The organism is Nonomuraea sp. KM90 (assembly GCF_052246675.1).
In the GTDB taxonomy this organism is placed as follows: Bacteria; Actinomycetota; Actinomycetes; order Streptosporangiales; family Streptosporangiaceae; genus Nonomuraea.
In genome coordinates this window covers 1-91,692 of record NZ_JBQQCB010000035.1, presented here as the reverse complement: position 1 = coordinate 91,692, position 91,692 = coordinate 1, and the positions used below count along the sequence as shown (strand labels likewise).

Here is a 91,692-nt window from a genome sequence, read left to right as displayed (position 1 = left end):
GATTGGGGGGCGGGGTGGGGCGGTCTGTTGGTGAGGAGGACAGGGCGGGGAGCGGGTGGTTCATGGCCGTAAGGATGGTCCGGCGAGGCCGGGCGAAGGGCGGCCGAACGTGGTTCTGTGGAGGACGGGGCGATATCCACAGGCCAACGCCCCCGACGCCTAACGTGCGACCGCAACCTCAAGGATGCAGGCGCAGGCCCTTCAGGACCTTGTCCACCCCGTTCTTCGCCCCATGTACGGCCACCCCCACCAACTCCAGCTCCCCCGCCACAACCCCCCGCACAGCCGCCCGGTTGTCCGTGTCGTTGCCGGTCTTGAACATCTCCTCGATGTACACGGCCACGTCCATCCCCCGCCCCACGGCCCTCTCCCGGACGCTCCGGAGTGAGGCCAGGTCCGCCTCGTACACGAGCACGGGCTGCCGGAACGTCGGCAGGTACGAGTTCCCCGACGCGTCCGAGTAGGGCTCCCCCACCATCCCGGGCACCCCGCCGGCCACGGCGCCGGCGAGGAAGGCGGTGACGTTGAGGCGCTGCCAGGTGGCCAGGTCCGACCGGACGACAATGCCGATCTTGGTGTCGAAACGCATGGCCGCCAGTCTTGCCGCCCCGCCCACTCCCGGTCTTGAACGCTCGTGCGCCCACGCCATCGTGACCGCGCGGGCGCCTCATCCAGCCGGGACGCCCTCCGGCCCAGCAAGGCCCTCCGGCCGACAGCCCACCGGCGCGACAGCCCACCGGCCCGACGATCCACCCAGCCCGGCAGCCCGCCCACCCAGGCGCCCACCCCGTTCGTACGCCTACGCCATGATGACCGGCTGCCAGTCGGGCACCTCCAGGTAACGCCGCAGCTCGGCGAAGCCCGACAGGAACCCGCCCCAGGCCGCGAACGGCGGCCGCGCCTCGTCGAACCCGCTCTGCACCAGCGTCAGCCGCGTCTTCCCGCCGGACCCAGCCAGCTCCCACGTCCCGACCCCCGCAGCGCCCCAGTCGACGGCGAACTTCCGGTCGGGCTCGAGCTCCAGCACCTTCGCCGGGTCGGGGTTGTTGTCGAAGCCGCCCATCGCGAGCCGCCCGCCCACGCGCGGCTCGATCTCGATGAGATAGCCGAACCACTTCGTCACCGCCTCGGACGAGGTGATCGACTCGAACACCTCCGACGGCGACGCCCCGACCTCCATCTCGACCCGCATCTCCGTCGAGGTGTAGTCCTGCATCGGCGTCAGGGGCCGCCCCTCGAAGTGCTCGGCGAGGTTGGTCAGCACCTGGCACCAGTACGTCTGCAGCACCCCCCGGATGCTCTTGCCCGTGACGACGTCCTCGAAGTCCCAGTGCGTCTGCGACAGGGTCAGGATCGTCCGATCGGCCCCGTCCGCCTCCACCGTCAGCTCGGTGGTCGTCTCCTCGCCGTCGAGCAGCCACGCGAACCGCACCGTACGCTCGTCAGCGTGCAGCAGCCGCTGGTGCGGCGCGTCCCCCTCCGGGGTCGTACGCCCCCAGAACCCGAACCGTTCCGGCACCTCCACCTCGACGTGCTCGGCCAGCCAGATCCGCATGGCGGCCGGGTCGGTCAGCGCGCGGCGCACGTGATCGGCCGGTGCCGGGATGCGGGCGCGGATGATCATGGGCTCAGTCATCGTCTCTTTCTCCTCTGGGCTCTGTCTTGGGATAGCAGGCCAGGGCCAGCTTGAAGGCGTCGCCCTCCGACCCGCCGTACCGGGTGAACAGGTCCTGCAGCAGGCCCTGCAGCTCGTTCAGGAACTCCTGCCGGTTCTCCGGCCGCACGTGGATCTCCCCGGACAATCCGATCGACGGCAGCTCGGGTGCGGCCCTGTCGAGCGCCGCGATGTCGGCCTGAACCTCTTCCATCAGGTCGAGCAGGTAGCCGAGGCTCAGCTCGTCGCGGGCCTTGCGCAGCCCGATCCGGCCGACCAGGCGCGGCGACAGCCAGTAGGACCGCGCGCCGGCCTGGTAGATGCCCTCGTGGACCCCGCGCACCTTGCGCTCGGACACCAGCTCGGCCAGCCCCGCCTCGACCAGCCGCTTGACGTGGTAGTAGACCCGCTGCGGCGTCTGCCCGAGCCGTTCGGCGACCTCCGAGCAGGTGCGGGGCTCGGCCAGCTGCCGCAGCACCTCCACGCGCTGCGGCTTGAGCAGTGCCTCGGCCTGCTCGATCTCTTCCAGATACAGGACGTCTCTCATCGCAAAAACAATCTTTTACGTAAAAATCCTCTTTGTCAATGCGGCGGCACAATGGAGGGGTGGCGCATGACTGGTCCCGATACTGGCGGTCACCCGACCGGCCGCTGGAGGCCATGCACGCCCACTTCGAGCGGCACGTCTACCATCGGCACAGCCACGAGACCTACTCCTTCGGGGTCACGGAGGCGGGCGCGCAGTCGTTCTCCTGCCGGGGCTCGGCGCACACGAGCGCGGCGGGCATGGTCATGGCCTTCAACCCGGAGGACCCGCACGACGGCCACGCCACGGACGCGCTCGGCTTCACCTACCGCATCGTCCACATCGGTCCGGAGTTGGTGGCCGGTGCCCTGGCGGACGTGTCGGGCCGCCGTACGGGCCTGCCCCTCTTCGCCGCCCCGGTGGTGGACGACCCCGCGCTCGCGGGCGCGCTGCGCGCCCTGCACGCGGCCCTCCTCGACGACGGCACGCCCGCGCTGCGCCGCGACGAGCTGCTCACGGCCACGATCGCGGCCATCGTACGGAGAGCCGCCGCCTCCCCCGTCCGGGAAAGGCGAGAGAGATCAGCTTCGGCACGGGCGGCCAGGCAGCTCCTGCACGACCGCATGACGGACGACCTCACCATCGACGACCTGGCCAGGGAGACCGGCACCAGCCGGTACGCCGTCTATCGCGCCTTCCACGCCGAATACGGCCTCCCGCCCAGCGACTACCAGCGCCAGCTCCGCCTCAGAAGGGCCCGCGCGCTGATCGCCGCCGGCACCCCCATCAGCGAGGCCGCCGCGGCGACGGGCTTCGCCGACCAGAGCCACCTGACCCGCTGGTTCACCCGCTACTTCGGCCTCACCCCCGGCGCCTACCGCCGGGCCGTCAGCTGACGGAACAGGCCCGGACCAGGCACATCACGGCCAGGCGCATCACGGTCAGGCGCATCACGGCCAGGAGCTGTCCTCATGGGGGTCGCCACCGTCGGTGAGCAGCCGCAGATCCGACTCGACCATCATCGCCACCAGCTCGTCGAACGCCACCCGCGGCTCCCACCCGAGCTGCGTCCGCGCCTTCTTCGGCTCCGCGCACAGCAGGTCCACCTCGGCCGGCCGGTGCAACGTCTGGTCGGTCACCACGTACTGCTCCCAGTCCAGCCCCACCGCGTTGAAGGCCGCCTCCACCAGCTCCCTGACGGACTTCATCCGCCCGGTGCCGATCACGTAGTCCTCGGGGTTGCCGGCCTGCAACATCAGGTGCATGGCCTTGACGTAGTCGCCGGCGAAGCCCCAGTCGCGCCGCGCCTCCAGGTTCCCCAGCCGCAGCTCGGTGGCCAGTCCCAGCTTGATCCGGGCCGCCCCGAGCGACACCTTCCTGGTGACGAACTCGGCCCCGCGGCGCGGCGACTCGTGGTTGAACAGGATCCCGGACACGGCGAACATCCCGTACGACTCGCGGTAGTTCTGCGTGAGGAAATGCCCGTACGCCTTGGCCACCCCGTACGGGGAGCGCGGGTGGAAGGCGGTGCGCTCGTTCTGGGGCGTCTCGCTGACCTGACCGAACATCTCCGACGACGAAGCCTGATAGAAGCGGATCTGCCCCGCCGCGCCCGTACCGCCCCGCGACACGCCCGAACACACGCGAATCGCCTCAAGCATCCGCAGGACGCCCATCCCGGTCACCTCGGCAGTGAGCTCCGCCTGCTCCCACGACATGGGCACGAACGAGATCGCCCCCAGGTTGTACACCTCGTCCGGCTGAACGCGTTCCACCGCCGAGATCAGCGACCCCTGGTCCAGCAGGTCACCACGCACGACCTGGACGTCCGCCAGCAGCCTGCGCATCCGCGACACGCGCGGGTTCGCCTGGCCCCTGGCCAGGCCCCACACCTCGTATCCCTGCTCCAGCAGGTGCTCCGCCAAGTAGGAACCGTCCTGGCCGGTGATGCCGGTGATCAGAGCGCGCCTGGCCAAGGGGTCCTCCAACTATCACTGCTGGACACGGCCACCGACGCCGTGCCCTTTGGGACGGGAATGTACAGCCAAGCACCCCAATAGGGCATCAAGCCACCTAGAACACGTTCCACCGAACCACGCTCGGTTACGGTAACGTCGCAGTTCGCACGACCTGCGACGGCCATTGTGAACAATTCCAGCTGACCTACCGAATGGTAGCCTTCTCGGACTAAGGTCATCTTTCACGGTACACGCCCGACTTCGGGCCCTACCGGCGGAGAAAGGGGTGTCCGTGCGGGAACGAACCCTGCGGATCGCGCTTCTGTCCTACCGCAGCAAACCCACCTGCGGCGGCCAGGGCGTCTATCTCCGTCACCTGAGCAGGGAGCTGGTCGCGCTCGGGCACCACGTCGAGGTGTTCTCCGGTCAGCCCTACCCCGAGCTCGACGAGGGCGTCATCCTGCGGAAGGTGCCCAGCCTCGACCTCTACCGCGACGAGGACCCGTTCAGAACGCCCAAGCTGCACGAATACCGCGACTGGATCGACTGGCTCGAGGTCGGCACCATGTGGACCGCCGGCTTCCCCGAGCCGCTGACGTTCACGCTGCGGGCCTACCGTGAGCTGAAGAAGCGGGTCGGCGACTTCGACGTCGTGCAGGACAACCAGACCCTCGGCTACGGCCTGCTCGGGATCCAGAAGCTGTTCCCCGTGGTCGGGACCATCCACCACCCGATCAGCGTGGACCGGCGCATCGAGCTCGAGGCCGCCACGGGCGCGAAGAAGCTGACCATGCGCCGCTGGTACGGCTTCGTGAAGATGCAGTCCCGCGTCGCGCCCCGGCTGAGCCCGATCCTGACCGTCAGCGAGTCCTCGCTGGCCGACATCCACCGCGACTTCAACGTCCCCCAGGCCAACATGCGCCTGATCCCGCTGGGCGTCGACACCCGCTACTTCCACCCGCGCCCGGACAAGCCCCGGCGCAAGGGCTCGATCGTGGCCGTGGCCAGCGCCGACTCCCCCATGAAGGGCGTCTCGACGCTGCTGCGGGCCGTGGCGAAGCTGGCCACCGAGCGCGACGTGAACCTCACCGTCGTGAGCAAGCCCACCCCGGGCGGCCCGACCGAGCAGCTCGTCCAGGAGCTCTCGCTCCAGGACCGGGTGCGCTTCGTGCACGGCATCTCGGACGACGAGCTGGGCGAGCTGATCGCCACCTCGGAGATCTCGGTCGTGCCCTCGCTGTACGAGGGCTTCTCGCTGCCCGCCGTTGAGCACATGGCCTGCGCCACGCCCCTGGTCGCCAGCCGTACGGGCGCGCTGCCCGAGGTCGTCGGCGACGCGGCCGTACAGGTGCCGCCGGGCGACGCCGAGGAGCTGGCCTCGGTGCTGCGCCGCCTGCACGACTCGCCGGAGGAGCGCGAGCGGGTGGGCAAGGCCGGATACGACCGCGTCATGGAGCGTTACACCTGGCGCGTCGTGGCCAAGAGGACCGTCGAGGCCTACCACGAGGCCATCTCGGCCCACCGGAAATGATCACAAGGAGAAGCGACAAGTGCTGACCGTGGACTTCGCCCGGCTTCCCGTGGGCCCCGGCGTGCGCGTGCTCGACCTGGGCTGCGGCGGCGGCAGGCACGCCTTCGAGGTGCTGCGCAGGGGCGCGGACGTGATCGCGTTCGACATGGACCAGTCGGAGCTGGACGGCGTGGCGGCCATGTTCGTGGCGATGGACAAGGCGGGCGAGGTGCCCGACGGCGCCACCGGCGAGATCGTCCAGGGCACGGCGCTGGACATGCCGTTCGAGGACGGCAGCTTCGACCGGGTCATCGCGGCCGAGGTGCTGGAGCACATCCCCGACGACATGGCGGCCATGAGCGAGATCTTCCGCGTGCTCAAGCCGGGCGGCACGGCCGCCATCACCGTGCCCAGCTTCCTGCCCGAGCGCATCTGCTGGGCGCTGGACGAGGACTACCACACCGCTCCCGGCGGGCACGTACGCATCTACACGCTCGCCGAGCTGTCGGCCAAGCTCAAGTCCACCGGGTTCGAGATCGGCCCGCACCACCACGCCCACGGCCTGCACGCCCCCTACTGGTGGATCAAGTGCGCGGTGGGCGTCAACAACGACGAGCACCCGCTCGCGAAGGCGTACCACGAGCTGCTGGTCTGGGACATCATGAAGCGCCCGGCCGCGACCAGGATCGCCGAGACCCTGCTCAACCCGATCATCGGCAAGAGCGTGGTCCTCTACGTCAGGAAGCCATGATCTCCCGCGGTGAGGTCGTCAGGACGGCCGAGAGCATCGCGGCGATCCAGCAGGACGACGGGGGCGTGCCGTGGCCGGAGGGCCACGTCGACGCCTGGAACCACGTCGAGTGCCTGATGGCGATGTCCGTGGCGGGGCTGTCCGAGCCGGTACGCCGGGGTTACGCCTGGCTGGCCCGCCACCAGCGCCCCGACGGCTCCTGGCCGATGAAGCTGGTCGACGGCGTGCCCACCGAGCTGGGCGGCGAGACCAACCACGCCGCCTACATCGCCGTCGGCGTCTGGCACCACCACCTCGTCACCGGCGACCGGCGCTTCACCGAGCAGAGCTGGCCGATGGTCAAGGCGGCGCTCGACTACGTGGCGGGGCTCCAGACCGAGCGGGGCGAGATCGTCTGGGAGCGCGACGCGCGGGGCAGAGCCTCGACGTACGCGCTGCTCACCGGCTGCTCCTCCATCCACCAGGGGCTGCGCTGCGGCGTGCTGCTCGCGGACGACCTGGGGGACCCGCAGCCGCACTGGGAACTGGCCGCCGACCGGCTGGCGCACGTGCTGTCGGCCCACCCCGAGGCGTTCGCGGACAAGAGCCGCTTCTCCATGGACTGGTACTACCCGGTGCTGGGCGGCGCCGTGCGCGGGCGGGAGGCGTTCGAGCTGCTGGAGCGGGAGTGGGCCACGTTCGTGGTGCCGGGGCTCGGCATCCGCTGCGTCTCCGACCAGCCGTGGGTCACGGGGGCCGAGACGTGCGAGCTGGTGCTGGCGCTCGACGCGCTGGGCGACAGGGAGCGGGCGCTCGCGCTGTTCGCCGACATGCAGCACCTGCGGCACGAGGACGGCTCCTACTGGACCGGGTGGCAGTTCGCCAACCGCAAGCACTTCCCGCACGAGCGCTCCGGCTACACCGCCGCCGCGACCGTCCTGGCGGCCGACGCGCTGTTCGGTTTCTCGCCGGGGGCCGGGCTGTTCCGCGACATCGACGGGACGGCCGTGTCCGACCCCGAGGTGTGCGGGTGCGCCGCCGTACGGGTGCCTCCGCAGGGGGCCGACGAGGGGCGCTGACCCCGGGGCACAAGGGCTTTTGCGGGTTCTTTGCCGGGGAAATCCGGTGTGCCGCCGATGAAAGGCGCAATGCGCTTACTAGCTTCGTGTCTGGCCGTACGAGGCGTCTTCGGGGGAAGCGTGGGTGACACGGGCACAACATCGTTCTTGGACCAGGTCAGGACCGAGCCGACAACCGGGCCGACAACCGGGCCGACAACCGGGCCGACAACCGGGCCGACAACTGCGTCGTCAACTGGGCCGACGCTGTCACGGGCCAGGGGGTTGCGGAGATTCCTGGCGAAGGATCCGCTGGAGTCCGATCTGAGCCGGCGCAGGTTCCGGCTCAGGGGCGGAGCACCGCGGACGGTCTTCACGAAGGCCGAGAAGTCCTACGTCTTCGGTTACAACGCGGTGATGTCGCGAGAAGTGGAGAAGGTCGAGGAAATTCCGGATGAGCAGCGGCCCTTCGGCTACGAGGGGGCGGCCGCTGCCTGCACCGTACTCGACCTGCTCACCCTGACTCGGGGCCGGCGCCTTCACGAGCTACTGGCCGGCCCCGCCCAACATCACCGCCACGCCGCCTACCTCGGGGCCGGGCGCGGGTACGCGCTGCTGCGGCTGCGCCCGGTCTGGGGTGCGCGGCGGGCCCATCCGCTGCTGCGGTGGCTGGCGGTGGACGGGTTCGGCTTCCAGTGGGGCCTGTCCAGGACCGATCGCATGGTGGGCGAGCGCACGATGCCCGACCTGCTCACCAGGGCGCACTGCGCGGTGTTCGACCAGGGGCTGGGGCGGCTGCTCTGGTACCACGACTGCGCCTCGCCCGATGACGTCGGCGCCCGGATCAGCGGGTACCCGGCGGCGCGGCGGGCCGACCTGTGGAGCGGGGTCGGGTTCGCGGCCACGTACACGGGCGGGGCCGAGGCCGACGAGCTGTGGTGGCTGACCGAGCACGCGGGGGCCGACGGGTTCCGCGCGTACCTGGCCCAGGGGTGCGCCTTCGCCGTGACCGCGCGGCTGCGGTCCGGGGAGCTGCCCGACCACGTGGCGCAGGCCGTACCGATCCTGGCGGACGCCGAGCCCGAGGAGGCGGCCTCGTGGACCGACCGCGCGCTCATCGCGCTCGGGCACGAGGCGCACACGCACGAGGACTTCCAGAGCTGGCAGTCGCAGACCCGCCGCTCCTGGACCCGCCGCCATCGCTACTGAGGGCCGCGCTGACGCCCTGCCGCTAGATCCCCGGACCGACGCGTTCGAGGACGCGCAGCGAGCCCGTCACGGCCACCTCGTCGAACGCGCCCGACGCCAGCGCCCGCTGGTAGACCCGGTACGGGGCCTGCCCCCCGTCTGCCGGGTTCGGATAGACGTCGTGGAAGACCAGCGCCCCGCCCGCCAGGACGTGCGGCGCCCAGCCCTCGTAGTCGCGGGTCACCGGTTCCTCGGAGTGACCCCCGTCGATGAACAGCATGCCCAGCGGCGTGTTCCAGAGGCCCGCGACCCGCTCCGACTTCCCGACGATGGCGATCACCTCCTCCTCCAGCCCGGCCGCCGCGATCGTGGACCTGAACGTCGGCAGCGAGTCCATCTTCCCGAACCTGGGGTCCACCAGGGTCGGATCGTGGTGCGCCCAGCCCGGCTGGATCTCCTCGGAGCCGCGGTGGTGGTCGACGGTGACGACCACCGACCCGGCCTGCCGGGCGGCCGCACCGAGGTAGATGGCCGACTTGCCGCAGTAGGTGCCGATCTCGCAGATGGGACCGACCTTCCCGTAGCGGCAGGCGGTCTCGAACAGGGCCAGACCCTCGTCGGGCGGCATGAATCCCTTGGCATGTTTCGCCGCGTACAGCAGCTCCGACGGCATCGTCATGAAGATGCACCCTAGCCGAACCGAATAACATTCCAGCGGACTCTTGCAGGGCCGTTCTGCAACCTGTTCTACTTGGCAGCGTGAATCAGCGCGCTCGCATCGCCATGTCGGACGACGACGTCACCTCGTTCCTGAAGAACTCGCGCAAGCTGCAGCTGGCCACCATCAACCCGGACGGCACCCCGCATCTGGTGACCATGTTCTACGGCCTCGACGAGGGCCGGATCGCCTTCTGGACCTACGGCAAGGCGCAGAAGGCCCGGAACCTGGCCCGCGACCCCCGGGTGAGCTGCCTCATCGAGACCGGCGACGACTACGACGAGCTCCGCGGCGTCCTGCTGTACGGCGAGGCCCGGCAGGTGGACGACCGCGACCGCGTCATGGCCATCGGCCTGTTGATCGCCCGCAGGATGACCCCTGGTGTGCCGGACGAACTGCTCCGTCCGTACGTGGAGAAAACCGGCCTCAAGCGGGTCGCGTACGTCGTCGAGCGCACCAGAGTGGTCTCATGGGACCACAGGAGGCTGCGATGAAGGTCAAGGTGGACGAGCTGGTCTGCGAGGCCAACGCCGTGTGCATGGGGCTCGCGCCCGAGGTGTTCGACGTGGACGACGACGACCAGTTGCACATCCTTCTTCCCGAACCACCCCCCGAGTTGCAGGACCGCGTCCGCCACGCGGTCAGGTCCTGCCCGAAAGCCGCTCTGTCCTTCGAGGAATAGCCCCAGGCACGAGGAGGAACCCCCATGCGCGCCGCGATCCTGCACGCCGTAGGCAACGACAAGCTCGACATCCGAGACGACGTCACCCTGGCCCCGGTCGGGCCGACGGACGTACGCGTTCGGATCAGAGCGACGGGCGTCTGCCACTCGGACCTGTCGGCCATGTCCGGCGTGCTGCCGCAACCCGTGCCGCTCGTCCCCGGCCACGAGGGCGCGGGCGAGGTGGTCGAGGTGGGCGAGCACGTCTCCTCGGTCAAGCCGGGCGACCACGTGGTCATCAGCTGGCGCCCGGCCTGCCAGGAGTGCGACCTGTGCGTGGGCGGCCAGCCGTACCTGTGCATGAAGTACGTCATCGAGTCCTTCAGCAAGGGCAACTTCCGGCTCGGCGGCGACGACGCGACGGTGTTCGGGATGGCCGGGTGCGGCACCTGGGCGGAGGAGATCATCGTGCCCTGGCAGGGCGCGATCAAGATCGACGATGACGTGCCGTGGGAGGCGGCGGCCCTGATCGGCTGCGGCATCACGACCGGCGTGGGCGCCGCGATCAACACGGCGAAGGTACGCCCGGGCTCCACGGTCGCGGTGATCGGCTGCGGCGGCGTCGGCCTGTCCGTCATCCAGGGCGCCCGCGTCTCCGGCGCCAGGACGATCCTGGCGGTGGACCCGCTGGAGTCCAAGCACGAGCTGGCCAGGAAGGTCGGGGCCACGCACGCGGTGACGCCCGAGCAGGTCCCCGAGGCGCTGAACGAGCTCACCGGCGGCGGCGGCTTCGACTACGGCTTCGAGGTCGTCGGCAAGTCGGCCACGATCCAGAGCGCCTGGCAGATCACCCGGGCCGGCGGCGACGTCATCGTGGTCGGGGCGGGCGCGATGGACGACATGGTGTCGATCTCGGCGTTCAGCCTGCTGTTCGAGGGCAAGAACCTGCTCTCCAGCCTGTACGGCGAGGCGGACGTCCGGCACGACTTCCCCTACTTCGCCAAGCTGCACAAGACCGGCCTGCTGGACCTCGAGTCGATGATCAGCTCCCGCATCCGCCTCGGCGACCTGAACGACGCGGTGGCGGCCCTGCGAGGCGGCGAGGTCCTGCGCCAGATCGTCCTGATGGACTGACCCTACGGCCGATCCTCTCCTCGGGGAGGATCGGCCCTCGCATCACGCACTGCCACGGCCCCTCCCCGAAGACACTCACCTTTGTGGCCGGGCGGGAACAATTCGCCCGGGCGGCGATTCGCGGGTATCCCAGCGGGTACTCGCCAAGCGACGCTCGGTCAATGTGAGCAGCTCGAAGATCTCGCGAGCCAGATATCCCCTTGTATTTCTCTCGACCTGCTTCGGATGCAAAATGCCCGCTCCCGCGAGCTCCTCCAGCGCCTGCCGGGCAGCCGGGTGCGTGACGGAAAGCAGGCACTGCACGGTCCGAGCGGTCACGAGCGGCGCCGCAGGCAGGAGATTCAGCAGACGCGCGACCGCTGAGTCGGCTCGTGGCACCGACCGCAATCCCTGTGACTGGCGAAATCGCCGATGCCGTTCCAACCACTCAACGTGCAGTTCGTCAAGTTCGTCGGCGAACCTCTTGGCCTGCTCAACGGCCGTGGTCGTAGCCGCGAGGAACACTCTTAGCCACGCATCCGTCCCCTGCCGCGCCTCAGCCGAGTGACGGTCTCGGCCATGCCTGTAGGCCGTCAGCCCGTCAACGTAGGCATCCGATCGAGTGAGCAGTACAAGGCTTATCGGAAGGACCGCATGAGGTGTCAGCCCTCGTCGTGTGAGAATCGTGTGCACCAGAGCCCGGCCGACTCTGCCGTTACCATCCGTGAACGGGTGGATCGTTTCGAACTGCGCATGGGCCAGAGCTGCCTGAATGAGCGGCGCGTGCTCCGCCGTGTTGATGTACGACACGAGATCATCCATCAACGGGCGTACCAGCTCAGGCGGCGGAGGAACGAACTCGGCGTCCAGGGGATGCCAATCGCCTCCCCCGACCCAGTTCTGTACCTCACGTAGACCGTGGTGCTTCTCCTCGGGAAGTAGCGCGGTATGCAGGGCGACGATGTCCGCCGTGGCCACCGCCTCGACGCCCACGAGCTCGGTGACCGCCCGCCGAAGTGCCGTCACGTTGTTGGCGACCAGAGCCGCCGTCGCCGTGAATCCCCGCGACACGCCAGCTTCGTGAGCAGCCAGTTCGGCGAGGGCAACCTGCTGGGGGGATGTCTGGAGTCCTTCTATACGCGACGAGGCGATGGCCTCCGAACGGAGAAGGAAGCGGGCGAGGCCATCCACCCCGTGGCTGGCGGAGTGGGCGGTGAGCCGTTGCACGAGCGTTTCCGCCTTGGCGGCTACCTGCGCGATGTCCGGCGATACGAGGACGCTTCCGCCCGTCAGCCTGTCGGGCACATAGGGGCGATAGACGCCCCCACGCCTGTTTCGCTTGCTCGGGGCATCCCACGCCGCAGACCACGACGCCTCGAGGTATTCCGCCACCCCGTTATCCTTTCACCTCTCCCTGCGGCGTGAAAGGATAATCCGTATTCTTTCACGGTCGCGGCGTGGATGAAAGAAAACCAGGCTCGACATGGCCCGCTGCGATCCCTACAGGGCTGTCCTACCTGCGGGGGCGGAAGGCCAATGGGCTGCCCCCGCCCCCGCAGGAGCCTAGGTGGTGGAGAAGGCCGCGTCGAAGGCCGTCGTCGGCGGGGTGATGGAGTTGAGCTTGCGGATGTAGCCCAGCGCCTCCTTGGCCCCGTCGAGCCGGTCCATCCCGGCGTCCTCCCACTCGATCGAGATCGGGCCTTCGTACCCGATGGAGTTGAGCGCCCGGAAGCAGTCCTCCCAGGGCACGTCGCCGCGGCCGGTGGAGACGAAGTCCCAGCCCCGGCGCATGTCCGCCCACGGCAGGTGGGACGAGAGGCGGCCCTTGCGACCGTCGCCGACCCGCACCCGCGTGTCCTTGCAGTCCACGTGGTAGATGCGGTCCTTGAAGTCCAGGATGAATGCCACCGGGTCCAGGTCCTGCCAGACCATGTGGGACGGGTCCCAGTTCAGCCCGAACGCCGGCCGGTGGCCGATGGCCTCCAGGGTCCGCACGGTGGTGTGGTAGTCGTAGGCGATCTCGCTCGGGTGGATCTCGTGGGCGAAGCGCACCCCCACCTCGTCGAAGACGTCCAGGATCGGGTTCCAGCGGTCGGCGAAGTCCTGGTAGCCGGCCTCCACCATGGAAGCGGGCACCGGCGGGAACATGGCCACCGTGTGCCAGATCGACGACCCCGTGAAGCCCACCACGGTGTCCACGCCCAGCAGGGCGGCGGCACGCGCGGTGTTCTTCAGGTCCTCGGCCGCGGCCTGGCGTACGGACTCAGGGTCGCCGGTGCCCCAGATGCGGGCCGGGAGGATGGCCTTGTGGCGCTCGTCGATGGGGTGGTCGCAGACCGCCTGCCCGACGAGGTGGTTGGAGATCGTCCACACCTTGAGGCCGTGCTTGTCGAGCTGGGCGCGCTTCTGCTCCACGTACGACGGGTCCGCCACGGCCTGGGCCACGTCGAAGTGGTCGCCCGAGCAGGCGATCTCCAGCCCGTCGTAGCCCCAATCCGCCGCCAGCCGGCAGACCTCCTCGAAAGGCAGGTCCGCCCACTGTCCCGTGAACAGCGTGACCGGTCTCATCAGTCCTCCACGTCCGTGTAGCGGCTACCCTCGGCCGCGCTGCGCTCGACCGCCTCCAGCACCCGCTGCACCCGCAGGCCGTCCGCGAACGACGGTGTCGGGTCGGCTCCGGTGGCGACCGCTTCCAGGAAGTCCTTGATCTCGTGGGTGAAGGTGTGCTCGTAGCCGAGGCCATGGCCGGGCGGCCACCAGGCGCCGACGTACGGGTGGTCGGGCTCGGTGACCAGGATCCGCTCGAAGGGTCCGCTGCCCTCGCTGAACCACAGCTCGTTCATGGCCTCGAAGTCGAAGGCCACGCTGCCGTGCGAGCCGTTGATCTCGATGCGCATCGCGTTCTTGCGACCGCCGGCGAAGCGGGTCGCCTCGAACGAGGCCAGCCCGCCGCCCGACAGCCGCCCGATGAACAGCGCCGCGTCGTCCACGGTCACCGGTCCCCTGGCGGCGGAGCCGGTGGCGCCCAGCCCCGCCGACTCCGTCGCCAGCGGGCGTTCCTTGATGAACGTCTCGGTCAGCGCCGACACGCCCACCACGCGCTCGCCGGTGATGAACTGCGCGGCGTCGATGATGTGCGAGCCGATGTCGCCGAGCGCGCCCGCCCCGGCCTTGTCCTTCTGCAGCCGCCAGACCAGCGGGAACTCGGGATCGATGATCCAGTCCTGCAGGTACGCGGCGCGTACGTGCCTGACCTCGCCGATCCGGCCCTCCTCCACGAACCGGCGGGCGAGCGCCACCGCGGGCACCCTCCGGTAGTTGAAGGCCACCATGCTCTTGCCCGTCGCCGAAGCGGCGGCCGCCACCATGGCCTCGGCCTCGGCGACGGTGTTGGCCAGCGGCTTCTCGCAGAGCACGTGCTTGCCGGCCTCCAGCGCGGCGATCGCGATCTCCGCGTGGGAGTCGCCGGGCGTGCAGATGTCCACGATCTGCACGTCGTCGCGCTTGACCAGCTCTCTCCAGTCCGTCTCGATGTCGGCCCAGCCGAGCTGCGCTGCGGCCGCCTCGGTGCGTTCCTTCGACCGGCCGGAGAGCACCGCCATGCGCGGTGCCAGCGGCAGGTCGAAGAACGCGCCGACGCTTCGCCAGGCTTGGGAGTGGACGCGGCCCATGAAGGCGTAGCCGACCATGCCCACGCCGATGGTGGTTCTGTCTGACATGCAACCCCCGATCAGGATCAGGATTCGAAGCCGAGCGCCAGGTACTTCTCGACGTTCTCCTTGGTGATGGTCTCGGACGCGAGTGTGATCGACTGTGGCACCTGGTTCTCCACCAGATCACTCATGCCCTTCCCCTGTGCTATCAGACGCGCGAGCTTGATCGCCGAGGAGGCCATGGTCGGACTGTAGGTGACCGTGGCCTGCAGCACGGAGTTGCCCGACTGGATCTCCTTCATCGCGTTGAGCGAGCCGGCGCCGCCGACCATGATGAACTCCTTGCGGCTCGCCTCGTTGATCGCGGCGAGCACGCCGACGCCCTGGTCGTCGTCGTGGTTCCAGAGCGCGTCGATCTTCTTGTGCGCCTGGAGCAGCGACGTGGCCACCTGGTTGCCGGTCTCGACCGTGAACTTGGCGTCCTGCTTGGCCGTGACGCTGAACCCGTACGTCTTCAGCGCGTCGGCGAACCCCTTGCTGCGGTCCTGGGTCAGCGGCAGCGTGGCGATGCCCTGGATCTCGACGATCACGGGGTTCGACACGCCCTTGTCCTTCAGCTGCTTGCCGATGAAGTGCCCGGCGGCCACGCCCATGCCGTAGTTGTCGCCGCCGATCCACGTCCGGTAGGCCAGCTTGTCGGGGAAGATGCGGTCGAGGTTGATGACCGGGATGCCGGCCTCGGTGGCCTGCAGCGCGACCTGGTTCAGCTGCTGGCCGTCGTTGGGCAGGATGACCAGCGCGTTCACCTTGGCCGCGATGAGCGACTCGACCGCGGAGATCTGCTGGTTGATGTCGTTCGTCGGCTCGACGGGCTTGAACTCGATGTCGGAATACTGCTTGGCGGCGCTCTCGGCGTTCTTGGCGATGGCCGCGATCCAGCCGTGGTCCGCGGCGGGGGCCGAGAAGCCGATCACCACCTTCGTCCCGGGCTGATCGTTGCCGCTGGCTGCCGGAGCGGGAGCCGGGGCCGCGCTCGTCGGCGAGGCCGCGGGCTCGTTGCTGGTGCAACCTGCTGCTAAAAGAACGGCTCCGCCGACGAGGAATCCCCGGCGCGCGACGTTGTCACTCATGGTGCTCTCTCCTTCAGGTTCCGCCGCTGGAGAAGGACGGCGACGACAATGATCAGGCCCTTGGCGATCAGCTGGTCGCTGGTGTTGAGCCCGTTGAGAATGAAGAGGTTCGTGATGAGGGTGAAGATCAGCAGGCCCAGGATGGAGCCCATGATCGTCCCTCGCCCTCCGGTGAGCAGGGTGCCGCCGATGATCACTGCGGCGATGGCGTCGAGCTCGTACAGGTCGCCGTGGGTGGACGAGCCCGTCGTGGTGCGCGCCATGATGAGGATGGCGGCGATGCCGCAGCACAGCCCGGACAGCGCGTAGAGCAGCATCGTGTGCTTGCGTACGTCGATCCCGGCCAGGCGGGCCGCCTCGGGGTTGCCGCCGACCGCGTACGTGCGCCGCCCGAAGGTCGTGCGGTTGAGCACGACCCACCCGAGCACCACCACCAGGGCGAAGATGTAGACCAGCAGGGGGATGCCGGCCAGGCGCGTGGTCGACAGGTCCACGAGGGCCGTGTTGTCCGACTGGATGAGCTGGGTCTTGCGGTCGGACATGCGCTGTGCCAGCCCGCGGGCGGCCACCAGCATGGCCAGCGTGGCGATGAACGGCACCAGCCGCCCGTACGCGATCAGCAGTCCGTTGACCAGCCCCGCCCCCGTGCCGACGAGGATGGCGCAGATCGCCATCACCACCGGCCCGTACGACTGCGTGGCCAGCGTCGTCGCCCACACGCTGGCCAGGGCCATCACGGCCCCCACCGACAGGTCGATGCCGCCGCCGATGATCACGAACGTGGCCCCGACCGTGATCACGCCGATCGTGGCGGCCAGGGACAGGATGCTGACCAGGTTCGAGGCGGTGGCGAAATTGTCGGGCCGGGTGACCAGGCCGACCACGACCAGCAGGGCGATCGCTCCGAAGAGGCCCAGATGCCGCATCTCGCCCAGGCCCCACGTCGATCTCAGTACCGGCGCGACCGCCTTCCCGGCGGGCCGATCCGTCGTGGGCTCGCTCATCACGCCGCCCTCCCATTCATGATCATGTCAAGTACGCGGTGCTCGTCCAGCTCAGCCGCCTCTCCTTCATGGATGACCGACCCCTCGCGCAGCACCAGCACCCGGTCGGCCAGGCCCAGCACCTCCGGCACCTCGCTGGAGACCAGCAGCACGCCGATGCCCTTCGCGGCCAGGTCGTGGATCACCGCGTACAGCTCGGCCCTGGCCCCCACGTCCACGCCGCGGGTCGGCTCGTCGAGCAGGAGCAGCTTGCGACCGCCGAGCAGCCAGCGGGCGAGCACGGCCTTCTGTTGGTTACCGCCCGACAGGTTCCTGATCGGTCGTTCGGGGTCGGGTGGTCGGATGTCCAGCATTTCCGACAGGCGCTTGGCCTCGCTCCGCTCCCGCTTGCGGTCGATCCAGCCGAACCTGGAGAAGGCCGGCAGGGTGCCCAGCGTGATGTTCGAGGTGACGCTCTGGTCGAGGATCAGGGCCTGGGCCTTGCGTTCCTCGGGGGCCAGGCCCATGCCGTTCCTGACCATGCTGACGACGCCGCGGCGTACCGGGCGGCCCTGGAGCAGGACGCGGCCCGAGGCGGGGCGGGCGCCGTACACGGCCTCCAGGATCTCCGAGCGGCCCGAGCCGACGAGCCCGGCCAGGCCCACGATCTCGCCCGCCCGCACGGAGAACGAGACGTCGGCGAACACTCCGGGCGAGGCCAGGCCCTCGACGCGGAGCACCTCCTCGCCCGGCTCGCGCCCGCCCCTGGGCGGGAAGACGTACTCGACGTTCCTTCCCGTCATGAGGGAGACGATCTGCGTGGTCGGGGTGTCGCGGGCGGGCAGGCCGACGGCGACCGTACGGCCGTCCTTCAGCACCGTGACCCGGTCGCCGATCTCGCGGATCTCCTCCAGGCGGTGGGAGATGTAGACCACGGCCACACCCTGGGCGGTGAGCTCGCGGATGATGCGGAAGAGGTTGGCCACCTCGTCGTGCGCGAGGGCGGCCGACGGCTCGTCCATGATGATCAGGCGGGCGTCGTGGGAGAGCGCGCGGGCCATCGAGACGACCTGCTTGGCCGCCGGCGACAGCCGCCCGACCTCGGCCGACGGCCGGATCTCGGGGTGGCCCAGCCGTTCCAGCACCTCGCGGGCGGCACGGCGGCCGGCGGCCCGGTTCACGAAGCCCAGGCGGGCGTGCTCGTGGCCGAGGAAGATGTTCTCGGCCACGCTGAGGCCGTCGACCAGGTCCAGTTCCTGGTAGATGGTGGCGAAGCCGAGCTTGATGGCGTCGATGGGGCTGCCGGGGCGCACTTCCGCGCCGTTGAACAGGATCGTGCCCTCGTCCGGCTGATGGACTCCGGCCAGCACCTTGATCAATGTGGATTTGCCGGCGCCGTTCTGGCCGAGCAGGCAGTGCACCTCGCCTGCCCGTACGTCCAGGTCGACCCCGTCCAGCGCGCGCACGCCGGGGAACTGCTTGACGATGCCCTGCATGACCAGCATCGGGAAGTCCCTTCAGGCGTTGTATCAGGCGTTGACGATGCGGTTGATGTTGTCCGGTGACAGGTAGTGCTCGATGGCGAGGATCCCGGCGCCGAGTGTGGCGGCGTTGATCCCCGTACGGCTCGGAGTGATCGACAGGTGGTGCGTGGCCAGCGGGAGCGACCTGCGGTAGACCGTCTCCCTGATCCCGGCCAGAAGATGCTCGTGCACCCGCGACAGCGCGCCGCCGATGACGATGACCTCGGGGTTGAAGAAGTTGACCAGGCTGGCCAGCACCTCACCGATGAGCCGGCCCGCCTCCCTGACCAGGCGCAGCGCCTGGGTGTTGCCCGACTGCACGAGCGCCACGACGTCGGCGCCCGACTCCGCCGGCAGCCCCAGCTCGGTCAGCCGCCGCGCGATCGCGGCGCCGCCGGCCACGGCCTCCAGGCAGGCGCTGTTGCCGCACCGGCAGCCGGCGTCCTCGTGGCCGCTGACCCGGATGTGCCCGATGTCGCCGGCCGAACCCTGGGCGCCCCTGTGCAGCTTGCCCTCCGCCATGATCCCGCAGCCGATGCCGGTGCCGACCTTGACGAACAGCAGGTGACTGGTGCCGGCGAAGGCGTTGCGGTGCTCGCCCAGCGCCATCACGTTGACGTCGTTGTCCACCAGGACCTCGACGCCCGCGAAGTACTCGGGGACGGGATAGTCGTTCCAGCCCGGCATGATCGGCGGGTTGTTCGGCCGTCCCGTCGCGAACTCCACCGGCCCCGGTACCCCGATCCCGACCGCCCGCAGCGCCGCGCGGGGGCGTCCCACCCGGCCGAGCAGGTGGTCGAGCCGCTGGTCGACGTGGGCGAGCACCTTCTCGGGGCCCTCGCCGATCAGCAGCCCGTCCTCGCACTCGGCCAGCACGTTGCCGGAGATGTCCATCAGCGCGACCCGGCAGTGCGTGGCGCCCAGGTCCACGCCCGCGAAGGCGTGGTCCTCGGTGTGCAGGCGCAGCTGGCGCGGCGGGCGGCCGCCGGTGGACTCGCCGCTCTCGGTCTCCTCGACCAGGCCACGCTCGATGAGCGCGTCCACACGCTGGGAGATCGTGGATCTGGCCAGGCCGGTAAGCCTCGCCAGATCGGAACGGGTCGTTGCGGAGCCCGCGCTGATCAGCGTCAGCACGTCGCCGGCGGAGCCCGGCTGGGGGGTCATGTCGCGACAATAAGATCACCGATGCGGCAAATCAAGAGTGATAATCGACCAAACTCCCCCAACTTCCGCCGAAGATCGAACAAAGCCCGCTTTCAGCGACATTTCGGCACTTGTCGCGGCATGCGAAAGCGCCGGCCCCCTCGTACGAGGAGACCGGCGCCGCGTCCCGTCCAGAACCCCCGTTCTAGAGCATCGCCTTCATGGAGTCGGCCGCCGTCAGCACGTACGGCTGCTCGGCCATGACCGACTCCCAGTTGTCCGCGATCGCCTCGGGCGTGAGGTCGTCGGTCTTCCAGCCCGGCCCCTCCGCCACGAACACCCGCGCCACCCGGCCGCCGCCGACGCTGAACACCTCGCCGCTGGCCTCGCACGACTCGTGCACGAGGTACGCCACCAGCGCGCTCACCCGCTCCGGCGTGAACTTGGCCTCGAACTCGGCAGGCAGCAGCGCCTCCGTCATCCGGGTCCAGGCGATGGGCGCGATCGCGTTGGCCCTGATGCCGCTGCGCGCGCCCTCGATCCCGAGCGTCTTGGTCAGGCCCACCAGGCCCATCTTGGCGGTGGAGTAGTTGGCCTGGCCGAAGTTGCCGAACAACCCGGCGGGGCTTGAGGTGTTGACGATCCGCCCGTAGCCGGCCTCCTTCATCAGCGGGTAGGCGGCCTGGCTGACCAGGTAGGAGCCGCGTACGTGCACGGCCAGCACCCCGTCGAAGTCCTCGACCGTCATCTTCCCGAACGACTTGTCCCGGAGGATGCCCGCGTTGTTGACGACGATGTCGACCCTGCCGTACGCGTCCACGGCCGCCTGCACGACGGCCCTGGCGCCCTCGGGCGTGGCGATGTTGTCGGCGTTCGCCACGGCCTGGCCGCCGTTCTTCGTGATGAGATCGACGACTTCGGCGGCGGGCCCCGCCGAGGCGCCCGTGCCGTCGAGCGCGCCTCCGAGGTCGTTGACCACGACCTTGGCGCCCCTCTCGGCCAGCATGAGCGCGTGCGACTTCCCGAGGCCGTGCCCGGCCCCCGTGATGATCGCGACCCTGTCATCGAACCGAAGCATCGAACCTCCTACGCAGGAGAACAACATTCTAGTAGGAGTACGATAACCGCCTCAGGCCGGTCGCCACAGGTCCGGCTCACCAGGTTCCCTGATCACCCGGCCCTTCGCCTCCAGCCAGGCCAGGTGCGCCAGCGTCTCGTTGTTGGCCGAGCGACGCATGAACGGCGGGATCGTCTCCCACGGCCGCGACCAGGTCAACCGCGTGGCCACCTCCCAGCAGGCGACCCCGTCGAGCGCGCCCACGACGCCCTCGATCTCGGCCAGCCGCGCGTCGTGGTGGGCCATCACGGTGTCCACCCGCTCGGCCAGCTCCAGGAACCGGAATTCATGCGCCGGCAGCACCTCCTCCACCTCCAGCTTGCGCACGGCGGCCAGCGAGTCGAGGTAGTCGGCCAGCGGGTTCGGCCCCGACTGGGGATGCACGGCCACGATGGGCGTGATCTTCGCCAGCACGTGGTCGCCGGAGAACAGCACCTTGCGTTCCGGCGAGACGAAGCACAGGTGCCCCGGCGAGTGGCCGGGCGTCCAGACGGCCCGCAGGTCCCAGCCCGGCAGGCCGAGGTCGTCGCCGTCCTCGACCAGGCGGTCGGGCTTGGCCATCGAGACCATGTGCCGGATCATCATGGAGGCCCCGGCCAGCTCGTCCAGCGTCAGCTCGGGGACGCCGCAGCGCCGCAGCAGCGCCCGTTCCCGCTGGACCAGGGAGTCGATGGCCTCGTCGTCGTACCGCTCGCGGACCAGGCGGGCGTCGGCCGGGTGCAGCGCGATCCAGGCGCCCGACATCTCGCGCACGCGCCCCGCGAGCCCGTAGTGGTCGGGGTGGATGTGGGTGACGAGCACACCCTTGACGTCGGTGATCTCGTAACCGGCCACGCCCAGGCCGGCCACGAGCGCGTCGTACGCCTCGTCCGTGTTCCAGCCGGCGTCGATGATCGCCACGCCGTCGGCCAGCTCGAGGACGTAGACCAGCACGTACCGGAGGGGGTTGATGGGGATCGGCACCGGGACCGACCACAGCCCCGGGCGTACCCGCTCGACTTCGGGGATGGCCCCGCCGACCCACGCCTCTCGCTGTGCCGCGTTCGAGGGTGTCACTACGAAATTCGCCACATGCCCGAATATAGTTCTGTATCCGAATCGTGTTCTACTAGGGGTCATGAAGCTGAGCCGCGAGCTTTCCGAAGATGGCCGCTTCGTCCGGCAGCCGAACCGGTTCACGGATCGGCTCGGACCACCCGAGCCCGGCCGCTATCGGGTCTACGCCTCCTACGCCTGCCCCTGGGCACAGCGCGTGCTGATCGTCCGGGCACTCCTCGGCCTGGAGGACCTGCTGGACGTCACGATCGTCGACCCCATCCGCGACGAGAAGGGCTGGCGGGTGCCGGGCGGCGACCCGGAATACCTGTCGGAGCTCTACCACGCCACCGACCCGGGCTATGTGGGCCGCTACACCGTCCCGTGCGTCTGGGACACCAGGGACGAGCGGATCGTCACCAACGACTTCCCCCAGATCACCCTCGATCTGGAGACGTCATGGGGCACCTCGCCCAACCTCTATCCGGAGCGTCTGCGCCCCGACATCGACATCATGAACGACCGCCTCTACCACGGCCTCAACAACGCGGTCTACGAGGCCGGCTTCTCCCGTGACCAGCAGGTGTACGAGGAGGCGGTGGCACGGGTGTTCACCACCCTCGACTTCCTGGAGGTGCGCCTGGCCGAGTCGGAGTTCCTCTTCGACACGCTCACCGACAGTGACGTGCGCCTCTACACGACCCTGGCCCGGTTCGACGCCGTCTATTACGCGCACTTCAAGTGCTCGGTCAGGCGGCTGGTGGACTATCCCGCGCTGTGGGCGTACGCCCGTAGGTTGTACGCCATCCCAGCTTTCCGGGAAACCACCGACTTCGACCAGATCAAGCGTCATTACTACATCACCCAGACCAACATCAACCCGAGCCGGATCGTGCCGGTAGGGCCTGAGCTGGACTGGAGCTCGTAGCCGCCGGCATCCGCACGAACAGCAGGACCGACGACAGCATCACCACGGCCGCGACGCCCCAGGCGGCGGCCAGGCCCGCCTGCGCGGCCAGGGCGCCGAGCGACAGGTTGGCCAGGATCCCGCCGCCCTGCAGGGAGAGCGAGCTCGTCGAGGTGACGGTGGTGCGCTCGGCGGCGGTGACCGAATTGTGGGTCATCTCCAGGCACAGCAGGCCCGTCACCGAGCCGCCCACGAAGAGCAGGACGTAGGCCAGCCCGGCGCTCAGCAGCCCGGGCAGGCCGCCCAGCCCCGCCGTCGCGGCCAGCGCCCCCACGGAGAGCGCGGTCAGCACCGTCCCGCCGACCGCGCCGCCGACCGAGCCGCCGGCCAGGCGGGCCACGCGCGGGACGAGCGCGCTGCCCAGGGCGCTGCCCGCGAACCCGAGCGCCGCGACCACCGCGTAGGCCAGGCTGCCGAGCTCGGCCGTGCCCGCCAGCTCGGCCAGCCGGCCCGGCGTGAGCAGCTCGATGGTCGTCAGCACTACGCCGGACGCCGCGGCGGCGGCCATGAGCCTGCGCAGCGTCACGCCTCCCATGGCCAGCCGGAGCCCGCCGGCCACCGTGGCGGGCACCTCGCGCAGCACGCTCTTGAGGGAGCGGCGCCCGTGGGCCGGCTCGGGCAGCGCGAACACCACCACGACCAGCAGGACCACCGCCGCCACCGCACCCAGCAGGGGCGGCGCCGCCAGCGGGAAGATCAGCGAGGGCGGCACCAACAGCGGCAAGGCGCCGCCCGCCAGCACGCCGACGCACAGGGCCACCGACTCCATCGCGCCGCCCTTGGCCAGGCCGGGCTTGAGGTCGGCGTCGGGGCCCTCGATGCCGTGCAGCGTGTCGACGTACCAGGAGGTGGCCGGGCCGCTGGACAGCGCCCGGGCGACGCCCTTGAACACCCCGCTCACCAGGAACATCCAGAACGCGGTGGACACGCTGATCAGCGCGAGCCCCGCCACCGTGAACGCGGCCGAGGCGGCCAGCACCACGCGCCGACCCACCACGTCGGCCAGCCCGCCCGTGGGCAGCTCGAGGCTCACGGTCACGATCGAGAACACCGTCACCACCACCCCGACCTGGACCAGGCTGAGCCCCCGCTCGGTCATGAGCAGGACCATGCTGGCCACCATCAGCCCCACGGGCAGCCAGGTGAGGAAACTGACGAGCATGTAACGCCGTAAGGCCGAACGCGCGGTCACGGCCCCTCCTTTCGCATGCGGGGGAAGCCCCCGACCCAGACGTGCACGTCCCGCGCGTCAGGAGCACCCGCGTCGCGTGCGGAGAGCTCGTTGAGCATCTCCTCGGTACGCGCCATGAACTCGGCCATCGCGGCCGGTGTGAGCGCCAGGAAGTGGTCGCTGAGGCCCGCCACCTCCACCCACTCCGGGGACCAGGCGGACTCGTCGAACTCCCGGATGCCCTCCGCGAGGACCTGGGCCTGCCGCAGCCGGATGACCTCGACCGCCTCGCGCCCTCCCGGGGAGCCCACCAGCTCGCGGCTGTTCCACGAGGTGTAGCGGTGGCGGGCCCGCCAGCGGCGCTCGCGACCGTCGCTCCGGTCGGGGTCCTCCTCGATGAAGCCGTGCTTGAACAGCTCACGGAGGTGGTAGCTGGTCGAGCCGGAGCTCTCGCCCGTCTTGCGCCCCAGCTCGCTGGCGGTGGCCGGGCCGTCGGTGCGCAGCAGGCCGAGCAGCCGGCTGCGCAGCGGGTGGGCGACCACCTTCAGCACCTGGGGGTCCGTGATCTTGTAGCGCTCCTCCATGTCCTCACCCTAGACCGCAAAATAAATTTTGCAAAATGAATTTTGCGGTTGTCCGCGCTTCTAAACTGTGGGGATGCTCGACGACATCTGGGTGGACGACTCCGTCTTCGCACTGCGACCCGACTTCGCGGTGCTCATCATGACCGCACACGGCCTGGGCAACGGGCCGACCGACGACCGGACCCGCGCCTGGCTGGCGGAGGCGTCGGCGGTGGAGGTGCAGGCGGACAAGATCGACGCCTGGAAGGACGCCTACCGGGCGTTCGGGGCCAAGCCGCAGCGGACCCGGCCGTCGGTCGACGCGCTCACCCGGCGGATGCCGCTGCCGGAGATCAACCGGGCCGTGGACGCGTACAACTCGATCAGCGTCAAGCACGCGCTGCCCATCGGCGGCGAGGACCTCGACCACTACGTCGGCACGGCGCGGCTGGTGCGGGCGACCGGCGACGAGGCGTCGGAGGAGGCGCTCGGGCAGCCGGAGCCCGGCGAGGTGATCTGGCGCGACGACCTCGGCGTCACCTGCCGGCGGTGGAACTGGCGTCAGGTCGTGCGCACCCGTCTCACGGAGGAGACCACCAACGCGATCTTCCTTCTCGAGCGCCTTGAGCCGATGTCGCTGGAGGAGCTCAAGCAGGCGGGCGAGGAGCTGGCAGACCTTCTGTCCGTCTTGTCGCCAGAGGTGCAGATCACAAGCAGACTCGTGTCCAATGGGAAATAAACCTCCTGGAGCGACGTTGATACCAAAGAGTAATAAAGGCTGCACCACCCGGATTGACTAGGCGGGCGTGACCTCTTTGCGCGGTCCTGAGAGGATCGTTCGAGGCGGCACGGGCTCTTAGGCGCGCGCTGCCGGTCCGGGCGAGTAGCCTTGGACAGGTTCTCTAACATCAACGCCGATCTGCGGAAGAGGGCGATTTCCGCCGTGTCGTCTGAGTCGTCGCGGACAAACCCGCTGGCAAGCTTTGGTCAGAACGAGTGGCTTGTCGACGAGCTGTACCAGAAGTACCTCCAAGATCCCGAGTCTGTCGACAAGGCCTGGTGGAACTTCTTCGCTGACTACAACCCTGATTACGGGCCGGGTCGAACCCCGGTCAGGGAGGCGGCGAACGGCACTGTGACCGCCCCCGCTCCTCCCCAGGCTCCCAAGGCACCTCCCAAGGCGCCACCGGCGGCCGAGAAGCCGAAGCAGCCGGCCACTCCGGTGCCCAAGGGCGCCGAAGAGGTCAAGCTGCGCGGCGCGGCGGCACGCACTGCCGCCAACATGGACCTGTCGCTGTCGGTGCCGACCGCGACCAGCGTCCGGGCCATCCCGGCCAAGCTGCTCATCGACAACCGCATCGTGATCAACAATCACCTCAAGCGGGGTCGCGGCGGCAAGGTCTCCTTCACGCACCTGATCGGCTTCGCGATCGTCAAGGCGCTGCGGGCCATGCCGGAGATGAACTACTCCTACGCGGAGATCGACGGCAAGCCGACGCTCGTCAAGCCCGAGCACGTCGGCCTCGGCCTGGCGATCGACGTACAGAAGAGCAACGGCGAGCGCCAGCTCCTCGTGCCCTCGATCAAGGGCGCCGAGGAGATGGACTTCCGGCAGTTCTGGATGGCCTACGAGGACGTCGTCCGCAAGGCCCGGGCCGGCAAGCTCGGTGTCGACGACTTCGCCGGCACCTCGATCTCGCTGACCAACCCCGGCACGATCGGCACCGTCCACTCCGTTCCGCGCCTGATGCCCGGCCAGGGCACGATCATCGGCGTCGGTGCGATGGAATACCCGGCCGAATACCAGGGGGCCTCCCCCGACACGCTCTCGCGCCTGGCCGTCTCCAAGGTCATGACGCTGACCAGCACCTACGACCACCGGATCATCCAGGGCGCCCAGTCGGGCGACTTCCTGCGGCAGATCCACCGGCTGCTGCTCGGCGAGGACGGCTTCTACGACGAGATCTTCGAGGCGCTGCGGATCCCGTACGAGCCGGTCCGCTGGGTCCAGGACATCTCGGCCTCCCACGACGACGACGTGGCCAAGTCCGCTCGCGTGATCGAGCTGATCCACGCCTACCGCGTACGCGGCCACCTGATGGCCGAGACCGACCCGCTCGAATACAAGCAGCGCAAGCACCCCGACCTCGACATCCAGTCGCACGGCCTGACGCTGTGGGACCTGGAGCGCGAGTTCGCGACCGGCGGGTTCGGCGGTCGCCCGCTGATGAAGCTGCGCGAGATCCTGGGCGTGCTGCGCGACTCCTACTGCCGCACCGTCGGCATCGAGTACATGCACATCCAGAACCCCGAGGAGCGGGCCTGGATCCAGGCACGGGTCGAGAAGCCGCACAAGTCGCCCGAGCGCGACGAGCAGCTCAACATCCTGTCGCGGCTCAACACCGCCGAGGCGTTCGAGACGTTCCTGCAGACGAAGTTCGTCGGCCAGAAGCGCTTCTCGCTGGAGGGCGGCGAGTCCCTGATCCCGCTGCTCGACTCGGTGATCAGCGACGCCGCCGACGAGGACCTCGACGAGGTCGTCATCGGCATGGCCCACCGCGGCCGCCTCAACGTGCTGGCCAACATCGTGGGCAAGTCCTACGCGCAGATCTTCGGCGAGTTCGAGGGCAACATCGACCCGCGCACGGCGCACGGCTCGGGCGACGTGAAATACCACCTCGGCGCGACCGGCACGTTCACCGCGCCGAGCGGCAAGACGATCACCGCCTCCGTGGTCGCCAACCCCTCACACCTGGAGGCGGTCAACCCGGTCCTGGAGGGTGTCGTCCGCGCCAAGCAGGACCTCCTGGAGCGCGGCGAGGAGGGCTTCACCGTCCTGCCGGTCCTCATCCACGGTGACGCGGCCTTCGCCGGCCAGGGCGTCGTGGCCGAGACGCTCAACCTGTCGCAGCTGCGCGGCTACCGCACCGGCGGCACCGTGCACGTGGTGGTCAACAACCAGGTCGGCTTCACGACCTCGCCCGCCTCGTCCCGCTCCTCGGTCTACGCGACCGACGTGGCGCGGATGATCCAGGCGCCGATCTTCCACGTCAACGGCGACGACCCCGAGGCCGTGGTGCGCGTGGGCGAGCTGGCCTACGAATACCGCCAGGCGTTCCGCAAGGACGTCGTCATCGACCTCATCTGCTACCGCCGCCGCGGTCACAACGAGGGCGACAACCCGGCCTTCACCCAGCCGCTGATGTACGACCTGATCGACGCCAAGCGCTCGACCCGCAAGCTCTACACCGAGGCGCTGATCGGCCGGGGCGACATCACGGTCGAGGAGGCGGAGCAGGCGCTGCGCGACTACCAGGTGAAGCTGGAGCAGGCGTTCACCGAGACCCGCGAGGCGGCGAAGAAGCCGCTGGAGGCGGGCGCCATGCGGGTGCCGCCGGCCGAGGTCGTCAAGTGGTCCCACGACGACACCCCGACGGCGATCACCCACGAGACGCTCAAGCGCATCGTCGACACCCAGCTCAACCTGCCCGACGGCTTCACGCCGCACCCGCGCCTGGCGCCGGTGCTGCAGCGCCGCGGTCAGATGGTCGAGCAGGACGCGATCGACTGGGCGATGGGCGAGACGCTCGCGTTCGGCTCGCTGCTGATGGACGGCCACCCGGTGCGCCTGGTCGGCCAGGACTCGCGCCGCGGCACGTTCACCCAGCGCCACGCCGTCCTGGTGGACCGGATGACCGGCGCCGACCACACGCCGCTCAAGACCTTCAACGAGGGCACCACGAAGTTTTACGTCTACGACTCGCTGCTCAGCGAGTTCGCGGCGCTCGGCTTCGAATACGGCTACAGCGTGGTCCGGCCCGACGCCCTGGTCCTCTGGGAGGCGCAGTTCGGCGACTTCGTCAACGGCGCCCAGACGATCATCGACGAGTTCATCTCGTCGGGCGAGCAGAAGTGGGGCCAGAAGTCCTCCGTCGTGCTGCTGCTGCCGCACGGCTACGAGGGCCAGGGCCCCGACCACTCCTCGGCCCGCATCGAGCGGTTCCTGCAGGTCTGCGCGCTCGACAACATGACGGTCGCGCAGCCCAGCACGCCGGCCAACTACTTCCACCTGCTGCGCTGGCAGGTGGAGTCGGAGCGGCACAAGCCGATGGTGGTCTTCACGCCCAAGTCGCTGCTGCGCCACAAGGCGGCCACGTCGAAGTCGTCCGACTTCACCTCGGGTGCCTTCCAGCCGGTCCTGGGCGACACGACCGTCGACGCCGGCAAGGTCACCAAGGTCGTGCTGACCTCCGGCCGGCTCTACTACGACCTTGCCGCCCACCGCGACAAGGTCGGCGGCGACGACGTCGCGATCGTGCGGCTGGAGCGCCTCTACCCGTTCCCGTCGGAGGAGCTCGCCGCGGAGCTGGCCCGCTACGGGTCGCAGGTCGAGCTGTTCTGGGCCCAGGACGAGCCGGCCAACATGGGGCCGTGGCCGTACCTGACGCTCAAGCTGGCCGAGGACCCGCAGACGCTGGGCGGCCGGGCGCTGCGGCGCGTGTCGCGCACGCCCAACAGCTCGCCGGCCACGGGTTCGCACAACTCGCACGACACGGAGCTCGAGGAGATCCTGCACCAGATCTTCGGCTGAGCGACCACCACCAGTGAGCCCCCGGCCGTGCCACGGCCGGGGGTTCGCTGCTGTTCAGGCAGGTTAAAGTCAGGCGGGGCGCGGTGCCCCGGCGATGAATGGAGAGCGATGTACTTCACCGATCGGGGGATCGAGGAGCTGGTCGAGCGGCGCGGCGAGGAGGAGGTCAGCTTGTTGTGGCTCGGGGAGCGGCTGCGCGAGTTCGTGGACCTCAACCCCGAGTTCGAGACCCCGATCGAGCGCCTGGCCACGTGGCTGGCGCGGTTGGACGACGACGAGGACGACTGAGCCGGGACGGGCCACGCCCGCCACCCCCGGTCCTCACCTGGCAAGACGCCGACACTCCCGCAGTGCTCACCACCGCGGTACGCCCCTTCCCGCCGGAAAGCCCTATGCTGGAGAACGCGATACATCTTGAGTTTTCACGAAACGCGACATATCGTGATTGATGTAGGGACGTGCCATCAGAGAGGGGCGGGGGAGCCAATGCAGCAGTGGACGATCGATGAGCCCGGGCAACTGACGTTCGGCGATGTGGATTCACTCGACGTACGCATCGTCGCCGGCCGGCTGGACGTGCTGGCCAGTGAGGGCCCGCCCACCCTGGAGATCGCCGAGATGGACTCGGCCTCGCCGCTCCTCGTGACGTACGACGAGGCGGCCAGGGAGCTCACCATCACCTACCGCGAGCTCACCTGGGACGGCCTGCTCGGCTGGCTCAAACCGGACCGGCGCAGGACGGTGCTGTCCATCGCGGTGCCCAAGACCTGCAAGGTCAAGGCCGGGGTGGTGTCCGCGTCCGCCGTGCTGGCCGGGTTCGAGCGGGTGACGCACGTCAAGGGCGTCTCCGGGGAGATCGTGCTCGACGCGGTCAGCGGCAACGTGGTCGCCAACACCGTCTCGGGAGCCGTGGAAAGCCGGGCGATGGACGGCGACCTGTCGTTCATCAGCGTCTCGGGCGACCTGACCGTGGCGGGCGGCACGCCGCACCGGCTGAAGGCCAACACCGTCTCCGGCCGCATCACGGCAGATCTCACGCTGCGACCGACGGGTCACGTGACGTTCAACAGCGTTTCCGGTGACATCCTGGTCAGGCTGCCCGAGAACGTCGAGGCGGACATCAGCGCCAGGTCCACCTCCGGCAGGCTGGTCAGCGCGTTCGAGGAACTGTCAGACAAGAGCGGCCCCGGCATGAAAGTGCTGTCGGGACGGCTGGGTGGCGGCATGGCGTCTGTGTCGGCGATCACGGTCTCCGGCGAGGTCACGCTGCTCAAGGGAGAGAAGGAATGAGCCCTGTCTTCGGTCACGGCCGGCTTCGGCTGTACCTGCTCAAGCTGCTGGAAGAGAGCCCGCGTCATGGCTACGAGGTCATCCGGCTGCTCCAGGACCGCTTCCTCGGCGTCTACTCGCCCTCTCCCGGCACGATCTATCCGCGCCTGGCCCGCCTGGAGGAGGAGGGCCTGGTGACGCACGAGGTGGTCGAGGGCAAGAAGGTGTTCTCGATCACCGACAAGGGCCGCGAGGAGCTGAACGCCCGGCTCGACGAGCTCGACGACCTGGAGCAGGAGATCTCCGCCTCGGTGCGCGACATCGCCCGCGAGGTCAAGGAGGACGTGCGCGACACGGTCAAGTCGCTGCGCGACGAGCTGACGCGGATGGCCAAGGACGTACGCACGGGGGCCACCGATGACACCAGGCGGCTGCGGGAGAGGCAGAAGGAGGACCTCAGGCGGCTCAGGGACCAGCAGAAGCGCCAGTGGATGGAACACGCCAACCACTGGCAGGACTCGGGCGAGCGGCTGAGCATGGAGTGGCGCCGGATCTGGTCCGAGGTCTGGACCACGCTCGGCGGCGCACCGTCCGACGCGCCCTCCAACCGGGCCGAACTCGACGCGGAGCTGGGCGAGCTGCTGGCCGACTTCGTCGCCGAGGCTCGCGAGGAGGCATCGGAGGCGCGGCTGACGCCGGAGAAGCTGGCCGAGCTGCGTACGACGCTGGACGAGGCGAGCCGCCGCATCCGCGACATCCTCGAACGCTGACCGGACCGAGAGCCCACCGCCCGACCACATCACGACGCACGCACGCGGCCGCCGCTCCCGAACACGAGCGGCCGCCGCACCCCCCGCTCCCAGACAGGTCTGCGCCCCTCCCGTCGCGCCTTCAGGACGCGGCCCTGCGCCTCTCACATCGCACCTTCAGCGCGGGGACGTGCCACTCGCCGCGCTCCCCCGCCGACCACCTCGCCGTGGGCCCGCACGCGCCGTACAACGCGGGCCGAGGCGGTCGCCGCGCAGGCCGACCGGCCCCCTCCCCACCCCACAAGGACCTCACTGAAGTACGGCGCGGTGGCGGAAGGCGTTCCGGCAAGCGGGCAACGGGCGAAGACCTGGACGGGGCTATGCGGAGCGAGCAGCCGACGAAAGCCGCTCCACCCGACGTGAACCCCGCGCCGCCTTACGAGCGTGGTACGCGATCGGCATGTACCGCAGCCGCTCCGGCAACCGCGGCGTCAGCATCGCCACCGCATGCCCGAGGTGCCGCAGCCGCCGCTCCTCCCGAGCCGTCCAGCGCAGCCCCAGCTTCCGGCGTACGGCGGAAGGCAGGGTGCCGACGGTGATGAAGTAGTTGAACTCCCCCGCCCCGGCCCCCACCGGCGTCCACAGCCGGCGCAGCGGAGCGGGCAGTCCGGGCGGCGCCGGCGTGCCGCGCATGACCGACAGCACGTCGAGCGCGGTCGGATGCGCCTCCAGCCGCTCGGCCACCATGTCGTCGAAGTAGCGCCAGAACGCCTCCAGGTCGTCCGGCAGCTCCCGCTCGGGCACCCGCAGGATCGCACCGAGCTGCCGCGACTCGGCGTAGAGCCGCTTCTCCTGCTCGCGCGTGAACGGGGTGCCGAAGTAGCGGTTGAGCGCGATGAACCGCTCGAACAGCGTCAGGTGCACCCACGCCCACGCCTCGCCGTTCAGCGCGTGGTAGTGCCTGCCCCGCTCGTCCACCCCGCTGATCGGCTTGTGCAGCTCCCTGAGCCGCTGCCCCTCGGCGGGGCCGCCGGGGCCGGCGTAGACCCATTTCTGCACGGACGCGAGCGTGCGCTCCAGCCGCCCCCACGGATCGTCCTTGTACGTGGAGTGCTCCGCGACGGCCGCGCCGACCGCCGGGTGCATCGTCTGGAGGACCAGCGCGCTGCCGGCCACGAGCAGATTGCGATATTCGCCGGCCGTGTCCCAGTGCATCGAACCTGGGCCGAAGGGCTCAACGTTCATGATGACTGCCTCCTGGGTGATACAACCCCACATCTCTTGTATCACCCAGGAAGGTCAGAAGTAACCCTTCACTTATTCAGCCGGCAAAGACGATCTTTCCGAAGATCTCCCCGGCGGCCATGGCGGTGAACCCGTCGCGCGCCTCGGCCAGCGGCAGCACCCGGTCGATCTCGGGCCGCAGCCCCGTCTGCTCCAGGAACACGGCCAGCCGCTGCAACTGCTCGCGCGTCCCCATCGTGGACCCGACCACGGACAGCTGCAGGAAGAAGACCCGGTTCAGGTCGGCGGGCGGGACCGCGCCGCTGGTGGCACCGGAGACGACGATGCGCCCGCCGGGCTTGAGCGACTTGAGCGAGTGGTCCCAGGTGGCCTGCCCGACGGTCTCCATGACCGCGTCCACCCGCTCGGGCAGCCGCGCGCCCGGCTCGAACACCTGGTCGGCGCCGAGCTGGCGGGCGCGCTCCCGCTTGCCCTCGGACCGGCTGGTGGCCCAGATCCGGTAGCCGGCGGCCCGGCCGAGCGCGATCAGCGCGGTGGCGACGCCACCGCCGGCGCCCTGCACGAGCACGGTGGAGCCGGGCTCGAGCCCGGCCTTGTCGAACAACATCCGGTACGCGGTCAGCCAGGCCGTCGGCAGGCAGGCCGCGTGCTCGAAGCTGAGGGCGGCCGGCTTGGGCACCAGGTTGCGGCGCGGCACGGCCACGCGCTCGGCGAACGTGCCGTCGTACATCTCGGACAGCAGCGTGCGCTTGGGGTCGAGCGTCTCGTCGGCGCCCGTGCCGATCACGGAGTGCACGATGACCTCGTTGCCGTCCTCGTCCACCCCGGCGGCGTCGCAGCCGAGCACGATCGGCAGCCGGTCCTGCCTGATGCCGACGCCCTTGAGCGTCCACAGGTCGTGGTGGTTGAGCGCGGCCGCCCGGACGGAGACGGTCGTCCATCCGTCCGGCACCTTCGGCTCGGGGTGCTCGCCGAGCGTCAGGCCGGCGAGCGGGTTGTCGGGATCGGTCTGTGTGGCGGTTACGGCGAACATGGCCGCACCTTACTTCAGCCCGGCGCCCCTCCCCCGAACCCCCACCGCCCTAAGACCTCCTACCCCTGCCCCCCGGGCCACCCCAACCCCCACCGACCACTCCGAGCACGCCACCCCCTCCGCGGCCGCTCCGGAGCCTGCCCTGAAGCGGAAGCGCACCCTCACTTCATCGTGATCCGGATGCCCGAAATCGCCATCTCCCGGAACCTCGTCGGCCCGGTGACGGCGACCAGCACGTCCCCGCGGCACACCATGTCGGTCGGCCGCCCGCGCCCCTCGATCACATCCGGCATCCTGGCCCGCTTCTCGCAGTCGGGCGTGGGCACGAGCGCGACCATCTGCCCCGCGCCACCGCCGAACCACAGCTGCGGCCCGATCGGCTCGTCCTCCGCGATCTCCCCCGGCCTGGCCAGCCGCAGGTCCCCTTCGGCCGACAGCACCAGGTAACCCTCTTTCGTCACCCTCCCCTTGAGGTTCTGCGCGAGAGCCATCCGCTGCTCGAACGTCAGCCCCTGCCCCCGGTCGTACATCGCCAGCCGCCACGGCCCGAACGCGAACAACAGCACCTGCCCGTAGAACCCGCTCCCGGCCTGGCGCGGCCAGAGGGTCACGTTGTCGGTGTAGTTCCTGATCGGCCGGCCACCCCGGGTGATCTCGACCTCGCCGCCGTACGGGGCGACGAACTGCCGGTATCTCCCCCCGACCCAGCCCCCTTGGAACGGCCGCGACCCCATCTCGTCGAGATCGAGCTCCTTCGGATAGCGCACCTCGGCGCGCGCCCCGTGCGGGAACACCACCGGGAGCACCTCGTCGCCCCCCTTGGCGACGGCGGGCACGTCGATGGTGTTGGGCGCGTTGTCGAGCCTGGTGAGCGACCGGATGGGCTCGGGCGTCGGGCTCGCGGGCAGCGTTTCGGGCACCGGATCGCGGCTGGCGAGCAGGCCGATGACAGGGACCAGCAGGAGCGCCAGAACCACCACCAGCCCGACCCACCGGCGACGGCCGCGCTCGCCTGCCTCGATGACGTCGAACTGGTCAGCCACGACGTTCCTAGCCGAGTAGTGCCGGCTTGCGCCCTTACGCTTCAGTTCAGTTGAGCGGCGACCGCCGGCGCAAGCCCTGGAACCTGGCGAAATCCTTGTCGCAGGTCACGAATTCACAACCATGCCCGATGGCCGGTGCGGCCCCCTCAGCCCACTCCTCGTCGGCGTCGAGCCGCACCCGCACCCGCACCGGCCCCAAAGAGATTGACGGGCCCAATGAGCCCCACCATCCGGAACAAACGCGGAGTGGCGTCTGATAATAAACGTTACCGGTGTTACTGCAGAAGAATTAACAACGCCCCCACCTGCAGAAATGCCAATCAGGAATACATGCGGATTCGCTATTTCTATAACGGAACGGAACCGGCCCATGCTTTTTCACGTCGTTTCCTGGCCGCCGGATCGAGCCATTCATTAACGTTCCCATCGTTTTCCTGGCCCACCGGGGCGCAGTACCCCGCTCTGGGCCGCCGAAAGCTGAGAGGAGCTCCATGTATTCCCGAGCAAGGCGCATCGCGATCCCCCTCGCCGGCCTCGTGGCCATAGGGCTGGCGGCGGGCATGGTCAGCGGCGCCGCGGGCGCGACCGCACCCTCCGATGTCGTGTCCAAGAATGCGGCGACCCCCGCGGAGCAGGCGATCCAGTTCTGGACGCCCGACCGCATCAAGCTGGCCAGTGACTACGACGACGGGCTCGACCTGTCGTCCAAGGGCGTCAAGGGCAGCAACGACACCCCTGACGGACCCCCCGGCTCCGTGCCGCCGATCGGCGCGGAGAAGACGACGAGCAAGAAGAGCAAGCACGTCAACCTGCCCAACACCGTCGGCCGCGTGTTCTTCACGCTGCCGAAGGCCGACCCGCGTGACCCGAAGAACTGGCGTTACTGCTCGGCCAGCTCCGTGCAGAGCAAGTTCCGCAACCTGGTGGCGACCTCCGCCCACTGCGTCTACGACACCAAGAAGAACACCTTCTACGACAACTGGATCTTCATCCCGTCGTACTGGGACGGCGACAAGGTCTGGAACGGCAAGGCGCCCTACGGCATCTACGCCGCCAAGACCTTCAACGCGCACGACGACTTCGTGGTGAAGGAGGACTACGACTTCGACTACGCGTTCGTCAACGTCTACAACGGCATCAAGGTCAGCTGGGAGAAGGTCAACGGCCGCTGGAAGTGGACCGTCAAGAACGCCGGCCGGCTCGGTGACAACGTCGGCGGCCAGGGCTTCACCTGGAACCGGAGCACGAAGCTGAACGTGTTCTCGTTCGGTTACCCCGCGGGCGAGCACCCCGACGGCGACAAGCCGTTCACCGGCCGGACGATGAAGTACTGCTACGGCAAGACCAAGGCGATGCCCGAGGCCAAGAAGTACAACCTGCAGGAGCACATCGGCTTCAAGTGCTCCTTCACCGCCGGCGCGAGCGGCGGACCGTTCCTCTACAACTACAAGAGCGCGTCGCGCACCGGCTACCTGGTCGGCGTCAACAGCGTCGCGTGGGACACCGACGGCAACGACCGTTACGACCACATCTCGTCGCCGTACTTCAACTCCGACACCTACAAGGTCTACAAGGCCGCCGCCAACCGGTGGACCGGCAACATGCCGTGATCAAGTTGGCACCAGGCCCCGGTTCCCTCGGGATCCGGGGCCTTCCCCTGGGATCGGAATGGGATGGCGACGACGTGGCGTGCGCCACTCGACCGGCTCGAAAGAGGCCGGGAATGCGCGCAATTCCATCCCCGCGAACGTCGCCCGGCACCCGCTCCCACCTGCGCAAACGCCATCAAGTAATGATCGTTTACACGTATCGGGACCGTTCGGCTGACGGCATCCTTATAGTTCGCGATGCACCCTTGATCAGGTAACGAATCTCTATCCAAGCTGCAATACAGTCTGTACATCTGGAAAAATCCACCCTTACGACCCCAAGAAAGGCATTTCATGATCCCCCGGGCCAGGCACATCGTTGCCGCTGCCTTGAGCAGCGCGCTGCTGATGCTGCCTGCCTTCACGGGGGTCGCCGATGCCGCGCCCGCCAGCAAGGTGTTCGCCGTCCCGCTGGCCAAGACCCTCTCGGACGTCAAGCGCGTCGCCGCCTACTGGCGGCCCGACCGCCTCAAGCAGGCCGACAACTACAGCCCCGCCACGCCCGCCGCCGCTGCCGCCCCGACGACCTCGTCGGCCGCCGCCGCCTCCGGCCCCGGTGCGCCCGTCGCCGCCGTCAAGCAGGCGACCGCCGCACAGGGCGTGGCGCCCGTGCCGCCGCGCAAGGGCACCGCCAGGACGATGGGCAAGGTCTTCTTCCGGTTCGGGGACAAGGAGTACTGGTGCTCCGCCAGCGCGGTCGCGGCCAAGAACCGCAGCGTCGTCGCCACGGCCGGGCACTGCGCGTACGACTCGCGCCAGGCCAAGCCGGCCGACTACTGGATCTTCGTCCCTAACCCCGGCCCCAACGGCGAGACGCCGGACGGCATCTACGTGGGCGCCTCGATCAACATGCACGAGGACTGGTCGGGCAAGGCCGACTACGACTACGACTACGCGTTCGTGACCGTGCACCGCGGCTTCACCTGGGTCGCCAAGGACGGCGGCTACGTCATGCAGGACGTCGGCCGGCTCCAGGACAACGTGGGCGGGCTGGGCATCGACCTGAACAAGGAGCCCGGTTCGTACACGGTGGCCGCGTTCGGCTACCCGGCGGGCGCGCAGCCCGACGGCTCGACCCCGTTCAACGGCAAGACGCTGCGCAAGTGCCCCGAGCGCGCCACCCGCTTCACCGTGGCCCCCGGCCGCGACCTGCAGAAGGGCGTCGAGCTGCAGCCGTGCGACTTCAGCCCCGGCGCCAGCGGCGGCCCGTGGCTGATCGGCTACGACGACTCGCGCAGGCTCGGCACGCTGAACGGCGTCAACAGCCTGACCTGGAACAGGGACGCCAAGGGCCGCTACGACGCGGTGTCCTCCCCCTACTTCGACACCACCACCGGCGAGGTCTACCGACGCGCCGCGGGGCTGACCACCATCCCAAATGTGACGTAAGTCATAGCAACCATCCGGTCACTACGGGTGATCAGCCAGTTCTGTGTCTCGGCAAGGTCACGACGCCACTTGGGAGCGTTGACATGATCTACCGAAAATTCACATTCACTTAGTCAAAGCTGTAGGTTCCGGGCTGTCCGTTTGCTGAGTTCTGGGGGTGCACGAGGCGCCTCATGTCAGCGCAACCTGGAGTTACCTTGAAGCGAATCCTTCTTCCCGCCGGCGGAGCCCTCCTGGCTACCGGTCTGCTCGCCTCCGGCCTGTCCGGCACGGCGCAGGCCGACGGCGACGTCGCCCACGACCCGATGGCCCGCAACACCTCCGATGCCGTCTCCGTCGCCTCCTTCTGGCTGGCCTCGAACGGCGCCGCGCTCCGGTCCGCGACCCAGTACCCGTGGGACTCCAAGGAAGTTCGGAAGGTCGTCTCCAAGGGCGGCGCCGACCCCGACGGCCGCCCCGGCACCACGGCGCCGACCGGCGAGTCCAAGTCGACCGGCAGGGCCCAGAACATCAACCTCCCCAAGACCGTGGGCAAGGTCTTCTTCGTCGACGCCGGCGGCAAGTTCCGCTGGTGCTCGGCCTCCTCCATCCAGTCGAACTACCGCAACCTGGTCGCCACGGCCGGCCACTGCGTGTACGACACCGACAGCAACGCCGCCACGATGGACAACTGGGTCTTCGTCCCCGGCTACTACCAGGGCAAGGCGCCTTGGGGCATCTACGTGGGCAAGCAGGCGTTCACGCACTTCGACTTCGACACGTACGAGGACTACGACCGCGACTACGCGTTCGTCACCGTCTACAACGGCATCCACTTCAACGGCGTCAAGCAGGTGGACCGCAAGGACTTCCAGCGCTTCACCGGCCCGAAGCGGTCGTGGGGCGGGCGCTACTACATCCTGCTGTCGAAGGACGCCGGCCGCCTCGGCGACAACGTCGGCGGCCAGGGCTTCGCCTGGAACCAGCCCACCGGCAAGCCCGTGCGCGCCTTCGGCTACCCGGCGGCCCCGCACCCTGACGGCAACAAGCCGTACAGCGGCGTGACGCCGAAGCACTGCTACGGCAACACCACCGCCAAGACGGTCGGCGCCTCCTGGCTGAAGATCGAGGAGCACATCGGCCTCAAGTGCGCCGTGACCCCCGGTTACGACGGCGGCCCCTGGCTGCTGAACTACAGCAACGCCAAGCGCCTCGGCTACGTGAACGGTGTCACCAGCACCTTCGCCGACCAGGACGGCAACGACAGGGTCGACTACATCACCTCGCCGTACTTCGACGGGGAGACGGCCGCGGTGTACAACGCGGCCAAGAACGTGTGGTCCGGCAAGATCGTGGGCCCGAACGGCGAGCTGTACAAGTAAGCCCCCGCAGAACCCTTCAGAGCCCTTCAGCGAGGGCCTCGGCACACGCCCGAGGTCCTCGCTTCGGCGTTTCACGGAGATCTTTCTTTGATCTCCTGACAGACAGTGTTTACGTTGTCACGATGGGCGCATGCGTCGTGATGATCTGACAGACGCCGAGTGGGAACGGGTGGCGCCGCTGCTCTCCACGTACGGCGACCATGGCGACCGGTCGCCCGACGACCGCATGGTGATCAACGCACTGCTCTACCAGGCCCGCACCGGTGTCCGCTGGCGCTCCCTGCCCGACCGGTACGGCTGCTGGGTCACCGCCTACAAGCGCCACCGCCGCTGGACCGCCGACGGCACCTGGCAACGCCTCACCCTCGCCCTGCGGACGAGCGGCGACGACGACCGCACGAGCACGGCGACGACCCCACCGGCCTACACCTCCCCCAGGACGCACCAACCGGCCCCCGGCAGCCCCCACACCGCCCCGCCACCCCTCTCCCACCTCAGGGACGCGGCAGTCCTGGCCAGTCTCCAGGCCCTCCTGGGCGACGTGGTGCAGCCAAGAAGGCAGTGAACCCGCCTTGAAACCCCGAACCTGAAGATCACCTGTGAGAAATGAGTCAACTTAGACGGGACAGGCTCCAATCTGGTTCCTGTGATCTGAGTCACGTTTCGCTGACTACGTTATGTGGTGCGGCACTAACGGCACTTTCGTACCGGCAGCAACAACCCCTCCATACCCTGCGAAAACGTAACGCAATGATCACAACGCGCAAAGATCTCTGACAGATAACAGGACGGTCACGGCGGTAACGGCGCCTACCGAACCGCCCAAAGCGGGTTCCACCTGCGGAGATCACCACGCTATGTTCCTTGCTATCCCTTTACTGACGCATGGGACGCATGTTGCGACCCACGACAGAGCAAGGAGCAGTTCCCTTGAAGCGCATCCTCATCCCCGCCGGTGGCGCCATCCTGGCCACCGGCCTCCTGGCCGCCGGCCTCGCCGGTACGGCCTCCGCCGACACGGACATCGCCAAGGACAACCTGGCGACGAGTGCAGCCAACGCGAAGGCCATCGCGGACTTCTGGGCGGAGAACAACGGTGCTGCCCTCAAGGCCGCTACCGAGTCGAACGTCTGGGACAAGGCGGACGTCGCCAAGCTGCAGAGCAAGGGTGGCTACAGCTCGGACACCAAGCCGGGTACGACCGCTCCGATCGGCGAGGAGAAGAAGACCTCGTCCAAGGTGCAGAACGTCAACATGCCGAAGACCATCGGCAAGGTGTTCTTCGTCAACAGCAAGGGCGAGAAGAAGTGGTGCTCCGCCACTTCGATCCAGTCGCAGTACCGCAACCTGGTCGCCACGGCCGGTCACTGCGTGTACGACACCGCCGCCAACACGGATGTCATGACCAAGTGGGTCTTCGTCCCCGGCTACTACCAGGGCAAGGCTCCGTGGGGCATCTACGTGGGCAAGCAGGCCTTCACTCACTACGACTTCGACGTGTACGAGGACTACGACCGCGACTACGCGTTCGTGACCGTGTACAACGGCGTTTCCATCACCGGGAAGACCACCAAGGTCACCCCGAGCGAGTACAAGTCGCACGTCGCCAAGGGCGGCGTCGGCTACGTCAAGGAAACGACGATCACGAAGGAAGAGTTCGAGGCCGGCTACGACAAGTACGGCGAGGCCGGGCCCTTCAAGTCGAAGGCCGTCGACCCGAAGGTCGAGACCGTCGCCAAGCCTGCCGACGCGACGGCTTCGAACATCGACTCCTACATCAAGGGCGAGGGCCCCACCGCGGGCGTTCAGCTCACTGGTGCCGAGGTCTACAAGTCGCAGTACACCGCGGCCGGGACCGGCTTCGACAACGGTGACAAGTTCGAGCGCCTGAGCACCGAAGTGCCGATCAGCAAGGAAGAGTACGAGAAGCTGAAGGCCGCCAAGGGCGACGGCAAGTTCATGGGCGAGGTCCGCGCCCAGCTCGGTGACGACAAGAAGACCGAGGTCGCCTGGTTCAAGCAGCAGTTCTTCATCAAGAAGTGGATCAAGTCCACCGCTCAGATCAAGTACTGGGTCGAGGACTACTACGTCGTCGACATCACCGGCAAGGACATGGGCCGTCTCGGCGACAACGTCGGCGGCCAGGGCTTCTCCTGGAACCAGCCGACCGGCAAGCCGGTTCGCGTGTTCGGCTACCCCGCCGCTCCTCACCCCGACGGCAACAAGAACTACACGGGCGTCACGCCGAAGTGGTGCTACGGCACCACGACGAAGAAGCTCGTGGGTTCGGCCGCCAAGAAGATCGAGGAGCACGTCGCCCTCAAGTGCGCCATGACCGAGGGCGCCGACGGTGGCCCGTGGCTGTACAAGTACAGCAACAGCAAGCGTCTCGGCTACCTGAACGGTGTCGTCAGCACCTTCAACGACCAGGACGGCAACGGCCGCGTGGACTACATCTCGTCGCCGTACTTCGACGGCGAGACCAACGTCGTCTACAAGGCCGCCGCTGCCGCGTGGTCCGGCAAGATCGTCTAGGTGACTGACAGCGATCGGACCTAGACCGTTCGTGTAACCCGTCGCAAGTGAAGGGCCCGGCATCCTGCCGGGCCCTTCTGCATTGGCGAAAAGTGAAGCCGGTTGGACGCACGGGACGTTCGAACGGTGCCATCAAGGCGATGTGATCTGCATCACATTGCCCGCGGGCATTGGATCAGGAACGCGCCCCCACCCCGCGAGTCACACTGACAACTTCCTTATGTTGATCAGGGCAAACAGGGACAAGGTGAGCTTCCCTCGGCTCCTGCGCATCGGCCACTTAAACATCACAGAACGATCACGACCGGCTTGTCGCATCTTTTCCCACCAAAGCGGCTTCCGGTTATCAAGATCGACACTGTATGTTCCTGGCTATCCCTTTACTGACGCATGGGACGCAAGAGGCGTTCCACGACAGCGCAAGGAGTTACCTTGAAGCGCATCCTCCTCCCCGCCGGTGGCGCCATTCTGGCCACCGGTCTGCTGGCTGCTGGTCTGGCCAGCACCGCCCAGGCTGACGACACCGTCTCCTCCGACGTCCTCGCCGCTGAGGCGAAGGCCATCGAGACCGTCGAGTTCTGGACCGCGTCCAACAACGCGGCCCTCAAGGGCGCCATCGCCTTCAACCCCGACGCCCTCGAGGTCTCCAAGATCAAGAGCGGTGGTGGCTATACCTCGGACACCAAGCCGGGTTCCACCGCCCCGATTGGCGAGGAGAAGAAGGCGGCCGTCAAGGTCCAGAACGTGAACCTGCCGAAGACCATCGGTAAGGTCTTCTTCGAGGGCCGCGACGGCAAGCTGTACTGGTGCTCCGGCACCTCGATCCAGGCGCAGTACCGCAACCTGGTCGCCACGGCCGGTCACTGCGTGTACGACATCGCCGGCAACGACGAGGTCGTGTCCCGCTGGGTCTTCGTCCCCGGTTACTACCAGGGCAAGGCTCCTTGGGGCATCTACGTGGGTAAGCAGGCCTTCACCCACTACGACTTCGACGTCTACGAGGACTTCGACCGCGACTACGCCTTCGTCACCGTCTACGACGGCATCGGCGGCGTGGCGAACAACTCCACGAAGGTTACTCCCAGCGAGTACAAGGCGCACATCGCCAAGGGTGGCAAGGGTTACGTCAAGGAAACCCCCATCACCGAGAAGGAGTTCGCGGAGGGCTACGCCAAGTACGGCGACGCCGGACCGTACAAGTCGAAGCTGGCCGACCCGACGGTCGAGACCGTCGCGAAGCCCGCCGACGCTGCCGCGAAGATCGAGGACTACATCGCCACGGGCGTCAACGGCGTCCAGCTGACCGGCGTTGAGGTCACCGAGAACACGTACAAGGCCGCCCCGGCGGGTCTCGACAACGGCGCCAAGTTCGAGCGCCTGAGCACCGAGGTCCCGATCAGCAAGGAGGCCTACGACGCTCTGGTGACCGCCAAGGGTGACGGCAAGTTCCTCGGCAGCCTGCGGGTTGTGAAGAACGCTGCCGGCACCGAGACGGCGTGGTTCAAGACGCAGTACTACGTCAAGAAGTGGGTCAAGTCCACTGCGGTGATGAAGTACTGGGTCGAGGACTACTTCGTCGTCGAGCACCTGATCAAGAGCGTCGGTCGCCTCGGCGACAACGTCGGTGGCCAGGGCTTCGCGTGGAACCAGCCGTCCGCCGGCAAGTACGTCCGGACCTTCGGTTACCCGTACGGCCCGCACCTGGACGGCAACCGCCCCTACACGGGCGTTACGCCGAAGTGGTGCTACGGCAAGACCGCGAGCAAGGCTCTGCTGATCCCGTCCAAGAAGGTCGAGGAGCAGCAGTCCCTGAAGTGCGCCGTCACCGCCGGTTACGACGGTGGCCCGTGGCTGTACAAGTACAGCAACAGCAAGCGGCTCGGCTACGTCAACGGTGTCACCAGCCTCATCGCTGACACCGACGACAACAAGCGCTACGACACGATCACCTCGGCGTACTTCGACGGTGAGACCAACGTGATCTACAAGGCCGCTGCGGCCGTGTGGTCCGGCAAGCTCATCAAGTAGTTCGCTGCGGATCGGAACGTCGACCTGGTCTTCGTTCGGTAGCAGTACCAAAGGGCTCGGCATCCTGCCGGGCCCTTTGGCCTTTCTGGTGAAAAATTGATAATTCCCCTTACCAGAGTGACTAATGGGTCGATAGGGTCTTTACACCCCTTTTGACAACTGTGGAGCCTTCCGTGAAGCGCCTGCTCATCCCCCTCGCCGCCGCCGGCCTGAGCGCCGCCGTCCTCGCACCCCCCGCCAGTGCAGCCCCGCATTGGGCAACCGACAATCTCCTGCCCAAGCCGGCCGACGCTTACGGCGCCGCCGCTTTCTGGCTGGACTCCAACGGAGCGGCCCTGCGCAAGGCCACCCAGTACCGCGTGGACGCCAAGGACGTGCCCAAGCTGGTCAACCCGCAGAGCAAGGGGGCCCCCGACGGCAAGCCCGGCATGACCGGCCCGACCACCGCCGCCAAGCCTGCCGCCTCCAAGAACGTCAACCTGCCCAAGACCATCGGCAAGGTGTTCTTCCTCGACAAGGCCGGGCACTACCGCTGGTGCTCGGCCACCTCCATCCAGTCCAAGCACCGCAACCTGGTCGCCACGGCCGGCCACTGCGTGTACGAGACCGGCGAGGACGTCTACCAGAAGTGGGTCTTCGTCCCCGGCTACTACCAGGGCAAGGCCCCCTGGGGCGTCTACGTGGGCGCCTACGCCTTCACCGCGTACGACCTGGACACCTACGACGACTACGACGGCGACTACGCCTTCGTCGCGGTCCACAACGGCTTCGCGCTGACGGGCCAGAAAGAGGTCGTCAAGAGCGAGTTCGCCCAGTGGGCGGGCGACAAGTGGGTCAAGCACGAAGAGATCAAGAAGGAAGAGTACGACGCCGGCTTCGACAAGTACGGTCCGGCCGGGCCGTACTGGTCCAAGGACTTCGACGTCACGCCCGAGAAGGTCGGCCACAGCTACACGGGCCAGAAGGTGCTGACCAAGGTCGAGGTCACCGAGGCCACGTACGCCAAGGCGCCGAAGGACTCGGCCAGTGACGTGAACGGCGAGCAGTACGAGCAGGTCGGCCCGACTCCCATCAGCCAGGAGGAGTACCGGAAGCTCCTGAGCCTCAAGGGCGACGGCAAGTACCTCGGCAAGCTCGACGTCACCAAGAACTCCGCCGGCACCGAGACCGCGTGGTTCGACACCCGCTACTACCTCAAGCAGTGGGTCAAGGCCGGGACGACGGTCCGCTACTTCCGTGACCACTACTACATCGGACTCGCCAAGGACCTCGGCCGTCTCGGTGACGTGGTCGGCGGGCAGGGCTTCGCCTGGAACCAGCCGCTCGGCCAGCAGGTGACCGTCTTCGGCTACCCCAGCGCCCCTCACCCCGACGGCGACCGCCCGTTCTCGGGCGTCACCCCCAAGTGGTGCGCGGGCAAGACCAACACCAAGAGCTACCAGGTCAACACGTTCAAGGTGGAGACCCACCAGGTGCTCAAGTGCTCCATGACCGGCGGCGCCGACGGCGGTCCCTGGCTCATGAAGTACGACAACGGCAAGCGCACCGGCTACGTCAACGGTGTAACCAGCATGTTCGCCGACAACGACGGCAACAACCGGATCGACTACATCAGCTCGGCCATCTTCGACGGTGAGACCGCCGCCGTCTACGACAAGGCCAACTACGCGGAGACGAAGTCGATCGTCGGCCCCAACGGCGAACTGCTCAAGTAAGAAGGCGACTCATGTGGTCCGGGCCGGGTCGGCCCGGACCACACGCATGTCACACGGCCGTGAGCTCCCGCGTGCGCTCGCGCAGCGCCAGCACCGGCCGCTCGTTCTTGTACGGCTCCAGCCGCCGCCGCAGATCCGCGGCGTAGGAGCGGGACCGGGCCGACTGCAGGTCGCTGGCCAGCGTCAGCGCGCCGGCCGCGGCCGAGCACGCCTCCTCCAGTTCCCCGCACTGCAGCAGCCCGGCGGCCAGCAGTGACAGGTTGAACATGCGGCCCCGTACGTAGCGGGAGTCCATGTCGAGGGAGCGGCGCGCCTGGCGTACGACCCGCTCGCCCTCTCCGAGGTCGCGGAAACAGTGGGCGAATTTGGCGGACAGGTAAGCCTCGTCGAAGTAGCTGAGCCACTTGGGCTCCTCGGCGGGCTTGCGGGCCTCGAAGGCGCACTCGGCCTCGTGCAGGGACATGCCGCAGGCGCGGGCGTCGCCCAGGCCGGCGTGCGCGTGGGCCTCCAGGACGTGCGCGGAGGCCAGGAGCGTCTGCACCCCGGCCCTGCGGGCCGCGATCTGGGAGGCCCTGGCCAGGTCGAGGGCGTGCGCCGGCTGGCCCATGTAGATGGCCTGGTGAGCCATGCCGGCCAGGATCTCCCCGCCCAGGGTCTGGTCGTCGGCGCCCCTGGCCAGACGCAGGGCCTGGATCAGGTAGCGCTGGGCGAGGCCGTGTTGCTCCATGTCGTACGCCATCCAGCCTGCCAGCCGGGTCAGCTCGGCCGCGGCGGCGGCCAGCTGCTTGCCGGTGGAGTCGCCGTACGAGCCGTCCTTGAGCAGGGGGGAGACGGCGGTGTCGAGGTATTTGACCACGGACGAGCGGACCCGGCCGCTGCCGAAGCGATTGTCGAGCTCACCGAAGGATCGGGTGACCTCGTGGATGGCGGCGATGTCGGCGCGGCCCACCCGCCGCATGCCCATGCCGCTCGGGCGTCCCTCGGAAGGGGACGTCAACCAGCGTACGGCTCCAACGGAGCCGGCTCCGATCGCGAACGTCGAATCGATCAGGAACCTCCGTCTCTCCACGTCGGCCCGCCACAGCGCCGTCACGGTCGCGACCCCCTCCTGCCACGTGTGCGTGAACTCCTGTCCGAGGTCGAGGGGCGTGATGACGGCCGGCATGCCCAGATCCTCCGAGGTGATCTGCCTGCCGAGCCGTAGGGCGAAAATCTCGGTGAGCAAGCACGGCACCGGATCACGCGGCCTCTGACCTCCGATCCAGCGCAGCACTGAACTGTGGTCGTACTTGAGGCCCGGTGTACCGCGTGCGGCTCCCAGATCGTTGAGGCGCCTGGCCAATCCCTTGTGGGAAAAACCCGCCTCTGCGATGAGCTGCTGCAGCAGTCGATTCGGCTCGCGTTCCATCGCTCTCCTCGTCACAGGAGTCGGCGCCCACATCCTTACAGAGAGCTACTGTTATAGCACCTTGCGTTAACGATTTACGGCAGTTCCCAAAGGTCACCCAAACTCCAACTCCAACCCACACCCTCCGCCGGTTCTGCGCATGGTCAGGCCGACGGCTCTTGCTCCTGGACGGGGACCTCACCTACCCATGGCTCGGCCTAGTAACCCGAAGACCCCTCCGAGCTGGGTGGAGACGCAAAAAGGGTGAGCGGGGGCCGAAAGACCCCCGCTCACAGGCTCACAAGCTCAGAGGCTCACAGGCGCGCGACGCCGTCCGCCCGGGCCTGGGCGGCCACCGCGGCCGTCACGGCGGGCGCGACGCGCTCGTCGAACGGGCTGGGGATGACGTACGTCGTCGAGAGGTCGTCACCGACCACGCCCGCCAGCGCGTTGGCCGCGGCCACCTTCATGTTCTCGGTGATCGTGGTGGCCCGCACGTCGAGCGCGCCGCGGAACACCCCCGGGAAGGCCAGCACGTTGTTGATCTGGTTGGGGAAGTCGGACCGCCCGGTGGCCACCACGCCGGCGTGCCTGGCGGCCACGTCGGGGTGCACCTCCGGCGTCGGGTTCGACAGGGCGAACACGATGGAGTCGGCCGCCATGGAGGCGATGGCCTGCTCGGACACGGTCGATCCCGACAGCCCGACGAACACGTCGGCGCCGGCCAGCGCCTCCTCCGTGGAGCCGGCGTGGCCGGCCTTGTTGGTGTCGCGGGCCAGCGCCTGCTTGACCGGGTTGAGGCCCTCACGGCCCTCGTAGATCATGCCCTTGGAGTCGGAGACCGCGATGTCGCCAATGCCCGCCTCCAGGAGGATGCGGGTGACGGCCACGCCCGAGGCGCCCGCGCCGGCCACGACGGCCCGCAGGTCGCCCAGCGAGCGGCCGGTCAGGCGGGCGGCGTTCTGCAGGGCGGCCAGCACCACGATGGCGGTGCCGTGCTGGTCGTCGTGGAAGACGGGGATGTCGAGCAGGTCGCGCAGCCTGGCCTCGATCTCGAAGCACCGGGGCGCGCTGATGTCCTCCAGGTTGATGCCGCCGAAGGACGGCGCGAGGCGCACCACGGTCTCGACGAGCGCGTCCACGTCGGTGCAGTCGAGGCAGATGGGGACGGCGTCGACGTTCGCGAACTCCTTGAACAGCAGCGCCTTGCCCTCCATGACCGGCATGGCGGCCGAGGGGCCGATGTCTCCGAGGCCGAGCACGGCCGTGCCGTCGGAGACGACGGCGACCACCCTGGAGACCCAGGTGTAGTCGTCGGACAGAGCGGGCGTCTCGGCGATGGCGGTGCAGACCCGGGCGACCCCGGGCGTGTAGGCGAGGGCCAGGTCGTCCGCGTCGCGGACGGGAACGGTGGAGCGGATCTCGATCTTGCCTCCGCGGTGCAGCGCGAATGCCGGATCGAGGTCGAGTGATTCGACGGAAGCAGAAGCGGGCGTGGCAGCCACAGCGACCCCTGTAGTCATTGGTAGCGGAAGAGACCTTCGGCGGACGAGCGCGAGCGGGCTGGCTTCGGTAGCTGCCAGGATCCCCTCGCCGATCATCTCGAGAGGGGGTTCGGGGGTCACCCGTCTCCCCATAGTGCCACATGGTGAGATGGTGTTCGGTGTCGGAGACGACGCCGTTCTGTTGACGCATCGTTAAACGCCGGATGACGGAGCGCTGGTAAACCCCCCTTAAACTGCACAAAACGCAAGTTTCGTGGTATTTCACATCGAGGAGGCCGTACATGGCCCTCAGACCCAAGGGCCGCCGTGGCTACGCCGCCGGCGCGCTCGCCTTGACAGCTGTTCTCGCGCTGACCGCGTGCGGCGGCGAGACCGGCTCGAGCTCCGGCGGCACCACCAGTGCGAGCGCCTCCGCGGCGGGCGGCGTCAAGCTGGTGCAGCCCGGCAAGCTCACGGTCTGCACGAACATCCCGTACGAGCCGTTCCAGTTCAAGGACGCGAGCGGCAAGATCGTCGGGTTCGACGTGGACATCGTCGACCTCGCCGCGAAGAAGCTGGGCGTGACCCAGAACATCGTGGACATCGACTTCGCCGTGATCAAGAGTGGCGCCGCCATGGCCGCGGGCAAGTGCGACGTGGCCGCCGCCGGCATGACGATCACCGACGAGCGCAAGCAGAACATCGACTTCTCCGAGCCCTACTTCGACGCCACGCAGGCACTGCTGGCCAAGAAGGGGACGGGCGCGACGTCGCTGGAGGACGTCAAGGCCAAGGGGCTCAAACTGGGCGCCCAGGCCAGCACGACCGGCCTCGAGTACGTCAAGAAGAACGGCTTCGACCCCACCGAGTACGCCGACTCGGCCAAGGAGCTGCTGGCCCTGCAGGCGGGCCAGGCCGACGTGATCATCCAGGACCTCCCGGTGGTGCTCACCTGGCTGAAGAAGCCCGATGTCGCCGCGAAGTTCGAGCTGATCGGCAGCCTCGACACCGGCGAGCAGTACGGCATCGGCCTGAAGAAGGGCTCCGACCCGACGCTGCTCAAGACGATCAACGACGAGATCGCCAAGGCCAAGCAGGACGGCACCTACGAGCAGATCTACGTGAAGTGGTTCGGCAAGAAGCCTGGCGAGCTGGGCTGATCCATGGCCGACCAGCCGAAGACGGCTGAGCCTGGGCGTGCCAGGCTCAGCCCTCGGAAGAAGCAGCAGGTCAGCCGCGGCATCCAGTACCTCGTCCTGGTCGCCGCGCTCGTCGGCGTCGTCCTGTACGCGGACTGGGGCAGCCTCGCCCAGAACTTCGCCAAGCCCGACGTGGCGCGTGAGGCGCTGCCCGACCTGTTCACCGTCGCGCTGCGCAACACGATCATCTACGCGGTCGGCGGATTCGTGTGCTCGTTCGTGCTGGGCCTGCTGCTGGCGCTCATGCGTCTCTCGCAGGTCCGGCCGTACCGGTGGATCGCGCTCGTCTACATCGAGATCTTCCGCGGCCTGCCCGCGCTGCTGATCTTCCTGATGATCACGTTCCTGCCGCTGGCACTGCCGGGGTTCCAGGTGCCCTTCGGCACGTACGGACAGGGCATCCTCGGGCTCGGCCTGGTCGGCGCCGCCTACCAGGCGGAGGTGTTCCGGGCCGGCCTGCAGGCCGTGCCCAAGGGGCAGACGGAGGCCGCCAGGTCGCTGGGCATGTCGGCCACCCGGTCCCAGATCACCGTGGTGATCCCGCAGGCCGTCCGGATGGTCATCCCGCCGACCACCAACCAGTTCGTGGCCCTGCTCAAGGACTCGTCGCTGGTGCTGTTCCTCGGCGTCTCCGGCGAGTACGTCGAGCTGGCCAAGTTCGGCAACGACCTGGCCTCCCAGTACGCCAACGCCACGCCCATCATGGTCGCCGGCGTGACGTACCTGATCGTCACCATCCCGCTGGGATACCTCGCGTCCCGGCTCGAGGGACGCAAGGGGAGCACACGATGACGCACGCCATCGAGCTGAGGGACCTGCACAAATACTTCGGCAAGAACGAGGTGCTCAAGGGCATCGACATGACGGTCGAGCCCGGCCAGGTGGTCTGCGTCATCGGCCCGTCGGGCTCGGGCAAGTCCACCCTGCTGCGCTGCGTGAACCTGCTGGAGACGCCCACCAGGGGCAAGGTGTTCGTGGAGGGCATCGAGGTCACCGACCCCGACGTGGACATCGACGCCGTACGCCGCCGCATCGGCATGGTCTTCCAGCAGTTCAACCTGTTCCCGCACATGACCGCGCTGCAGAACGTCATGATCGCCCAGCAGCGGGTGCTGAAGCGGAGCAGGAAGGAGGCCGAGGTCGTCGCCAGGGAGAACCTGGACAAGGTCGGCGTCGGCGCCAAATGCGACTCCCTGCCGGGCCAGCTCTCGGGCGGGCAGCAGCAGCGCGTCGCGATCGCCAGGGCGCTGGCCATGAACCCGGACCTGATGCTCTTCGACGAGCCCACCTCGGCGCTCGACCCCGAGCTGGTCGGCGACGTGCTCACCGTCATGCGCAAGCTGGCGGAGGAGGGGATGACCATGCTCGTGGTCACCCACGAGATGGGCTTCGCGCGGGAGGTGGCCGACCGGGTGGTGTTCATGGACGGCGGTGTGATCGTCGAGGACGGCGTGCCCGCCCAGGTGATCGGCGACCCGCAGCATGAGCGCACCCGTGCGTTCCTGCGCCGCGTCCTGCATCCCGAGGAGTAGCCCACCGCGGAGGGCGGGGCGCGCGCGGTCGCCCCGCTCTCTGCTGTAATAGACCGGCATGGACCTCACCTCTTACGCCGAGTGGGCGGTCCGGCTGGCGAACGACCCCGACCCGCCACCCGAGCTCAGGGGGCTGCGCGACGAGCTGACCGCCGTCTTCGACGCGGCCGGTGACGAGCGGGCCGTGGCCGAGCGGCTCAACGCCCTGCTCGACCGCCATCCCGTACGCCCCCAGCTGTCCGACCACGACGGCCGCCGCTGGCACCTCCACCTCGCCGAGGACCCGGCCGCGACCGCCGTGATGGGCCTGGCCGCCGTCGTCGCCGAGCTGGGCGTGGACCGTCTCGGCCGGTGCCAGGAGCCGCACTGCGGGCTGGCCTTCCTCGACACCTCCTCCAACCGCTCCCGCCGCTACTGCTCGGCCCGCTGCGCCAGCCGCGCGAACGTGGCCGCCTTCCGCGCCCGCCGCAAGGACGGCGCCTGAACGACGAGCCCGCCGCAAGGACGCGCCTGAGCGACGGGCCCGCCGCACGAGCGGCGCCTAAACGGCCGCTAGCGGGCCCGCCGCACGAGCGGCCAGTAGCGCAGCACCACGCGGCCCACGATGTCGGTCACGGGGCCGAAGTCCCAGCTGTCACGGCGACCGCCGGCCCGCTGGTTGTCGCTCTCCAGCCACCAGCCGTCCTCTCCGTGCCACTGCGCCCGCTTCACGATGAGCCGGCCGGGATCGTCCGGAAGCCTGGCCACCACGAGGTCACCCGGGTGCACAGTGGCGCCCCGGCGGACCAGGAGCCAGTCACCGGGCACCAGCGCGGGACGCATCGAATCCCCTTCGACACGCACTCTCATGGGCTGTGACCCCCTACTCCACGGGCGTTGGGACACGAGTAAGGTCGGTTGTGGACCAAGCTGATTCAGCATCCAGGAAGGACTTTCTGATGCTCGCACGACTGCTACGACCCAAGCATGTCGCTTCCGCACACTGCGACCTGCCCTGTGGGGTCTACGACCCCGCTCAGGCCCGCATCGAGGCCGAGTCGGTCAAGGCGATCATGGAGAAGTACGCGGCCAACGAGGACCCGGTCTTCCGCGCCCGCGCGATCAAAATCAAGGAGGAGCGCGCCGAGCTGGTCAAGCACCACCTGTGGGTGCTGTGGACCGACTACTTCAAGCCGCCGCACCTCGAGCAGTACCCGCAGCTTCACCAGCTCTTCTGGGACGCCACGAAGCTGGCGGGTGCCGCCGGCGCCAAGGGCACGGTCGAGGTCGCCAAGGCTGAGGACCTCCTGGGCAAGATCGACGAAATCTCCAAGATCTTCTGGGAGACCAAGGCCGCCTAAAACGGCACATAAGGCTCTGTGCGGCGACCTGCCGCGCAGAGCCTTTTCCGTTGATGGCGAGTCTGAATAGTCCAACCACCGCTCAGGGGCGGTAAGTTGCAGTCAGCGTCGGATTCGCGAGGAGGAACGTGACCGAGGAAACCGAGACGCGCGCGGAGGGCGTGGCCGGCATCCGCGATGTGGTGAGCATCAGGCTCCCCGCCGCGAGTGCCTACCTGTCTGTGCTGCGTACGGCTACCGCCGGCCTGGCGGCCCGGCTTGACTTCACCCTGGACGAGATCGAGGATCTGCGGATCGCGGTCGACGAGGCCTGCGCGATGCTGCTCAGCGAGGCGGTGCCGGGCACCGACCTGACCGCGGAGTTCGAGCTCACCGGGCAGGAGATGCAGGTCAGGGTCGAGGTGGCCACCGTCGGCAGCTCCGCGCCCAAGCGCGACGACTTCGCCTGGATGGTGCTGACCGCCCTGGCCGACGACGTCGACGCGGTGACCGACTCCGCCGATCGGATGGCGATCGTCCTGCGTAAGCGCCGAGGCGCGGCCCAGAGTGCAGCGGGGCCGGCGTGACGGAAAGGACTGGAGCCATGGCCACCAGCGAACACGCCGTGCCCGACAGGGTGCGCGCCCGCATGCTCTTCGCCGAGCTGGCCGAGCTGGGCCCCGAGGAGCCGCGCCGCCAGCGCATCAGGGATGAGCTGGTCGAGCTTCACCTTCCTCTGGTCGAATACCTGGCCCGCCGCTTCCGCAACAGGGGCGAGTGGCTCGACGACCTCACCCAGGTCGCCACCATCGGTCTGATCAAGTCCATCGACCGCTTCGACCTCAATCGCGGCGTGGAGTTCTCCACCTATGCCACGCCCACCATCGTCGGCGAGATCAAGCGTCACTTCCGCGACAAGGGCTGGGCGGTCCGGGTGCCGCGCCGCCTGCAGGAGCTGAAGCTCTCGCTGACGAAGGCGATAAGCGATCTGTCGCAGCGCGAGGGACGCGCCCCGACCGTGGCCGAGCTGGCCTCCTACCTGAAGATGACCGAGGAGGAGGTGCTGGAGGGGCTCGAGTCGGCCAACGCCTACTCGACCGTGTCCCTCGACGCGCCCGACTCGGGAGACGACGACGCCCCCGCGGTGTCCGACTCGCTCGGCATCGTGGACGAGTCGCTCGAGGGCGTCGAATATCGCGAGTCGCTCAAACCGCTGCTCGAGCGGCTGCCACCGCGCGAGAAGCGCATCCTGCTGCTGCGCTTCTTCGGCAACATGACGCAGTCGCAGATCGCGACCGAGCTGGGCATCTCGCAGATGCACGTCTCGCGCCTGCTGGCCCGCACGCTCGCCCAGCTGCGCGAGGGCCTGACGGCCGACGACTAGCCGGCTTTCCGCACGTCACGTGCGGAAAGGGCATCAGCCATCGCCGTAGAGAGCATGGGTGGTGGGAGGCGCCAGCAGGGTCACCAGCCCCGCCAGGGCGACCACGATCAGCGGGATCCCGAGTTGCGGCTGGTCCGACGTGACGAGCGTGCCGCCGACGGGCAGCATGAAGATCTGGGTCAGCACGGCCGGCGCCCTCCCCCACCGCTCCATCCTGAACAGCCCGCCCCAGGCCACCCAGAGCAGGCCGGCGCCGATCAGCAGCCCGAACGCCGCCTCGGCCAGCGCGGTTGTCAGGTCGTCGGGCGTCCCGGTCAGGGTCTCCACCACGACGAAGACGCCGAGTCCGAGCGCGATCAGGCCCTCCAGGGCGACGACTGCGGCGGCGGCGAGGAGGGTAAGCGGGCGACCGTTCACGGTCCGTACCCTACCTCTCGGGCCGGTCGGGCCGGAAAATAGGACGTTCGGCCGATAAGACGGACAAGGATCAGCGGTTACGCTGGCGCTATGCGCGCAATGCTGCTGGTCAATCCCAAGGCCACCACCACGAACGCCCGCACGCGGAACGTGTTGATCCGCGCGCTCGGCGCAGCCGTGGAGCTCGCCGTCGAGGAGACCCGTTACCGCGGTCATGCCGCGTCGCTGGCGGCCACGGCGCGCGCCAAGGGCTACGACGTCGTGGCGGTGCTGGGCGGCGACGGGACGATCAACGAGGCCGTCAACGGCCTGCTCAACCCGGTGAACGGCGAGGAGGTCCGGCCCGACGGCGATCCCAGCGCCGGGCGGCCCGGGCTCATCGTCATCCCCGGAGGCAGCGCGAACGTCTTCGCCCGCGCGCTGGGCCTGCCCAACGACCCGGTGGAGTCCACGGGCGTGGTGCTGGAGGCGCTCAGGGACGGCCGGCGCAGGACCGTGGGTTTGGGCCAAGCCCTTTGGGAGGGCCAGAGCAGATATTTCACCTTCTGTTCGGGAATGGGATACGACGCAGAGGTTGTACGGGCCGTAGAGGGCCTGCGGGGCACCGGCCGTAAAGCTACTCCGACCCGGTATGTGAACACCGCTCTACGGCACTATCTGGCCACGGACAAGCGGCATCCCGCGATGACCGTGACCGGTCCCGGGATCCCGACGGCCAGAGGGGTGTTCATGGCCATCGTTTCCAACACCTCACCGTGGACCTACGTGGGCAGCAGGCCCGTCCGGCCCACCCCGTGGGCCGGCTTCGAGACCGGGCTCGACCTCCTGGGGCTACGGCGCATGGGGCTCATGACGCTCGCGCCGGTGATCCGGCACATCCTCACGGAGAGTGACATCCTCCCGTCCGGCCGGCACCTCGTCCAGCTCCATGACGAGCCCGAGTTCACCCTCACGGCGAGCCGCCCTGTGGCCTTCCAGCTGGACGGGGACTACCTGGGGGAACGCGAAACCGTAACATTCCGGTCTACACCGAACGCGTTACAAGTTTTGGTCTAGATGGTTACATTCGGTCATTGTGTGACGCATCCGACATCCATAACCGCCAAAACTTCCCGTCAACCCCCTTGCGTGCACTCTCCGTGGCTGAAAAGCTCTGGATGTCGGAACGTAGGACCTTTAACAACCCCAGGTCCTCCGATGACCAGCGGACGACCCCGGTCCCACACAGGATCCGGGTAATTGTTCGCGCGAGTTAGTGAAACTCTTCACAAAGTAGCCGCACGGAGCCGACCAGAGGTTCCATCTACTAAGGAGTGGACGCATGGACTGGCGCCACCGAGCTGCCTGCCGTGACGTGGACCCCGAGCTGTTCTTCCCGATCGGCAACACCGGCCCGGCACTCATGCAGATCGAGGAGGCCAAGCAGGTCTGTCGTTCCTGCTCGGCCGTCGAGGCCTGCCTGAAGTGGGCACTTGAGTCCGGCCAGGACGCCGGCGTCTGGGGCGGTCTGAGCGAGGACGAGCGCCGCGCGGTCAAGCGCCGCTCCGCTCGCGCCCGCGCCCGCGCCACCGCCTGAAAACCCTCACACAACGACGGCACCCAGTGCTGTCAACTGGGCCGTCAGCTGGACGGGAGCGGGATCGACAGCACGACCTCGGTGCCGCCTTCCAGGCGTGGCTCGATGGTGAGCCGCCCCGACAGCTCCCCCTCCACCAGCGTACGGACGATCTGCAGCCCCAGGCTGGTCGAGCTGTCGAGATCGAAGCCCCCGGGAAGCCCCCGGCCGTCGTCCCAGACGGTCACGTTCAGCCGCTCGAGGGTAGGCTCGACGACCACTTCCAGCCTCTTGGGGCGCCCGTGTTGCAGCGCGTTCTGCAACAGCTCGGTCAGCGCCATGGCCAGCGGTGTGGCGATGAGCGAGGGCAGGACGCCGAACCCGCCCACCCGGCGCGGCATGACGGCCACCTCGGGCGACGACACCTCCCCGGCCATCGCGATCACCCGGTCGGCGATCTCGTCGAAGTCCACGAACTCCTCGGGGGCATGAGACAGCGTCTCGTGCACGATCGCGATCGACCCGACCCGGCGTACGGCCTCCTCCAGCGCCTCCCGCCCCTCGGGCACCTGGAGCCGCCTGGCCTGGAGCCTGAGCAGGGCGGCCACCGTCTGCAGGTTGTTCTTCACCCGGTGGTGGATCTCGCGGATGGTGGCGTCCTTCGTCATCAGCTCGCGCTCGCGCCGCCGCAGCTCCGTCACGTCCCTGATGAGCACCAGCGCGCCGATGCGACCCCCGCCGACGATCAGCGGGATGGCCCTGAGCTGCACGATCGTGCCGCCGGACTCGACCTCGGTCTCCTTGGCCGCGCGCCCGCTGGCCACGATCATGAGGTCCTCGTTGATCGGCTCGTCGGAATAGCACAGCGTGGCCGTGACCCGGCCCAGCTCGGCGCCGACCAGGTCCGCGTGCAGGCCGAGCCGGCGGTAGGCGGACAGGGCGTTCGGGGACGCGTACGTGACGCGCCCGGCCCGGTCGAGCCTGAGCAGGCCGTCTCCCACGCGCGGCGAGCGCACGAGGATCGGCTCCTCGCCGGAGAACGGGAAGCGGCCCTCGGCCACCATCTGCGCCAGGTCGGAGGCGCTCTGCAGGTAGGTCAGCTCCAGCCGGGAGGGCGTGCGGGCCGAGGACAGGTTGGTGGAGCGCTGGATGACCGCGAGGAAGCGCCCCTCGCCGCCCTCGACCGCGCGGCGCACGGGGATGGTCTCCTCCCTGACCGGCACGCCGGTGGACCAGTCGGGATCGCCCTCGCGGCAGATGCGCCGCTCGTTCCAGGCCGTGTCGATGAGCTGGCGCTCGCCCTTGGCGGCCACGCTGCCGACGATGTCGTCGTGATAGACGGTCGGGCCGGTGGTGGGGCGCATCTGGGCGATCGCGATCCAGCCGTTCTCCCCCAGCAGCGGCGCCCACAGGATGAGGTCGGCGAACGACAGGTCGGCCAGCAGCTGCCAGTCGGAGACCAGCGAGTGCAGCCAGTCGAGGTCCGCCTCGTCGAGCGCTGTGTGGCGGGCTACGAGGTCGCTGAGAGTCGGCACGAGTGCATCATGCGTGCTTTTCCGCGCAACAACCAAACCGACCCCCGGTGAGACCGGCACGTTTGCGGGCAGACTTCGCCGCTCCCGGGGCATATCACCATAGGGCGTTCGCACGCCCCCTCAGTCGCACAGTGAAGACAGATACGGCATCGTTCACCCAACTGGTCTTATCCCGAAATCTCATATTGTGAGAACCGTCACACTGCGAAGCCGCCCGGATCTCAGGACGAGGCAGGGCACGGTCGGCCGGAGGTGATCCACACGGGCAGGTGCTCCTACCGCGACACGGCGCGTGGACCGGCCTCGGTTGTGATCGCGCACGCTGCTGTGGATATCCTTCACAATCAACCTGAGCTGCCCGGATCCGCGCGTGCCGGCACCCGTACGCGTCCGGCGCCGGTCCACCGCTCCAGCCCGCGGTTGACCACTCGGGCCGAAGTGAGTTCCGATGATCTCGCGGTGATCAGACACGCCCTCACCGCCGTGGCAGAAGTGAAGGTGAGAGCGTGACAGACGACAGCCCCCGCGTTCCCAAGTACTACGACGTGAAACGGGCCCTGCTCGAGCTCACCAAGACCCTCCCCGCCGGTACGGCGCTGCCGCCCGAGCGCACGCTGGCCGTCCGGTTCGAGACCTCGCGCACCACGGTCAGGCAGGCGCTGACCGAGCTCGTGGTCGAGGGACGGCTGCTGCGCATCCAGGGCAAGGGCACGTTCGTGGCGCAACCGAAGGTCGCGCAGGTGCTGCAGCTGACCTCGTACATCGGAGACCTGCGCACGGCCGGGCTGGAACCGGACACCAAGATCCTGGAGATCGGCTACATCACCGCCGACGAGGCCCTGGCGCGGCGGCTGGCCATCAACCCCGGCGGTCGCGTGCTGCGCATCCACCGGCTCAGGCTGGCCAACGGCGAGCCGGTCTCGATCGACACCACCCACCTGTCCGCGCGCCGCTTCCCCCGGCTGCGGCGCGAGCTGGAGGTGCACGCCTCGCTGTACGAGACGCTGCACAACGCCTACAACGTGCGGCTGACGGACGCCGAGGAGATCATCGAGACCGTCCTGGCCACCCCCTACGACGCCAAGGCCCTCGGCGTGGACGTCGGCCTGCCGATGCTCCTGCTCACCCGCCACGCCTTCGACGCCGACGGCAACCCCGTCGAGTGGGCCCAGTCGCTCTACCGCGGCGACCGGTACAAGTTCGTCACCCGCCTGCGCCGCCCCTGAGGCCGCGCGCGGCACTCCTAAGCTGGTCACATGAGCATCCTCGTCGTCACGGGCACCGGCGCCGGCGTGGGCAAGACCGTGGTGGCGGCCGCCCTGGCGGCGCTCGCGCTGGCGCGCGGGTCCACGGCGGCCGTGGTCAAGCCCGCCCAGACCGGCGTCCCGGCCGGCGCGCCCGGCGACGTGGACGAGGTGATCCGGCTGTCCGGCATCACCACCACGTTCGAGCTGGGCCGCTTCCCCGGCCCGCTCTCGCCGGCCGCCGCCGCGAGAGCCGCCGGGATGCCGCCCGTGTCGCTGGCGGGGGCCGCCGAGCTGGTGCGGGAGCTGGCGGAGAGCAACCGGCTGGTGGTCGTGGAGGGGACGGGCGGGCTGCTCGACCGCTACGACGAGGACGGCACCACCGTCGCCGACCTCGCCCGTACGCTCCAGGCGCAGGTGCTGGTCGTCGTGCGGGCGGGCGGCGACACCGTCAACCACACCGCGCTCACGCTGGAGGCGATGGCCCACCGCGGGCTCGACCTGGCCGGGGTCGTCATCGGGCGCTGGCCCGCCGCGCCGGGGCAGGCCGAGCGGAGTGACGTGGCCGACCTGGAGATGCTGGCCGCCCGCCCCCTGGCCGGGGCGCTGCCCGAGGGCGCGGGCCGCCTCGCTGACAGGCGGGCGTTCGCGAAGGTGGCGCGCAAGGGGCTGGGCGCCACGCTCGGCGGCGCGTTCGACCCGGCGGGGTTCAGGCAGAGCGTCTGAGGGGTGGGGCTAGCCCTACCATTCACCGGCACACCAGACCCATTTCGCGACCCCGCCACCGGTCAATACCGTTATGGACATGAAAGTCCCCCGTCCGTGGTCGGCACGGGCCTGGCTCGACACGGCCCACGTGATGATCGGCGTCCCGGTCGGCGTGCTGCTCGGCGGGCTGACGCTCGTGCTGGCCGTGGTGCCGCCCGTGCTGGTGCGGGCCGTACCGGCGTTCACCTCGGTGCAGCGGTCCAGGTTCGACGCCTTCCTCGGGGCGCACATCCCTCCTGTGCCCTCCCCGAGCAGCTGGCGGCACCCGGCGACCTGGCGGCAGATCGGCTACCACGTGCTGTCGCCGTTCGTGAGCGCGGCCGGGGCCTTCCTGGTGGCGGTGGTGTGGGGCGGGGCGGTGGTGGGACTGCTGGCCTTCCTGCCGCCGAAGCTGCAGAAGCCGCCGCTGGAGTTCGTGTTCGACCTCAGGGACGGCCGGGTCCTGGGCGTGTTCATGACGGTGGGGTTCGTGCTGCTGCTCCTCGCGCCGCTCCTGGCCCGCGGCATGGCGGCGCTGGACCTGTCGGTGGCCCGTACGCTGCTCGGGCCGAGCCGCTCGGAGCTGGGGCAGCGGATCGAGACGCTGACCGAGAGCCGGGCCGGCGTGATCGACGCGGCCGACGCGGAGCGGCGTAGGATCGAGCGGGATCTGCACGACGGCGCCCAGCAGCGGCTGGTCTCCCTCGCCATGAACCTCGGCCTGGCCAGGGCCACCCTGACCGATCTGCCCGACTCGGCCCGCGAGGCCATCGAGCAGGCCCACGAGGAGGCCAAACAGGCGCTCAAGGAGCTGCGCGACTTCGTCCGGGGCCTGCATCCGGCCGTGCTCAACGACCAGGGTCTGGACGCGGCGCTGTCGGGTGTCACCGCCCGTGCCCCTTTCCCCGTCAAGCTGCGCGTCGACATCGAGCGGCGTACCTCTCCGACCATCGAGGCGGTGGCCTTCTTCATCGTGTCCGAAGCACTGACCAACATCGCCAAACACGCGGCCGCGACCCGGGCCGAGGTGAACGTGCGGCGCGAGCGGGACCGCCTGCACGTGCTCGTCTACGACGACGGGTGCGGCGGCGCCCGGCTGGACGGCGGGACCGGACTGCGCGGCCTGGCCCAGCGCATCGACGCCGTGGACGGCGCGCTACGGCTGTCCAGCCCGCTGGGCGGACCGACGACGATCGAGGTGGAGCTGCCGTGCGAGTAGTGCTCGCCGAGGATTCCGTGCTGCTGCGGGAGGGGCTGATCCGGCTCCTGGACGCCGCCGGCATGGAGGTGGTGGCGGCCGTGGACGAGGCCGAGGGGCTGCTGCGGGCGGCCGAGGAGCACCGGCCCGAGCTGGTCATCACGGACGTCCGGATGCCGCCCACGCACACCGACGAGGGCCTGCGGGCCGCACTCGTGCTGCGCCGCCAGCGGCCGGGGCTGGCCGTGCTCGTGCTCTCCCAGTACGTCGAGGAGCGCTACGCCGCCCAGCTGCTCGCCTCCGCCGCGACCGGGGGCGTCGGCTACCTGCTCAAGGACCGGGTGGCGGACGTGGCCGAGTTCATCGACGCGCTGCGCCGGGTGGCCTCGGGCGGCACCGCGCTCGACCCCGAGGTGGTCGCCCAGCTCCTGCTGCGCGGCAACAGCGACCCGCTCGAACGGCTGACACCCAGGGAGCACGAGGTGCTCAAGCTGATGGCCGAAGGCCGCTCGAACGCCGGCATCGGGCAGGCCCTGGTGCTCAGCGAGGGAGCCGTGGGCAAGCACATCGGCAACATCTTCAACAAGCTCGACCTGTCGCCCGCCGAGGGCGACCACCGTCGCGTGCTCGCCGTCCTGCAGTTCCTCAAGATCAGAAGTCTGCCATGAGGGGCGCGTGGCTGACGGCGGGCGCCGTGGTGACGGTCGCCGCGCTGGTGCTGTCCAGCGTCGGACTCTGGCGCGGGTTCGCCAGGGCCAGGACGCCGACGGACGTCACCATGAGGTCCATCCCGTTCGAGTACCCCGAGGTGCGGATCAAGGCGGGCAAGGGCCAGGTGAACCTCTTCATCCTGTCGGGCCGGGCGGGCGAGCTGCTCATCCACAGGTCGCTGCGGTGGTCGCGGGACCGCCCGACGGTCACCGAGGACTGGGACACCCGCACCAGGACGCTGCGGCTGGACGCGGTCTGCCCCGGCTTCGACCAGCCGACGGGTCCCATCTGCCAGGCGGACTACATGCTGTACGTGCCGCCGGAGACCGACCTCGAGGCCGGCACGTCCGGCGGCGACCTGATGGTCGACGACCTCTTCGGCGACGTGCGGCTGACCTCCGTGTCCGGCGACATCCGCGTCCGCTCGGTCTCCGGCGACCTGTGGGCCAGGACCGGCACCGGCCTGGTCGACGCCAAGGAGCTCAGCGGCGGCGGGAAGGCCGACGCGGAGGTCGGCTCCGGCGACGTGGACCTGTCGTTCTCCGACGTGCCCACGGAGGTCAAGGCGGTGGTGCGGACGTCGGGCGACGTCAGCGTGAACGTGCCGCGCGACGTGTACGACGTGACGACGGTGGCCGCCAACACCACGATCAACGTCGAAAGGAAGCCCGGCACGGCCCGGAAGATCACCGCCAGGGCACCGGGCGGCGCGGTGTCCGTCATCGCCGTGTGTTGCGAATGAAGATCCACGCGATCCCCAAGGACTGTTTACGCGTGTGACTGGTTGGTAAGTTCCCGGCATGGAGTCTGCGAAGCACGCCGGTGACGCTGCCGTCGCCGTGTCCAAGGCCTATGGCGTCGAGACCATGTTCACCCTGTCGGGAGGGCACGTCTTCCCCCTCTACGACGGCGCGGTGCACGAGGGCATGCGCATCCTCGACGTACGCCACGAGCAGAGCGCGGTCTTCGCCGCCGAGGCGACGGCCAGGCTGACCAGGAGCCCCGGCCTGGCGGTGCTGACCGCCGGCCCCGGCATCACCAACGGCGTCAGCGGCGTCGCCACCGCCCACTTCAACGGCTCGCCGGTCGTCGTCATGGGCGGCCGGGCACCACAGTCGCGCTGGGGCAGCGGCGCCCTGCAGGAGATGGACCACCCGCCGCTGCTGGAGCCGATCACCAAGCTCTCCTTCACCGCGGCCGGCGCCGACTCCGTCGGCCAGGACGTCGAGGTGGCCTTCCGCACGGCCGTCGCGCCCCACCGCGGCCCGGTCTTCCTCGACTTCTACATGGACCACCTGTTCTCCCCGTCGCCGGTGCACGAGGTGCACACGCAGACCCCCTCCCCGTACGAGCCCGACCCCGACGACCTGGCGAGCATCGCGCGCCTGCTGGCCGAGGCGGAGCGCCCCGTGCTGGTCTACGGCTCCGACGTCTGGATGGACCGCGCCGAGGAGGCCGCCCGCGACTTCGCCGAGACGTGGCGGCTGCCGGTCATCCCCAACGGCCAGGGCCGCGGCATCCTGCCCTCCGGGCACGAGCTGCTCGTCACCCGGGCCCGCGGCCTCGCCTTCGCCCAGGCCGACCTGGTGATCGTGGTCGGCACGCCGCTCGACTTCCGCCTCGGCTACGGCTGGTTCGGCGGCAAGGACGGCTCGCCGCTGGCCAGGGTGGTGCACATCGCCGACGCGCCCTCGCAGCTCGCCACGCACATGCAGCCGGCCGCCTCCGCCGCCGGTGACCTCTCGGTGGTGTTCTGGAGCCTCGGCGCGGCCTGCGGGGAGGCGGGGGTCAAGCCGGACTCCTACTCGCCGTGGGTGTCGAAGCTGTCCGCGGCCGCCGCCGCGGCCATCGCGGGCGACGCCGACCTGCTGGCCGCCGGCTCCGACCCGATCCACCCCATGCGCGTGTACGGCGAGCTGGGCAAGGTCCTGGCCGACGACGCCGTGGTGATCGGCGACGGCGGCGACTTCGTCTCCTACGCCGGCAAATACGTCGAGCCCAAGCAGCCCGGCAACTGGCTCGACCCGGGCCCGTACGGCTGCCTGGGCACCGGCCTGGGCTACTCCATCGCCGCCCGGCTGGCCAGGCCGTCCTCGCAGGTGGTGCTGCTGCTCGGCGACGGCGCCGCCGGGTTCTCGCTGATGGACGTCGACACCCTCGTACGCCACCGGCTCCCGGTCGTCATGATCTGCGGCAACAACGGCATCTGGGGCCTGGAGAAGCACCCCATGCAGATGTTGTACGGCTACGACGTGGCGGCCGAGCTGCAGCCCCAGTGCCGCTACGACCAGGTCGTGACCGCACTGGGCGGCGGCGGCGAGCTGGTCACGAAGCCGTCGGAGATCGGGCCGGCGCTGCGCAGGGCGTTCGACTCCGGGATCCCGTACATGGTGAACATCGCGACCGACCCGCAGGTCGCCTACCCCCGCAACACGACGGGGGTGTGAGCGGCCCTACGGCTTGGGCGTGGGGGTCGGGGTGGGCATCGGCGAGTTCTCCGGGCAGACGCCGTCCACGACGACGAGCTTGACCGGCTTGCCCTTCTCGAGCGCCACGCCGCCGGCCGGCACGGTCTGCGTGATCCTGCCGCAGCGCAGGCCGTTGGTCGTGCTGGTCTGGTCGTCGACGCGCGCCTGGAAGCCCGCGGCCTCGATCCGTTCCTGCCCCATCAGGAAGTTCATCCCGACCACCTTGGGCACCAGCGCCTTGTTCCCCGTCGGCGTGGGGGTGCCCGACGGCGACTTCGTCGGCGACTTCGTGACGCTGGGCGAGGGGCTGGGCGACTCCTCCGGCTCGTCGGTCTTCTCCGGGGTGGGCGTGATCTTCGGCGTCGGCCGGGTGGTGGCCGGCTTCGGCTGCTGCCTCGTCTCCTCCGGCTCGGGCTCCGACGTCTTGACCTGGGGCTTGCTCGTCTTCGGCGTGCTCTTCGAATTGCTCATGGACTCGCCGGTCATGGTCGGCGTCGGCTCGCCGGTGGTCATGCCCGTCAGGGCCACCGCGGTGGCGCCCGCGCCGAGCACCACGGCCGCGGCGATGCCCGCGATCAGCCCGGTCCGGCGCGGCGCCTTGGCCGCGCGCCGGCTCCCCCCACGGCGGTCGCTGACCGCCGTGTCGTCGTGCGCCATCCTGACGCCCGTCTGGTAGGGGTTCGGGTCGTGCTGCTGGCCCGCCTGGTGCAGCCCCTGGTGCTGGGCCTGGTGCTGGGCCGTCTGCGGCTGGTACGCCTCCGGAGGCGGCGCCATGGTGACGCCGGTGGACAGCTCCGGCACGGCGGGCACCTGGCCGCTGGCGATCGCGCGGGCGGCCTCGCTCATCGCCCGGGCGCTCGGGTAGCGCCTGGCCGGATCCTTGGACAGGGCGATCTCCACCAGCGTGCGCACCGCCTGGGGGATCTCCTGGGGCAGGGGCGGCGGGGCCTCGCGGATGTGCTTGAGCGCGATCGTGACCGCGCTGTCGCCGTCGAACGGCCGCTGGCCCACCAGGCACTCGTACGCGACCACGCCGAGCGCGTAGATGTCCACCGCGGGCGTCACGGGGGCACCCTCGGCCTGCTCGGGTGCGCAGTAGGCGGCCGTGCCGAGCACCATGCCGGCGTCGGTGAGCCGGTTGGCCATGTCTGAGCGCGCGATGCCGAAGTCGGTGAGCACGAGCGTGCCGTCGCGCTGGACGAGCAGGTTGCCCGGCTTGACGTCGCGGTGCACGATCCCGCGGTCGTGCACGGCCTGCAACGCCGACGCGGCCTGCGCGATCAGCTCCATGGCAGGCTGCGGCGGGATCCGGCCCAGCCGGCCCAGCAGCCGGTCGAGCGGTTCGCCGTCGACGAACTTCATCACGAGGTAGACGGTGTCGCCGCTGACGCCGTAGTCGTAGACGTCGACGACCCCGGAGTGGTTGATCGTGGCCATCGCCCGCGCCTCCCCCTGGAAGCGAGCGACGAAGCCGGGGTCCTCCATGCGCCCAGGGAGCAGCACTTTGACGGCGACGGTGCGTGCGAGCACGACGTCCTCGCCTCGCCACACCTCGCCCATGCCACCGGCGCCGATGCGGGTGTCCAGCCGATACCGCCCCGCCAGCGTCGTCCCTTGGGCCACCATGATTCCCCCGCTACCCCCCTACCTCTGTAACCTCTCCCACCCCGCGGTTCTCCAACAAAGCGAACTTTTATCGCGGTGAGGTAACACAGTGGTCACGGAACTCAGAGAGTGTACGACTCACCTGTCCCACATGCCACTTAAATGCCTCAAGCCGTACAAAGCCTATCCTGGAGCCTTACGCCCGCACTTGTCCGCGTTTCCGGGAACTCGGCGACCGTTGGTGGCGCACAATATGGCCCGCCATAAGCTTGATCTCATGACGCTCGCTCCCGGTCTCCGCTCGCAGGTCCTCATCATGGTCGAGATGGAGGACACCGCCAAGCGGATCGGCAGCGGCGACGTGCCGGTGCTGGCCACGCCCAGGCTGCTCGCGCTGGCCGAGGCGGCGACCGTACGCGCCGTCGAGCGGCACCTCGCACCGGGCGAGACGTCCGTCGGCACCCGGGTCGAGCTCGAGCACCTGGCCGCCAGCCCGCTCGGCACCCACGTCCAGGTCAGCGTGGAGCTGACCGAGGTCGACGGCCGGCGCCTGGTCTTCGCCTTCGAGGCCCACGACAAGCACGCCGTCGTGGGCAAGGGCACGATCGAGCGCGTGGTGGTCGATCGCGCCAGGTTCCTGGCCCGCGCTACTCGATGACGGCGATCAGGTCGCCTTCCTGGATCACGTCTCCCTCGGCCACCTTGAGCTGCGCCACCACGCCGTCGTCCTCGGCCAGCACGGGGATCTCCATCTTCATCGACTCGAGGATGACGAGCGTGTCGCCGTCGGAGACGCTGTCGCCCTCGTTGACGACGACCTTCCAGACATTCGCCACCATCTCTGCGCGTACCTCAGCCACCGGGACTCCCCTCTTCCAATGAATCAACGATCTCATGCGGTCCAGGAGCGCATCCGCGCGACCAGACCCGTGTCGTAGTCGCCGGTGGCGAACTCCGCGTTCTCCAGCAGCTCTGCACAGAATGGCAGGTTGTTCTTCGGTCCCTCAACGGTGAACGCGGCGACCGCCTTGCGCCCCTTGGCCAACGCGTCCTCCCGGTCGGCGCCGTGAACGCAGAGCTTGGCCATCAGCGGGTCGTAGAACGGCGTGACCGTGTTGCCCACCTCGTAGCCGGAGTCCACGCGTACGCCGTCGCCGGACGGCTCGTCCCAGATCGTGATCTTGCCAGGGCCGGGGAGGAACCGCTTGGGGTCCTCCGCGTAGACGCGGAACTCGATCGCGTGCCCCCTGGGCTCGGCGCGCACCTCGGGGCTCTCCCCGGCGGCCACCCGCAGCTGCAGCTCGACCAGGTCGAGCCCGGTGACCAGCTCGGTGACCGGGTGCTCCACCTGCAGCCGGGTGTTCATCTCCAGGAAGACGAAGTCCTGCTCGTCGGCGTCGACCAGGCACTCGACCGTGCCCGCGCCCAGGTAGCCGACGGCCTCGCCGGCCCGCACGGCGGCGGCCAGCATGCGCTCGCGCAGCTCGGGGGTGATGCCCGGCGAGGGGGACTCCTCGACGACCTTCTGGTGGCGGCGCTGCACCGAGCAGTCGCGCTCGCCCAGCGCCACGACCCGGCCGCCGGGCAGGCCGAGGATCTGCACCTCGACGTGGCGGGCCCGCTCGACATAGCGCTCCAGCAGCACGGCCGGGCCGTCCAGGGCGTCGCCGGAGAACCGGGCCGCCGCCCTGGCCGCCTGCTCGTACGCCTTGGCCAGCCCCTCGTCGTCGTGGGCCACGCTCATCCCGATGCCACCGCCGCCGCCCGCGGTCTTCACCATGACCGGGTAGCCGATCGCATCGGCGGCCCTGAGCGCCAGCGACAGATCGGTGACCGGCGCGCGGGTGCCCGCGGCGACCGGCACGCCGGCGTCCTCCATGAGGTTCCTGGCGTTGATCTTGTCGCCCATCCGGTCGATGGCCTCGGGCGACGGCCCGATCCAGACCATCCCGGCGTCGATCACGGCACGGGCGAACGCGACGTTCTCCGCGAGGAACCCGTAACCGGGGTGGACCGACTTCGCACCCGTCGCGCGGGCCGCCTCCAGCACCTTCGCGATGTCGAGATAGCTCTGCGCCGGGTGGGCCGGGCCGATCAGCACGGCCTCGTCGGCCTCGCGCACGAAGGGCAGGTCGGCGTCGGCCTCGGAGTGGACCGCGATGGCGCGCAGCCCCATCCGCTTGACCGTGCGGATGATCCGCCGCGCGATCTCCCCCCGGTTGGCGATCAGAACGGGTCCGAGCGTCTCGATAAGCACGCCGACCACCCTATGACCGCGACCGGCTTGACCCCTTTCCCCCTTAACCACCGATCCGGTGAGCACGATCTGTAGGAACCCCACAAAGGCGGCCCCCTGGAGGCCGGGCAGGCTGTAGAGGTCAGACCCGCCCGCGGTCGATCACCCGGGCGAGCGCCTCGACCGCATGGGAATCGTACGCGCTCCCCGAGGACAGGCGGATGCGCTCCAGCGCGGCACCCCCGCGGTCGCGGTCGGTCGACGGCCCCACCAGGTCGTCGTAGGCGTTGGCCACCTTGATGATGCGGCTCGACAGCGGCGGGTCGTCGGTGACCGAATCGCACTGCCGGCTGACCACCTCGGCCACCCGGTCGAGCACGCCCGTCTGCCTGATCACCTCCGCGCCCAGCTCGGCGATGCGGCGGGCCTGCTCGGGCTCGGTCAGCACGGTGGCGCCGCCCGGGATCGGGTCGCGCAGCGAGAGCTGGCCGATGTCGTGCATCAGCGCGGCGTATTCGAGCTCGAGCAGCTCCGGCTCGGCCATGCCCAGCTCCCTGCCGATGGCCACGGCCAGGCGGCTGACCCGGCGCGAGTGGCCGGGCTCGACGTAGCCGCCGACCTCGGTGACGCGCGACAGGGCGCGGACGGTCTGCAGGTAGGTGGCGCGGATCCCGGCGTATTTGCGGAAGGCCACCTGCGTCACCAGGAGCGGCGCGGCGAACACCAGCAGCGCCACCAGGTCCATGCTGTGCGTGGCCAGCGCCAGCAGCACGCCCGACGAGGCCACGGCGGCCCCCAGGGGGAAGGCCATGTTGAGCTCGTCGCGCACGGCCACCCTGAACGCCGTACGGACCTGCTCGGCCCGCAGCATGGCGGCGATCAGCACGTCGATCAGCAGGGTGATCGCGATGAGCGTGACCATGACCACGAGCGCCGGCCACCAGGTCCTGGTCGGCTCCTTCGTCAGCTCGTAGAGCGGGCCGGCCAGCGGCCGGAAGGCGAAAGCCAGCAGCGCGCCGGTGAGCAGCCGCCTGGCCATGGCGTCCAGGCGCGGCGGGCGGCCCACCGCCAGGTGCGGCAGCGCTCCCGCGATCATGCCGACCGCGATCACGGCGACGACCTGCAGCGCGGAGTGGCTCAGCGGGTTCTGGCTCAGGTCGAGCAGCAGCGTGTAGCCCAGCGCGGCGGCGGCGCCGATCGGCGCGACCTCCCGGTTGCCCGGCATGGTCAGCCTGGCCAGCTCGCCCACCGCGATCAGCGCCCCGAACCCGACCGCGATCTCCGGGCGGTCGAGCCCGACGGCGGCGGTGTGCGCCACGCCCACGAGCGCGACCAGGCCCGCCGCGCAGATGAGCAGCAGCTGCCCGGAGTCGAGCCTGCGCAGGACGGTGTTCACCGACCGATCGGTACGCCTGACGCGCTCTGTGGTGATCATGGCCCCATCACGACCTGGATGGGCATGGTCGGGTCGTCGTGGTCCTTGATCGGGGTCTCGGTGGCCTCGGGCGGCGGCGGGTCCACGCGACGCGGCGGCTGCCACGGCTCGCGGTCGAGGGCCCGGATGAAGGCCGCCACCATCACGGGATCGAAGTGGGTGCCCGCGCTCTTGCGCAGCTCGTCCACGGCCTCGGGGACCGGCCTGGCGCCGCGGTAGGAGCGGTCGGAGGTCATCGAGTCGAACGCGTCGGCCACCGCGATCACCTTGGCGAACTCGGGGATCTCGTCACCGGCCAGGCCCATCGGGTAGCCGGTGCCGTCGTGGCGCTCGTGGTGGTGCATGATCCCGGCGTACGCCTCGTCGAGGAAGCCGATCCCGCGCACGATCTCCAGCCCCCGCATCGGGTGGAGCTGGATCGCGGCGAACTCCTCCTCGGTGAGCGGCCCGTCCTTCTGCAGCACCTTGGTCGGCACGCCGAGCTTGCCGACGTCGTGCAGCATGCCCGCGTAGCGGATGGCCCGGACCCGATCCAGCCCCATGCCGATCTCCTGCGCGATCATCGAGGAGGCGTGCGAGACGCGCGTGCAGTGGCCCCTGGTGTAGTAGTCCTTGGTCTCGACCGCCTGGCAGAGCGCGGCGATGGTGGCGTCGTAGGAGCGCTGCTGCGCGTGATACTGGCCGAACGCCCAGCGCGCCACGAACAGCGGCAGCAGCACCAGCACGGCCGAGATCGACGCCACCGTGGCCCACAACCCCGCCACGAGCAGCCCGAAGGTGCCGTATCCCAGGTAGGACAGCAGGAACTGCGCCATCCCCCGCAGCGGCACCTCGGTGGCCCGCACGTGGGTGGCCAGCCCGATCATGGTGAGCGTGAGCGCGATGTTGAGCGGCACGAAGACCGCGGTGGCGGCGGCGTAGGGGCCGATGAGGTCGTCGAACGCGTTGACGCCCGGCACTCCCACCTTGCCGTGCAGCGCTTCGTACACCCGCCCGGCCACGTAGCCGCAGATGGCGAACTGGGCGCCGTTGAACAGCCGTTTGACCAGCGGCAGCCCCGGTCGCACGCTGAGGACCGCGGTGAGCCCCACCACCGCCGCGCCCTCCGGGCCGATCAGCACCACGGCCGCCAGCGAGGCGGAGAAGCTGACCGACACCGCGAACTGCTCCACGTTGAGCAGCGTCGGCATCGACTCGCACACCAGGAACAGCAGCGCGAGGACCAGGAGGATGTCGAGGTCCTCCGTGGCCACGGGCGTGCCGGAGACGATCACGTCACGTGCGATGAGAGCGGCCGCCGCGCCGATCACGGCGACCAGATAGACCCTTGCGGGCCACGGCAGATCACGCATTGCGGCCCCCCTACGGTGTTCAGGTCCAGGACACCCCGGGAGGAACCACCCCGCCGACCACCATGACCACCGGAGTGATCAGCACGATGGCCGTGAGCAGCCGGGCGACCGTCACCTTCAACATCCACATGCCTCCACGTCGACTTCTGGGGTTCACGCTACAGAAGACGGCGCAACCGCATGGGCGGAGTCGGAAATCGCAAGCAAAGCGTAATCAATCAACTACCTGGTGCGACGCGCGGCAGCCCATTCGACGGTCTTCTTCAACCCGGTGGGCAGGTCGGTGCGCGGCTGCCAGCCGAGCCCGTCGTGGGCGGGCACCGGATCGACCGCCATCGCCGGCAGGTCGCCCGGGCGCGGGGGCGCGAAGCCGGGCTTGTCCTGGGCGCCGGCCGCGTCGGCGATCAGCGAGTGCAGGCGGCGGTCGGTGGTCTGGATGCCGGTGCCGAGGTTGAACCGGCGGCCGTCGCCGTCCTGCCCGCACGCCCGGACGAAGCCGTCGACCACGTCGTCGACGTAGATGTAGTCGCGGGTCTGGGTGCCGTCGCCGTAGAGGACCGTGGGCGTGCCCTTGAGCAGGGAGTCGGTGAAGATCGACACGACTCCCGCCTCGCCGTCCGGCGACTGGCGCGGGCCGTAGACGTTGGAGAGCACCAGCGTGGTGTATTCGATGCCGTGCAGCGCGCGGAACGTGGCGAGGTAGATCTCGCCGCTCAGCTTCGAGGCGGCGTACGGCGAGCGCGGGTCGGTCGCCGCGTCACCGGGCACGGGGATCGTCGCCGGGCGGCCGTAGACGGCCACCGACGAGGCGAACACCACCTTGCGCGCGCGCCCCTCCTGAGCCGCGGCGAGCACGGACGCGGTGCCCTCGACGTTGAGCCGGGCGTCGTGCGCCGGGTCGGCCACGCTCTTGCGCACGCTGATCTGCGCGGCCAGATGGCAGACCACCTCCGGCCGCAGCTCCGCCATCAGGCCGGTGAGGGCCTGATCGCGGATGTCCATCTCGTGCAACCTGAACCGGTCGCTGGTCGCGGCGCCGGCCAGGTTGTCCCTGCTGCCGGAGGACAGATCGTCCACCACGTCCACCTCGTGGCCGTCGGCCAGCAGGCGATCGACGAGATTCGAACCGATGAACCCGGCACCCCCGGTGACCAACACGCGCATGGGGTGAATCCTAGTCGGACAGCTCCGACCTCACCTGCGCGATGCGGGCCAGCACCTTCGAGCGCAGATCCGCGGGGACCGGGTCACAACCGCAGTGCTTGGCCACGAGCGCCTTAATCGCCTTGTCCAGGTCGTATTCCTGCAGGCACGGGCTGCACTCGTCGAGGTGCACGCGGATGCCGGCGACGTCGCCCTCGGTCAGCTCACCGTCGAGGTAGGCGTAGACCTTGTCGAGCACTTCGCGACAGTCGGTGTCGTGCGGGTTGCCACAGCTCATTTCGATCCCTCCGCCGGGACCAGGCCACGCTCGCGAGCATAGTCCTCAAGGAGGCCCCGCAGCTGCCTGCGTCCCCTGTGCAGCCTCGACATCACGGTCCCGATGGGAGTGCCCATGATGTCGGCGATCTCCTTGTAGGGGAAGCCTTCGACGTCGGCCAGGTAGACCGCGATCCTGAACTCCTCGGGCAGGGCCGCGAGGGCCTGCTTGATGTCGCCGTCGGGGAGATGCTCGAGCGCCTCCACCTCGGCCGACTTCAGGCCGCTCGAGGTGTGGGACTCGGCCCGCGCGAGCTGCCAGTCCTCGATCTCCTCGGTGCCCGACTGCTTGGGCTCCCGCTGCTTCTTGCGGTAGCTGTTGATGAAGGTGTTGGTCAGGATCCGGTAGAGCCACGCCTTGAGATTCGTGCCCTGCTGGAACTGATGGAACGACGCGAACGCCTTGGCGAAGGTCTCCTGCAGCAGGTCCTCCGCGTCCGCGGGATTTCGGGTCATCCGGAGCGCGGCGGAGTAGAGCTGCTCGAGATACGGCATGACGTCGCGCTCGAATCGCTCGCTTCGCTGCTCCAGCGTCTCCGCGCCTGTCGCGGGCACCGGACCCACCCCCCTAAGATCACCGGTGGCCGGCTGTGGCGGAACACCGTACTCAGGGGAGGATACCCGCTGGCCCGTGACCAGTCGGTCAGCGGGCTGGGGGTCGACCAATGTGAGCATGCTCGTCGCAACACGCCCGCGCCCTTGTCTGTTCCCGCAAGATAGAAGGTACGAAGGACCCGGTGCGGGGAACGTCATACGTACCGGCTGGTAGCCCTTTTTCCGGAACCCAGGAGTCGCGTGTGCTGCCCATTCCGGCCGAGGAACTGAACGGCTCAGGGACGCTCGGGCCGTACTGGACCTTCTACCGCGCCGTCGCCGCCGAACAACTCAACCGATGGCTCCCCGGCGAACCCTCCGTGATCCTCGACCTCTCCGGCGGCCGCGGGCGATGGTCGGGTCAGGCCGCGAGAGCGGGGCACCGGGTGATCGAGGTGCTCGACTTCCGCCGGACCGTCGACGGGCAGTCCCGATTGCGCGACGCGGACCGCGTCCGCCACGTACGCGCCGACGATCTCGCGTTCCTGCCCGACGCGAGCGTGGACGCGGTGCTCGCCGAAGAGCGGGTGATGTCGATCGAGCTGATGGCCGAGTCGGCGATGAGCGACGTGGCCAGGGTGCTGCGGCCGGGTGGGCGGGCGCTGGTGTGCGTCGACTCGCTGGTGCTCGGCATGGCGATCCTGGCCGAGCAGGAGCAGTGGCAGCACCTGCGGCAGACCGGTGAGGTCATGCTCGTGCCGTGGCCCGACGGCAGCATCACGCGCTGCTTCAGCAGCGGGCAGCTGCGCGAGCTGCTGATGGGCGCCGGGCTCGAGGTGGAGTGGATGCGGCCGCGCACGGTGCTGTCGCCGTCCACGGTGGACCACGTGCTCGGGTCCGACGCGCGGGCGCTCAACTACCTGGTGCGCACGGAGCTCGAGGCCCATCCGGACGACGACGACACGGTCGGCATCCACCTGGTGGCCAGCGTCCGCAAGGGGTGACCCGTCCTCTGGGTGCGGCGCCGCCGTTCTTCGTGTCCGGCGGCGTACGCGCTCTCAGCGACGGCGTTCCTTCTTGCCCTGGCACTGCACGCAGCGCGCGGCCTCAGGGCGGGCCTCCAGGCGACCTTCCGGCACCGGCGTGCCGCAGTCGACGCACCTGCCGTACACGCCTTCCTCAAGGCGTTTGATCGCCTCGATGACGGCGCGGCGCTGCGCGGTGGCCACGGTCAGCATGGCTTGGGCGCGGTCGTTGTCGGTCAGGTCCGAGCCGGCGTCCGCCGCCGAGTGCTCACGCACGGCGACAGGGTCGCCCTGCAGGACCCCGATCGAGCGGTCCAGCTCCGCGAGCATTTCTTCCAGCCGCTCACGAGCGGTCGTGACGTCCACGAATCCGCACCTCCGGGTGAGTGAGGGCAACCCGCGGCTAGGACTCCCCGGATGTCCCGCCCGGTGCAATTGGGGGCATTTTTGGCGGTGACATCGAGTAAACGGATGCATCGCTTTCCTCACCGGATGCCCACTTACCGTGCTTCTTACACCTTTAGAAAAGCGCGGTTTCCTCCTCTTCGGGGAGAGGTTTGATGAGGTCTGAGCCATTGTTCCGCACGTTGTTGACATCCGTGGAGACCGCGTACGCGGTGAGCCGCCCCGACTCGGCGGGCACCAGCAGCTCCGCGGCCTGGGCGGTGTCGGTCAGCTTGGGGTCGAGCCACTCCGCCCAACGCTCCCGCTCGATCATCATGGGCATCCTGTCGTGGATGCGGCCGAGCTGGTCCTCGGCGTTCGTGGTGATGACGGTGCAGGTCACCAGCCACTTGAGCGGGTCGTCGTCGTCGCGCGACGGGTCCTTCCAGAACTCGTACAGGCCCGCCATGGCCAGCACCCCGCCGTCGGCCGGGTGGATGAAGTACGGCTGCTTCTTCTTCTTTTCGCCTTCGACCGGCATCCACTCGAAGTAGCCGTCGGCCGGCAGCAGGCACCTGCGCTTGGCGAACGCCTGCCGGAACGACGGCTTCTCGGCCAGCGTCTCGGCCCTGGCGTTGATCAGCCGCGAGCCGATCGACGGGTCCTTGGCCCAGGCCGGCACCAGGCCCCACTTCACGATCCTGAGCTGTCGTACCGCCCGCTCGGCCTCCTTGGGCACGCGGCTCAGCACGGCGTAGACGTTCTTGGTGGGCGCGACGTTGTAATCGGCGCCGAGCTCCTTTTCGGGGTCACCGTCCTGCTCGACCTGGAACTCCTCGAGCAGCTCGTGCTTCTTGCGCGCCGAGGCGTATCTACCGCACATGACCCCACACTGCCACGTCCGGCTTTCGCTCGCATGTCCGCCCGATCCCGGCCCCTCTGCCCCACCCACCCGCTACCCGCCACCTCCACCCACTGCCGTCCGCCCCCTGCCGTCCACCCGCTGTCCCCGCCCTCGCCCGCTGTCCCCGCCCGCTTTCCCCTGCCCTCGCCCGCCGCCGATGCCCGCTCCGCGACCGCCCGTTCACAGGACCGCCTACACCCACGCCCGCCATTCCCGCCTGACCGCCGCTCCTGCCGTCGTCCCGTCAAGCCCGCGTCCCCGCCGTCCCCGCCGTGCCCGCTGTCCCCATCACCCACGTCATCCACGTCATCCACAGGGCACAACGGTGCGCCAGTCGTTATCCACAGGCTGTGACCCCCGCCCCGCCACGGCCAGTACTCTTTGACCATGCCCGCTCCGCACTGGCCCGCCCCGGCGGCGACCGGCCCGGTCGACGCCACCGTCCCGCTGCCCGGCTCCAAGTCGGTGACCAATCGTGCCCTCCTCCTCGCCGCGCTCGCCGACGGCCCGGGGGTCGTGCGGCAGGCGCTGCGCAGCCGCGACGCCGACCTGATGGTGGCGGCGCTGCGAGCTCTGGGCACGACTCTGGAGTCCACCCGGGAGAGCGCCGCGGGGGTCGACTGGCAGGTGACGCCCGGCCCGATCCGCGGCGGCGCGCACATCGACGCCGGCCTGGCGGGCACGGTGATGCGGTTCGTGCCGCCGGTCGCCGCGCTCGCCGACGGTCCCGTCTCCTTCGACGGCGATCCGCACGCGCGCAAGCGCCCGATGGGCCCCATCCTCGACGCCCTGCGCTCGCTCGGGGCGCGGATCGACAACGACGCCCTGCCGTTCACGATCAGCGGGCCGCTGACGGGCGGCGAGGTCACACTGGACGCGTCGGGTTCGTCGCAGTTCGTCTCGGGCCTGCTGCTGGCGGCGGCGCGGTTCGAGAAGGGCATCACGATCCGCCACGTGGGCCCGCCGGTGCCCTCGCAGCCGCACATCGAGATGACCGTGGAGATGCTCAGGGCGGCCGGCGTCACGGTGGACGACGGCGAGCGCGACATGTGGCGGGTGGAGCCCGGCCCGATCACGGCCAGGGACATGACGGTGGAGCCCGACCTGTCCAACGCGGCCCCGTTCCTGGCGGCGGCGCTGGTGACCGGCGGCACGGTGACGATCCCCGGCTGGCCGGTGCACACCACGCAAGCGGGCGACGCCCTGCGCGACCTGCTCACCACCATGGGCGCGACGGTCACCCGCTCCTCCCCCGCCGCCGAAACCGCCTCCCGATCAGGCTCCGAATCAGGCCCTGAAGCAGGCTCTGAATCAGGCTCGTCCGCGGGCGCGGGCGATCAGCGCCCCGCCTCCCGGACGACCGACCTCGTGGTCACGGGGACAGGCCAGATCACCGGCATCGACACCGACCTCCGTGACGTGGGCGAGCTGACCCCCACGATCGCCGCCCTGGCGGCGCTGGCCTCCACGCCGAGCCGCATCCGGGGAGTGAGCCACCTGCGCGGTCACGAGACCGACCGGCTGGCCGCGCTCGCCACCGAGATCAACCGCCTGGGGGGCGACGCCGAGGAGACCGAGGACGGCCTGATCATCCGCCCCCGCCCGCTGCACGGCGGCACCTTCCACAGCTACGACGACCACCGCATGGCCACGGCCGGGGCCGTGATCGGCCTCGCGGTGCCCGGCGTCGAGGTGGAGAACATCGCGACGACCGCCAAGACCCTGCCGGAGTTCGTCCAGATGTGGACGGCGATGCTGGAAGCCCGATGACAAACGTCCTTCCAGGCGTGAGCAGGGCCGATGCACACCGTCCCGCGGGCGCTGGTTTCACCGCGAAAGCGCCGGGCACTTCGGAAAAGGGCGGCACGTGACAACGCGCTGCCCGAATGGCGATGAAAAGATCCACCAGCACGACGCCGCCACCTGTCCAGGCCCAGGTGGCACCCGCACCACCAACACGGACTTCCCATATCGACGGACCAGCACCGCGGGTCGAGGCACCAGCAGCACCGACCACACGAGACGGCGCCCCCCGGGCACCGGCCGCACGTGCCGGCGCACGGAGAGCTCCGGCCACGTGTGCCGGCACACCAGCAGCACCGACCTCACGGGCCGGGGCGCCACGGCAGCCGGCTGCGTGGGCCGGCGCACGAGAAGCGCCGGCACCAAGGGTCGGAGCACCCGGCACGTGGAACGACGCACCACGGACACCGGCGACGCGTGCCGGGACCGCCGGATCACCGGCACCACAAGTCGGTGCTCCGGCACCACAGGTCGGGGCACCGGCACCACAAGTCGGGGCACCGGCGCCACGGGCCGGGGCACCGGCTACAACACGGAGCACTTCGGCGTGAGTGAGCCGGGTCCCAAGGGCCTGGCGCGTCACGGGCCCCGTCCGGCGGGCGGGTCCGCGGCCAGGGGCCGCGGCGACCTCGTCCCGCAGCAAGGGATCACGCACAGAGCACAACAGAGGGGATGCGAGCGCATGGGAGCAGACCGCTGAGAAAGCGGGAGTACGACGAGGACGACGTACGGGTCAGGCCGGGCAAGGGCTCCCGGCCCCGGACCCGGATTCGTCCTGCGCATGAAGACGCCGTCGAAGGGTTCGTGGTGGCCGTGGACCGGGGCCGCTACACGACGCTGGTCGAGCCGGAGCGCCCGAAGGGGTCGGCCCAGAAGCGCAAGCAGCCGCAGCGCCGCCTCGTGGTGGCCATGAAGGCGCGCGAGCTGGGTCGCAAGGGCATCGTCGTGGGCGACCGGGTGGCCCTGGTCGGAGACGTCTCGGGCCGTCCCGACACGCTGGCCCGGGTCGTACGCGTGGAGCCGCGCACGTCGATGTTGCGCCGCTCGGCCGACGACACCGAGGACACCGACGGCATCGAGCGCCCGGTCGTGGCCAACGCCGACCAGCTCGTCATCGTGACCGCGCTGGCCGATCCGCCGCCGCGGCCCCGCATGATCGACCGGATCCTGGTGGCGGCCTTCGACGCCGAGATCGACACCCTGCTCTGCCTCACCAAGCCCGACCTCGCCTCGCCCGACGAGCTGGTGGCCCTCTACGAGCCGCTGGGCGTTTCGCACGTCGTGGTCCACAAGGGCGGTCCCCTGGACGAGCTGCGCGACCACCTGACGGGCCGCATCAGCGTCCTGGTGGGCCATTCGGGCGTGGGCAAGTCCACGCTGGTCAACGCCCTCGTCCCCGACGCCAACCGCGCCGTCTCCCAGGTCAACGCGGTGACCGGCCGCGGCCGCCACACCTCCACCTCCGCCGTGGCCCTGGAGCTGCCGGAGGGGGGCTGGATCATCGACACGCCCGGCGTACGCAGCTTCGGGCTGGCGCACGTGTCGGTGGAAACGGTGCTGGCGGCGTTCCCCGACCTGATCGAGGCAACGGTGGACTGCCCGAAGGGCTGCACCCATCTCGGGGAGGGCTGCGCGCTGGACGCCTTGGTCGCGGCGGGCAAAGCCGACCCGGCCCGCCTGGAGTCCCTGCGCCGCCTGCTGTCCAGCCGCGAGGGCACCCCCGACGACCCCACCGCACCCCGCCGGGAACCGACCTCCCCAGACGGCCCAACCGAACCCCGCCGCCAACCCCCATCTGCCCTCTCCACCGCAGAAGCCCTCGACGCGGAAGACCTCGACCCAGAGGACCCCGACGCGGAAGACCCCGACGCGGAGTACTTCGACGCAGAGGGCCCCGTTGCGGAGGGCACTCCCACAGAGGACCGCGACGCGGAGGACTCCGAACCAACGAGCCCCGACGCAGAGAGCCCCGACGGAAATCACCGCCGGCTCACCGCACACAACCCTGCCGAGCCCGGCGACGACGAGCCCACGCCGGACGCCCCGAAGAAGACCCGCCGCTAGGGAGCCACGCGGTCACGGTCGGCACCGAGGAGAGCCGCCGCCCCCACGGCTGTCACGGACGACGCCGGGAGACGTCCCCGCCGCAGGACCGTCTCCGGCGGCCCCTCCTGACGGTCGTCACGGTCGCCTGGCGGCGGCCAGGTCCCAGGCGTCGACCGGGCGGACGGTCGGCAGCACGGCGAGCAGCTGCGCCTCCGTCAGCCACGCGCTCTGGACCTCCACCAGCGCGTCACCACGCACGGCGAGCACCGACGTGCTGCCCACCTCGGTACGGACCCAGCTCCCGCCCCAAACCTCCCGGCAGGTGGCCGGCAACCCCTCACCCACCGGCGTGCCGTCCATCCGGGACGGCGACTCGCACGCCTCCCGAGCGGTCTGCTCGCGCACCGATGCGACGAGGACGGACAGATCCCCCTGATCGAATCGCCGCTCGTACGAGAGCCGGAGCACGTCCGCCACGGCGCCCTCCTCCAGGTCGGCGAGGACCAGTCGGTGCTCCGGCAGGTCGGGCGCGACGACGGGCACCCCCTTCGACGCCGACTGCCACGTCACACCGGCCATCCTGATCACGTCCGCCCCCACCCACGAGGCGGCGCACAGAGCGACGACCACCCCGAGCGTGGTGAGGCGAAGGGCCCGGTGCATCGGCATGACCAGGGCCCCGGCGAAGGCGAAGGCGCCCGCGCCGACGCCCATGAGGATGAGGCGACCACCCCATTCACCGATGCCCAAGTCGCCGGCGACCGAGGCATCGACGCCGACGGCGAGCGTCAACAAGAAGGAGAAGATGACGGCCATCGGCCCCAGCACCGACACCAGCCACCAATGCGGCAATTTGCCCCACCAGCACAGCGCCATGCTCACCGGGAAGGGTACGAACACCATCGCTAGGAACGCGAGCAGGACGTTCCGCTCGGACACACAGACCACGAGAACGGACTCACCGAGCCCGATCACCGCACCCACGAGGGCGATCCGGATCAAGGCGTTCATAGCCGATCATCGCCCGTGATCGCCTTCGGCTGTCAAGGCCGGTTCGGGCGCAGGGTCCAGGTGACCGTCAGGGCGGAGACCACCACGCCGTCGGCGTTCGTGACCTCCACGGCGACGTCGAACACCGGCCGCTCCCCCGCGTCCAGCCGGGCCACTACCTCCTCCCGGCTCGCCAGCAGCCTGGCCTCGGCCCGCACCTCTCCCTCGGCGACCTTCCGGAACTCGATGGTGGCGGTCGTCGGCAGCGGCGTCGCCCGGCTCAGCTGGTCGCCCAGCGACGACAGCACGGCGGCCCCCGACGCGGACTCCGCGAGGGTGAAGAGCACCCCCGCGTGCGGGCCGCCCACATGGTTGCGGAACTCCGCGCGGTCGGGAACGTGGCAGATCGCCCGCCCGTCCGCCACCGAATCAAAAACGATGCCCAATGTCTGGGCAAAAGGGACCGACTGGAGCATCAGCGCACCGACATCTACCGACATGCTGGACATGCTACTGGTCGGTAACTGGAATGCGGGTTACCAGAAAAGGGGCGTTGGTGACTGATGTTCGGTATACCCGACACGATAGCGTGGGCGATCGTGCAGGGTTATTCCGATGATCTTCGCCTCGCGCATGTCATGGCGGACGCCGCCGATGACATGACCATGCGGCGGTTCAAGGCTGTCGACCTCAAGGTCGAGACCAAGCCCGATCTGACGCCGGTCAGCGATGCCGACCGCGCGGTGGAGGAGGCGATCCGGGGCACGCTGCGCCGCGCCAGGCCGCGTGACGCGGTCGTGGGCGAGGAGTTCGGCAGGACCGGGTGGGGCGCCCGGTCGTGGATCATCGACCCCATCGACGGCACCAAGAACTACGTACGCGGCGTGCCCGTGTGGGCGACCCTGATCGCGCTCATGGAGTACGGCAAGGTCGTCGTCGGCCTGGTCTCGGCCCCCGCGCTCGGCCGGCGCTGGTGGGCGGCGGCCGAGGGCGGGGCGTGGACGGGCAAGAGCCTGACCAAGGCGTCCCGCATGCAGGTGTCGTCCGTGTCCGTCCTGGAGGACGCCTCGTTCTCGTACTCGAGCTTCGGCGGCTGGGAGAAGACGGGCCGGCTCGACAACTTCCTCGACCTCAGCCGCGCCTGCTGGCGCACGAGGGCGTACGGCGACTTCTGGTCGCACATGATGGTCGCCGAGGGGTCGGTGGACCTGTCGGCCGAGCCCGAGCTGTCGCCGTGGGACATGGCGGCGCTCACCGTGATCGTCGAGGAGGCCGGCGGCGTCTGGACCGACGTGGCCGGGGTGAAGGGCCTTGAGGGCGGCAGCCTCGTCTGCACGAACGGCGTCCTGCACGACGAGGTGCTCAACCGCCTCAACGGCACCACCGTCAAGAGCTAGGTCCGCAGGAGACCGGCCCTGGCCTGGATGCCGGCGGTGGCGGCGTTCAGCTCCCGTTCATCTTTGATGGTCGTGTTCCCCTCGTACGTCACGCCGGCCGGCGGATCGTCGTGCCCCAGCGGGTCGGCGTCCCAGAAGTTCCCCCGGTAGACCACGTTCTCCAGCGGCGGCCCGACGTGCAGCACGGCGGTGTTGTCGGCCCGCATGACGACGTTCTCCTCGACGGTCACCCAGCTGGCCCCGTAGTCGGTGTAGAGCCCGAAGTTGTACGGCGTGCGCGTGTCCTTGATGACGTTGCCCCGCACCACGGCCCCGGTCTCGGCCGAGTCGCCCTGGGGCCCGGACAGGTACACCCCGCCCCCGTCCGCCAGCACCTGCATGGTGTCCACGGTCAGGTTGCGCACGATCCGGGTGCCCTCGCCCGGCCCGGCCACGATGCCGCAGTGGGGCACCTCGGCGATCTCGTTGTGCGCGATGACGCAGCCCCGCGTGCCGGTCACGGAGATCCCCGGCGACCCGCTGTACTCCAGCCCCACGCGACGCACCCGGTTGTCCTCGATCGTGGTCGCCCGGCTCCCGGACACCACGATCGCCCCGGCGGACAGCGTGTCGAAGTCGCAGCCGCGTACGGTGAGCCCGTCGCCCCCGGAGACGCCCAGCCCGGAGGCCCCCATGCGGGTGAACCGGCAGCCCTCGATCACCACGCCGGACACGTCGTCGAACGTCACGCAGGCAGGGATCGTGACGGAATGGGCGGGATACGTCACGGACCCGTCGTCCCCCACGAACGCCGTCTCGACGCCGCCGCCCTCGTAGTAACCGCTGCCGTGATAGTGCGGGAAGCCCTCCGGCCGGCCGGGCCGCACCCATGTGGCGTCGGCGAACACCAGCCCCTCGAACGAGACGTCCCGCGCCCCGGCGACGCTCAGCAGCGTCTCCAGGACCGGCGCGACCACCCGCGTACGCGCGGGATCCTCGTCGGGAAGGGGCAGGTACAGCAGCACGTGATCCCCCGGCCGGGACCGGTCGAGCACGAAGGTGCCCGGTTCGCGCAGGAAGCTCGCGTCGTTCTCGACGGCGGTGGGCAGGCCGGGACCGGCGGAGGTGTTGCCCGCCCAGGTGGAGTTGTACAGCTCGACGGCCCACCCGAAGCCGGGCTCCGCCATGGTGATCACCGTCGAGTCACCGTCGGCCGAGATCCCGGCCACCCCGAGGCGGGCCTCCGTCCACGGATAGACGCCCCGGTAGACGAACTCGACGTCCCGCCACTCGCGCGGCGCGGCACTGTCGGTGACGTAGCCGGTGGCGGTCACGGCCGCCGCCCCGGGCAGGCCGGGGACGGCGGCGCGGGCGGCCCGGCGGCCCTCCACGTACAGCTGGCGGGTCTCGAGGTCGCCGACCTCGGCCCGCCAGACGCCGTCCCGCACCCGCCACCCCTCGATCCGCCGGCCGCCGCTCACGACGACCTCCTCCCGGGCGGAGGTGCCGTGCCCGTACGCCCGGTAGACGGTCCCCGAGTCGGCCCCGGTGAGCTCGAACGGGCGGGTCAGCACGTGTGTCCCGCCCCTGAGGTGCACGACGGCCTCGCCCGGGGCCTCGCGGGCCGCCGACCGGGCACGTTCGAGGGTGGCGAACGGGCGCTCGACGGAGCCGGACCAGGAGTCGTCCCCGGATGGCGCGACGTGGAAGTGGAACATCCCAACCGCCTTTCGATGTTTATGCTGTACACGAATTAGTACACCATAAACTAGGAAGATGCCAATGACGCGGGACCCGGACGACGGCGTCGAGCTGCTGTGGCGGGAGGAGGAGCGCGAGCCGCGCCCCGGCCTCAGCCTGGGCAGGATCGTGCGCGCCGCGATCGAGCTGGCCGACGCCGAGGGCCTGGAGGGCCTGTCCATGCGCAAGGTCGCCGACCGGCTCGGCTTCACGACCATGTCGCTCTACCGCCACGTGCCCGGCCGCGACCAGCTCGTCGACCTCATGCGCGACGAGGTCATGGGCGAGCACGCGGACGAGCCCCCGAAGGAGACCACGGAAGAGCCCCCGTCGCAGGAGGGCTGGCGGCCGCGGCTGGAGGCGGTCGCCAGGCAGGCGTGGCGGATCCGCGAGCGGCACCCGTGGCTGGCCGAGGTGCGCGGCAGTCGCCACCTGCCCGGCCCCAACGGCGTCGCCCAGTACGACTACATGCTGGCCACCCTCACCGGCACCGCGTTGCGGCCGTGGGAGGTGATCGCGGCCATCGGCCTGGTCGGCCGGTTCGTGGACGCCGAGGCCCTGCTCCTGCTGGAGACCCGGCGCGAGGAGCGCCGCAGCGGCGTGTCCGAGGAGGAGTGGTGGGGCGCCCGCGACTCCCTGTTCGAGCGCCTCGACCAATACCCCACGATCTCCGGCCTCTGGGAGAGCGGCGGCTGGGACCACCCGGAGGACACCTTCGAGTTCGGCCTGCGCCGTCTCCTGGACGGCATCGAGGCCCTCATTCGCGAGCGTGACGAAACCCGTGACGAAAACTGCCAGGAATGCGGCATCCCCCTGGAGCCGGCCGAGTCGGGCCGCCCTCGTGTCTACTGCTCCCGCGCCTGCCGGCAACGCGCGTACCGCAAACGCAAGACCGGCTGAGGCGGCAGGATCCGCTCAGAGCGCCAGCACCCGCCGCACCGCGCTCATCAGGCTGTCCCGGTAGCCGCCCCCGAACAGCACCACGTGCACGAGCAGCGGATGGAGCTGGTGCAGCGGCACCCGCTCCCGCCACCCCTCGGCCGGCGGCCACTCCTCCCGGTACGCCCCCAGCACCCGATCGAGGTACGGCAGCCCGAACAGGTCCAGCATCGCCAGATCGGTCTCCCGATGCCCGCCATGGGCCGCCGGATCGATCAGCACCCCGTCGCCACCGGACCACAACACGTTCCCGCTCCACAGGTCCCCATGGATCCGCGCCACCGGCTCGGCCGGCCCCGCGACCTCGCCGAAGCGCGACACGGCCCGCTCCACCAGCGCGACGTCCGAGGCGGGCAGCCGCGCCATCCGCAGGAACGGCAGCACCCGCCGCTCCGCGTAGAAGGACGGCCAGTCGCCGGCGGGCGAGTTGTCCATCGGCAGCTCGGCGATGAACCCCGGCCACGGCGCGCCGAACCCCGGCGCCCCCGAGCGATGCAGCCGGGCCAGCGACCGCCCGAACCGCTCGGCGGCCGCGGCGGTGGGCCGCTCCTGGCGTACCCAGGAGAGCACCAGCCGGTCGGGCCCCACGTCGATCACCTCGGGCACCGCGGCGACCTCGCCCAGCCAGCGCAGCCCGGCGGCCTCCGAGGCGAAGACCTCGGAGGCCGCCCCGCTCTTGGCGAACACCTCGCGCCCGTCGTCCAGCACGCCCCGCCGCAGCCGCCAGCCGTGCGACGAGCCCAGATCCTCGGTGAACCTCACTTGGGAATCTCGTCGGCGATGTGCTTGGCCACCCCCTCGGAAGCGGCCTCCACCAGCCCGAGCACCTCCTCGAACCCCTCGGGCCCCCCGTAGTACGGATCCGGCACCTCGGCCCCCTCCGGCGCGGCCGGGTCGAAGGAGCGGAACAGCCGCACCTCCACCCCGGCCGGGGCGAGCCGCCGGAGGTTGGAGACGTTGTCCCGGTCCATGGCGAGCACGAGGTCGTAGCGGTCGAACCAGTCCTTGGTGAACTGCCGGGCCCGATGCGTCGAGCCGTCGTAGCCGTGCTGGGCCAAGATCTCCAGCGCCCGCTCGTCCATCGGATCCCCGACGTGCCAGCCGCCGGTCCCGGCGCTCTCGACGGTGACGCGGTCGCCCAGCCCGCGGTCCGCGAGGGTCTGACGGAGCACGACCTCGGCCATCGGCGAGCGGCAGATGTTCCCCATGCACACCAGGCATACGCGATAAGTCATAACACCCATCATGAGGGTGACCTGGTGCGTTCACCGAACGTTCACCCTCGTTGGGGGGTCTGAGTCACCTTCGCTGCATAGCTTTCATGGCGACTAAGGACCAAGTGGGAGGAACCCAACCGTGAAGTATGCAGGCCGGCTCGCCGCCGTCGCCGTCGTCGGCGCGCTCTCGCTCGCTGCGTGCGGCACAGACAACAACGCCGGGACCAGCGGCACCAGCTCCGCTTCTGCCAGCGCCCCCGCCGCGGGCAATGACAACGGTCTGAGCGGCTCGATCAACGCCGCGGGCTCCTCGGCCCAGGCCAACGCGATCACCGAGTGGACGAAGAACTTCACGGCCACCAACCCCGGTGTCACCCTGAACTACCAGCCCAGCGGCTCGGGCGCGGGTGTGCAGGCGTTCATTCAGGGCCAGGTCGCCTTCGCCGGCTCCGACTCGGCACTGAAGGAGGACGAGCCCGCCCAGGCCGACGCCCGGTGCAAGACCGGCAAGGCGATCAACATCCCGATGGTGACCGGCCCGGTCGCGGTCGTCTACAACCTTCCCGGCGTCGAGGGCCTGCAGCTGACGCCCAAGACGCTCGGCGGGATCTTCAGCAGCAAGATCACCAAGTGGGACGACGCCGCCATCAAGGCCGACAACCCCGACGCCACGCTGCCCTCCACCCCGATCCAGGCCTTCCACCGCTCGGACGAGTCGGGCACCAGCGACAACTTCACCAAGTTCCTCAAGGCCACCGCCGAGTGGCCGTACGAGCCCGCCAAGGCCTGGCCGGCCGAGGCCAAGGGCCAGGGCGCCAAGGGCTCCGACGGCATCGCCTCCTCGGTCAAGGACACCGAGGGTGCCATCAGCTACGTCGAGCTCTCCTTCGCCGAGAACTCCTCGCTGCAGAAGGCCAAGGTCGCCAACGGCGCCGGCGAGTTCGTCGAGCTCACCCCGGAGAGCGCGGCCAAGACGGTCGAGACCGCCGAGATCAAGGGCACCGGCAACGACCTGGCCCTGTCGATCGACTACGCCACCAAGACCGCGGGTGCCTACCCGATCGTCCTGGTGACGTACGAGATCACCTGCGAGAAGGGCCTGCCGGCCGACCAGCAGAAGATCGTCAAGAGCTTCCTCACCTACACGGCCAGCGACGAGGGCCAGGCAGCGCTCAAGGAGCTGGGCTACGCCCCGCTGTCGGGAGCTCTGCTCACCAAGGTCCGGACCGCTGTCGAGGCGATCTCCTAACACCCCATGACCACCAACGTACGCACCCGTGATGGCGGGCCGGCCACGAGCCGGTCCGCCTCGCGGCGCAGCCATGGTGAAGGGCCCTTCCGCTTCGTCTCCACCGCGGCGGGCGTCATCCTGCTGGCGATCATGGCGGCCATCGCCGTCTTCCTCATCAGCGAGGCGATCCCCGCCCTGCAGGCGAACAAGGGCAGCTTCTTCCTCGACCTGACCTGGGAGCCCAACAGCAGCGGCGTGTTCGGCATCGGCGCTCTGGCGTTCGGTACCGTGCTCAGCTCCGGCATCGCCCTCGTCATCGCGACCCCCATCGCGGTCGGCGTGGCGCTGTTCATCTCCCACTACGCGCCCCGCAGGCTCGCCGCCCCGCTCGGCTACCTGATCGACCTGCTCGCCGCCGTCCCCAGCGTCGTCTACGGCCTGTGGGGCCTGGCGTTCCTGGTGCCGCTGATCAGGACGCCGTCGCAGTGGCTCAACGAGCACCTCGGCTGGTTCCCGCTGTTCGCCGGCGAGGGCGCCATCGGCGGCAAGACCATGATCGCCGGATCGATCGTGCTGGCCATCATGATCCTGCCGATCATCGCGGCCATCACGCGCGAGGTGTTCCTCCAGGCGCCGAAGATGAACGAGGAGGCGGCGCTCGCGCTCGGCGCCACCCGCTGGGAGATGATCAGAATGGCCGTGCTGCCGTTCGGCCGTCCCGGTGTCATCAGCGCCGCCATGCTCGGCCTCGGCCGCGCCATGGGCGAGACCATCGCGGTCGCGCTGATCTTCCCCGCCACCTTCGACATCACCTTCGAGATCCTCACCCCGCACGCCAACAGCATCGCCGCCAACATCGCCAACGGCTTCGGCGAGGCCACCGAGATCGGCCGAGGCGCCCTGATCGCGTCCGGTCTGGTGCTGTTCGTCATCACGTTGCTGGTCAACATGGGCGCGCGCCTGATCATCAACCGCCGCAAGGAGTACGCGAGGGCCGGCGCATGACCTCGATCCAACACATCTCGACCAGCCGCCGGATCAAGGACCGGGTCGTCCAGGGCCTGGTCTACCTGGCGTTCGCGCTGGCCGTGGTGCCGCTCATCTCGGTGCTCTGGCTGGTCATCTCCAACGGCCTGGCCCGGTTCGACCTGGAGTTCCTCACGCACTCGATGAACGGCATCGGTGCGAGAGACGCCGGCGGCGGCGCGTACCACGCGATCATCGGAACCCTGGAACAGATCCTGCTCTCCTCGGTCATCTCGGTGCCGATCGGTCTGTTCACCGCGATCTACCTGGTCGAATACGGCAACAACGGCCGGCTGAGCCGCGCCATCAGCTTCTTCGTGGACGTCATGACCGGCGTCCCTTCGGTCGTTGCCGGCCTGTTCATCTTCGCGTTCTGGATCCTCTTCCTCGGCTTCGAGTACTCCGGCTGGGCGGGCGCGCTGGCGCTGTCCATCCTGATGATGCCGACGGTCGTCCGGTCCGCGGAGGAGATGCTCCGGCTGGTGCCCAACGACCTGCGCGAGGCCTCGTACGCGCTGGGCGTGCCCAAGTGGCGCACCATCGTCAAGGTCGTGCTGCCGACCGCGTTCACCGGCATCGTCACCGGCATCATGCTGGCCGTGGCCCGTGTCGCCGGTGAGACCGCGCCGCTGCTGATGACGGTGTTCTTCACGAACTCCATCAACAACGACCCGTTCTCCGGGCCCCAGATGGGCCTTCCCCTCTTCGTCTTCGACCAGGCGGCCCGTCCCAACGACACCGCCGTCGACCGGGCGTGGACCGGAGCCCTCACGCTCATCCTGATCGTCATGCTGCTCAACCTGGTGGCGCGCCTGATCGCCTGGTGGCGCTCGCCCGCCAGGGGCCGATAGGGGGTAATCACCGCAATGTCCAAGCAGATCCAGGTCTCGGGTCTCGACGCGTACTACGGGTCGCACAAGGCGATCGAGGACGTGTCGATGACCATCGAGCCCCGCTCGATCACCGCGTTCATCGGCCCGTCCGGATGCGGCAAGTCGACGTTCCTGCGCACGCTCAACCGCATGCACGAGGTGATCCCCGGTGCTCGCGTGGAGGGCAAGGTGCTGCTCGACGGCGACGACCTGTACGCCCCCACCGTCGAGCCCGTCTCCGTCCGCCGGATGATCGGCATGGTCTTCCAGCGCCCGAACCCGTTCCCCACGATGTCGATCTACGAGAACGTGGCGGCCGGCCTCCGCCTCAACGGCCGCGTCAGCAAGTCGCAGATGGACGGCATCGTCGAGGAGTCGCTCAAGGGCGCCAACCTCTGGAACGAGGTCAAGGACCGCCTCAACAAGCCGGGCGCGGGCCTGTCCGGCGGTCAGCAGCAGCGGCTCTGCATCGCCCGGGCCATCGCGGTCAAGCCGCAGGTCCTGCTGATGGACGAGCCGTGCTCGGCGCTCGACCCGATCTCCACGCTGGCCATCGAGGACCTGATGGCCAAGCTCAAGGACGAGTACACGATCGTCATCGTCACCCACAACATGCAGCAGGCCGCCCGGGTCAGCGACAGGACCGCGTTCTTCAACCTGGCCGAGCAGGGCAAGCCGGGCAAGGTCATCGAGATGGACGAGACCTCCCGCATGTTCACCAACCCGACCGAGAAGGCCACGGAAGACTACATCACGGGGCGCTTCGGCTGATGACCCAACAGCAGGCGGCATCCACGATGAACGGGGACACGAGGACCAAGCCCGTACTGCTCATCGCCGACCCCGACGACTCCGTCGTGGAGGAGGTGGCCACGGCCCTCGAACGCGAGGGCGTGGCCGTCACGGGGGTGTCCGACGGTGCTCAGGGGCTGCTGCAGGCGGGGGCCCTGCAGCCGGACGTGGTGCTCGTCTCGGCCACGCTGCCGGTCATCGACGCGGTGGAGTTCGTACGCGCGGTACGCCTGGCGCGGGCCGTGCCCGTGCTGCTCGGCGTCGGCGAGGGGCACGCCGAGCAGGCCGTACGCGCGCTCGCGGCAGGGGCCGCCGCCTGCGTGGCCAGGCCCTACCGGGTGCCGGAACTGCTGCCGTTCATCCAGGCGGCCTCGCCCGAGTCCCGCAAGGTGCTCGCCGTGGGCGGGGTCGAGCTGGACGTACAGGCCTACCAGGTACGCGTGGCCGGGCGCGCCGTGCACCTGCCGTTGCGGGAGTTCGAGCTGCTGCAGTACCTGATGCGCAACGCCGACCGCACGGTGACGCGCGAGCAGATCATGCGCCACGTCTGGCACGCCGCCGCGAACACCTCGACGAACACGATCGCGGTGCACGTCAAGCGGCTGCGGGCCCGCCTGGGTGACGAGGACGACCGGCTCATCCAGACCGTACGCGGGGTGGGCTACCGGCTGGTCACCCCGGGCATCGCCGAAAGTCCTGCATGATCCGCTTGGTCACGCCTTCGACCGTCGCTATGCCGTACGCCACCTCTGGGCTCCCCTCGGTGAGTACGGCAACGGCGTAGTCGCGCCCGTCGCCCCTGATCAGCCCCACGCTGATCGTGGCCCAGCGCTCGGTCGAGACGCGCTTGAGCCAGCCGTTCTTCAGCGCCACGCGGTCGCCCTCGCACGCGGCGGCGCTGATGCCCCAGTCCTGGCCGTCGACGACCGCGCCCATGAGCCTGAGCACCTGCTCGCGATCGCCGGCCTTGAGCGGGCTCTTCCCGGACACCAGTGCCGCCATGAGGCGTACCTGGTCATCCACCGACGTCCTGGTGATCCCCCAGCAATACAGGTCAAGGCAGTCACCGGCCACGCCCCGCGTGTGCTTCAGCCCGAGCCGCCTCCCCGCCGCGTCGAACCCGCCCACCCCGCCGATCCGCAGCCACAGGCGGTCCGCGGCATGGTTGTCGCTGTAGCGGATCATCAGCTCGGCATCGCGCCGGACCGCGGCCGGCAGCTTCTTCCACGGCGTACGCAGCAGCAACGCCACGAGGATCTGCACCTTGGCCGTGCTGGCCGTGATCAGCCGCTCGCCCGCGTGATAGCGGTAGACCCGCCCGGTCGCCAGATCCTTCACCATGGCCGTGACCGGCCCCGGCCGCCCGGCCAGATAGCGGTCGAGCCGCTCGGAGATGCGTTTGTCCGGAACCGTCGGCACGGAGGCCGTCCCCAGGCTCTCCACCATCATCCTGGCCTGCTTCACCCCGGGCAGGACGGTGACCGGGCCCGCGAGGTGCACGCTGCCGGGCGAGGGCACGGCGGCGGAGCCCACCTCCGGAGGCGCCGGCCCCTTTACCCATATCAGCGGCATGACCAGGGCGAGCGCGATGACCAGTCGAGGTATCGCCTTGGCCCTGGCCGCGATCACCCGAGCATTATCACGAAATTTCGCGACATGCCGCTAGACACCGGCGGCGATCAGTTTCGCGATCGAGTCGTCGTCACAGGTGGCCCAGAAGCCTCCCACGACGTCCTCCAGGTGCTGGACCGACTCGGCCCGGAACAGCACATCCTGATATTTCGTGATGTCGTACTGCGTGGCGCCCATGAGAGCCAGGTCCAGCGGCCGGATGTCCATCCCCCGGAACTCCTCGATCTCCCCGTACGAGGACAGGATCCCCGCCCCGTACGCCTTGAGTTCGTCCGCCTCCCGCATCACCCCGAACTCCATCGTGAACCAGAACACCTTGGAGACGAACTCCAGCGCCTCCTCCCCCTCGACCCGCCGCGCGGCCTGCCCCGCCAGCCGGTAGAGAGCGGCGTACCGAGGGTGCGCCAGCGCGTTGGCGTGCCCGATCACCTCATGGATGACATCGGGCTCAGGAGTGTAGAACGGCACGGAATGATGCCGGATGTACTGCGTGGAGTGGAAGAACCCGTCCGCCAGCACCCCGTAGAACTCCCGCAGCGGCACCAGCCCCGCCGCCGGCAGATACCGGAACCCGGTCAACGGCTCCAGCAGCTCCGACACCTCTTCGAGCTGCGGGATCCGGTCGCCCGGCAGCCCCAGCCGCGCGGCACCCGCCAGATACTCGGCCGTGGCGTACTTGGCGTGCTTGACCCCCAGCTCCCTGGTGACCGTCCGCCAGACCTCGTGCTCCTGCTCGGTGTACTCCGCGGCCGGAATGGGCGTGCCCGGCCGGTAGTTCACCGCCAGCCCGGCGATCGCGTTCCGCCGCTCCCGGTACACCGGGTCCGCGAACCCCGGATGCGACGCCGACAGCTCGACCACCACGGACCCATCCTCCTGGGCCGCGACCGGCGCAAAATACTGTGCTTCCTCAAACATGCCCCAAATGACAGCAACTCCCGCTTTTCCTGGCAAGAGCGCCCAATTCAGCTGCGCGATACGCTGGATTTCGCACGACAAACGACCCAGATCCTGGTCGAATCGCACAGTGTAGGAGGAGGCGGCATGGACGATCTAGACGCCAGGCTGCTGGTCACCATGCGCGCCAACCCCCGCATCGGCCTGACCGAACTGGCCCGGCTCCTCGGAGTCGCCAGAGGCACCGTCCAGGCCCGGGTGGAGAAGCTCACCGCGAGGGGCGTCATCCAGGACTTCGGCCCCACCGTGTCGCCGGCCAGGTCCGGGTATCCGATCCTGGCGTTCGTGTGGCTGCAGATAGCTCAGGGGCGCCTGGACGAGGCCGTGACGGCGCTGCGGACCGTGCCCGAGATCCTGGAGGTCCACGGGACGAGCGGCCAGCACGACCTGCTGTGCCGCGTGGTGGCCCGCACGACCGAGCACCTCCAGCAGATCATCGCCCACGTGCTGGCGTCCCCGGCCATCCAGCGCACGGACACCACGATCGCGCTCTCCACCCAGATCCCCCACCGGATAGAGCCGCTCCTCCAGGCCGCCGTCACCGACCGCCCCTGACCACAAACGCAGAAAGGGCCCCGACGCGTTGACGTCGGGGCCCTCCCCAAAAGATTGTCCGGCGGTGACCTACTCTCCCACACCCTCCCGAGTGCAGTACCATCGGCGCTGAGAAGCTTAACTTCCGGGTTCGGAATGTAACCGGGTGTTTCCTTCCCGCCATAACCGCCGTAACCCTATGAAACACACAAGCAAAACCGCTTGCTGCCTCAGAATCACATAGTGGACGCGAGCAAAAACTCGAAAGTATGCTTTGTGGTCAAGTCCTCGGCCTATTAGTACCGGTCAGCTCCACACGTTACCGTGCTTCCACCTCCGGCCTATCAACCCGGTCGTCTACCGGGAGCCTTACCCACTCTCATGGTGGGAGACCT

General features: G+C 69.3%; 88 protein-coding genes, 2 rRNA genes and 1 pseudogene. 48 read left to right on the top strand and 43 right to left on the bottom strand.

The annotated features are described in order from the left end of the window. Window positions 1-178: 178 nt before the first annotated feature. The 3 genes from ACTWPW_RS29920 to ACTWPW_RS29910 all read right to left on the bottom strand — a co-directional run bounded on the left by ACTWPW_RS29920 (window position 179) and on the right by ACTWPW_RS29910 (window position 2,201). On the bottom strand, window positions 179-589 hold the full coding sequence (locus ACTWPW_RS29920; RefSeq protein ID WP_375118584.1) for a DUF2000 family protein: 411 nt from the start codon (window positions 587-589) through the stop codon (window positions 179-181). A 210-nt stretch (window positions 590-799) separates the two neighbouring features. Then, window positions 800-1,636, bottom strand: a complete 837-nt coding sequence (locus ACTWPW_RS29915) for an SRPBCC domain-containing protein (protein WP_443170588.1) — start codon at window positions 1,634-1,636, stop codon at window positions 800-802. Next, on the bottom strand, window positions 1,629-2,201 hold the full coding sequence (locus tag ACTWPW_RS29910; RefSeq protein WP_375118586.1) for a helix-turn-helix domain-containing protein: 573 nt from the start codon (window positions 2,199-2,201) through the stop codon (window positions 1,629-1,631). Before ACTWPW_RS29910 ends, ACTWPW_RS29915 begins: the two co-directional genes overlap by 8 nt. A gap of 59 nt (window positions 2,202-2,260) precedes the next feature. Between ACTWPW_RS29910 and ACTWPW_RS29905 the strand changes: the two genes are divergently transcribed. Next, window positions 2,261-3,076 (top strand): AraC family transcriptional regulator, encoded by an 816-nt coding sequence (locus ACTWPW_RS29905; RefSeq protein ID WP_443170587.1) that lies wholly within the window; start codon window positions 2,261-2,263, stop codon window positions 3,074-3,076. A gap of 54 nt (window positions 3,077-3,130) precedes the next feature. Here ACTWPW_RS29905 and ACTWPW_RS29900 read toward each other — a convergent pair whose 3' ends face one another. Further along, on the bottom strand, window positions 3,131-4,156 hold the full coding sequence (locus ACTWPW_RS29900; RefSeq protein WP_375118588.1) for a GDP-mannose 4,6-dehydratase: 1,026 nt from the start codon (window positions 4,154-4,156) through the stop codon (window positions 3,131-3,133). A 268-nt stretch (window positions 4,157-4,424) separates the two neighbouring features. On the opposite strand from ACTWPW_RS29900, the gene ACTWPW_RS29895 reads away from it, so the two are divergent. From ACTWPW_RS29895 to ACTWPW_RS29880, 4 genes are all read left to right on the top strand, one after another. After that, a complete protein-coding gene (locus ACTWPW_RS29895; protein ID WP_375118589.1) occupies window positions 4,425-5,669 on the top strand; it encodes a glycosyltransferase family 4 protein in 1,245 nt (414 codons plus the stop codon). Window positions 5,670-5,688: 19 nt separating this feature from the next. Beyond that, window positions 5,689-6,399 carry a class I SAM-dependent methyltransferase gene (locus ACTWPW_RS29890; RefSeq protein WP_375118590.1) on the top strand — a complete coding sequence of 237 codons (711 nt, stop codon included), beginning with the start codon at window positions 5,689-5,691 and terminating at the stop codon, window positions 6,397-6,399. Further along, window positions 6,396-7,457, top strand: a complete 1,062-nt coding sequence (locus ACTWPW_RS29885) for a prenyltransferase (protein WP_375118591.1) — start codon at window positions 6,396-6,398, stop codon at window positions 7,455-7,457. Before ACTWPW_RS29890 ends, ACTWPW_RS29885 begins: the two co-directional genes overlap by 4 nt. 264 nt (window positions 7,458-7,721) lie before the next feature. Next, window positions 7,722-8,645 carry a DUF1702 family protein gene (locus ACTWPW_RS29880; RefSeq protein ID WP_375118592.1) on the top strand — a complete coding sequence of 308 codons (924 nt, stop codon included), beginning with the start codon at window positions 7,722-7,724 and terminating at the stop codon, window positions 8,643-8,645. A 22-nt stretch (window positions 8,646-8,667) separates the two neighbouring features. On the opposite strand, the gene ACTWPW_RS29875 is transcribed toward ACTWPW_RS29880, so the two are convergent. Continuing rightward, the gene (locus ACTWPW_RS29875; RefSeq protein WP_375118650.1) at window positions 8,668-9,297 is read right to left on the bottom strand and encodes a class I SAM-dependent methyltransferase; all 630 of its coding nucleotides are present in this window, start codon (window positions 9,295-9,297) and stop codon (window positions 8,668-8,670) included. A gap of 86 nt (window positions 9,298-9,383) precedes the next feature. Here ACTWPW_RS29875 and ACTWPW_RS29870 point away from each other — a divergent pair, with 86 nt between their 5' ends. The 3 genes from ACTWPW_RS29870 to ACTWPW_RS29860 are packed head-to-tail and all read left to right on the top strand — an operon-like array spanning window position 9,384 to window position 11,137. Next, a complete protein-coding gene (locus tag ACTWPW_RS29870; RefSeq protein WP_443170586.1) occupies window positions 9,384-9,836 on the top strand; it encodes a pyridoxamine 5'-phosphate oxidase family protein in 453 nt (150 codons plus the stop codon). After that, window positions 9,833-10,024, top strand: coding sequence for a ferredoxin (locus ACTWPW_RS29865; RefSeq protein WP_364125950.1), 192 nt, complete (start codon window positions 9,833-9,835; stop codon window positions 10,022-10,024). The genes ACTWPW_RS29870 and ACTWPW_RS29865 overlap by 4 nt, the downstream gene beginning before the upstream one ends. A 24-nt stretch (window positions 10,025-10,048) precedes the next feature. Next, entirely contained in the window at window positions 10,049-11,137 is a 1,089-nt protein-coding gene (locus ACTWPW_RS29860; RefSeq protein WP_375118593.1) for a Zn-dependent alcohol dehydrogenase, read from the top strand. 75 nt (window positions 11,138-11,212) lie between these two features. Here the strand turns inward: ACTWPW_RS29860 and ACTWPW_RS29855 are convergent, their stop codons facing one another. From ACTWPW_RS29855 to ACTWPW_RS29815, 9 genes are all read right to left on the bottom strand, one after another. Next, a complete protein-coding gene (locus ACTWPW_RS29855; RefSeq protein WP_443170585.1) occupies window positions 11,213-12,508 on the bottom strand; it encodes a Fic family protein in 1,296 nt (431 codons plus the stop codon). Window positions 12,509-12,679: 171 nt separating this feature from the next. Beyond that, the gene (locus ACTWPW_RS29850) at window positions 12,680-13,687 is read right to left on the bottom strand and encodes a sugar phosphate isomerase/epimerase family protein (protein WP_443170589.1); all 1,008 of its coding nucleotides are present in this window, start codon (window positions 13,685-13,687) and stop codon (window positions 12,680-12,682) included. Next, window positions 13,684-14,835 (bottom strand): Gfo/Idh/MocA family protein, encoded by a 1,152-nt coding sequence (locus ACTWPW_RS29845; RefSeq protein WP_375118595.1) that lies wholly within the window; start codon window positions 14,833-14,835, stop codon window positions 13,684-13,686. The genes ACTWPW_RS29850 and ACTWPW_RS29845 overlap by 4 nt, the downstream gene beginning before the upstream one ends. Window positions 14,836-14,852: 17 nt before the next feature. Next, on the bottom strand, window positions 14,853-15,899 hold the full coding sequence (locus tag ACTWPW_RS29840; RefSeq protein ID WP_364125938.1) for an ABC transporter substrate-binding protein: 1,047 nt from the start codon (window positions 15,897-15,899) through the stop codon (window positions 14,853-14,855). Next, the gene (locus ACTWPW_RS29835; protein ID WP_364125935.1) at window positions 15,896-16,903 is read right to left on the bottom strand and encodes an ABC transporter permease; all 1,008 of its coding nucleotides are present in this window, start codon (window positions 16,901-16,903) and stop codon (window positions 15,896-15,898) included. Before ACTWPW_RS29835 ends, ACTWPW_RS29840 begins: the two co-directional genes overlap by 4 nt. Continuing rightward, window positions 16,903-18,387 (bottom strand): sugar ABC transporter ATP-binding protein, encoded by a 1,485-nt coding sequence (locus tag ACTWPW_RS29830; protein ID WP_375118596.1) that lies wholly within the window; start codon window positions 18,385-18,387, stop codon window positions 16,903-16,905. Before ACTWPW_RS29830 ends, ACTWPW_RS29835 begins: the two co-directional genes overlap by 1 nt. Before the next feature lie 24 nt (window positions 18,388-18,411). Continuing rightward, window positions 18,412-19,569, bottom strand: a complete 1,158-nt coding sequence (locus ACTWPW_RS29825; protein WP_364125930.1) for an ROK family transcriptional regulator — start codon at window positions 19,567-19,569, stop codon at window positions 18,412-18,414. A 184-nt stretch (window positions 19,570-19,753) separates the two neighbouring features. Next, window positions 19,754-20,626, bottom strand: a complete 873-nt coding sequence (locus tag ACTWPW_RS29820) for an SDR family oxidoreductase (RefSeq protein WP_364125928.1) — start codon at window positions 20,624-20,626, stop codon at window positions 19,754-19,756. A gap of 51 nt (window positions 20,627-20,677) precedes the next feature. Beyond that, window positions 20,678-21,736, bottom strand: coding sequence for an MBL fold metallo-hydrolase (locus ACTWPW_RS29815; protein ID WP_375118597.1), 1,059 nt, complete (start codon window positions 21,734-21,736; stop codon window positions 20,678-20,680). Between the two features lie 46 nt (window positions 21,737-21,782). On the opposite strand from ACTWPW_RS29815, the gene ACTWPW_RS29810 reads away from it, so the two are divergent. Continuing rightward, window positions 21,783-22,628, top strand: a complete 846-nt coding sequence (locus tag ACTWPW_RS29810; RefSeq protein ID WP_443170584.1) for a glutathione S-transferase family protein — start codon at window positions 21,783-21,785, stop codon at window positions 22,626-22,628. Here the strand turns inward: ACTWPW_RS29810 and ACTWPW_RS29805 are convergent. Both ACTWPW_RS29805 and ACTWPW_RS29800 read right to left on the bottom strand, forming a co-directional pair. Next, window positions 22,576-23,859: an MFS transporter gene (locus ACTWPW_RS29805; RefSeq protein ID WP_443170583.1), complete on the bottom strand. Its 1,284-nt coding sequence runs from the start codon at window positions 23,857-23,859 to the stop codon at window positions 22,576-22,578. The two genes, ACTWPW_RS29810 and ACTWPW_RS29805, sit on opposite strands and share 53 nt — an antisense overlap. Beyond that, window positions 23,856-24,422 carry a helix-turn-helix domain-containing protein gene (locus ACTWPW_RS29800; protein ID WP_375118600.1) on the bottom strand — a complete coding sequence of 189 codons (567 nt, stop codon included), beginning with the start codon at window positions 24,420-24,422 and terminating at the stop codon, window positions 23,856-23,858. Before ACTWPW_RS29800 ends, ACTWPW_RS29805 begins: the two co-directional genes overlap by 4 nt. Window positions 24,423-24,495: 73 nt before the next feature. Here ACTWPW_RS29800 and ACTWPW_RS29795 point away from each other — a divergent pair, with 73 nt between their 5' ends. The 5 genes from ACTWPW_RS29795 to ACTWPW_RS29775 all read left to right on the top strand — a co-directional run bounded on the left by ACTWPW_RS29795 (window position 24,496) and on the right by ACTWPW_RS29775 (window position 31,031). Then, the gene (locus tag ACTWPW_RS29795) at window positions 24,496-25,140 is read left to right on the top strand and encodes a B3/B4 domain-containing protein (protein WP_375118601.1); all 645 of its coding nucleotides are present in this window, start codon (window positions 24,496-24,498) and stop codon (window positions 25,138-25,140) included. A 204-nt stretch (window positions 25,141-25,344) separates the two neighbouring features. Next, a complete protein-coding gene (locus ACTWPW_RS29790) occupies window positions 25,345-28,992 on the top strand; it encodes a multifunctional oxoglutarate decarboxylase/oxoglutarate dehydrogenase thiamine pyrophosphate-binding subunit/dihydrolipoyllysine-residue succinyltransferase subunit (RefSeq protein WP_375118602.1) in 3,648 nt (1,215 codons plus the stop codon). A 108-nt stretch (window positions 28,993-29,100) separates the two neighbouring features. Then, window positions 29,101-29,280, top strand: a complete 180-nt coding sequence (locus tag ACTWPW_RS29785; protein WP_080045373.1) for a DUF6104 family protein — start codon at window positions 29,101-29,103, stop codon at window positions 29,278-29,280. A 198-nt stretch (window positions 29,281-29,478) separates the two neighbouring features. After that, entirely contained in the window at window positions 29,479-30,282 is an 804-nt protein-coding gene (locus ACTWPW_RS29780; protein WP_443170582.1) for a DUF4097 family beta strand repeat-containing protein, read from the top strand. Then, on the top strand, window positions 30,279-31,031 hold the full coding sequence (locus ACTWPW_RS29775; protein WP_375118604.1) for a PadR family transcriptional regulator: 753 nt from the start codon (window positions 30,279-30,281) through the stop codon (window positions 31,029-31,031). Before ACTWPW_RS29780 ends, ACTWPW_RS29775 begins: the two co-directional genes overlap by 4 nt. A gap of 357 nt (window positions 31,032-31,388) precedes the next feature. Here ACTWPW_RS29775 and ACTWPW_RS29770 read toward each other — a convergent pair whose 3' ends face one another. The 3 genes from ACTWPW_RS29770 to ACTWPW_RS29760 form a co-directional block, all read right to left on the bottom strand. After that, window positions 31,389-32,255 (bottom strand): oxygenase MpaB family protein, encoded by an 867-nt coding sequence (locus ACTWPW_RS29770; RefSeq protein WP_443170581.1) that lies wholly within the window; start codon window positions 32,253-32,255, stop codon window positions 31,389-31,391. 76 nt (window positions 32,256-32,331) lie between these two features. Beyond that, a complete protein-coding gene (locus ACTWPW_RS29765) occupies window positions 32,332-33,288 on the bottom strand; it encodes a zinc-binding dehydrogenase (protein WP_443170580.1) in 957 nt (318 codons plus the stop codon). 161 nt (window positions 33,289-33,449) lie between these two features. Continuing rightward, window positions 33,450-34,331, bottom strand: a complete 882-nt coding sequence (locus ACTWPW_RS29760; RefSeq protein ID WP_375118607.1) for a hypothetical protein — start codon at window positions 34,329-34,331, stop codon at window positions 33,450-33,452. Window positions 34,332-34,822: 491 nt separating this feature from the next. Between ACTWPW_RS29760 and ACTWPW_RS29755 the strand changes: the two genes are divergently transcribed. The 7 genes from ACTWPW_RS29755 to ACTWPW_RS29725 all read left to right on the top strand — a co-directional run bounded on the left by ACTWPW_RS29755 (window position 34,823) and on the right by ACTWPW_RS29725 (window position 45,008). Then, a complete protein-coding gene (locus ACTWPW_RS29755; RefSeq protein ID WP_375118608.1) occupies window positions 34,823-35,941 on the top strand; it encodes a trypsin-like serine peptidase in 1,119 nt (372 codons plus the stop codon). A 369-nt stretch (window positions 35,942-36,310) separates the two neighbouring features. After that, window positions 36,311-37,369: a trypsin-like serine peptidase gene (locus ACTWPW_RS29750; RefSeq protein WP_375118609.1), complete on the top strand. Its 1,059-nt coding sequence runs from the start codon at window positions 36,311-36,313 to the stop codon at window positions 37,367-37,369. 197 nt (window positions 37,370-37,566) lie between these two features. Beyond that, window positions 37,567-38,730, top strand: coding sequence for a trypsin-like serine peptidase (locus tag ACTWPW_RS29745; protein WP_375118610.1), 1,164 nt, complete (start codon window positions 37,567-37,569; stop codon window positions 38,728-38,730). Between the two features lie 130 nt (window positions 38,731-38,860). Further along, window positions 38,861-39,295 carry a transposase gene (locus tag ACTWPW_RS29740; protein WP_443170579.1) on the top strand — a complete coding sequence of 145 codons (435 nt, stop codon included), beginning with the start codon at window positions 38,861-38,863 and terminating at the stop codon, window positions 39,293-39,295. A gap of 365 nt (window positions 39,296-39,660) precedes the next feature. Then, window positions 39,661-41,265, top strand: coding sequence for a trypsin-like serine peptidase (locus tag ACTWPW_RS29735; RefSeq protein ID WP_443170578.1), 1,605 nt, complete (start codon window positions 39,661-39,663; stop codon window positions 41,263-41,265). 432 nt (window positions 41,266-41,697) lie between these two features. After that, window positions 41,698-43,293, top strand: coding sequence for a trypsin-like serine peptidase (locus tag ACTWPW_RS29730; protein WP_443170577.1), 1,596 nt, complete (start codon window positions 41,698-41,700; stop codon window positions 43,291-43,293). 173 nt (window positions 43,294-43,466) lie between these two features. After that, on the top strand, window positions 43,467-45,008 hold the full coding sequence (locus ACTWPW_RS29725; RefSeq protein ID WP_443170576.1) for a trypsin-like serine peptidase: 1,542 nt from the start codon (window positions 43,467-43,469) through the stop codon (window positions 45,006-45,008). 49 nt (window positions 45,009-45,057) lie between these two features. Here ACTWPW_RS29725 and ACTWPW_RS29720 read toward each other — a convergent pair whose 3' ends face one another. After that, window positions 45,058-46,242: a hypothetical protein gene (locus ACTWPW_RS29720; protein WP_443170575.1), complete on the bottom strand. Its 1,185-nt coding sequence runs from the start codon at window positions 46,240-46,242 to the stop codon at window positions 45,058-45,060. A 467-nt stretch (window positions 46,243-46,709) separates the two neighbouring features. After that, window positions 46,710-47,918, bottom strand: a complete 1,209-nt coding sequence (locus ACTWPW_RS29715) for an NAD(P)-dependent malic enzyme (protein ID WP_375118616.1) — start codon at window positions 47,916-47,918, stop codon at window positions 46,710-46,712. 263 nt (window positions 47,919-48,181) lie between these two features. Between ACTWPW_RS29715 and ACTWPW_RS29710 the strand changes: the two genes are divergently transcribed. From ACTWPW_RS29710 to ACTWPW_RS29695, 4 genes are read left to right on the top strand one after another with little or no spacing between them, the layout of a single operon-like run. Next, window positions 48,182-49,039, top strand: coding sequence for an ABC transporter substrate-binding protein (locus ACTWPW_RS29710; RefSeq protein ID WP_375118617.1), 858 nt, complete (start codon window positions 48,182-48,184; stop codon window positions 49,037-49,039). Between the two features lie 3 nt (window positions 49,040-49,042). Further along, complete coding sequence (locus tag ACTWPW_RS29705; protein WP_375118618.1) at window positions 49,043-49,870, top strand: amino acid ABC transporter permease; 828 nt, start codon at window positions 49,043-49,045, stop codon at window positions 49,868-49,870. Then, window positions 49,867-50,610, top strand: coding sequence for an amino acid ABC transporter ATP-binding protein (locus ACTWPW_RS29700; protein ID WP_375118619.1), 744 nt, complete (start codon window positions 49,867-49,869; stop codon window positions 50,608-50,610). Before ACTWPW_RS29705 ends, ACTWPW_RS29700 begins: the two co-directional genes overlap by 4 nt. A gap of 58 nt (window positions 50,611-50,668) precedes the next feature. After that, window positions 50,669-51,094 carry a CGNR zinc finger domain-containing protein gene (locus ACTWPW_RS29695; RefSeq protein WP_375118620.1) on the top strand — a complete coding sequence of 142 codons (426 nt, stop codon included), beginning with the start codon at window positions 50,669-50,671 and terminating at the stop codon, window positions 51,092-51,094. Window positions 51,095-51,162: 68 nt separating this feature from the next. On the opposite strand, the gene ACTWPW_RS29690 is transcribed toward ACTWPW_RS29695, so the two are convergent. Further along, on the bottom strand, window positions 51,163-51,531 hold the full coding sequence (locus tag ACTWPW_RS29690) for a S24 family peptidase (RefSeq protein WP_375118621.1): 369 nt from the start codon (window positions 51,529-51,531) through the stop codon (window positions 51,163-51,165). Between the two features lie 17 nt (window positions 51,532-51,548). On the opposite strand from ACTWPW_RS29690, the gene sodN reads away from it, so the two are divergent. The 3 genes from sodN to ACTWPW_RS29675 all read left to right on the top strand — a co-directional run bounded on the left by sodN (window position 51,549) and on the right by ACTWPW_RS29675 (window position 53,313). Further along, the gene (gene sodN / locus ACTWPW_RS29685) at window positions 51,549-51,950 is read left to right on the top strand and encodes a superoxide dismutase, Ni (protein WP_148442130.1); all 402 of its coding nucleotides are present in this window, start codon (window positions 51,549-51,551) and stop codon (window positions 51,948-51,950) included. 128 nt (window positions 51,951-52,078) lie between these two features. Beyond that, entirely contained in the window at window positions 52,079-52,516 is a 438-nt protein-coding gene (locus ACTWPW_RS29680; RefSeq protein ID WP_364125859.1) for an anti-sigma factor, read from the top strand. Window positions 52,517-52,533: 17 nt separating this feature from the next. Continuing rightward, a complete protein-coding gene (locus ACTWPW_RS29675) occupies window positions 52,534-53,313 on the top strand; it encodes an RNA polymerase sigma factor SigF (protein ID WP_171074665.1) in 780 nt (259 codons plus the stop codon). Window positions 53,314-53,346: 33 nt separating this feature from the next. Here ACTWPW_RS29675 and ACTWPW_RS29670 read toward each other — a convergent pair whose 3' ends face one another. After that, window positions 53,347-53,730 carry a hypothetical protein gene (locus ACTWPW_RS29670; RefSeq protein WP_375118622.1) on the bottom strand — a complete coding sequence of 128 codons (384 nt, stop codon included), beginning with the start codon at window positions 53,728-53,730 and terminating at the stop codon, window positions 53,347-53,349. Window positions 53,731-53,820: 90 nt separating this feature from the next. Between ACTWPW_RS29670 and ACTWPW_RS29665 the strand changes: the two genes are divergently transcribed. Together ACTWPW_RS29665 and ACTWPW_RS29660 are read left to right on the top strand one after the other, a co-directional pair. Then, window positions 53,821-54,786 (top strand): diacylglycerol/lipid kinase family protein, encoded by a 966-nt coding sequence (locus ACTWPW_RS29665; protein ID WP_443170574.1) that lies wholly within the window; start codon window positions 53,821-53,823, stop codon window positions 54,784-54,786. Window positions 54,787-55,051: 265 nt separating this feature from the next. Further along, window positions 55,052-55,306, top strand: a complete 255-nt coding sequence (locus tag ACTWPW_RS29660) for a WhiB family transcriptional regulator (protein WP_364125850.1) — start codon at window positions 55,052-55,054, stop codon at window positions 55,304-55,306. Window positions 55,307-55,350: 44 nt separating this feature from the next. Here ACTWPW_RS29660 and ACTWPW_RS29655 read toward each other — a convergent pair whose 3' ends face one another. Next, window positions 55,351-56,820 (bottom strand): histidine kinase N-terminal domain-containing protein, encoded by a 1,470-nt coding sequence (locus tag ACTWPW_RS29655; RefSeq protein ID WP_375118624.1) that lies wholly within the window; start codon window positions 56,818-56,820, stop codon window positions 55,351-55,353. Between the two features lie 506 nt (window positions 56,821-57,326). Here ACTWPW_RS29655 and ACTWPW_RS29650 point away from each other — a divergent pair. From ACTWPW_RS29650 to ACTWPW_RS29625, 6 genes are all read left to right on the top strand, one after another. Next, window positions 57,327-58,046, top strand: a complete 720-nt coding sequence (locus ACTWPW_RS29650) for a GntR family transcriptional regulator (protein ID WP_080045341.1) — start codon at window positions 57,327-57,329, stop codon at window positions 58,044-58,046. A gap of 30 nt (window positions 58,047-58,076) precedes the next feature. Further along, window positions 58,077-58,790, top strand: coding sequence for a dethiobiotin synthase (gene bioD, locus ACTWPW_RS29645; protein WP_443170573.1), 714 nt, complete (start codon window positions 58,077-58,079; stop codon window positions 58,788-58,790). Between the two features lie 79 nt (window positions 58,791-58,869). After that, window positions 58,870-60,030, top strand: coding sequence for a sensor histidine kinase (locus ACTWPW_RS29640; protein WP_375118626.1), 1,161 nt, complete (start codon window positions 58,870-58,872; stop codon window positions 60,028-60,030). Next, entirely contained in the window at window positions 60,021-60,677 is a 657-nt protein-coding gene (locus ACTWPW_RS29635) for a response regulator transcription factor (RefSeq protein WP_364125839.1), read from the top strand. The genes ACTWPW_RS29640 and ACTWPW_RS29635 overlap by 10 nt, the downstream gene beginning before the upstream one ends. Next, window positions 60,674-61,462 (top strand): DUF4097 family beta strand repeat-containing protein, encoded by a 789-nt coding sequence (locus ACTWPW_RS29630; RefSeq protein WP_443170572.1) that lies wholly within the window; start codon window positions 60,674-60,676, stop codon window positions 61,460-61,462. The genes ACTWPW_RS29635 and ACTWPW_RS29630 overlap by 4 nt, the downstream gene beginning before the upstream one ends. Window positions 61,463-61,520: 58 nt before the next feature. After that, entirely contained in the window at window positions 61,521-63,167 is a 1,647-nt protein-coding gene (locus ACTWPW_RS29625; RefSeq protein ID WP_443170571.1) for an acetolactate synthase, read from the top strand. Between the two features lie 6 nt (window positions 63,168-63,173). Here ACTWPW_RS29625 and ACTWPW_RS29620 read toward each other — a convergent pair whose 3' ends face one another. Continuing rightward, window positions 63,174-64,814 carry a protein kinase domain-containing protein gene (locus ACTWPW_RS29620; RefSeq protein ID WP_443170570.1) on the bottom strand — a complete coding sequence of 547 codons (1,641 nt, stop codon included), beginning with the start codon at window positions 64,812-64,814 and terminating at the stop codon, window positions 63,174-63,176. 256 nt (window positions 64,815-65,070) lie between these two features. On the opposite strand from ACTWPW_RS29620, the gene ACTWPW_RS29615 reads away from it, so the two are divergent. Next, window positions 65,071-65,451 (top strand): thioesterase family protein, encoded by a 381-nt coding sequence (locus ACTWPW_RS29615; RefSeq protein ID WP_375118630.1) that lies wholly within the window; start codon window positions 65,071-65,073, stop codon window positions 65,449-65,451. On the opposite strand, the gene ACTWPW_RS29610 is transcribed toward ACTWPW_RS29615, so the two are convergent. From ACTWPW_RS29610 to ACTWPW_RS29580, 7 genes are all read right to left on the bottom strand, one after another. Further along, a complete protein-coding gene (locus ACTWPW_RS29610; RefSeq protein ID WP_443170569.1) occupies window positions 65,441-65,653 on the bottom strand; it encodes a biotin/lipoyl-binding carrier protein in 213 nt (70 codons plus the stop codon). The two genes, ACTWPW_RS29615 and ACTWPW_RS29610, sit on opposite strands and share 11 nt — an antisense overlap. 32 nt (window positions 65,654-65,685) lie before the next feature. After that, window positions 65,686-67,050, bottom strand: coding sequence for an acetyl-CoA carboxylase biotin carboxylase subunit (locus ACTWPW_RS29605; RefSeq protein ID WP_443170568.1), 1,365 nt, complete (start codon window positions 67,048-67,050; stop codon window positions 65,686-65,688). A gap of 121 nt (window positions 67,051-67,171) precedes the next feature. After that, entirely contained in the window at window positions 67,172-68,464 is a 1,293-nt protein-coding gene (locus ACTWPW_RS29600; protein WP_375118633.1) for an HD-GYP domain-containing protein, read from the bottom strand. Continuing rightward, window positions 68,461-69,816: an HD-GYP domain-containing protein gene (locus ACTWPW_RS29595; protein ID WP_364125818.1), complete on the bottom strand. Its 1,356-nt coding sequence runs from the start codon at window positions 69,814-69,816 to the stop codon at window positions 68,461-68,463. Before ACTWPW_RS29595 ends, ACTWPW_RS29600 begins: the two co-directional genes overlap by 4 nt. Window positions 69,817-70,038: 222 nt before the next feature. Then, window positions 70,039-70,980, bottom strand: coding sequence for an NAD-dependent epimerase/dehydratase family protein (locus ACTWPW_RS29590; RefSeq protein ID WP_443170567.1), 942 nt, complete (start codon window positions 70,978-70,980; stop codon window positions 70,039-70,041). 10 nt (window positions 70,981-70,990) lie between these two features. Next, window positions 70,991-71,257, bottom strand: a complete 267-nt coding sequence (gene rsrA / locus ACTWPW_RS29585; RefSeq protein ID WP_364125813.1) for a mycothiol system anti-sigma-R factor — start codon at window positions 71,255-71,257, stop codon at window positions 70,991-70,993. Next, window positions 71,254-71,859: a sigma-70 family RNA polymerase sigma factor gene (locus ACTWPW_RS29580; protein ID WP_043624264.1), complete on the bottom strand. Its 606-nt coding sequence runs from the start codon at window positions 71,857-71,859 to the stop codon at window positions 71,254-71,256. Before ACTWPW_RS29580 ends, rsrA begins: the two co-directional genes overlap by 4 nt. Before the next feature lie 233 nt (window positions 71,860-72,092). On the opposite strand from ACTWPW_RS29580, the gene ACTWPW_RS29575 reads away from it, so the two are divergent. Next, window positions 72,093-72,833 (top strand): class I SAM-dependent methyltransferase, encoded by a 741-nt coding sequence (locus ACTWPW_RS29575; protein WP_364125810.1) that lies wholly within the window; start codon window positions 72,093-72,095, stop codon window positions 72,831-72,833. Window positions 72,834-72,887: 54 nt separating this feature from the next. Here ACTWPW_RS29575 and ACTWPW_RS29570 read toward each other — a convergent pair whose 3' ends face one another. Then, complete coding sequence (locus ACTWPW_RS29570; RefSeq protein ID WP_364125807.1) at window positions 72,888-73,220, bottom strand: TraR/DksA family transcriptional regulator; 333 nt, start codon at window positions 73,218-73,220, stop codon at window positions 72,888-72,890. A 154-nt stretch (window positions 73,221-73,374) separates the two neighbouring features. Continuing rightward, entirely contained in the window at window positions 73,375-74,121 is a 747-nt protein-coding gene (locus ACTWPW_RS29565; protein WP_364125805.1) for an SOS response-associated peptidase, read from the bottom strand. Between the two features lie 408 nt (window positions 74,122-74,529). Here ACTWPW_RS29565 and aroA point away from each other — a divergent pair, with 408 nt between their 5' ends. Together aroA and rsgA are read left to right on the top strand one after the other, a co-directional pair. Next, complete coding sequence (gene aroA / locus ACTWPW_RS29560) at window positions 74,530-75,912, top strand: 3-phosphoshikimate 1-carboxyvinyltransferase (protein ID WP_443170566.1); 1,383 nt, start codon at window positions 74,530-74,532, stop codon at window positions 75,910-75,912. Between the two features lie 705 nt (window positions 75,913-76,617). Next, window positions 76,618-77,673: pseudogene (rsgA, locus tag ACTWPW_RS29555) on the top strand (ribosome small subunit-dependent GTPase A); the annotation flags it as partial. Between the two features lie 453 nt (window positions 77,674-78,126). Here the strand turns inward: rsgA and ACTWPW_RS29550 are convergent. Then, window positions 78,127-79,002: a hypothetical protein gene (locus ACTWPW_RS29550; RefSeq protein ID WP_443170565.1), complete on the bottom strand. Its 876-nt coding sequence runs from the start codon at window positions 79,000-79,002 to the stop codon at window positions 78,127-78,129. A gap of 32 nt (window positions 79,003-79,034) precedes the next feature. Next, window positions 79,035-79,481, bottom strand: a complete 447-nt coding sequence (locus tag ACTWPW_RS29545; protein ID WP_375118638.1) for a DUF4442 domain-containing protein — start codon at window positions 79,479-79,481, stop codon at window positions 79,035-79,037. A gap of 99 nt (window positions 79,482-79,580) precedes the next feature. On the opposite strand from ACTWPW_RS29545, the gene hisN reads away from it, so the two are divergent. Further along, window positions 79,581-80,378, top strand: coding sequence for a histidinol-phosphatase (gene hisN / locus ACTWPW_RS29540; protein WP_375118639.1), 798 nt, complete (start codon window positions 79,581-79,583; stop codon window positions 80,376-80,378). Here the strand turns inward: hisN and ACTWPW_RS29535 are convergent. Further along, complete coding sequence (locus ACTWPW_RS29535) at window positions 80,375-82,075, bottom strand: right-handed parallel beta-helix repeat-containing protein (protein ID WP_443170564.1); 1,701 nt, start codon at window positions 82,073-82,075, stop codon at window positions 80,375-80,377. The two genes, hisN and ACTWPW_RS29535, sit on opposite strands and share 4 nt — an antisense overlap. Before the next feature lie 58 nt (window positions 82,076-82,133). Between ACTWPW_RS29535 and ACTWPW_RS29530 the strand changes: the two genes are divergently transcribed. Further along, entirely contained in the window at window positions 82,134-82,997 is an 864-nt protein-coding gene (locus tag ACTWPW_RS29530) for a TetR/AcrR family transcriptional regulator (protein WP_443170563.1), read from the top strand. A gap of 15 nt (window positions 82,998-83,012) precedes the next feature. Here ACTWPW_RS29530 and ACTWPW_RS29525 read toward each other — a convergent pair whose 3' ends face one another. Then, window positions 83,013-83,798, bottom strand: a complete 786-nt coding sequence (locus ACTWPW_RS29525) for a fructosamine kinase family protein (protein WP_443170562.1) — start codon at window positions 83,796-83,798, stop codon at window positions 83,013-83,015. Beyond that, complete coding sequence (locus tag ACTWPW_RS29520) at window positions 83,795-84,271, bottom strand: low molecular weight protein-tyrosine-phosphatase (RefSeq protein WP_364125783.1); 477 nt, start codon at window positions 84,269-84,271, stop codon at window positions 83,795-83,797. The genes ACTWPW_RS29525 and ACTWPW_RS29520 overlap by 4 nt, the downstream gene beginning before the upstream one ends. Window positions 84,272-84,392: 121 nt before the next feature. Here ACTWPW_RS29520 and pstS point away from each other — a divergent pair, with 121 nt between their 5' ends. Genes pstS through ACTWPW_RS29495 form a run of 5 tightly spaced genes read left to right on the top strand, consistent with a single transcriptional unit; the run spans window position 84,393 to window position 88,878 of the window. Next, window positions 84,393-85,502 carry a phosphate ABC transporter substrate-binding protein PstS gene (gene pstS / locus ACTWPW_RS29515; protein ID WP_375118643.1) on the top strand — a complete coding sequence of 370 codons (1,110 nt, stop codon included), beginning with the start codon at window positions 84,393-84,395 and terminating at the stop codon, window positions 85,500-85,502. Window positions 85,503-85,508: 6 nt separating this feature from the next. Further along, complete coding sequence (gene pstC, locus ACTWPW_RS29510; RefSeq protein WP_364125778.1) at window positions 85,509-86,489, top strand: phosphate ABC transporter permease subunit PstC; 981 nt, start codon at window positions 85,509-85,511, stop codon at window positions 86,487-86,489. Then, complete coding sequence (pstA, locus tag ACTWPW_RS29505) at window positions 86,486-87,361, top strand: phosphate ABC transporter permease PstA (protein ID WP_375118644.1); 876 nt, start codon at window positions 86,486-86,488, stop codon at window positions 87,359-87,361. The genes pstC and pstA overlap by 4 nt, the downstream gene beginning before the upstream one ends. A gap of 15 nt (window positions 87,362-87,376) precedes the next feature. After that, complete coding sequence (gene pstB, locus ACTWPW_RS29500) at window positions 87,377-88,153, top strand: phosphate ABC transporter ATP-binding protein PstB (protein WP_375118645.1); 777 nt, start codon at window positions 87,377-87,379, stop codon at window positions 88,151-88,153. Continuing rightward, window positions 88,153-88,878: a response regulator transcription factor gene (locus ACTWPW_RS29495; protein ID WP_443170561.1), complete on the top strand. Its 726-nt coding sequence runs from the start codon at window positions 88,153-88,155 to the stop codon at window positions 88,876-88,878. The genes pstB and ACTWPW_RS29495 overlap by 1 nt, the downstream gene beginning before the upstream one ends. Here the strand turns inward: ACTWPW_RS29495 and ACTWPW_RS29490 are convergent. Together ACTWPW_RS29490 and ACTWPW_RS29485 are read right to left on the bottom strand one after the other, a co-directional pair. After that, window positions 88,847-89,803, bottom strand: coding sequence for a serine hydrolase (locus tag ACTWPW_RS29490; protein ID WP_443170560.1), 957 nt, complete (start codon window positions 89,801-89,803; stop codon window positions 88,847-88,849). The genes ACTWPW_RS29495 and ACTWPW_RS29490 overlap by 32 nt on opposite strands. A gap of 33 nt (window positions 89,804-89,836) precedes the next feature. Next, a complete protein-coding gene (locus ACTWPW_RS29485; protein ID WP_375118648.1) occupies window positions 89,837-90,724 on the bottom strand; it encodes a phenylalanine 4-monooxygenase in 888 nt (295 codons plus the stop codon). A gap of 126 nt (window positions 90,725-90,850) precedes the next feature. Here ACTWPW_RS29485 and ACTWPW_RS29480 point away from each other — a divergent pair, with 126 nt between their 5' ends. Next, window positions 90,851-91,318, top strand: coding sequence for an Lrp/AsnC family transcriptional regulator (locus tag ACTWPW_RS29480; protein WP_443170559.1), 468 nt, complete (start codon window positions 90,851-90,853; stop codon window positions 91,316-91,318). A 56-nt stretch (window positions 91,319-91,374) separates the two neighbouring features. On the opposite strand, the gene rrf is transcribed toward ACTWPW_RS29480, so the two are convergent. Both rrf and ACTWPW_RS29470 read right to left on the bottom strand, forming a co-directional pair. Continuing rightward, window positions 91,375-91,491 (bottom strand): 5S ribosomal RNA (rrf, locus tag ACTWPW_RS29475). 82 nt (window positions 91,492-91,573) lie between these two features. Further along, a 23S ribosomal RNA gene (locus ACTWPW_RS29470) occupies window positions 91,574-91,692 on the bottom strand; the annotation flags it as partial.

Bases quoted from the DNA above. Each gene is read 5' to 3' on its own strand.
- rsrA (WP_364125813.1), bottom strand. From the start codon at position 71,257: ATGAGCTGTGGCAACCCGCACGACACCGACTGTCGCGAAGTGCTCGAC.
- ACTWPW_RS29755 (WP_375118608.1), top strand. From the start codon at position 34,823: ATGTATTCCCGAGCAAGGCGCATCGCGATCCCCCTCGCCGGCCTCGTG.
- ACTWPW_RS29920 (WP_375118584.1), bottom strand. From the start codon at position 589: ATGCGTTTCGACACCAAGATCGGCATTGTCGTCCGGTCGGACCTGGCC.
- ACTWPW_RS29770 (WP_443170581.1), bottom strand. From the start codon at position 32,255: ATGAACGTTGAGCCCTTCGGCCCAGGTTCGATGCACTGGGACACGGCC.
- ACTWPW_RS29835 (WP_364125935.1), bottom strand. From the start codon at position 16,903: ATGAGCGAGCCCACGACGGATCGGCCCGCCGGGAAGGCGGTCGCGCCG.
- ACTWPW_RS29845 (WP_375118595.1), bottom strand. From the start codon at position 14,835: ATGTCAGACAGAACCACCATCGGCGTGGGCATGGTCGGCTACGCCTTC.
- ACTWPW_RS29740 (WP_443170579.1), top strand. From the start codon at position 38,861: ATGCGTCGTGATGATCTGACAGACGCCGAGTGGGAACGGGTGGCGCCG.
- ACTWPW_RS29530 (WP_443170563.1), top strand. From the start codon at position 82,134: ATGCCAATGACGCGGGACCCGGACGACGGCGTCGAGCTGCTGTGGCGG.
- ACTWPW_RS29800 (WP_375118600.1), bottom strand. From the start codon at position 24,422: ATGGAGGAGCGCTACAAGATCACGGACCCCCAGGTGCTGAAGGTGGTC.
- ACTWPW_RS29550 (WP_443170565.1), bottom strand. From the start codon at position 79,002: ATGAACGCCTTGATCCGGATCGCCCTCGTGGGTGCGGTGATCGGGCTC.
- ACTWPW_RS29700 (WP_375118619.1), top strand. From the start codon at position 49,867: ATGACGCACGCCATCGAGCTGAGGGACCTGCACAAATACTTCGGCAAG.
- ACTWPW_RS29485 (WP_375118648.1), bottom strand. From the start codon at position 90,724: ATGTTTGAGGAAGCACAGTATTTTGCGCCGGTCGCGGCCCAGGAGGAT.
- ACTWPW_RS29820 (WP_364125928.1), bottom strand. From the start codon at position 20,626: ATGCTTCGGTTCGATGACAGGGTCGCGATCATCACGGGGGCCGGGCAC.
- ACTWPW_RS29765 (WP_443170580.1), bottom strand. From the start codon at position 33,288: ATGTTCGCCGTAACCGCCACACAGACCGATCCCGACAACCCGCTCGCC.
- ACTWPW_RS29600 (WP_375118633.1), bottom strand. From the start codon at position 68,464: ATGATCACCACAGAGCGCGTCAGGCGTACCGATCGGTCGGTGAACACC.
- pstA (WP_375118644.1), top strand. From the start codon at position 86,486: ATGACCTCGATCCAACACATCTCGACCAGCCGCCGGATCAAGGACCGG.
- ACTWPW_RS29860 (WP_375118593.1), top strand. From the start codon at position 10,049: ATGCGCGCCGCGATCCTGCACGCCGTAGGCAACGACAAGCTCGACATC.
- sodN (WP_148442130.1), top strand. From the start codon at position 51,549: ATGCTCGCACGACTGCTACGACCCAAGCATGTCGCTTCCGCACACTGC.
- ACTWPW_RS29480 (WP_443170559.1), top strand. From the start codon at position 90,851: ATGGACGATCTAGACGCCAGGCTGCTGGTCACCATGCGCGCCAACCCC.
- ACTWPW_RS29520 (WP_364125783.1), bottom strand. From the start codon at position 84,271: ATGACTTATCGCGTATGCCTGGTGTGCATGGGGAACATCTGCCGCTCG.
- ACTWPW_RS29710 (WP_375118617.1), top strand. From the start codon at position 48,182: ATGGCCCTCAGACCCAAGGGCCGCCGTGGCTACGCCGCCGGCGCGCTC.
- aroA (WP_443170566.1), top strand. From the start codon at position 74,530: ATGCCCGCTCCGCACTGGCCCGCCCCGGCGGCGACCGGCCCGGTCGAC.
- ACTWPW_RS29625 (WP_443170571.1), top strand. From the start codon at position 61,521: ATGGAGTCTGCGAAGCACGCCGGTGACGCTGCCGTCGCCGTGTCCAAG.
- ACTWPW_RS29595 (WP_364125818.1), bottom strand. From the start codon at position 69,816: ATGCGTGATCTGCCGTGGCCCGCAAGGGTCTATCTGGTCGCCGTGATC.
- ACTWPW_RS29810 (WP_443170584.1), top strand. From the start codon at position 21,783: ATGAAGCTGAGCCGCGAGCTTTCCGAAGATGGCCGCTTCGTCCGGCAG.
- ACTWPW_RS29825 (WP_364125930.1), bottom strand. From the start codon at position 19,569: ATGACCCCCCAGCCGGGCTCCGCCGGCGACGTGCTGACGCTGATCAGC.
- ACTWPW_RS29775 (WP_375118604.1), top strand. From the start codon at position 30,279: ATGAGCCCTGTCTTCGGTCACGGCCGGCTTCGGCTGTACCTGCTCAAG.
- ACTWPW_RS29675 (WP_171074665.1), top strand. From the start codon at position 52,534: ATGGCCACCAGCGAACACGCCGTGCCCGACAGGGTGCGCGCCCGCATG.
- ACTWPW_RS29705 (WP_375118618.1), top strand. From the start codon at position 49,043: ATGGCCGACCAGCCGAAGACGGCTGAGCCTGGGCGTGCCAGGCTCAGC.
- ACTWPW_RS29590 (WP_443170567.1), bottom strand. From the start codon at position 70,980: ATGCGCGTGTTGGTCACCGGGGGTGCCGGGTTCATCGGTTCGAATCTC.
- ACTWPW_RS29830 (WP_375118596.1), bottom strand. From the start codon at position 18,387: ATGCTGGTCATGCAGGGCATCGTCAAGCAGTTCCCCGGCGTGCGCGCG.
- ACTWPW_RS29785 (WP_080045373.1), top strand. From the start codon at position 29,101: ATGTACTTCACCGATCGGGGGATCGAGGAGCTGGTCGAGCGGCGCGGC.
- ACTWPW_RS29620 (WP_443170570.1), bottom strand. From the start codon at position 64,814: ATGGTGGCCCAAGGGACGACGCTGGCGGGGCGGTATCGGCTGGACACC.
- bioD (WP_443170573.1), top strand. From the start codon at position 58,077: ATGAGCATCCTCGTCGTCACGGGCACCGGCGCCGGCGTGGGCAAGACC.
- ACTWPW_RS29695 (WP_375118620.1), top strand. From the start codon at position 50,669: ATGGACCTCACCTCTTACGCCGAGTGGGCGGTCCGGCTGGCGAACGAC.
- ACTWPW_RS29660 (WP_364125850.1), top strand. From the start codon at position 55,052: ATGGACTGGCGCCACCGAGCTGCCTGCCGTGACGTGGACCCCGAGCTG.
- ACTWPW_RS29715 (WP_375118616.1), bottom strand. From the start codon at position 47,918: ATGACTACAGGGGTCGCTGTGGCTGCCACGCCCGCTTCTGCTTCCGTC.
- ACTWPW_RS29535 (WP_443170564.1), bottom strand. From the start codon at position 82,075: ATGTTCCACTTCCACGTCGCGCCATCCGGGGACGACTCCTGGTCCGGC.
- ACTWPW_RS29640 (WP_375118626.1), top strand. From the start codon at position 58,870: ATGAAAGTCCCCCGTCCGTGGTCGGCACGGGCCTGGCTCGACACGGCC.
- ACTWPW_RS29915 (WP_443170588.1), bottom strand. From the start codon at position 1,636: ATGACTGAGCCCATGATCATCCGCGCCCGCATCCCGGCACCGGCCGAT.
- ACTWPW_RS29615 (WP_375118630.1), top strand. From the start codon at position 65,071: ATGACGCTCGCTCCCGGTCTCCGCTCGCAGGTCCTCATCATGGTCGAG.
- ACTWPW_RS29690 (WP_375118621.1), bottom strand. From the start codon at position 51,531: ATGCTGAATCAGCTTGGTCCACAACCGACCTTACTCGTGTCCCAACGC.
- ACTWPW_RS29865 (WP_364125950.1), top strand. From the start codon at position 9,833: ATGAAGGTCAAGGTGGACGAGCTGGTCTGCGAGGCCAACGCCGTGTGC.
- pstB (WP_375118645.1), top strand. From the start codon at position 87,377: ATGTCCAAGCAGATCCAGGTCTCGGGTCTCGACGCGTACTACGGGTCG.
- ACTWPW_RS29875 (WP_375118650.1), bottom strand. From the start codon at position 9,297: ATGCCGTCGGAGCTGCTGTACGCGGCGAAACATGCCAAGGGATTCATG.
- ACTWPW_RS29495 (WP_443170561.1), top strand. From the start codon at position 88,153: ATGACCCAACAGCAGGCGGCATCCACGATGAACGGGGACACGAGGACC.
- ACTWPW_RS29795 (WP_375118601.1), top strand. From the start codon at position 24,496: ATGCTCGACGACATCTGGGTGGACGACTCCGTCTTCGCACTGCGACCC.
- ACTWPW_RS29780 (WP_443170582.1), top strand. From the start codon at position 29,479: ATGCAGCAGTGGACGATCGATGAGCCCGGGCAACTGACGTTCGGCGAT.
- ACTWPW_RS29910 (WP_375118586.1), bottom strand. From the start codon at position 2,201: ATGAGAGACGTCCTGTATCTGGAAGAGATCGAGCAGGCCGAGGCACTG.
- ACTWPW_RS29545 (WP_375118638.1), bottom strand. From the start codon at position 79,481: ATGTCGGTAGATGTCGGTGCGCTGATGCTCCAGTCGGTCCCTTTTGCC.
- ACTWPW_RS29565 (WP_364125805.1), bottom strand. From the start codon at position 74,121: ATGTGCGGTAGATACGCCTCGGCGCGCAAGAAGCACGAGCTGCTCGAG.
- ACTWPW_RS29630 (WP_443170572.1), top strand. From the start codon at position 60,674: ATGAGGGGCGCGTGGCTGACGGCGGGCGCCGTGGTGACGGTCGCCGCG.
- ACTWPW_RS29885 (WP_375118591.1), top strand. From the start codon at position 6,396: ATGATCTCCCGCGGTGAGGTCGTCAGGACGGCCGAGAGCATCGCGGCG.
- ACTWPW_RS29665 (WP_443170574.1), top strand. From the start codon at position 53,821: ATGCGCGCAATGCTGCTGGTCAATCCCAAGGCCACCACCACGAACGCC.
- pstC (WP_364125778.1), top strand. From the start codon at position 85,509: ATGACCACCAACGTACGCACCCGTGATGGCGGGCCGGCCACGAGCCGG.
- ACTWPW_RS29840 (WP_364125938.1), bottom strand. From the start codon at position 15,899: ATGAGTGACAACGTCGCGCGCCGGGGATTCCTCGTCGGCGGAGCCGTT.